Origin of the sequence: Caenispirillum bisanense (assembly GCF_900230255.1) — a bacterium.
GTDB lineage: Bacteria > Pseudomonadota > Alphaproteobacteria > Rhodospirillales > Rhodospirillaceae > Caenispirillum > Caenispirillum bisanense_A.
Genome location: NZ_OCNJ01000004.1, coordinates 55,058 through 167,126 on the forward strand (window position 1 = coordinate 55,058; position 112,069 = coordinate 167,126).

Here is a 112,069-nt window from a genome sequence, read left to right on the forward strand (position 1 = left end):
CGCCGTGTCGCCCATGTGCTGGCGCATGGCGTTGAACTCGGCCGTCACCAGCACCGGGCTGTCGAGCTGGAGCAGGTCGCACTGGCTGGCGTCCTCCTCCAGGATGTTGCCCAGGTTGCCGAGGCGCGTGTTCAGGCTCATCACCCGCGTTTCGCGCAAGCTGTCGATGGGCGGGTTGGTGACCTGGCTGAAGTTCTGGCGGAAGAAGCAGTGCAGGCCGCGGTAGGTGTCCGACAGCACCGCGAGCGGCGCGTCGTCGCCCATGGAGCCGACCGCTTCCTTGCCGTCCTCGACCATGGGCTGGAGGATCAGCTCCATGTCTTCCATGGTCAGGCCGTAGGCCATCTGGCGGCGGCGCAGGTCGTCGCCCTTGATGCCGAGCGTTTCGGCATGGTTGGCGGCTTCCACCAGGGCGTCCAGGTGGGTGATGCGCTTGACCCATTCGGGGAAGGGCTTGCGGGCCGACAGCTTGTCCTTCAGGGCCTTGTCACTGAAGAACTTGCCGTCCTTCAGGTCGACGCCGATGCACTCGCCGGGGCCGACGCGGCCCTTCTCGACGATCTCGGCTTCCTGCAGGCGCACCATGCCCGTCTCCGAGCCGACGATCAGCAGGCCGTTGGCGGTGACGGAATAGCGCATGGGGCGCAGGCCGTTGCGGTCCATGCCGGCGACCACCCAGCGGCCGTCGGTGGCGCAGATGGCGGCCGGGCCGTCCCACGGCTCCATGATGCAGTTGTAGTAGCTGAACATGGAACGGTGCTCGTCGGGCATCAGCTTGTTGGCGCCGATGCTCTCGGGGATGAGCGCCGCCTTCACCTCGGGCGCCGAGCGGCCGGCGCGGCACATCAGCTCGAACACGTTGTCGAGCGCCGCCGAGTCGGAGCCGCCGTTCTGAATAGTGGGCTTCAGGTCCTCGATCATGTCGCCGAACACGTCGGACGCCATGCGGGTCTCGTGCGCCTTCATCCAGTTCACGTTGCCCATCAGCGTGTTGATCTCGCCGTTGTGGGCGAGCATGCGGAAGGGCTGGGCCAGGCGCCAGGTCGGGAAGGTATTGGTGGAATAGCGCTGGTGATAGATGGCGAAGCTGGAAACGAACCGCTGGTCCAGCAGGTCGGGATAGAAGGTCGTCAGCTGTTCCGCCAGGAACATGCCCTTGTAGATGATGGAGCGGCACGACAGCGAGCAGATGTAGAACTCGGTGATGTGCTCGGCCAGCACCTTCTTTTCGATGCGGCGGCGGATGACGTAGAGGTCGTTCTCGAACTTGTCGTCGTCCACACCCTTGGTGTTGGCGATCATGATCTGCTCGATCTCGGGCCGCGTCGCGTTGGCCTTCTCGCCGATCACCGAGATGTCGACCGGCACCTGGCGCCAGCCGTAGATGGTGTAGCCGAAGTTCAGGATCTCCGACTCGGTCACCGTGCGGCAGCGTTCCTGCGCCGCCATGTCGTTCTTCGGCAGGAAGATCATGCCGACCGCCAGCTTGCCGGCCGCGAGGTCGTGGCCGGTGCGCTGGACGTGTTCCTTGAAGAAGTCCTGCGGGATCTGCACATGGATGCCCGCGCCGTCGCCGGTCTTGCCGTCGGCGTCGACGGCGCCGCGGTGGAACAGCACGCGCAGGGCTTCGACGCCGGCTTCCACCACCTCGCGGCGGGGCTTGCCGTCGAGCGCGGCGATCAGGCCGACGCCGCAGTTGTCGTGCTCCCACGCGGGATCGTAGGCACCGGCGGCCTTCAGGGTCTCGGCGTTCTTCTTCCAGGTCTCGACGAACTGGCTGCCGGACTCGGGCTGAACCTTCTTGATCTCGGTCATCGGTGTCTACTCCCTCAGGAGGCCTGGGCCATGGCGGGCGCGCTCTTGTCGGCGGCGGCCTTGGCGGTCACGTACTGGTCGATGCGCTCGGCGGCGTCGCGGCCGTCCTTGACCGCCCACACCACGAGCGAGGCGCCGCGCATGATGTCGCCGGCGGCGAACACGCCGGGGATGGAGGTCATGAGCGTCTTGTGGTCGGTCTTGACCGTGCCCCAGCGGGTGACGGCGAGGTCGGGCTCGGCGAAGTAGACCGGCAGGTCCTCGGGCTCGAAGCCGAGGGCCTCGATGACCAGGTCGGCCTCCATGGTGAACTGGCTGCCCTCGATGGGCTGCGGGCTCTGGCGGCCGGAGCTGTCGGCGACGCCGAGGTGCATCTTGATGGCGCGCACGGCGGTGACCTTGTTGTCGGCATCGCCGAGCAGGGCTTCCGGCGCGGCCATCCACACGAACTCGACGCCTTCCTCGACGGCGTTGGCGACTTCGCGCTGGCTGCCCGGCATGTTCTCGCGGTCGCGGCGATAGACGCACTTCACCGACTTGGCGCCCTGGCGGATGGCGGTGCGCACGCAGTCCATGGCGGTGTCGCCGCCGCCGATGACGACGACGTGCTTGTCCTTGGCGTCCAGGATGCCGGACTCGTAGTCGGCCACCGTGTCGCCCATGCCGACGCGGTTGGACGCCGTCAGGTAGGTCAGCGCCTTGTGGACGCCGGTCAGGCCGGCGCCGGGGCACGACAGCATGCGCGCCTTGTAGACGCCCGTCGCCACCAGGATGGCGTCGTGCTTGGCCCGCAGGTCGGCGAAGGAGATGGTCTTGCCGACGTCGGTGTTGGGGTGGAAGACGACGCCGGCGTCCTGCAGCAGCTTCACGCGCCGCTCGACCACGTACTTCTCCAGCTTGAAGCCGGGGATGCCGTAGATCAGCAGGCCGCCGATGCGGTCGTGGCGGTCGTAGACGTGCACCGCATAGCCCTTGGCGCGCAGCTGTTCCGCCGCCGCCATGCCGGCCGGGCCGCCGCCGATGATGCCGACGGAAAAGCCGTTCTCGGCCGCCGGGGTCTTGGGCTGCACCCAGCCTTCGGCCCAGGCGGTGTCGGTGATGTACTTTTCCACCGAGCCGATGGTGACGGCGCGGTGACGGCTCTGCTCCAGCACGCAGGAGCCTTCGCACAGGCGGTCCTGCGGGCAGATGCGGCCGCAGATTTCCGGCATGTTGTTGGTCGCCGAGGACACCGCGTAGGCTTCCTCCAGGCGGCCGTTGGCGGTCAGCATCAGCCAGTCGGGGATGTTGTTCCCGAGCGGGCAGTGGATCTGACAGAACGGAATGCCGCACTGCTCGCAGCGCGAGGCCTGATCCGATGCTTTCGCCGGTTCGAACGCGGTGTAGATCTCGTCGAAGTCCTCGCGGCGCATCTCGGCTGGGCGCTTCGTCGGATATTCCTGCTCGAGCGTGGTGAAGCGGAGCATCTTGTTGCGCGCCATGGCGCGGCCTCCTCGCGTCGACTGTGGTTTGGGGGGCGGTCTGGCCTATTCCAATAAGTGCGAAAACGGCGGCGGCCAAGCAAAAAACGACATTTAGGTCAACTTCGTTTACCATTTTCCGCGCAATTTTGTAACCTCGGTGGCCCGACCGAGCCAGGCGGCCGGAGAGCCTGCGTACAATGGTAAACATTTGTGTACCATGTCCCGGCTTCCCGCGGAATCCCTTGGTGTGCTAGAAGGTTGCCACACCATCCACAGGGGGTCGGCGGTGACGCTTCTACAAATCCTTGTGCTTGCCGTGGTGCAGGGCATCACCGAGTTCCTGCCCATCAGCTCGTCGGGGCACCTGGTGCTGGTTCCGGCGGTCGGCGGCTGGCAGGACCAGGGGCTCGACATGGACGTGGCGGTGCACGTCGGCACGCTGTTCGCCGTGGTGCTGTACTTCCGCCGCGACGTCTGGGGCATGATCGCCGGCTTCTGGCGCATGCTGCGCGGCCGCCGCGACCCCTATGGCCGTCTCGCCCTGCAGATCGCCGCGGCGACGGTGCCGGTGGTGATCGCCGGCTTCCTGCTCAAGGACATGATCGGCACCGTGGCGCGGTCGCTCGCGGTCATCGGCTGGACGACGCTGATCTACGGCATCCTGCTGTGGGTCGTCGACCGCCTGTGCATGACGGTGAAACGCACCGAGCACCTGACCTGGACCGACGCCCTGGTCATCGGCCTCGCCCAGGTGCTGGCGCTGATCCCCGGCACCAGCCGGTCCGGCATCACCATGACGGCGGCCCGCATGCTGGGCTACGAGCGCGGCGAGTCGGCGCGCATCTCCATGCTGCTGTCGATCCCCACCATCCTCGGCGCCGGTGTGCTGGCGGGGTGGGACATCGCCCAGACCGGCGACTGGCAGCTGACCAACGCCGCCCTCATCGCCGCCGGCCTCGCCTTCCTGTCGGCGCTGGTGGCCATCGCCCTGCTGATGGCCTGGCTGAAGCGTGCCAGCTACACGCCCTTCGCCGTCTACCGCATCATCCTCGGCATCGCCTTGCTGGCATGGGCCTACGGCGTCTGGTGACGCCGCCCGGCCGCCGCTCCATGGCGGCGGTCATTCCACCGCGAAATCGTCCGGCCCGCCGAGGGCGAGCATGCGCAGGGTGCCGAGCGCCTCGTCCAGCACCGCCATCGGCGGCAGGCCGAGGGCGATGCGCACCGCGTTGGGCGCGTGGCCCGGCCCGGCGGCGAAGCTCGCCCCCGGCGTGACGGCGATGCCGCGGCGGGCGGCGGCGGCGACGAAGGTCTCGGCCCGCCACGGCGCCGGCAGTTCCAGCCAGCAGTGATAGGACGTCGGGTCGGTGCGCAGGGTGAGGCCCGCCAGTCGGTCGCGCACCAGCTCCTGCCGGCGGCGGGCGTCCTGCCGCTTGCGCTCCGAGATGTCGGCGGCGAGACCGCTGCGCAGCAGCAGCACCGCGGCTTCCAGGGCGAAGGCGTTGGGCGTCCAGGCGCCGGTGTGCAGCGACGCCGCCACCGCCTGGCGCAGGCGCGGCGGCACCGCCAGCATGCCGACGGTCAGCCCCGGCGCGACGCGCTTGGACAGGCTGTCGATGTGGATGACGTGGTCCGGCGCGAAGACCGCCAGCGGCGCCTGATCCTGCGCCAGGAAACCGTAGACGCTGTCCTCGATGGCGACGATGCCGGTGCGCTCCAGCGTCTCGGCCAGTTCGCGGCGGCGCGACGGCGGCATGGTCAGCGACAGCGGGTTGTGCAGCGACGGCTGGACGTAGACCGCCTTCACGCCGCCCGCCGTCTCGCGGTGCACCTGGGCGAGCGCGTCGGGTCGCAGGCCGTTGGGGTCGAGCGGCACCGGCACCAGCACGATGCCGAGGCGCGCCGCCAGCCCCTTCACCATGGGGTAGGTCACCGCCTCCACCGCCACCTTGTCGCCGGGCGCGGCCAGCGCCGCCAGCGCGGCCGCCACCGCCCGCCGGCCGCTGGCGGCCAGCAGCATGTCGTCGGGCGACGGCGTCCAGCCGTCGCGGGCGAGGAAAGCGGCGGCGGCCTCGCGTGCCGCCTGGGTGCCGGTGCGCGGCAGCAGGATCTGCGAGGCGGCCAACACGTCGGGGCGCAGCAGGTCGGCCAGCACGGGCGCCAGCAGCGCGTCCTGCCCCTCCAGGATGGGGATGCTGGCCTCCAGGTTCACCAGGCCGCTCGGGGCATCGGGCACGCCCAGCTGGGTCGCCGGCGCCGGCGACACGGCGCGCACGAAGGTGCCGCGCCCGACCTCGCCCACCACCAGCCCGCGCCGCACCAGTTCCTTGTAGACGCGGCCCGCCGTCGAGACCGCGATGCCGCGGCGATAGGCGTAGTCGCGATGGGGCGGCAGGCGGTCGCCGGGGCCGAGGCGCCCTTCGGCGATGTCGCGGCCGATCTCGTCGGCGAGGCTGTGGTAGCTGACGTCCATGGGTTTTGCACCGAGGTCAATTGCATTGCACCGACGCCAATGCACCGATTGCACCGACGCAAGAGCGATCATAGCCTGAGTGCATCGAGAACGCAAAGGAGCGTGTCATGCCCCAGCAGATGATCGGCCGGCGGGCCAGCGAACCCATCCGCCTCCCCCTTGCGCGGCGCCTCGCCACCGCCGTGGCCCGCCTGCCCGGCGCGGTTTTCCGGTGGTACGTGGCGCAGCAGACGCGCTTGGCCCTGGCGCGCCTCGACGACCGGCTGCTGCGCGACATCGGCGTCTCGCGCGAGCAGGCGGCCGACGAGGCGTCGCAGTCCTTCTGGCGGGTCGGCGACGGACTGCCGCGCGACTGGCGCTGATTGCACTCGGTGCAATGCGGGACAAAGGGTCGGCCGGCGCGGTCCTACAGCCCCACCATCGCCCGCACCTCGGCCGGCGTGCGCCCCGCCTCGCGCAAGGCCCGCAGGGTCAGACTGCGGTCGCGCTTGGCATAGCGGCGCCCCTGATCGTCGGTCAGCAAGCGGTGGTGATGGTACTCCGGCACCGGCAGGTCGAGCAGCGCCTGCAGCAGGCGGTGGACGTGGGTCGACTCGAACAGGTCGGTGCCGCGCGTCACCAGCGTCACGCCCTGCAGGGCGTCGTCCCAGGTGACGGCCAGATGGTAGCTGGTCGGCGTCTCCTTGCGGGCCAGCACCACGTCGCCGAATACCTCCGGCCGCGCCGCCTGCACCCCGGCGGCGCGGTCGTGCCACGTCAGCGGCCCGGCCTGCGCCACCGCCGCCGCCATGTCGAGGCGCAGGCAGTGCGCCTCGCCGGCCGCGACCCGCGCCGCCCGCTCGGACGTTGAACAGGATCGGCAGGTACCGGGATAGAGCACGCCGTCCGGCCCGTGCGGTGCATGGGGGGCGCGGGCGACCTCCTCCTGGATTTCGCGGCGGGTGCAGAAGCAGGGATAAAGGAGACCACGCGCCTCGAGCAGCGCCAGGGCGTGGCGGTAGTCCTCCAGGTGCTCCGACTGGCGGCGCACCGGCTCTTCCCACGTCAGGCCGAGCCAGGCGAGGTCTTCGCGGATGGCGGCGTCGAAGTCGGGCCGGCAGCGGCCGGGGTCGATGTCCTCCATCCGCAAGAGGAAGCGCCCATCGGCGGCACGCGCCGCCGATTCGGCGAAGAGGGCGGAGAAGGCATGGCCCAGATGGAGGTAACCCGTTGGAGACGGCGCGAATCTCGCGACTATGGTATGATCGGCGCGCGACTCGGGCGGCTGTGGCGATTTCATGAAACTGTATCGTCCTGCTTGGCAGCAACTCTGGTAATCGGTACCATATCTTGTGTCTGGCCACCGGAACAGCGGGGTAGACCTTGAACGCGATTTTGGACAAGAGTCCGGCCTTGGTGCTGAACGCGGACTTCCGTCCGCTGAGCTACTTCCCCCTGTCGCTGTGGCCGTGGCAGGAGGCGGTGAAGGCCGTGTTCCTCGGCCGGGTGAGCGTGGTGTCGGAATACGAGGACGCCATCATCCACTCGCCCCGCTTCGAGTTCCGATTGCCGAGCGTCATCGCCCTGAAGGAATACGCACCGACCCACCGAAGGCCGGCCTTCACCCGGTTCAACGTCTTCCTCCGCGACCGCTTCACCTGCCAATACTGCGGCTGCCGTTTCCCCACCCACGACCTGACCTTCGACCACGTCATCCCGCGCAGCAAGGGCGGGCGCACCAGCTGGCTAAACGTGGTCACCGCCTGCGGCAGCTGCAACCTGCGCAAGGGCAACAAGCTCCCCGATGCCGCCGGCATGCCGCTGATCCGCCGGCCCTACCAGCCCAACACCTTCCAGCTGCAGGACATCGGCCGCCGCTTCCCGCCCAACTACCTGCACGAAAGCTGGCGCGACTTCCTCTACTGGGACACCGAACTGGAAGACTGACCACCGCCGCCGGGGGCTCCGGGGCGGTGTTTTCGTTTCCGGCGCGGGCGATCGGCGCCTCCGCGGCCCTTACGGACGCTACGGAACCACACTAGATATATGTGCAACAAAACAATTTGACATCGGTTCTGCGCACATCTACCGTACATCCATCGCGCCGATTTGAGCACAGCTTGCGGGCGCGTTACAAATGCAGCTAAAGCGTGGGCACACCCGCCCAGCGCAACAGGCTGCGGCGGGTTTTTTCGTGCTCCGCCGCGCGAGAACTCACCGCCTCCACCGTCGAGTCCGCCACCACCGGCCCGCGCAAGACACCCGCGGGCCGCAACGGGAGAGGTTTGCCCATGTTCCGCCGTACCGTCCTCAAGTCCGTCGCCGCCGCCCTGCTGCTGGCCGCCGCCCCCTTCGCCGCCGTGACCGATGCCGCCGCCGCCGAAAAGCTGGAAGAGCTGCGCATCGACTACGCCTACTACAACCCGGTCTCGCTGGTCCTGAAGGAGAAGGGCTGGCTCGAGGACGAGTTCGCCAAGGACGGCACGTCGGTGCGCTGGGTGCTGTCGCTCGGGTCCAACAAGGCGCTGGAGTTCCTCAATTCCGGCTCCATCGACCTCGGCTCGACGGCCGGCGCCGCCGCCCTGCTCGGCCGCATCAACGGCAACCCGGTGAAGGTGGTCTACGCCTATTCCAAGCCGGAATGGACGGCGCTGGTCACGGCCAAGGACAGCGCCATCCAGTCCATCGCCGACCTGAAGGGCAAGCGCATCGCCGTCACCCGCGGCACCGACCCGCACATCTTCCTGACCCGCGCGCTGGCCGAGGGCGGCCTGACCGACAAGGACGTGGAACTCGTCCTGCTGCAGCACCAGGACGGCCGCCTCGCGCTGGAGAACGGCGACGTCGACGCCTGGGCCGGGCTCGACCCCATGATGGCGGCGTCGGAGCTGGATGCCGGCTCGCGCCTGTTCTACCGCAACGCCGACTTCAACACCTGGGGCACCCTGCTGGCCCGCGAGGAAGTCATCGCCGAGCATCCGGAGACCATCAAGCGCGTCATCGCCGTCTACGAGCGGGCCCGGGAGTGGGCGCGCGCCAACCCGGCGGAACTGGTGCAGATCATTTCCAAGGCCGCCCGCACGCCGGACCACGTCGCCGCCAAGCAGATCGAGCGCACCGACCTGAGCCAGCCGGCCATCGGCGACGCCCAGGGCAAGACCATCGAGGCGGCCGGCCTCGCCCTGCAGAAGGGTGGGATCATCAAGCCGGAGGTGGACGTGCCGGCGGCCGTCGCCGACCTGCTCGACCCGTCGTTCACCGCCGGCCTGCCCACCAACTGAGCCGGCCCCGCGCCGCAGCCGCCAGCCACAGGAGGATCGCGTGACCGGATCGCCGACCGCTTCCGCCGCCGCCCTCGCGCAACCGGTGTCCACCGCTCCGGCTTCGGCCGGAGCGGCGGCGCCCGCCGCCGGCCGCCCGGCCCGCCATGCCCGCCGCCTGCTCGGGTTCGTGGTGCCGGCGGCGCTCGCCCTCGCCCTGGAGGCCGCCGTCGCCGGCGGCCTCTACGACGGGCGCCTGCTGCCGCCGCCGTCGGCGGTGCTCGCCACCCTGTGGGAGCTGGCGGCGGCGGGCGAGTTGTTCGAGCATGTCGCCATCACCCTGTGGCGGGTGGGCCTCGGCTTCCTGTTCGGCACGCTGGCCGGCACGGTGCTGGGGGCGGTGACGGGCACCTTCGGCCTCGCCCGCGCCCTGCTCGATCCCATGCTGCAGGCGTTGCGCGCCATTCCGTCCATCGCCTGGGTGCCGCTGTTCATCCTGTGGTTCGGCATCTTCGAGACCAGCAAGGTGACGCTCATCGCCGTCGGCGTTTTCTTCCCCGTCTACCTGTCCACCGCCGCCGCCATCCTCGACGTCGACCGCAAGCTGGTGGAGGTGGGGCGCATCTACCGCCTGTCGGCCTTCCAGCTGGTGCGCCGGGTGCTGCTGCCGGCGACCCTGCCGAGCTATGTGGTGGCCCTGCGCAGCGGCCTCGGCCTCGGCTGGATGTTCGTGGTCGCCGCCGAGTTCATGGGCGCCAGCAAGGGCCTCGGCTTCCTGCTCACCGATGGGCAGATGACCGGCAACCCGACCATCATCCTGGCCAGCATCGTCACCTTCGCCGTGCTCGGCAAGATCACCGACGGCCTGCTGGCCGGCGCCACCCGGCCGTTCCTGCGCTGGCAGGATTCCCTCGGCAACAGCCGCCGCTGAGCGGATCGCGGAGCCCCCTTGCCATGCTCGACATCACCACCCTCACCAAGCGCTACGGCAACGGCACGCTGGCGCTCGACACCGTCTCGCTGTCGGTGGCGCCGGGCGAGATCCTGGCCATCGTCGGCGGCTCGGGCTGCGGCAAGAGCACGCTGCTGCGCCTCATCGCCGGGCTGGAGGCGCCGAGTCGCGGGGCCGTGCGGCTGAACGGCGAACCCATCACCGCGCCGCGCCCGGAGGTCGGCCTGGTGTTCCAGGAACCGCGCCTGATGCCGTGGCTCACCATCGCCGAGAACGTCGCCTTCGGCCTTGCCCACCTGCCCAAGGCGGGGCAGAAGCGCCTGGCCGGCGACGCGCTGGAGCGGGTCGGCATCGCAGCCTTCGCCGGCGCCTGGCCGCGCGAGCTGTCGGGCGGCATGGCCCAGCGCGCGGCCCTCGCCCGCGCCCTGGTGACGCGGCCCGAGGTGCTGCTGCTCGACGAGCCGTTCTCGGCGCTGGACGCCTTCACCCGCCATGACCTGCAGGACCACCTGCTGGAGCTGTGGGGCTGGTACCAGCCGACCATGATCCTGGTCACCCACGACATCGAGGAAGCGTTGTTCCTGGCCGATCGGGTAGTGGTGATGCAGCCGCGCCCCGGCCGCGTACGCACCGAGGTCCGCCCCGGCCTCGCCCGCCCGCGCGAGCGCACGGGACTCGACTTCCAGCGCCTGAAGCAGCATCTGCTGAAGGAACTGGACCGCAGTTTCCAGGATGCCGACGCCGGCGAGGCCACGAACCCGGCCGCGGCGATTTGAGTCTGTTTCGCATTGATCGGAGCCGATCAATGCTTTGCCCTCAAGCGCCGGGCGCGCGCGTCGCGCGCTTGGCTCCCGCGGCAATGGCCGCGCGGCGCGGTCGCGCCGTCCAAGACCGAGGAGACGTCCCCACCATGAAATCCGATGACCTGCGCGCCCTGCAGACCCCGCTGAAAGACGCCTACAAAACCGACCCGGAAAAGGCCGTCGTCACCCTGCACGCCGAAGGCGACCTGTCGGGCGACGGCATCGCCTGCAAGATCGACACCGGCCGCGCCCTGGTGGAAGCCGGCCTGCACCCGGCCACCGGCGGCCCCGGCACCCAGGCGTGTTCCGGCGACATGCTGCTGGAGGCGCTGGCCGCCTGCGCCGGCGTCACCCTGAAGGCGGTCGCCACGGCGCTCGATTTCGACCTGCGCGGCGGGAAGGTGAAGGTGGAGGGCGACCTGGACTTCCGCGGCACCCTCGGCGTCGCCAAGGACGCGCCGGTCGGCTTCCGCGACATCCGCCTGACCTTCGAGATCGACACGCCCGAGCCGCAGGAGCGCATCGACAGCCTGCTCAAGCTGACCGAGCGCTACTGCGTCGTGTTCAAGACCCTGACCGCCCCGCCGCCGGTGACGGTGGACGTCAAGAAGACGGCCGCCGCCTGAGAAGGCGCCGGCCGTTGGAGTCAGAGAACGAGAGAGTGAGTCGAAACGGGCCGGTCCCGGATCCGTGGGACCGGCCGAGGATCATTCCGCGGCGGCGAGCTGCGGAACGACGCCCAGCCGGGCGTTGACGGTCGCCTGCGCATTGGCGCGGGCGGCGAGCGCGGAGCTGCCGGCCATGAGGTCGCGCGCCATCAGGCGGAATTCGGCGACGGCCGCCAGCGACCCCTCGAAGGACACGCCCTTCAGGCGCTCGACTTCGGTGCGGAACTTTTCCGCAGCGGCGCGGCTGGCGCGGGCGGAAGCGAGCAGGGCGTCGGAACGGGCGGCGGCGGTGGTCATGGCGGTCTCTCCCTCTGGCGATGAGAGGATCATGCCAGACCCCGGCGCCGGCCTCGCCTGTGCAGAGGTAACCGCCCGCCTGTAAAAGGTATGCCCCTGCATCCACCATGGTTGATGCGCCGTATACCTGCCCGCCCGGGTGGGTACGGTGGCGGCGTGCTTTCGGCCGCGCCAGGGAGCCCGCATCCGCCTGCTCTGCCCTCTCCCCCTTGTCATGGCCGGGCTCCGACCCGGTCACCGACGGCGGCCGTCGGCGACGTCCTCCACGGTCGCCGACAGGGGAGCCGTGGATGGCCGGATCAAGTCCGGCCATGACATTGGGGGACGGACGGCAGGAGCCGAACAGATACCACCCCAGCGGCATCCGAGCCCCTGCACCGCCCCCCCCGGTGTCATGGCCGGGCTCCGACCCGGCCATCCACGGCGTGCACGACGGCAGCCGCCACGGCAGCGCCTCACGCCACCGCCGGCTCCCACGCAGGCGCGCGGACGGCGGCGGAGTAGGCGTCCATCAGGAGGCGGGTCACCGCCCCCGGCGTGTAGCGGCGGTCGGCAATCTGCCCGACGGGGGTCACTTCCGCCGCGGAGCCGGTGAGGAACACCTCCTGCGCGCGGTCGAGGTCCTCGGGCCACAGCTCGCGCTCGACCACGGTGATGCCGGCGCGGCGGGCCAGATCCATCACCGTACGGCGGGTGATGCCGTCGAGGATGCACTCGGGCACCGGCGTGTGCAGCTCGCCGTCGATGACCAGGAACAGGTTGGCGCCCGTCGCTTCGGCGAGCCGGCCCTTGTAGTCGAGCATCAGCGCATCGTGCCAACCCTCGTTCTCCGCCTGGTGCTTGGACAGCGTGCAGATCATGTAGAGGCCCGCCGCCTTGGAAGCCGACGGCGCGGTTTCCGGCGCCGGGCGGCGCCACGGCGCCCACATGAGGCGGATGCCGGCCATGCGTTCCTCGGGCTTGAAGTAGCTCGGCCACTCCCAGGCGGCGATGGCGACGTGGATGCGGTTCTTCTGCGCCGCCACGCCCATCATCTCCGACCCGCGCCACGCCAGGTGCCGCAGGTAGAGGTCGCCGCCGCCCGAGGCCGCCACCGTTTCCTGCGTCGCGGCGTCCAGCGTCTCCACCGAATAGGGCAGCGAGAAGCCCAGCAGCTCCGCCGAGCGGTGCAGGCGGACGTTGTGGTCGGTCATGCGGAAGACCCGGCCACCGTAGGCCCGCGAGCCCTCGAACACCGCCGAGGCGTAGTGCAGCGCATGGGTGAGGACGTGCACCTTGGCGTCGCGCCAGGGAACCATCTCGCCGTCCATCCAGATCAGGCCGTCGCGTGCGTCGAAGGGAATGAAAGTCATCATCTTGCCTCTGCCCGTGAACGAATGTTTCGCGTTAACGGGGTTGAGAGTAACAGATGCCGCATTAACGTCAATAACCCTGACCCATTCCGCAGGCGCAGGGCCGGCATGAGCGGCAAGCGGAGCAGGCGCGGAAACCGATCATTTTTACTTGTTGGTTCGAGCCGAACAACCGCATGGACCGATGATCCGCCGCCTGCCATGCTCGCGGCATGCTCAACCATCGCCTTCGCCCGCTGCTGCCGGGCCTCCTCCTCTGTCTCGCCGTCGCCGCCGCCGCCGAAGGGCTGGCCGCCGCCGAGGTGCGCCTGTTCGGCCAGGCCTGGCTGGAACCGCTGGTGCTCGCCATCCTGCTCGGCACCGCCCTGCGCACCGCCTGGAGCCCGTCTTCGCGGTGGCTGCCGGGCATCGACTTCTCCGGCCGCGTGCTGCTGGAGGTGGCGGTGCTGCTGCTCGGCGCCGCCGTCAGCACGGCGACGCTGGCCGAGGTCGGGCCGGCGCTGGTGGGGGCCGTCGCCGTGCTGGTGGTGGTCGCCATCGCCGGCAGCTACGGTCTGTGCCGGCTGCTCGGCATCGCGCCGCGGCTGGCGCTGCTGGTGGCCTGCGGCAATTCCATCTGCGGCAATTCGGCCATCGCCGCCGTGGCGCCGGTGATCGGCGCCGACAGCCGCGAAGTGGCGTCGTCCATCGCCTTCACCGCCGTGCTCGGCGTCGCCGTGGTGCTGCTGCTGCCGCTGGCGGCCGGCGCCTTCGACATGACCGCCCTGCAGTACGGCACGCTGGCCGGCCTGACCGTCTACGCCGTGCCGCAGGTGCTGGCGGCGGCGGCGCCGCTCGGCCCCGTCAGCATCCAGGTCGGCACGCTGGTGAAGCTGGTGCGCGTGCTCATGCTGGGGCCGGTGGTGGTGGCGGTGTCGCTGGCGCACGGCCGGCGGGGCGGCGCGCGCCCGCCGCTGACGCGGCTGGTGCCGTGGTTCATCGTCGGCTTCGTGGCGCTCATGGCCGCCAATTCGGCGGGCCTGCTGCCGGGGCCGGTGGCGGAGGGGATGACGCGGCTGTCCGGCGGACTGACGGTGATCGCCATGGCCGCCCTCGGCCTCGGCGTGGACGTGCGCACCGTCGCCCGCGCCGGCGCCCGCCTGAGCCTCGCCGTCACCCTCAGCCTCGCCGGCCTCACCGCCGTCGGCATCGCGCTGGCGCTCACCATCGGGGGCGCGGCATGACGCTGGAACAGCTGCGCATCTTCGTCGCCGTGGCCGAGGAAGAACACGTCACCCGCGCCGCCGCCCGCCTCGGCATCACCCAGTCGGCGGCGAGCGCCGCCCTGGCGGCCCTGGAAGGACGCCACGACGTGGTGCTGTTCCACCGCGTCGGACGCGGCATCCGCCTGAGCGAGGAAGGCCGCGTCTTCGTGGAGGAGGCGCGCGCCGTGCTCGCCCGCGCCGCGGCGGCCCAGGCAGTGCTCGACGACCTCGGCACCCTGGCGCGCGGCCGACTGACGGTGCAGGCCAGCCAGACCATCGCCGGCTACTGGCTGCCGCGCCACCTGGTGGCCCTGCGCCGCCGCCATCCCGGCCTCGACATCCGCCTGACCATCGGCAACACCGCCCAGGTGGCGGCGGCAGTGGCGGCCGGCGAGGCCGACGTCGGCTTCGTCGAAGGGGCGGTGGAGCATCCGGTGCTGGATCGGGTGGAGGTGGCGCGCGACCGCCTGATCGTCGTCGTCGCCCCCGACCACCCCTGGGCCGACGGCCGCCCGCTCGACCCGGCGGACCTGCCCGCCAGCCCCTGGGTGCTGCGCGAGAGCGGCTCCGGCACGCGGTCGGAGTTCGAGCGCGATCTGGTCGGCTTCGGGCTCGACCCCGCCGCCCTGCCGGTGGCGCTGGAGCTGCCGTCCAACGAGGCGGTACGGGCGGCGGTGGAAGCGGGCGCCGGCGCCACCGCCCTGTCGGCCTCGGTCGCCGCCGGGTCGCTGGAGGCGGGCCTGCTGTGCCGGGCGGAGATCGCCCTGCCCGACCGCGCCTTCCACCTGCTGCGCCACCGCGACCGCCACCGCAGCCGCGCCGCCCTGGCCCTGGCGGCGCTGGTCACGGGCAATTGAGCCGGCGGATCAGCGGCCGGCGGACTGGCGGTCGATGGCATCCCGCAGCTGGCGCGGCGTCACCGGCTTGTGGACCAGCCCGACGCCGAGGGCCGCGACCTCCGCCTGACAGTCGACGCTGGTCTCGCCGGTCAGGATGACGGCCGGCCGCGCGCCCCAGCGAGCGAAGATGCGCCGCATGGTGGCGGTGCCGACCTCGCCGGCGCGCAGGCGGTAATCGGCGATGACCAGGTCGGGCGCGGTGCCGAGCGCTTCCAGCTGCGCCAGCGCCGCGTCGCCCGAATCGGCGGTGACGACGCGGAACCCCCAATCCTGCAACAGCGCCTCGATGCCCATGAGCACGATGGCGTCGTCGTCGACCACCAGCGCGAGGCGGTCTCGTCCCGCGGCGGCGTCGGGGGCCGCCGCCGGCTCCTCCGCCGGTCCGGCCGGGTCGACGTCGGCGGGGGCCACCACCGGCACGTCGACGGAGAAGCGCGACCCTGCGCCGGCGCGGCTCTCCACCGTCACCGGATGGTCGAGCAGGGTCGACAGGCGGCGCACGATGGCGAGCCCGAGGCCGAGGCCCCGTTCGCGCGCCCGTTCCGGATTGCCGACCTGGTGGAACTCCTCCCAGATGCGGCCGATGTGTTCCGGCGGGATGCCGATGCCGGTGTCGGCCACGGCGATGCGCAGCCGCTCCTCGCCGCTCGGGCCGCACTCGACGGTGATGCTGCCCTCTGCCGTGTAGCGCAGGGCGTTTTCCACCAGATTGCGGACGATGCGCCCGAGCAGGGTGCGGTCGCTGCGCACCAGCCCGCAGCCGCGCGCGACGGTGAGGGTCAGCCCCTTGTCGCGGGCGATGGTGGCATAGGCGGCCTCCACCTCGTCGAACAGGTCGTCGAGGTCGAACACCGTGATCTGCGGCTCGACCATGTTGGCGTCCAGGCGCGAGACGTCGAGCAGGCTGTCGAGCAGGCCCTTCAGGGCGTCGAGCCCGCGGTGCAGGTGGGCGAGCTTGGCCTCGCCCTCCGACCCGTCGAGATGGCTGCGCAGGGCCTCGGCGAAGAAGAACAGCGACTGGATGGGCTGGCGCAGATCGTGGCTGGCGGCGGCGAGGAAGCGCGACTTGGCGAGGTCGGCCCGCTCCGCTTCCTCCTTGGCGCGGCGCAGGGCGTCTTCCATGGCCTTGCGGTGGGAAATGTCGTGGAAGGCCGCCACCGCCAGCGACGGGCGGCCGGCGCCGCCCTGGATGGGCGCGGCATTGACCGAAAAGGTGGTCACCCGCCCGTCGCCGCGGCGATAGGCGATCTCGGCGCCGTGCACCGTGTCGCCGTCGCGCAGGGACTGGTAGAGCGGGTAGTCGGCGGCCTCGAAGGGCCGGCCATCGGCGTGGATGCCGCCCAGGATCTGCGGCTCCACCATGGCCACCGCCATTTCGGTGAGCGGGTGGCCGAGCAGACGCTCCGCCTCGTCGTTGCGCAGGACGATGCGCCCGTCGGGGCCTTGCGCCACCACCACGCCGATGGGCAGGTGCTCCATGGCGGTGCGCAGCAGGCGGCGCTCGCGCTCCAGGGTCTCGGCCAGTTCCCCCCGTTCGCGCTCGGCGGCGCGCAGGGCGGTGATTTCGGTCACGACGCAGCCGACGTAGACCACCTCGCCGTCGACGATCACGGGGAAGAAGCCGACCATCCAGTCGCGGTCGACGCCGGGCTGGGCCGCCGTGCGACCGTGCATCTCGGTCAGCGGCACGCCCTGCCCGGTGGCGAAGACTTGCTTGATGACCGGCGCGATCTTGTCCACCAGCTCGGGCAGCAACTCGCGCTTGGTGCGGCCGATGTGGTCGGCGATGGGCAGGCCGTTGATGTCGGCCAGCCACGGGTTGACGCGCACGAAGCGCAGGTCGCGGTCGAAGAAGGAGAAGCCCGCCGGCGCATTGGCGAACAGCGCTTCGAGCTGCGCCTCGGCCATCTTGCGCCGGTGCTCGGCCGAGGGCGGGTCGTTGGGGCCGAGGGAGCGCATGAACAGGCCGACCCCGGTCCGGCACGGGAAGGCGCGCACCGACAGCGGCGTGTGTTCCACGGGGTGGAGCAGGTCGGCGACGCCGGCCTCGCCGCCGGACAGGACACGGCGGCAGAGGGCTGCCACCTCGTCCCACAACGGGCCGGTCAGCGTGTCGCCGAGCCGCCCGCCCGGGGCCACGCCCAGATGGTGGGCGGTGGCGTTGACGTAGCGGATGGTGAGGTCGGGCGTGACTTCGAGAACGCAGTCCGGCGCGCTGTCGAGCAGCGCGGCGGCGAGGTGGGCGGAGGTGTCGTCCGGTGATCCGTCGGTCATTCTCCGCCCATCCTGTCGCCCGTCAGACGCTGGTGCCGCCGACCGTCAGCGGTTCGACGAGCAGGGTCGGCTGGCCGACGCCGCAGGGCACGCCCTGGCCGTCCTTGCCGCAGGTGCCGATACCGGGATCCAGCCCCATGTCGTTGCCGATGGCCTTGACCTTGGTCAGCACGTCCGGTCCGTTGCCGATGAGGGTCGCGCCCTTGACCGGCGCCCCGATGCGGCCGTTCTCGATCAGGTAGGCCTCCGACGCCGAGAACACGAACTTGCCCGACACGATGTCCACCTGCCCGCCGCCGAAGTTGACGGCATAGAGGCCCTTCTTCACCGACGCGATCATGTCGGCGGGGTTGGCGCCGCCGCCTTCCATGTAGGTGTTGGTCATGCGCGGCAGCGGGCTGTGGGCGTAGGACTGGCGGCGGCCGTTGCCGGTCGGCTTGGCGCCCATGAGGCGCGCATTCATGCGGTCGAAGATGTAGCCCGTGAGGATGCCGTCCTCGATGAGCACGGTGCGGCCCGACGGCGTGCCCTCGTCGTCGATGGTCAGCGAGCCGCGACGGTCGGGCAGCGTGCCGTCGTCGACCACGGTGACGCCCGGCGCGGCGACGCGCTGGCCCATCTTGTCGGAGAAGGCCGAGGTCTTCTTGCGGTTGAAGTCGCCCTCCAGGCCGTGGCCGACCGCTTCGTGCAGCAGCACGCCGGGCCAGCCCGGGCCGAGCACCACGGTCATCTCGCCGGCCGGGGCGTCGATGGAGTCGAGGTTCACCAGCGCCTGCCGCAGCGCCTCGTCCACCGCCGCCTTCCAGGCGTCCTCGGCGACCAGACCGTCGTAGGTGACGCGCCCGCCCATGCCGTGGCTGCCGGTCTCCATGCGGTCGCCCTGGCTGACCATGACCGACACGTTGAGGCGCACCAGCGGCCGGATGTCGGCGGCCATGACGCCGTCGGCGCGCACGATGTGGACGGCCTGCCACGAGCCGGTCAGCGACGCCATCACCTGCACCACGCGCGGGTCCTTGCCGCGGGCGTAGGCGTCCATCTCCTTCAGCACGCGCACTTTCTCTTCAAAGGGCACCAGCGGCAGCGGGTTGGCGTCGGTGTAGAGGGCGGTGTTGGTGCCGGCCGGCGGCTCGGCCATGACGCCGCCGCTGCCGCGGCGCACCGCCTTCACGGTGTCGGCGGCGCGCGACACGGCCGCGTCGTCGAGCAGGCTGGCATGGGCGAAGCCGGTGGTCTCGCCCGAGACGGCGCGCAGGCCGAAACCCTGCTGGGTATCGAAGCTGGCGGACTTCACGCGGCCGTCGTCGAAACTGATGCTCTCCGACTGGCGATATTCGAGGAACAGTTCGCCGTCGTCGCAGCCGTCCAGGGCCTGCCGCACGGTCGACAGGGTGCGGTCCTTGTCCAGCCCGGCGCGGGTGAAGAAAAGGTCCTCGGTAACGGCGATATCGGCCATGTCGTACTCCCGGCAGGGCAAGGTGTCAGGGTGCGGCGGCACAGGACTGAACTATGAAAGATCACCCGCCGCCGCAGAGTTCCTTTCATGTGGGGCGGCAGCCATCGGCTGTCACCACCCGTCAGGGCAGTTTGCCCGGGCCGCGGGAGCGGGTAAACAGGACTTCTCCAGTCCGAAGGTCTCGCCCGTGCCTCTACCTCCTCTGCCCCAGCATCCGCTCCGCGCCGCCGTCGCCGGGGAGGTCCACGCCCGCCCCTACGAGTCCCTCGGGGGACCGTGGCGCGTGTCGCACATCGCCATGGTGACGGGCGAGTTGGCGCCGGGCACGGAAACCGCCCTCATCGGCGACCTGTTCAAGCGCTTCGGCCGCGGCGCGCCGGCGGCGGACACGGTCTACCTGTCGCTCGACCTCGGCCCCTTCCGGCTGCGGTGGGAGCGGCACACGGAATTCTCCACCTGGACCTTCCTGGTGCCGGGGCCGGTGGACGCCAGCCGCCCCTTCGACCATCCGGCGCTGGAACGGGTGCCGGAGGACTGGCTCGCCCGCCTGCCCGGGCAGCTGCTGGTCGCCATGCACGTGGTCGTCGACCCGCGCCCGCGCACGGTGGAGGAGATCGCCGGCCTGTTCGACGGGCGCATCCTCGGCAGCCGGGTCGGCGGAGGGTCGGGGGCCGTGTTCACCGACTTCCTGCTGGGCGCCGACGGCTGCGGCCATGCCCTGATCGTCGACGAGGCCATGAGCCCCGGCCTCGCCGGCCGCACCCTGCAGCGGGTGCTGGAGATCGAGACCTACCGCTCCATGGCGCTGCTCGCCCTGTCGCCCGCCCAGGCGACGGCACCGCGGCTGACCGCCATCGAGCAGGGCGTGACGGCGGCCATGGCGCATCTCGCCGAAGACGACGGCGACGCCGGCCGCGACCGCCGGCTGCTGTCGCGCCTGACCGGCCTCGCCGCCGAGAACGAGCGCCTGCTGTCGGGGCTCAGCTACCGCTTGTCGGCCTCGCGCGCCTACCACGCCATCGTGCAGCGGGCGGTGGACGACCTGCGGGAGGAACGGCTGGAGGGCCTGCAGACGGTGGCCGAGTTCCTCGCCCGCCGCCTGGCGCCGGCCATGCGCACCTGCGAATACGTCGGCGCCCGCATGGAGGCCCTGTCCAAGCGCCTGACGCGCGCCGGCGACATGCTGCGCACGCGGGTCGACATCGGCCTGAACGAGAACAACCGCGACCTCTTGCGCAGCATGAACACCCGCGCCGAACTGCAGCTCCGCCTGCAGGAGACGGTGGAGGGCCTGTCGGTGGTCGCCATCAGTTACTACCTGCTCGGCCTCGTCGGCTACCTCGCCAAGGGGCTGAAGGAGGCGGGGCTGTCGCCGGTGAAGCCGGAAGTGGCCGTGCTGGCCGCGCTGCCGGTGGTGCTGGGGCTGGTGTTCGTCGGCGTGCGGCGCCTGCGCAAGGCGGTGGTGCACACCGACGGGTGACGGGCCGGAGTGGTGGCGGGGCGCACCGGCGGCGCGCCCCTTCCGCCGGTTAGACGCTGATGGACGAGATGGGCACCGGCGAGCGCTCGCCCTTGATGACGACGAGGCCGCTTTCCGTCACCTGCCACCGCTTGCGGTCTTCCTCGATGTCGTAGCCGATGACCGTGTCGGGCGGGATCTTCACATTCTTCTCGATGATGGCGCGGCGGATCTTGCTGCGGCGGCCGATCTCCACGTCGTCGAACAGGATGCAGTCCTCCACCAGCGCGTAGGAGTGCACCCGCACGTAGCGGCCGAGCACGCTGCGGCGCACCGTGCTGCCCGAGATGATGCAGCCGCCGCACAGGATGCTGTCGATGGCCTGGCCGCGGCGAGCGTTCTCGTCGAAGGCGAACTTGGCCGGCGGATCGCTGTAGCCCGCCGTGCGCAGCGGCCATTGGCGGTTGTAGAGGTTCAGCGGCGGGTCGATGGCCCGCATGTCCATGTTGGCCTCGTAATAGGCGTCGAGCGTGCCGACGTCGCGCCAGTACGGCACCTTGTCCTCGGGGTCGCCGGCGATGTGGTTGGTCTGGTAATCGTAGGCGTACATGGGCACGCGGCCGATGAGGTTCGGCAGGATGTCGGTGCCGAAGTCGTGGCCGCTGGCCGGGTCGGCGGCGTCCTTGTCCACCAGGTCGAGCAGCAGGTCGGCCTCGAACACGTAGTTGCCCATGGAGGCGAGCACCATGTCGGGGCGGCCGGGGATGGTGGGGGCGTCGGGCTTCTTTTCGTGGAAGCCGACGATGCGGCCGTCGTCGTCCACCTCGATGACGCCGAAGTCCTTGGCGAACTTCTTCTCCACCGGCAGGGCCGAGATGGTGACGCCGGCCCCCTTCTCGCGGTGGTAGGCGATCATCTGCCGCACGTCCATGCGGTAGATGTGGTCGGCGCCGAACAGCACCACCACGTCGGGGCGCGACTGCTCGATCAGGTTGGCGTTCTGGAAGACGGCGTCGGCGGTGCCCTTGTACCAGGTCTCGCCGAGGGTGCGCATCTGGGCGGGCACCGGGATGATGAACTGGCTCTGCAGCATGCCGCCGAACTGCCAGCCGTCGCGCAGGTGCTGCAGCAGCGACTGGCTGCGGAACTGGATCAGCACGTAGATGGAGTAGATGCCGGAATTGAGCAGGTTGCTCAGCACGAAGTCGATGATGCGGTATTTGCCGCCGAAGGGCACCGCCGGCTTCGCCCGCTCCGCCGTCAGGGGCGCGAGGCGCGTGCCCTTGCCGCCCGCCAGCACCAGTCCCAGGACCTTGAGTTCCATAGTCTTCTTTCCCCGCGCCTCTGCCTTCCGGAGGCGCCAGCGTGCCATGCCGAAGCCGTCGTGGCGAGGGGGCTTAAGGTATAGCCCGGACGGCGGGTAGGGCCGTGGCGGCACGCCGGCCTTGCCGAGTCGGCCCGCCTCGTGCCAAAGGTTGGCCCTTGGGTCGCCACCGGGATAGAGCACCGCAGGCCGTGACCGACCAGACCGGCATCCTTCTTACCGACGTCACCGTTCGGCGCGGCGGGCGCACGGCCCTCGACGCCGTCTCCGTCGCCCTGACCGAGCCGCGCATCGGCCTCGTCGGGCGCAACGGCTCGGGCAAGTCGACGCTGGCCCGCGTCGTCAAGGGCCTGCTGACGCCCGACGCCGGGCAGGTGCGCGTCCACGGCCTCGACCCCGCCGCCCGCACGCGCGAGTCGGTGGGCTGCGTCGGCTTCCTGTTCCAGAACTCCGATCACCAGATCCTCTGCCCGACGGTGGCGGAGGAGATCGCCTTCGGGCTGGTGGAGTTCGGCACCCGCCGCGCCGAAGCCGAAGACCGCGCCCGCGCCCTGCTGGCCGAGCACGGCGTCGCCGACTGGGCGGCACGCCCGGTGGCGGCGCTGTCGGAAGGGCAGCGGCGGCTGGTGTGCCTGTTCGCCGTGCTGGTCATGGCGCCGCGCGTGCTGGTGCTCGACGAGCCCTACGCCGGCCTCGACATCCCCACCCGCCTGCGCCTCGCCCGCTTCATCGCCGGCCTGCCGCAGCAGGTGCTGGTGATCGGCCACGACGCCGAGGATTTCGCCGGCTTCGACCGCATCCTGTGGCTGGAAGCCGGCCGCATCGAACAGGACGGTCCGCCGGACGCGGTGCTGGCCGCCTTCGTCGCCGCCATGCACCGCCTCGCGGCCGGTCCCGACGAGGACGCCGGCGGCGCGGACCGGGAGGCCGCCGCGTCATGGGTCGCCTGAACCTGCTCGAACCCGCCGCCCGCCGCCTGCCGGCCGGGCTCAAGCTGCTGCTGCTGGCGGTCGCCAGCATCGCCCTGTTCCGCCTCGACGGGCTGGCGCCGCTGGCCGCCGCCGTCGCCGCGGTGCTGCTGCTCGCCGCCGTGACCGGCAGCCTGGGCGCGGTGCGGCAGTTGCGGCCGCTGCTGACGGTGATCGTGCTGTCCTTCGCCGCCCATGCCTTGCTCGGCGACTGGCGCCTCGGGCTGGCGGTGTGCCTGCGCATCGCCGCCTTGGTGACGCTCGCCGGCATCGTCTCGGCGCTGACGCCGCTGTCGGACATGCTGGCGGCGCTCGACCGCGGCATGAGCCCGCTGCGCCGCCTCGGCGTGCCGACCCGCCCCGTCGCCGTCGCCATCGCCATGACGCTGCGCTTCGCGCCATTGCTCGCCGAGCGCTGGCGGGCGCTGGGCGACAGTTGGCGCACCCGATCCCCCCGGCGGCCGCACTGGCGGCTGCTCACGCCCTTCGTCATCGGCGCCATGGACGACGCCGACCGTGCCGCGGACGCCCTGCACGCCCGCGGCGGATTCGTGGAGAAACGACCGTGACCCTGCAGTCCTCCGTCGCCCGCATCGCGCTGTTCGCGGCGCTCATCGCCGCCCTCGGCCTGGTGCCGCAGATCACCATTCCCTTCGCCGGCGGCGTGCCGATCACGGCACAGACCCTCGGCATCATGCTGGCCGGCCTGATCCTCGGCCCGTGGCGCGGCGCCGCCGCCGTGCTGGTGTTCCTGGCGGTGGTGGCGCTCGGCGCACCGCTGCTGGCCGGCGGGCGCGGCGGGCTCGGCGTGTTCGCCGGGCCGACCGTCGGCTTCCTGATCGGCTGGCCCATCGCGACCATCGTCGTCGGCCTGGTCTACCGCGCCATGCCCGAGGCGCGGCCGATCCTGGCCGGCGTAACCGCCTCCGTCGTCGGCGGCATCCTGACGCTCTACGCCTTCGGCATCCCCGGCCTGTCGCTGGTGACCGAAATGCCGCTCGCCAAGGCCGCCGCCGTGGTCGGCGTGTTCATCCCCGGCGACATCCTGAAGGCCTTCATCGCCGCCGCCGTGGCTCGCGAGGTCCGGCGCGCCCGCGTGCTGGCTTGACGCCTGCCCCGTCCGGCGAGGGCGGCGCTTCCCGGTGGAAGTTTCGCCCCCGCCGCCTTATGTTCGGCACCAGATCCATCTCCCCCGATCCAGGACACAGACAGGTCCCATGAGCAGCGCCAGCCCTTCCGACCGCCGCACGCCGAAGCCCGTCGTCCTCTGCATTCTCGACGGCTGGGGTCACCGCGACGACCCGACCGACAACGCCATCGCGCAGGCGAACACGCCGACCTGGGACCGCCTGATGGCGAGCGCCCCGCGGGCGCTGGTGGAGACGGCCGGGCTCGCCGTCGGCCTGCCGGAAGGCCAGATGGGCAACTCGGAAGTGGGGCACATGAACATCGGCGCCGGCCGGGTGGTCATGCAGGACCTGCCGCGCATCGACCAGGCCGTCGCCGACGGCTCGCTCGCCCGGAACGCCGAGCTGACCGCCTTCATCGAGAAGCTGAAGCAGAGCGGCGGCACCTGCCACCTCATGGGCCTGCTCAGCCCCGGCGGCGTTCACAGCCACCAGGACCACATGGTGGCGCTGGCGAAGATCGTCTCCGCCGCCGGCGTGCCGGTGCGCATCCACGCCTTCCTCGACGGCCGCGACACGCCGCCGCAGTCGGGCCGCGAGTTCACCGCCCGCTTCCTCGCGGACGTCGCCGACCTGCCCGACACCGCCATGGCGACGGTCGCCGGCCGCTTCTACGCCATGGACCGCGACAAGCGGTGGGACCGCGTGAGCGCCGCCTACGACGCCATGGTCGACGCCGAGGGCGAGCGCCACGCCGACGCCCTGGCGCTGGTCGACGCCTCCTACGCCGCCGGCAAGACCGACGAGTTCGTGGTGCCGGCCGTGGTCGGCGACTACCAGGGCGCCCGCGACGGCGACGGCGTGCTGTTCGCCAACTTCCGCGCCGACCGCGCCCGCGAGATCACCCAGGCGCTGCTCGACCCGGCCTTCGACGGCTTCGCCCGCACCCGCGTCGTCGCCTTCGCCGCCGCCGCCGGCATGGCGCAGTACTCGGTCGCCCACACCGCGTGGCTCACCGCCCTGTTCCCGCCCGAGACGCTGACCGGCATCCTCGGCGAGGTGGTGTCGCAGGCCGGCCGCACCCAGCTACGCATCGCCGAGACGGAAAAGTACGCCCACGTCACCTTCTTCCTGAACGGCGGCGAGGAGCGGGTCTATCCGGGCGAGGAGCGCATCCTGGTGCCGAGCCCCAAGGTCGCCACCTACGACATGCAGCCGGAAATGAGCGCGCCGGAAGTGACCGAAAAGCTGGTGGACGCCATCGGCTCGGGCCGCTTCGACCTGATCGTGGTGAACTTCGCCAACGGCGACATGGTCGGCCACACCGGCATCATGGAAGCCGCCATGAAGGCCGCCGAGACGGTGGACGCGAGCCTCGCCGCCGTTGAGGCCGCCGTGCTGAAGGCGGGCGGCGCCATGATCGTCACCGCCGACCACGGCAACCTGGAACTCATGCGCGACCCGGAAACCGGCGAGCCGCACACCGCCCACACCGTCGGTACGGTGGATGCCCTGCTGATCGGCGCGCCGGCCGGCGTCACCGGCCTGCGCGACGGGCGGCTGGCCGATCTGGCGCCCACCCTGCTCGCCCTCATGGACCTGCCGCAACCGGCCGAGATGACCGGCCGCTCGCTGCTGCAGACCAAGGCGGAGGCCGCCGCGGCCGAATGACGGCCGGCGGCCCGCCGCCCTACCGCCGACCCGCAACGCCGCCCGGAGGAGGGCCGCTGTCCGTGCCGCTCCGCCTGCCCCTCCGCCTCTCCCTGCTCGCCGCCGCGCTCATCGCCGGCGGCGCCGGGGCGGCCGTGGCCGCGCCGGACCCCGCCGCCAACCCCGAGGCGCAGACCCAGAAGAAGCTGGAAGAGGTGCGCCAGGAAATCGAGCGCAGCCGGCAGGAGCAGGAGACGCTGTCCAAGACCGCCGGCTCGCTGTCGGCCGAGGTGGAGGACCTGCGCAGCCGTCTGGTCGCCGCCGCCGCCAAGGTGCAGGACTACGAGGAGAGCCTGTCCTACCTCGAAACCCGCATGGCCGACCTGACGCGGGAAGAGATCGAGCTGCGCGGCAGCCTGGAAGCGCGCAATGCCCAGATGGCGCAGGTGCTGACCGCCCTGCAGCGGTTGTCGTGGCGGCCCAAGGAAACCCTGCTCATGCAGCCGGGATCGCCGGAGGACACGGTGCGCTCGGCGCTGCTCATGCGCTCGGCCGTGCCGGCGCTGGGCAGCGAGGCGGAGGCCCTGCGCCGCGACCTCGCCCGGCTGACCGACGTGCGCGAGGCCATCACCGCCCAGCGCGACCAGATCGCGGCGCTCGGCACCGAATTCGAGGCCGAACACGCCCGCCTGCAGGACCTGGTGGCCCGCAAGGCGCAGCTGGTGGAACAGACCACCCGCCGCTCCGCCGAGGCCGCCCAGAAGGCCCAGGCGCTGTCGGAGGAAGCGGAAAACATGCGCGAGTTCCTCACCAAGCTGGCCGAGGAACGCAAGCGGCGCGAGGAGGAACTGGCGCGCCAGCGGGCGCTGGAGGAAGCGCGGCGCGTCGCCGCCCACGTGGCGCAGAAGCCCACCCCGCCGCCCGAGCGCACCTTCGCCGTGCCGCAGCCCAAGCCCCTGCAGCCGCCGCCCTCGGCGGGCGAAACCGTGACGGCCAGCGGCGGCGCCATGCCCCCGCCGCCCGTCGGAGCGACCACGCCGCGGCCGGCGCCGGGGGTGACCCAGGCGGCGCTGCGACCGCTGTCGGACATGCGGGGCGCCATGCCATTGCCGGCGCGCGGCAGCGTCTCCACCCGCTTCGGCGCCGAGACGACGCCGGGCAACACCTCCAAGGGCATCGTCATCGAGACCCGCCCGGCGGCGACGGTGGTGGCGCCGGCCGACGGCATGGTGGCCTTTTCCGGCCCCTTCCGCGGCTATGGCCATCTCTTGATCCTTGAACACGCCGACGGATATCATACATTGCTGTCTGGAATGAGCCGCATCGACGCGCAGGTGGGTCAGCGGCTTCTGGCGGGCGAACCGGTGGGCGTCATGGAACGGTCGGACGCGCCCAGCTTGTATGTGGAATTGCGCCGTGATGGGCAGCCCATCGATCCCCTGCCCTGGCTCTCGGCGAAAAAAGGTAAAATCAGCGGATGAAGCGGAAACTTGCGATCGCGACGGCTGCCTTCGCCCTTCTGTCGATCGGCGCCGTTCCGGCGCTGCACGCGGCCGAGGCGCCGGAAAGCCGCAATACCGAGGAAACGTACCGCCTTCTCGACCTGTTCGGTGACGTGTTCGAACGGGTGCGGCGCGACTACGTCGAGGGCGTGACCGACAAGGAACTGATCGAGGCGGCCATCAACGGCATGCTCACCAACCTCGATCCGCACTCCAGCTACCTGAACGCCGACAACTTCAAGGACATGCAGGTCCAGACCCGCGGCGAGTTCGGCGGGCTCGGCATCGAAGTGACCGTCGAAAACGGCCTCATCAAGGTGGTGTCGCCCATCGACGAGACGCCCGCCTTCCGCGCCGGCCTGCAGCCGGGCGACCTGATCACCCACATCGCCGGCGAAGACGTCTCGGGCATGACCCTGCAGGACGCCGTCGACAAGATGCGCGGCCCGGTCAACACCGACATCGACCTGACCATCCGCCGCAAGAACCAGGAACCCTTCGACGTCACCCTGACGCGCGACGTCATCAAGATCCAGTCGGTGCGCGCCCGCGCCGAAGGCGACGTCGGCTACGTGCGCATCACGTCGTTCAGCGAACAGACCTACGCCGGCCTCGAGAAGGCCATGACGGAGCTGAAGAAGGACATCGGCGCCGACAAGCTGAAGGGCTGGGTGCTCGACCTGCGCAACAACCCGGGCGGCCTGCTCGATCAGGCGGTGGCGGTGTCCGACGGCTTCCTCGACGCCGGCGAGATCGTCTCCACCCGCTCGCGCGAGGCCGAGGAAACGCAGCGCTTCAACGCCCGCACCGGCGACCTGGCCGACGGCAAGCCGGTGGTGGTGCTCATCAACGACGGCTCGGCCTCGGCGTCGGAAATCGTCGCCGGCGCCCTGCAGGATCACCGGCGCGCCATCGTGCTGGGCACCAAGAGCTTCGGCAAGGGCTCGGTGCAGACCATCATCCCGCTGCCCGGCCACGGCGCCATGCGCCTGACCACGGCGCGCTACTACACGCCCTCGGGTCGCTCCATCCAGGCGCTCGGCATCGAGCCGGACATCAAGGTGGAACAGGCCCACATCGAGGCGCTCGACCGCCGCTTCCCGCGCCGCAGCGAGGCGTCGCTGCGCGGCGCCCTCGCCAACCCCAACGGCGACGGCGAGGGCGAGGCTCCGGCCGAGCAGGCGCCGGCCATCCAGCCGACCCCCGGCGCCACCGTGCCTCCGGGCGCCGCCCCGGCGGGCGACGGGGCCGCCGAGGCGCCCGAGCAGGCCGAGGACTACCAGCTGACCCGGGCGCTGGATCTGCTGCGGGGCCTCGCGCTCTACGGCAATCGCCAGGGGTAACCCTTCGGCAACCGTTCTGGTATATGCTTTCCGCCGGCGCGGCTTCGCTTCGAAGCCGCGCCGTCCGGCTGATTGAGGACCCGCCGCCATGGCTCTGAACCTGAAGGGCCTGCTGTCCCGCAAGAAGAAGGCTCGCGCCGCCGAAGAGGGGCGCGACGAACCCTTCTTCACGGGCTCTACCCTGGGTCCGGGCCTCGGCCCCGACGGCGACGACGACGATGCCGGCGGGGGCACCGAGGCCGGGCCGGCGCGCGACTTCGACGACCTGCTCGACGACGACGCCTGGGGCGGCGACGAGGACGACGACGGCGACGAGCGGCCGGCCCGCCGGGGCGGCGGCGGCAAGCGCATCGCCGTCTTCGCCGCCATCGGCATCGGCGCCGCCGCGCTCGCCGGCGGGGGCGCCTGGTGGGTGATGACCAGCGGCCTGCTCGACGGCGACCACGCCGCCGAGACCGAACAGCACGCCGAAGCGGCCCCGGCCGACGGCGCGGCGGCCGAAAACTCCGGGTCCGGCGCCGCCGCGACCGCCGCCGCCCAGCCGCAGGACTCCGGCGCCCGCGTCTCGCTGCCCATGCCGCCCGCACCGGGCCTCGGGGGCGGCACGCCGAGCACCGCCGGCACCCCCGAGATCGACCCCACCGCCGCCACCGATCGCTCCGTCTCCCGCCGCCCCTGGCTGGCCGAAGGCGGCGACGCCGCCGCCACGCCCGCGGCACCGACCGAAGCGCCCAAGCCGGCCGAGCCGGCGCAGACGGCCGCCGCCCCCGCAGAGGCACCGAAGCCGGCCGAGGCCGCCAAGCCCGCCGAAGCCGCTCAACAGCCGGCCGCGCAGCAGCCGGCCGCGCCGCAGACCGCCGCCGTCACCACGCCGCCGGCCGACCCCGCAGCGCCGCCGGCCGCACCGACAACCACCGCGCCGGCGCTGGAAGACGTCGACAAGCCCGACCCGCGCACGGCCGCCGCGCCGCCGCCGAGCTTCGACGGCCTGCCCAACCCGGCGGGCAAGCCCGAGCCGCTCACGAGCGCGCCGGTCTCCGACCTCGTGCGCAACACGCCGGCCGGGCCGCTGCCCATCGCCGCGCCCGACGGCCGCAAGGCCTGGACCGCCTACGCCAAGCCTTTCCAGGCGCCCGCCGGCACGCCGCGCGTCGCCATCGTGGTCGCCGACCTGGGCCTGCTGCCGGCCGCCACCGACGCCGCCATCGCCAAGCTGCCGGCCGGCGTCACGCTCGCCTTCAGCCCCTACGGCTTCGACGTGGCGCCGGCCATGCAGCGGGCGCGCGAGGCGGGGCACGAGGTGATGCTGTCGCTGCCCATGGAGGACCGCGGCTTCCCGGCGCACGATCCCGGGCCGCTCGGCCTCAACTCGCTGCTGCCGACCAACGACAACCTGATCCGCCTCAACACCATCCTGACCAAGGGCACGGGCTACGTCGGCCTGCTCGGCCGCGGCGGCAGGACCTTCACCGCCAAGCCGGAGCTGATGAAGCCGGTGCTCGACACCGTGGCGCGCTCCGGCCTGCTCTACGTCCATCCCGCCGGCGGCGTGCAGCTCGCCAGCTACGGCCAGACGCAGGCGCCGACGGTGGCCGCCGACTTCGCCCTGGACGAGCGGCCCTTCCGCTCGGCCATCGAAGCCCGCCTGAAGGCGCTGGAAACCATCGCCCGCGAGCGCGGCAGCGCGCTCGCCGTCATCGAGCCGACGCCGCTCGCCTTCGACGCCGTCACCAAGTGGCTGGCCGACGCCCAGACCCGCGGCATCGCGCTGGCGCCGGTGTCCGCCGTCGTCCGTCCCTGACAGATCCTGCCGAGGCCCATCCGTGACCGCCAAGACCGACCTTCCCTACCGCAAGTGCGCCGGCCTGATGCTGGTGAACGACCAGGGCCTCGTCTTCGTCGCCCGCCGCAAGGACACGCCCGACGCCTGGCAGATGCCCCAGGGCGGCATCGACAAGGGCGAGACGCCGCACGAGGCGGCCCTGCGCGAACTGGAGGAAGAGATCGGCACCGCCAAGGCGGAGATCGTCGCCGAGTCGAGCCAGTGGCTGCGCTACGACCTGCCCGAGGACCTGATCGGCAAGGTGTGGAAGGGCAAGTACCGCGGCCAGGAGCAGAAGTGGTTCCTGCTGCGCTTCACGGGCGAGGACGCCGACATCGACATCGCGACGCGCCACCCGGAGTTCGATGCCTGGAAGTGGGCGCCGGTGGACGAGCTGCCGTCCATGATCGTCGCCTTCAAGCGCCCCATCTACGAGGCGCTGGTGGCGGAATTCGGCCCGCGCGCCAAGGCGCTGGCGGCGGGCTGACCCGCCGCCGCCGGCCGAAAGCCCGTTCTCAGACGCCCCAGCCCTGGGCCAGCGTCAACGCCGGCAGAGACAGGCCGGTACGGTTGGTGATGCCGGCGCCGGCGACCCCGGTCGGCTTCTGCGGCTCGTCGGCGGCGAGGCCCGCCCCGCCGGTTTGGCCGGCCCCCATGGCCTGCTGCATCTTCTTTTCGATCTGCTGCTGGATCATGTTCTCGATGGTCCGGCGCAGCGTCTCTTCCATGGAGGTGAGCTGCGCGTCGGTGAGGTCCATCTCGGCCATCACTTCCTTGCGCAGCTTGGCTTCCAGCTTCTCCTCCCACTGTTCCTTGGCCCAGCCCATCAGCCCCTTGTCGAGGATCTGATCCTTCAGGTGGGCCTGGAACTCCAGCGCCTTCTCGGCGTCGGCCTTGCTGCCGCCGGCGAGGTTGACGGCGGCGCCCGACGCCGAACCGGCGGCGGTGGACGCGGCGAGGGTCGAGGTGTCGATCTTCATGGCGGGCCATCCTGGGCGAAAAGGTCGTCCCGCCGCCATGCAAGCGGCGGGCCGGGGTGGAACCCGCGGAAATCCTCGCGTCAGCCGAGGAAGCGTCGGCACGTCCTGCCGGGAACCCGGCAGAATTTTCCGGGTCGCCCCCGCCGCCGGGGGGTTGCGCTGGCACCTGCGCCGGAAATGGGTATACTCGGAGCGCGACGACGCAGGACACGCGCGCCCCATGACCGCCAAACAGGCATCCTTCTTCGCGCCCGACCTGACCGTGATCGGGACCATCCACTCCCCCGGCCGCCTCGAGGTCGAAGGGGCGGTGAAGGGGGACGTGGCTGTCGCCGATCTGGTGGTGGGCGTGCAGGGCCGCCTCAACGCCCGTGTCGGGGCCGGGCGCATGGCTTCGGCCGGAACGGTCGCCGGCACCGTCAAGGCCCGCGCCGTCGCCTTCCTGGACGGCTGCCGCTTCCGCGGCGACGTGGAATACGAGGCGCTGTCCATCGATCCCGCCTGCGACGTCGAGGCCCGCTTCCACCCGGTGGAACGCGACAGCCCGCGCATGGCCGTGCTGCCGCCCATCCCCGAGGAAACCTTCCGCATCGGCGACGGCCGCGCCGCCGCCCCGCCGCGCGCCGCAATCGCACCGGCCCGTCCGCTGGCACCGCCCGCCGCCGCCAGGCCCGCCGCACCGCGCCGCCGCGCTCCGCTGGTGGCGCTGGCGCTGCTGGTGACCGGCGGTGTCGCCGCCGCGGCCCTGCTCGCCGACCCCGACGGCCGCCGCCTGATCATGGATTCCGCCGGCAGCGTCGCCGCCACCGTGCGCGGCTGGACGACGCCCGCTCCGGCCCCCACGCCCGCGCCTATCCCCGCGCCGGCGGCCGCGCCCGAACCGGCCCCCGCCACCGCCGCTCCGCCGCTCCCCGCTCCGCCGCCGGCCGCGGTCCAGGCGCCCGAGCCGCCGCCGCCGATCGAGGCCCGACAGCCCGACCCCGAGCCGCCACCGCCGGTCGTCACGGCCCCGCCGGAACCGCCGGCCGCACCGCCGCTGCCCGCCGCTCCGGCGCCCGCCCCGGCCCCCGCTCCCGTCGTCGTCGCTCCGCCGGTCGCGCCGCCGCCGCTACCCGTGGTGAAGGCGCCGCCGGAACCGCCGGCGCCGGTGCCGGTGGCAAAGGAACCGCCCGCCGTACCGCCCCCGGCCCCTCGGCCGGAGCCCGAGCCCTCGCCCGCCGTTGCGCCGGTGCGCGCCGTTCCGGCCGTGCCCGACGGACCGCCGCCGCCCGCCGATCGCCTGCCGGCGACACCCGAGCCGGCGCCCGCGCCGCCTCCGCCGGTCGCTCCCGCCGTCGAAGCCGCCGCGCCCGGCGTGCCCGTCCCGCTGCCCAAGCCGGCCCAGGCCGAGCCGGCCGCCGCCCCGCCGGTCAGCAAGCCGCCGGCGGTGCCGGCCCAGCAGAGCCGGCCGCGCGCCGTCACCTCGCCGCCCGATGCCGAGGGCTGCGTGTGGGTGGTTCAGTGTTCGGATACGGGGCCGGAGGCCGGCAAGTGCGTCTCCACCCGCCAGTGCGGCCCGAAGTAGGCGACGGTCGGCCTCAGGCCTGAGCGTCGGCTTCGGCCGCCTCGTCGCGGATGGGCGAGACGCGGATGCTGGTCAGCTGGTTGCGCTGGCGGCGCAGCACCTCGAAGCGGAACCCGTGGAACAGGAAGGTCTGCCCGGGGTCGGGGATGGTGCGGCTTTCGTGCAGCACCAGACCGGCGATGGTGGCCGCTTCCTGGTCGGGCAGGTTCCAGTCGAACTGGCGGTTGAGGTCGCGGATGGTGACGCCGCCGTCGATGACGTAGGACCCGTCGGGCTGCGGCCGCACGCCGGAGACGGCGATGTCGTGCTCGTCGGAAATGTCGCCGACGATCTCCTCCAGGATGTCTTCCAGCGTCACGATGCCGAGCAGCACGCCGTACTCGTCCACCACCAGGGCGAAGTGCTCGCGGCGCTGGCGGAAGGCCTGCAACTGGTCGAGCAGGCGGGTGGCGTCGGGGATGAACCACGGCGGCGAGGCGATGCTCACCACGTCCAGTTCCGAAATGTCGCCGCTGTGGGCCTCCACGGCGCGCAGCAGCGCCTTGGCGTGCAGGATGCCGACGATGTTGTCGGACTTGCCGCGCCACAGGGGGATGCGGGTGTAGGGGCTCGCCAGCACCTGCTTGACCACGTCGGCGGTGGGCTGGTCGGCGTCGATGGTGACCAGCTTGCCGCGCGGGATCATGATCTCGCTCACCTCGACGTCGGCGAGGTCGAGCACGCTGCGCAGCATGGCCCGTTCGTGGACGATGGTGCGGTCGCCCTCGGCCTCGGCGGCCTGGGCGGTGTGCATCTCGATGGCGCCGCGCAGCTCGGCGAGCGCCATGGTGGCGGTATGGGGGCGCTCGCCGCCGCCGATCAGCCGCAGCACCACCGAAACGATGCCCTGGATCACCGCCGTCAGCGGGCCGAGCACCATCACCAGCCAGCGCATCACCGGCGCCACGCCCAGTGCCATGCGGTGGGTATGGGTCAGGGCATAGGTCTTCGGCAGGATTTCGCTGAAGATCAGGATGAGGACCGTCATCACCAGCGTGGCGATGGCGACGCCGCCCTCGCCGAACAGCACGATGAGCACGCTGGTCGCCAGCGACGACGCCAGGATGTTCACCAGGTTGTTGCCGAGCAGGATGGTGGCGATCAGCCGTTCGCGCTTGGCCAGAAGCCCGTTGGCCACCACCGCCCGGCTGTCGCCCTTGCGTTCCATCTCGTGCATGAGCGGGCGCGACGCCGCCGTCAACGCCGTTTCCGACCCCGAGAAGAAGGCGGACAGGACGAGGCAGATCACGATCGCGACCAGCGAAACGATCATGGCGGTGGTCATGGGGAACGGCTTCCGTGGTGGAGGTCAGGAGGCGGCGACGAAATCCGCGACGACGCCCCGCAGCACGGCGGGATCGACGTCGCGACACAGGAACGCCCGGCCGATGCCGTGCGCCAGCACGAAGGTGACTTTGCCGTCGGCCACCTTCTTGTCCGACGCCATGTGGGAGACGAGGATATCGGCGTCCATGCGGCGGCCTTCAAGGCGCGGCGGCACCACCGGCAGGCCGACCGCCGCCAGATGGGCACGCAGGCGCTCGACGTCGGCGGCCGGGGCGAGGCCCATGCGGGCCGACAGCTCGAAGGCCATGAGCATGCCGACGGCGACGGCCTCGCCGTGCAGCAGAGTCTCGCCGTAGCCGCACTCGGCCTCCAGCGCGTGGCCGAAGGTGTGGCCGAGGTTGAGCAGGGCGCGCACGCCGCCCTCGCGCTCGTCGGCCTGCACCACGCGCGCCTTGGCGGCGCAGCTGGTCAGGATGGCGCGGCGGCGGGCGGCGGTGTCGCCGTCGATCAGCGCGGCGCCGGTCTCCTCCAGCCAGGCGAAGAAGCCCGGGCTGTCGATGAGGCCGTACTTCACCACCTCGGCATAGCCGGCCAGCAGTTCGCGGCGCGGCAGGGTGGTCAGGGTGTCGGTGTCGATGAGCACGAGGCGCGGCTGGTGGAAGGTGCCGACCAGGTTCTTGCCGTGGCGGGTGTTGATGCCGGTCTTGCCGCCGACCGAACTGTCCACCTGCGACAGCAGCGTCGTCGGCACCTGCACGAAGTCCACCCCGCGCAAGAGGACGGAGGCGGCGAAGCCCGTGATGTCGCCGATCACGCCGCCGCCGAGGGCGACGATCATGGTGCCGCGCTCGCACTTGGCGGCGAGCATGGCGTCGAGCAGGCTTTCGAGGTGGGCGAAGCTCTTGGTCGCCTCGCCGGCCGGCAGGATATGGGTGTCGTGGCGGATGCCGGCGGCGTCGAGGGAGGCGGTCAGGCGGCCGAGGTGCAGCGGCGCGACGGTGGCGTCGGTGACCACGAAGGCGCGCTTCTGGCGCAGCACCGGCGCCATGCGGGCGCCCGCCTCGGCCAGCAGGCCGCCGCCGACAGCGATGTCGTAGCTGCGGTCGCCGAGCTCCACCCGGAGGGTTTCGGCGGGGTCCAGGGCGGCGTCGCTCACGTCTCGGTCTCCACGGGTTCGGGCGGCAGGGGGCCGTTGCCGTCGATCCATTCGCGCAGGGCGTCGAGCACCCGCTCGGTGGTGGCGTCGGGGCTTTCCTCGCCGGCCTGGATGGTGATGTCGGCTTCGGCGTAGACGGGGTAGCGCTGATCCATCAGGCCGCGCAGCTTCTCCCGCGGGTCGCCCTGGTTGAGCAACGGCCGGTGCGAGCGGCCGGCGGTGCGGCGTACCAGCGTCTCCAGGTCGGCCCGCAGCCACACGCTGATGCCGCGGGCACGGATGCGGCGGCGCGTGTCGTCGGCCATGAAGGCACCGCCGCCGGCGGCCAGCACGCAAGGCTCGCCGTCGAGCAGCCGGGCCATGACCTTGCGCTCGCCCTCGCGGAAGGCGCCCTCGCCCAGGGTGGCGAAGATGTCGGCGACGCTCTGCCCGGCGGCCTTCTCGATCTCGGTGTCGGCGTCGACGAAGGGCACGTGCAGGCGGTGGGCGAGCCTGCGGCCGACGACGCTCTTGCCGGCGCCCATCAGGCCCACCAGCACCACCGTGCGCGGCAAGGCGAAGGGCGCGTCCACATGCGGCGGGGTCAGCCAGACGCCGGTCATCGGCCCGCCTCCGCCGTGCGTTGCACGCGATTCGTCAAGGGATTACACTGCCGTCCTGTTGCCATAATCGGTTCGTATAGCATACCCCGCACGGGCTGTCCCGGGTCCGGTCGCTGCTTTCTGCGGCGACGGCGGGCCAGTCGTCGCCATCGCGGATCAAGGATCTGTCTCGTACATGCGCACCCTCTCCCGCATTCTCATCCTGCTCGTCCTGGCCGTCATCGTGGCGGGCGTCGGCTTCCTCGCGACGTGGGAGATGCCGCCTCCGACGGCGCAGGTGGAGAAGGTGATCGGCAATGACCGCTTCCAGCGCTGACGTGCGCCGCCGCCGCGCCTGCACCCTCGCCGCCGCGGCCGCCGTGCTGGCGCTGAGCGCCGCGCCCGCCGCCGCCCAGCAGGGGCCGGTGCGCCTGTTCCCGTCGGCGCCGACCACCGAGGCCGCGCCTGCGCCGGCTCAGCCGACACCCGCCCCGGCGCCGCAGCAGAGCCAGCCGCGGCCGGAAAGCCGCAGCCTGTCCGGCATCACCGCCGCGCCGCTGGAGGCGCCCGGCGCCGCCGGTGTCGGCCTGCTGGAGGAACGCACGGGCGGCCTGCCCTATCGCCTGTGGCAGGGCACCGGTGCCGAGCTGGCGACGACCCTGATCGCCAAGCTGCCGGCCGGGGCGCCGTCACCCATGATGCACGAGCTGGCTTATCGCCTGCTCGCCAGCACCGCCGCGGCGCCGCAGCCGACCCCCGGCGCCCCCGCCCTGCTGCCGTTGCGCATCGAGAAACTGCGGCTGATCGGCGAAGCGCCCGCCGCCTCCCGCCTCGCCGAAGCGGTGCCCGAGGGTGACCGCTCGGAAGCGGTGCGCCGTGCCCTGCTCGACGCCCTGCTGGCCCAGGCGACCGCCGACGCCGTGCCCGCCGAAGCCTGCCCGCTCGCCGCCGACGGCGTCCGCCGCTTCGACGGCCCCTATTGGCAGAAAGCCGCCGCGTTCTGCGCCTTGGTGGAAAAGCGCGCCGCCGAGGCGCAGCTCGCCGTCGCCATGCTGCGCGAGACGGGGCACGAGGATGCGCCCTTCTTCTGGGCCGCCGATCAGCTGTCCGGCATCAAGCCCGCGAGCCTGAAGAGCCTGCCCGCCGCCAACCCGCTGGTGCTCGCCATGGCGCGCGCCGCCGGGGCCAGCCTGCCCGCCGATGCCCTCGGCGACGGGGCCGCGCCCTGGCTGGTGGCCTCCGTCGCCCGCCACGGCCCCGCAGCCGACCGCCTCGCCCTGGCCGAGCGCGCCGCCGCCACCGGCGCCCTGCCGCCGGCGGAACTGGCCGCGCTCTATGCCGCCCAGACGGTGCCGGCGCCGCCCGCCGCGCCCAAGACCGCCGCCGACCGCGCCGCCGTCTGGCAGGTGCTGAGCCGCCAGATGGACGCCGGCCTGCTCGCCGTCGCGCTGGAAGGGCCGCGCTTCACGCCGTTCTATGCCGCCAACGCGCAGCTCTACGCCGAGACCGTCTCCGCCCTGCCGCCGACGCCCGGCCTCGCCGCGGCGGCCGGCCGCGCCCTGTTCGCCGCCGCCCGCCCCGACGCCGCCCGCGCCTGGGTGCAGGAAGCCCGCCGGGCCGGCGACGAGGCCGCCCTGCGCGCCCTGTGGCCCTACGAGCGCGTCGCCGACGCCCCCGCCGCCGGTCCCTTCAGCCCCGAGATGATCGCCGCCTGGCGCGGCACGCAGCCGCCCGGCACCCCGAAGCCACAGCTCGACCGTCGCCACACCCTGGTGCTCGGCCTGCTGCAGGCCCTGGGCGAGCCGGTGGCTTCCGCCGACTGGCTGACGCCGCTGACCGACGCCACCGTGGACGCCGCCCCGGTGCCCGACGCCGCCATCCTGCGCGCGATGGACGTGGCGGCGGCACAGGGGCGCATGGGCGAGACCGTGGCGCTGGCCCTGGTGGCGCTCGGCAACGAGGGTCCGGCCGCCGTGCATCCCGAGGCGCTGTTCCGCGCCGTGGCGGCACTCAAGCGCGTCGGGTTGGAGCGCGAGGCCAAGGCCTTGGCGCTGGAGGCCATGGCGGCCGCAGGAGTGTGAGCGCAGCATGACCTCGCGTCACGTCGAACGGTTCCTCGAAATGATGGTGGCCGAGCGTGGGGCGAGCCCGCGCACCATCGACGCCTACGGCCGCGACCTCGCAGACTTCGCCGAGCACCTGGGCGCGCGGGCGCCGGAAGCCGCCACGGCCGACGACCTGCGCGCCTATCTGGCCGGCCTCGCCGCCGCCGCCATGACGCCGCGCACCATGAACCGCCGGCTGTCGGCGCTGCGGCAGTTCTTCCGCTTCCTGTTCGCCGAGGGCACCCGCGCCGACGACCCGACGGCGACCATCGACAGCCCGCGCCTCGGCCGGCCGCTGCCCAAGTACCTGAGCGAGGAAGAGGTCGAACGCCTGCTCGCCGCCGCCCGCCGCATCGAGGGCGCGCGCGGCCTGCGGGCGGTGGCGCTGCTGGAAATCCTCTACGCCACGGGCCTGCGCGTCAGCGAGCTGGTGAGCCTGCCGCTCGCTTCCGTCGCCCGCGACCAGCCGGTGCTGGTGGTGCGCGGCAAGGGCTCGAAGGAGCGCATGGTGCCGCTGTCCGCCCCCGCCCGCGATGCTGCCCGCGCCTGGCTGACGGCCCGGGCGGAGCTGCTCGGCGGCGAGGCGGTGGCGCGCAAGAACCGCTGGCTGTTCCCCTCGCGCAGCAAGGAAGGCCACCTGACCCGCGACGGCTTCGCCAAGATGCTGGCCGACGTGGCGGCGGCGGCGGGGGTGTCGCCCGGCAAGGTGAGTCCGCACGTCCTGCGCCACAGCTTCGCCAGCCACCTGCTGGCCCACGGCGCCGACCTGCGCAGCGTGCAGCAGATGCTCGGCCACGCCGACATCTCGACGACGCAGATCTACACCCACGTGCTGGACGAGCGCCTGAAGAGCCTGGTCAACCGCCACCACCCGCTGGCCGGCAAGGGCTGACGCCGGAGCCTCTAGTCCGGCCCGTCGCCCTTGAGCGCGGCGAGGGCGCGGCGGTCCTTCTTGGTCGGACGGCCGGCGCCGCGCGGGCGGTGGGGCATGAACTCGTCGGTCTGGCGCGCCGGCGGGTCGGGCTCGTGATAGAGGGTCTGCGCCTCCGACGCCGGGCCGCGGCGGGTGCCGGGCGCCTGCACCACCACCATGCGGCGGTAGGGGCCGGACAGGAAGCCGACGGTGTCGCCCGGCTTCACGCTGGTCGCCGGCTTGCTCACCGTGCGGCCGTTGACGGTGACGTGGCCCGAGGCGCACCACGTCTGCGCCAGCGAGCGCGTCTTGCAGAAGCGGGCATGCCACAGCCACTTGTCGAGGCGGATGCTGCCGCCGCCGGTCGGCGCCGAAGCAGAGTCTTCGGCAATGTCGTCGATGTCGTCGGTCACGCGGTGATCCTCACGCGGTCGCGCAGGATGGCGAAGGGGCTGTCCTCGACGTCGCGGCGGCCCGGCTTGCGACCGCCGCCACCACCGCCACCCGGCTTGCCCTTGCCGGTCTTCTTGCGCGGGCCCGTCTTCGCCTTGTCGGGGCGGGCCGGCCGGCGCGGCAGGGGACGGACGACCAGCCCGTCGTCGGTCTGCTCCGCCTGCCAGCCGAGCGCCTGCAGCACCGCCGGCGCCTCCTCCACGCTCACGCCGAGCAGGGTGAGGGTCTGCGGCGGCAACACCGCCTGCTTCTCGCGGGCGAGGCGGCGCAGTTCGGCGGCGAAGCGCTCCAGCATGTCGACGCGCACCGCCACCGGCCCGAGCACGCGATAGCCGATCGCCTCGTAGTAACCGGCCGGCACGCCGGCGTCGAAGGGCAGGCTGGTGCGACCCTCGGGCAGTTGCGGCATCTCACCGCCGGTGCGCGCGGCCCACAGGCGGCCTCGCAGGCGCTGCGGCGCCGCCTTCAGCAGGGCCGGCAGGAACACCGTCTCCACCCCGAAGCGCACGCCGAGCCGGGCCAGCGCCTTCCGGTCGGCGTCGGTGAGCGCCCGAATCTGCGGCTCCACCACCGCCCGCGGCAGGGCGCCCAGAGCCTCCGCCAACTGGAACACGAGGCCGCGCGGCGCGCCCGCCAGATCGGCCTCCAGCGCCGTCACCAGCGGCTTCAGCACGCGGCCGACGTGGGCCTTCACCCAGTCGCCGACGCGACGGCGTACCTTCTCGCGGGCGTCGCCCTCCAGCATGTCGGCGAAGGGCACGTCGATGCCGGGGCGCAGCGGATCCGGCCCGACGGTCAGCCGGGCCACCGGCTCGCCGCGCCACAGCACGTCGGCGGCATCGTCGAGGGCGAAGGCGTCGTCGGCGTCCTGGGCGAGCAGGTCGACGCGCTCGGCGATCTCGCGGCGCAGGGCCTTGCCGGCGGCGTTCATGACGGTGCGGTCGGCGGCGCGGCTCTCGCCCTTCTCGGGGATGAAGCGCAGGCCCGACAACTGGCCGAGCGACTGCCCTTCCACCAGCACAGCGCCACCGGCGGCCACGGTGGGCATCAGCGGCGTGTCGTCGCGCAGGGCGCGGGCGAGCACCGCCGTGCGCTTGTCGACGAAGCGCTGGGTGAGGCGTTCGTGCAGGGCGTCGGACAGGCGGTCCTCGACGGCGCGGGTCTTGTCCTGCCACTCGCGGGCGTCGTGCAGCCAGTCGCCGCGGTGGGCGATATAGGTCCACACGCGGATGGACGCGATGCGGTCCACCAGGGCATGCATGTCGCCGTCCACCCGGTCCACCTGGGCGACATGGCCGGCCAGCCAGTCGGTCGGGATGCGCTGGCCCTTGCCGGTGAGGTGGCGGTAGATCTGGCCGAGCAGGCGCGAGTGGCTTTCCGGCATCACCTTGCGGAAGTCGGGCACGCCGCAGACGTCCCACAGCAGCCGCACCCGGTGGGCGCTGTCGGCGATCTTGCGGATCTCGGGATCGCGGGCGAGCGCCTCCAGCGCCAACTGGTCGTCGGCCGGCCGGCGCGGGCGCACCAGGCCGGGTTTGGGCGGCGGCTTGCCGAGGGAGGCGAGCAGCGCGTCGATGGACGACAGGCGCAGGTCGGCGTTGCGCCAGAACAGGCCGCGCAGGGCGGGGAAGGTGTGGGCCTCCACCCGTTCCACGATTTCCGGATCGACGGCGCCGGCGTCGCCGGTGGTGCCGAAGGTGCCGTCGTTCATGCCGCGGCCGGCACGGCCTGCGATCTGCGCCACTTCCGAGGAATCGAGGTTGCGCGGCATGTGGCCGTCGAACTTGCGCAAGGAGGCGAAGGCGACGTGGTCGACGTCCATGTTCAGCCCCATGCCGATGGCGTCCGTCGCCACCAGCTGGTCGACCTCGCCGGCCTGGAACATGGCGACCTGGGCGTTGCGGGTGCGCGGGCTCAGCGCCCCCAGCACCACGGCGGCGCCGCCGCGCTGACGGCGCACCAGTTCGGCGATGGCGTAGACGTCGGCGGCCGAGAAGGCGACGATGGCCGAACGCCGCGGCAGGCGCGTCAGCTTCTTGGCGCCGGCGTAGCTCAGTTGCGACAGGCGCGGCCGGGTGACCACCTCGATGCCCGGCACCAGCTCGCGGATCAGCGGCTTGATGGTCTCGCTGCCGAGGAACATGGTCTCGCGCATGCCGCGGGCGCGCAGCAGGCGGTCGGTGAAGATGTGGCCGCGGTCGGGGTCGGCGCACAGCTGGATCTCGTCGACGGCCAGGAAGTCGACCCGGCGATCGAGCGGCATGCTCTCCACGGTGCAGACCCACCAGGAGGGATGCGTCGGGATGATCTTCTCTTCGCCGGTGATGAGGGCGACGCGGTGCGGCCCCTTCGCGCGGACGATGCGATCGTAGTTCTCACGCGCGAGCAGCCGCAGCGGAAACCCGATCATGCCGGTGGCGTGACCCATCATGCGCTCGATGGCGAGGTGGGTCTTGCCCGTATTGGTGGGGCCGAGGACCGCGGTGATCCTGGCGCCCGGAAGCGTCCCGTTCATAGCCGCAACATCGGGAGGGGGCGGAAGGAATGCAAGCGGACATTCCCGACGGTTTCGTGACGCTCGCCACCCGGCGTGCGCCGGATGCGCGAACGCCCCCCGCCGAGGGGCGGAGGGCGTCTGCAGTCTGCCGCGGCGCGCAGTGCGCCGGCGCGGGCCGGATCAGGCCGACTTGTGCGCGTCGCGATCGGCTTCGCGCTGCTTGCCGATCCAGCTCTTCAGCTGCTTTTCCATGGCGTCGAAGGCATCGCGGATGGCGATCGAGATGTCCTCGTTGACGTGGACCTCCTTCGGGTCGCGCCGCACCACCAGTTCCTCGCCCGGGACCGACAGATTGATGGTCACGTGGAACGGCTCGCCCTTGTGGTGCTGGTTGGAGGTGTTCTTGTGGTGCTGCTCGATCACCACGCGGCAGGACACGAGGTCCTTCGAGAACTGCTCCAGCTTTTCCACTTTCTCGCGGACGCGCTGCTCGACGGCGTCCGAATGGTCGAGTCCGTGGAAGGAGATCTGCACGGGAACCTGCATAAAACTCTCCTGGTCGTCGCACGGCCGGGCGTCTGATGCGCTGTGCGGCCGAGGTTTCAAAACGGCATTGTCGTCGCCGGCGTCCCGTGGGGCGCCTTCCTGCGCGGACACGCGATACGGGGCCGCATTCATAACCCGTCCGCCGCCTGTGGGCAACGTCGAGGATTGGCGGCGGTCCCCTTTTCTTGCCCTGGTCGCGGCGCGGGCCGGGGTCCGGCGTACAACACGACGCGGCGGACCGGCCTGCGGTTCGCGATCGGCGCGCCGCGGCATCCTGTGCTTGCACTTTCGCGCCGATTTTCCCCATATCTGGCGGCTGTCGCCGGTGCCTTTGCGGGGCCGGCGGCGCATCGCCGATCAGGTGACCGAGCCAAGGCCAGACAAGAAGGATTGCTCGAGATGGCTGAAGAAAAGTTGCAGTTCCAGGCGGAAGTGGCGCGCGTGCTCGACATCGTCGTCCACAGCCTCTACTCCCACAAGGAGATCTTCCTGCGCGAGCTGGTGTCCAACGCCTCCGACGCCTGCGACAAGCTGCGCTGGATGGCGCTGACGCAGCCGGAACTGACCGCCGACGACCCGGGCTTCCGCATCACGCTGATCCCGAACAAGGACGCCAAGACGCTGACCGTCGCCGACAACGGCGTCGGCATGAACCGCGACGAGCTGATCGAGAACCTGGGCACCATCGCCCGCTCCGGCACCGGCGAGTTCCTGCGCCAGCTGACCGGCGATTCGCGGAAGGACGTGTCGCTCATCGGCCAGTTCGGCGTCGGCTTCTATTCCGCCTTCATGGTCGCCCAGTCGGTGGAGGTGGTCACCCGCCGCGCCGGCGACGCCCACGGCTGGCGCTGGACTTCCGACGGCACCGGCAGCTTCACGGTGGCCGAGGCCGCCGACGCCGCCCGCGGCACCCGCGTCGTGCTGCACCTGAAGGACGAGGAGCACGAGTTCCTCGAGCCCTTCCGCCTGCGCCACATCGTCAAGACCTACTCCGACCACATCGCCATCCCCGTGCAGCTGAAGGACGGCGACGCCGAGCCCGAGACGCTGAACGAGGCCTCGGCCCTGTGGACCCGGTCGAAGGACGAGATCACGGCCGAGCAATACAAGGAATTCTACCACCACGTCGCGCATACCTTCGACGAGCCCTGGCTGACCCTGCACACCAAGGCCGAAGGCGCCATCGAATACACCAGCCTGCTGTTCGTGCCGACGCAGAAGCCCTTCGACCTGTTCCAGCCCGACCGCAAGCAGCACCTGCGGCTCTACGTCAACCGCGTGTTCATCACCGACGACTGCGAGGGCCTGCTGCCGGCGTGGCTGCGCTTCGTGCGCGGCGTGGTCGACAGCCCCGACCTGCCGCTCAACGTCAGCCGCGAGATGCTGCAGCACAACCCGCTGCTGAAGAAGATCCAGAACGGTCTCGTCAACAAGCTGCTCGGCGAACTGAAGAAGAAGGCCGCCGACGCGCCCGAGGACTACGCGCGCTTCTGGGACGTCTTCGGCCCGGTGGTGAAGGAGGGCATGTACGAGGACTTCGAGCGCCGCGACAAGATCACCGAGCTGGTCCGCTTCCGCACCACCCACGGCGAGGACCTCGTGTCCTTCGAGGACTACGTGGGCCGCATGAAGGAAGGCCAGACCCACATCTACTACATCACCGGCGACGACCGCGCCGCCATCGCCCAGAGCCCCTTGCTGGAAGGCTACCGCGCCAAGGGCGTCGAGGTGCTGCTGCTCACCGACCCCATCGACGAGTTCTGGGTCGCCAACGCGCCCGGCTACAAGGACTTCGGCATGAAGTCGGTGGCCGCCGGCGGCACCGACCTCGCCGCCATCAAGGGCGCGGAGGACGACAAGGCCGCCGAGGAGCGCAAGAAGGACGAGGCCCCGCGCGAGGACCTCGACAGCCTGGTGACGCTGCTGAAGGCGACGCTCGGCACCAAGGTGAAGGACGTGCGGCCCTCCGACCGCCTGACCGAAAGCCCGGTGTGTCTGGTGGCCGACGAAGGCGACATGCCCATGCACCTGGAACGCCTGCTGCGCGCCCACAAGCAGAAGGACGACGAGACGCCGCGCGTGCTGGAGATCAACCCGGCGCACGCCCTCATCAAGCACATGGCCGCCCGCGCCACGGCCGGCGCCTCGCCCGACCTGGAGGACATGGCCTACCTGCTGCTCGACCAGGCGCGCATCGTGGAAGGCGAGGCCCCGACCGACCCGGTGGCCTTCGGCAAGCGCCTCGCCAAGGTGATGGCCAAGGGCATCGCCGCCTGACGCCTGGTACCTGAGAGCACGCCGACGCGGCGGCCCGTTGCAGGCGACGGGCCGCCGCGCCATACTTCGGGGCAGCACATGCAGGAGGAGCGCGTCATGCGCACACCCGTCCAGGGTTACGCCGACGAGGCGACCAAGGCCCGCCTCGACTTCCTCAGCCGCACCACCGGCCAGCCCGCCGAGGACCTGGTCAGCGAGGCGGTGGCCCAGTACGCCGAATACGAAGCCTGGAAGCTGGAACAGATCCGCCAGGGCATCGCCGACGCGGATGCCGGCAGGTTCGTGCCGGAGGAAGAGGTGGAAGCCTTTTTCGACGACTGGGAGGCCAACGGCTGAGATGCGCGTCCGCTGGACGGTCCACGCCATCCGCCAGCTCGCGGAGGTTCGCGCCTACATCGCGGAGGACAACCCCGCGGCGGCACGCTGGGTCGCGCGGCGTCTCCGCCAGACGGCAGCCCTGCTTCGTGCGCAGCCTTTCATGGGTCGCAGCACGTCGCACGGTCAGAGGGAGCTGCTGGTCTCGCAGCTCCCCTACATCATCGCCTATCGCATCGCTGATCCGGACACGGTCGAAGTCCTGGGCGTCGTCCACACGGCGCGCGATCGCCCGGCGCCACGCTGAGGTCGTCCAGTCCAGATAGCGACCCGCCCTTCGGTCACACGGCGGACCCGCCGGCCCGTGCCCACGCCGCCAGCTCGACCAGCACCCGGCGGGCGGCGTCGGCGTCGGCGAGGGGTTCGTCGAAGGGCAGGCGGGCGCTTTCTTCCTCGCGCACCAGGTCGCAGCCGTCGGCGTCGATGGCGGCCATGCGCCAGCCCGTCCCGTCGCGCCCGAGCAGGCGCGTCGCGTAGAGGTCGATCGCCTCGCCGTGGTCGTCGTTCATGTGACCGCAGATGCCGTCCTCGGCGGCGGCGAGGGCCGCGGCGGCGTCCGCCGGCGTCAGCACCCCGGCCGGCTCGTCGATCCACACCGCGCGGGCGAAGCCGCCGACGAAGTGCACGCGCGCGATCTCCATGCGGAAGAAGGCGAAGTCGCCGAAGCCGGCATAGAGCGCCGCCGCCGGGTGGCGCGCCAGGAAGCGGCGGCGGCAGCGCTCGCGCACCGCCGCGTCGTCGATGCGGCGGATGCGGCCCATGACGGTGACGCGCTCGCCGGTCTGCGGGTTGGCGAGGCCGTCCGTGTCCTCCAGCAGCAGGGCGGCGCGGTCGTCGGCGGCGAGGTTGCGGGTGTGGTCCGACAGTCCCGACAGCAGCAGGATCGGGCTGGCGTCGTGGTCGGTGGCGATGGTCACCAGGCTGACGTAGGGCGCACCGGGGTCGCGCTCGCCGGCCACCGTCATGGTGGTGGACAGGGCGGCCTTGGGGCGGCTGCGCAGCAGGCGGCGCACCGCCTCGCGGTGGGTGCGGCCGGGCTTGATGGTGGGGATCTCGGGGGTCATGGCGGGCTCTTGCTCGGAAACGGGCGGGGCGGAGGCGATGCCCCTACATTCGGTCGGCGAAGGGGGCTTGGCAACCGCCCGTGAAACGCGCCACACTGCCGGCCATGCAGCGACGCTCGCCGACAGGCGCGCGGTCGGCCGACCAGCGACCGCGCATGTTCCAACGCCCTGCCGGGTTCTCCGCCTGGCTGGCGCTGGTGGCGTTGCTGCTGCAGGTGGTCGTTCCCCTGGGGCAGGCCGTCCCCCTCCCGGCCGGGGCCGACTCACCGCTGCGCAGCCTGGTGATCTGCACGGCCTATGGCCCGCGCGTGGTCGACCAGGGGGCCGACGCCCGCGGCGGCGCCTCCCCTTCCGCCGCCGCTGCCGCCCACAGCTGCCCCGTCTGTTCCTCCCTCGGCTTCTGCGCCGTGCCGGCGCCCGCCGTGGCCGCTCCCCTTCCGGCCGCCGCTCCGCTGGCCGTCGCCGCCGGGGCCGCCGATGCGGTCCGCCCCGACCGCAGCCCGGCCTCGACCCGTGCCCGCGGCCCGCCTGCCGCCGTCGCCTGACCCCTCCGTTCCTTCCGTTTCGTCAGACGACCCGACGAGGCGCGCCGTGCCGGCCGCCCGTCCGCAGGAGACCTCATCCGTGTTCACGCGCATCCTCGCCGCCGGCGCCGCCGCGGCCACCCTCGCCGTCGCCCTGTCCGCCGCCGCCGTCGCCCACGGCGACAACAACGCCCAGGTCGGCCCCATCGAGATCGGCCACGCCTGGGCGCGCGCCACGCCCCCCATGGCCCCGGCCGGCGGCGGCTTCCTGGAACTGAAGAATACCGGCACCACCGCCGACGCCCTGATCGCCGCCAAGGCCGACGTGTCGGAGCGGACCGAGCTGCACACCCACATCAAGGACGGCGACGTCATGAAGATGCGCCAGGTGGAGCGCGTCGAGATCCCGGCCGGCGGCGAAGTCGCCCTGCAGCCGGGCAGCTTCCACGTCATGTTCATCGGCCTGAAGAAGCCGCTGGCGGCGGGCGAGAGCTTCCCCGTCACCCTGACCTTCGAAAAGGCCGGCAGCGTCACCGTTCCCATGAAGGTCAACGCCATCGGCACCATGACCTACGACGGTGCCATGGGGGGTGGTTCGGGCCAGGGCGGCATGCAGCACGGCAGCATGCAGCACGGCCAGAAGAGCGCCAACTGAGATCGTTCCGGTCGCGGCGGCGTCTCAGGGCGCCGTCGCCACCAGGAACAGGCGGCGGAAGGAAAACGGCGTGCGCCCGTCGGGGTCGGCGGGATAGGCCGCGCGCAGCGCCGCCGCATAGGCCGCCGACAGGTCCTGCGTCTCCTCGGGCGACAGCAGGCCGAGCAGCGGGCGCAGGATGGTGCTTTCCGTCCAGGCGAAGACCGGGTCCTCGCCGTCGAGCAGATGCAGGTATTCCGTCGTCCAGATGTCTACATCCGCGGCCAGCGGCGCCAGCAGGCGGCGGTACGCGGCCGGGCGGGCGACGGGCGCCTCGCGTAGCGCCGGCCGCAGGCGGTTCTCCCACCGCGGATCATGGGCGATGCGAAACAGGGCCTGGTGGCTCGGCGCCGCGAAATTGTCGGGCATCTGAACCGCCAGCACACCGCCGGGGCGCAGGCCGGCCATCAGGCGCGGCAGCAGCGTCGCGTGGTCGTCGAGCCAGTGCAGGGCGGCGTTGGAGAAGATCAGATCGGCGGCGGCCGGCGGCGGCGGCCACGACGCCAGATCGGCCTCCACCCACGACAGGGTCGCGGGGCCTTCGGCCTTGGCGCGCGCCAGCATGGCGGGCGAGGAATCGACGCCGGTGATGCGGGCCTCTGGCCAGCGGGCGGCCAGCAGGCGCGTCGCCGTCCCGGTGCCGCAGCCGAGATCGAGAACGTCGGCCGGGGCCTCCAGCGTCACCCGCGCCAGCAGATCGAGCGCCGGGCGCAGCCGCGGCGCGGCGTGGGCGAGGTAGCGTGCGGGGTTCCAGTCGGTCATGCCGAGGTCGCTCCCGCCCCGCGGTGTCAGTCCTTGTAGCCGCCGTTGGTGATGAGGCGCCACACGTAGAACACCGCGAAGCCGAACATGATCAGGCCCATGGCGCCGACGGCGCCGTCTTCGGCGCGGGACGTGAACAGCAGGCCGAGCAGCCCCATGACGACCATCAGGGTTCCGGAGATCCAGCTGGAAAGAGTGTTCACGATCAGAGACTCCCGCTTGCACAAGACGGCCGAGGCCATGGTTGCGCCCCGTCTTAGCGCAAAACGGCGCGCGGATGAAGCACCGACTTGCCTCCGCCGCCCGCCACCGGCCCCTTGCTGCGGCGACCGCCCCGTGATAGCACATCCCAAACGATCGTTCGGGATGGAGGGCGGACCCATGCGGCTGACGCGCGAAGACGTGGTCGGACGGGCGGTGGAGGTGTTCCGCCGCCGCGGCTTCCATGGCACCTCCATGGCCGATCTGGCCGCCGCCTGCGGCATTCTCAAGGGCAGCCTGTACCATCACTTCCCGAGCAAGGACGACCTGGCCCTGGCGGTGCTGGAGGACATCCACGCCCACTTCCGCGCCGCCGTCTTCCCCCGCGCCCTCGGCTCCGCCGCGCCGGCCGACCGCATGCGGGCGCTGACGCGGGCGGTGGCGGACTACTTCGCCGCCCGCGACGGGTCCTGCCTCATGGGTGCCTTCGCCCTGGAGATCGGGGCGAGCGACGAGCGCTTCGCCGTGCGCATCCGCGCCTACTTCGACGACTGGGCCGCCGCCGCCGCCGCACCGCTGGAGCCGCGCCACGGCGCGGTGGAGGCGCAACGACTGGGGCACGACTTCGTCGCCCGCACGCAAGGGGCGCTGCTGTTCCTCAAACTGTCGGGCGACGACGAGCCGCTCGCCCGCTGCCACGCCGCCATGGTGACCGCCGCCGGCGGCTGACCTTGCGCCAACGCGCCGGGTCCATGCCCGGCTCGACATTTTCCCGCATTACCAACCAATCGTTTGTTCGTTTCAGGAGAGTTCGACCATGATCCGCCCTTTCCTCGCCAAGATGCGCGGCACCGGCCGGCCGCCCGCCGGCCCCGGTCTTCGCCATGCCGCCGCGGCGGGTCTCGGCGGCGGGGTGGCCCTGGCCGTCGTGGCGCTGCTGTCGGTGTGGGCCGAGGCGCCGCTGCTCATCGCGCCCTTCGGCGCCAGCTGCGTGCTGCTGTTCGCCGTGCCCGACAGCCCGCTCGCCCAGCCGCGCAACGTCATCGGCGGCCACGGGGTGGCGGCGCTGGTGGGCGTGCTGTTCCTCCTCGCCTTCGGGGCGGCATGGTGGGTGGCGCCGCTCGCCGCCGGGGCGGCCATCGCCGCCATGGTCGCCCTGCGCGTGGTCCATCCGCCGGCCGGGGCCAATCCGCTGGTGGTGATCGCCGGCGGTCACGGCTTCGGCTTCGTGGCGAGCCCGGTGCTGACCGGCGCCGCCGTGCTGGTGGCGGTGGCGCTGGTGGTCAACAACCTGCCGCGCGACCGCCGCTACCCGGCTTATTGGTAGAGCGTCCTGACCGGCGCGAAAGCCCATAAACTGCGCCCCGTTGCCCGCGCGGCCCGGAGTCGCGATAATCGGCCGCGTTTTCCAACACCCTCGGGGGGGACTCCATGTCGGGCAAGCCGGTCGCGCCCTATCCGCTCGCCGCCGTGGCGACGGCCGTGAAGCCGCAGGCGGCGGCGGTCCGCCTGCCCTTCGGCATGATGCCGCCGGCCGCCGCACCGGCCGCCGTGTCGCCCGAGGAGCTGATAACCCGCGGCGTCGAGCAGTGGCAGCGCGGCGCCCGCGCCGAGGCGGAAACCACCGTCGCCCGCGCCCTCGGCCTCAAGGGCAAGCTCAAGCCCGCCGACCGCGCCCGCGTGCTGACGACGCTGGCCGAGCGCCTCTACTTCGGCGACGACTTCGTGGAGGCGGCCGAGGCCGCCGCCCAGGCGCTGAAGCTCGACAAGGGCGCGACGCACGTCCGCCTCATCCGGGCCGCCGCCCTGCGCGGCTGGGGCCCGCTGGAGGACGCCGAGCGCGAAGCCCGCGCCGCCGTGAAGGCCGCCCCCGCCGCCGTGCCGGCCACCGACGGCCTCGTCGCCGTGCTGCTCGACCAGGGCCGGCCCGAAGCGGCGGAAGAGGCCATCGGCGCCCTGCTCGCCCGCGCGCCGAAGACGGCCGACGCCCACGCCCTGCTCGCCCGCCTGCTGCGCCGCCGCGGCCGCTACGACGAGGCCGCCGCCGCCGCGCGCGCAGCCCTCGCCTGCCCCGACGCCCAGCGGCCGCGCCTGGAGTGGGTGCTCGGCTCCATCCTGCACGACGCCGGTCGCTACGCCGAGGCCGAGGCCGCCTTCCGCCGCTCCATCGCCGCCGCACCGAAGATCGGCGACGCCTGGGGCGCCCTGGTCAATACCTTGCAGGCCGCCGGCCGCTACGACGAAGCGGTGGCGACCGTGCGCCAGGCCCGCGCCGCCGTGCCGGGTTACGAGAAGCGCTTCCTCGACCTGTTGTGGCCGAGCGCCCCCATCGCCGCGCCCGAGCGCGCCGTCGACGGCAAGCGGGTGATCCTGGTCAACGGCTTCGGCCACTACCCGTCCATCCCGCTCGGCATCCCGCTCATCAAGGGCTACGTCGAGGAGAAGGGCGAGGGCTACCGCGTCACCTGCCTGGACGTGAACGCCCTGCGCTTCGACGCCCTGTTCCAGGCGCTGGAGTCCGAGACCCTGCATCCGTCCTTCGGCGACCGCGCCGAGTTCGTCGCCGCCGCCACCCTGTTCCGCGACGGCGGACCGGAGTTCCACGAGCCGGCCGCCTACGACCGTCACCTGGAACGCTTCATCAAGTTCTTCTCGCTGTTCTTCGAGAACGGCATGAGCCAGACCCGCCGCGGCGACGGCGCCGGCGCGCCGATCCCCTGGTGGGTCATCCGCGACGCCGAGCGCATCGTGGCGGAACGGCCGGGCGTGGTGGGAATCTCGGTCACCTATACCGACCAGATCCCCTATTCCCTGCTGCTCGCCCGCACCCTGCGGCGCATCGACCCGACCATCCGCATCGTCTTCGGCGGCGGCTTCTTCAAGGCCATCGACATGGAGGGCTTCCTGGCCGAAGCCTTCGTCGACTACGTCGTGCTGAACGCCGGCGAGGCCGCCTTCCTGGCCCTGCTGGAGGCGCTGAACTCGGGCTCGGAGACGCTGCCCGAAATTCCCGGCCTCGCCTTCCGCGCCCCGGAGACGCACGCCTTCCACATCAGCAAGGACGGCTTCCCGGTCGACTACAACACCCAGCCCTTCGCCGATTTCTCCGATTTCGCGCCGAAGGCCTACTTCGTGCCCGACCCGGTCTATCCGGTGCTGTCGTCGCGCGGCTGCTACTGGCGGCGCTGCACCTTCTGCAACCACTTCGCCTCCTACGCCGGCACCTACAAGACCCAGGCGGTGGACCGCGTGGTGGCGGAGATGAAGCACCAGCAGGAGACGCTGGGCGCCAAGCTGTTCACCTTCGTCGACGAGATGATCTCGGCCAAGCGGTTCTGGAAGATCAGCACCGAGATCCTGGCCCAGGGGCTCGACGTCCACTACTACGCGCTGGCCAAGCCGACGCGCGACTTCACGCCGGAAATCCTCGACAAGATGCACGAGGCCGGCTGCCGCGCCGTCTACTGGGGCCTGGAAAGCGGGTCGGAGCGCGTGCTCGCCCTCATGGACAAGGGCAACGACGCCGAGGGCTCGGAAATCGTGCTGCGGCGGTCGTCGGAGGCGGGCATCCGCAACCACTGCTTCATGATCATCGGCTTCCCGACGGAAACCCGCGACGACCTGCGCGACACCATCGCCTTCATGCACCGCAACAGTGCCTACGTCGACCAGATCCTGGCCGGCCATTTCGTGCTGGAGCCGGGCACGCCCATCCACGACCGGCCGCACGACTTCGGCATCCGCAAGGTCTATTACCGGCGCTCGCTGTGCGGCGGATTCCTGGTGGGGTTCGAGCCCGACGGCTGGATCGACCAGCCGACGGCGGCGCGCTATGCCGAGGTGCTGCGCGACCACTTCTTCGACCTGTTCAGCCCGCGCGGCCGCTACTTCGGCACCCCGCGCGAGCACATCGTCGCCGTCTACGCCAACGAGCCCAAGGGGACGCCGCGCCCCGGCAAGCCACTGCCGACGCCGGACGAGGTCGACCGCATGCTCGACGACCCCAAGCGCGTCGCCAAGGTGAAGACCTTCGACCTCGACCCGATCTGGTAGGCGCGGGCTGGTTGTCTTCGCCCCCGTCGGGCACCATGTCCTCCTCTGATTCGACGAACGAGGAGAGTGGATGATGGACGTGCGGCGGTTGCTCGACGGTGTGCTCGGCTCGGGCGTGGCGGCTGGGCTGGAGAAGGAAGCCCGGCGCCGGCTGGGCGGCAGCGTCCCCGCCTCGGGCGGCGGTGGCGGCTCGGGCAGCGGCTTCGGCGGCGGCATGCTGGGCGGCGCCGCGGCCGGCGGCCTCATCACCATGGTGCTCGGCTCCAAGAAGGGCCGCAAGATGGGTGGCAAGGCGCTGAAGTACGGCGGCGCCGCCCTGCTCGCCGGCCTCGCCTGGAAGGCCTGGAGCGACTGGAAGGGCGGCAAGGCGGCCCAGGGCACGCCGCTCGCCGACGTGGTGCAGGCGCCGCCGGCCCGCTCCGGCTTCGCCCCCGACGAGGAAACCGACGGCCGCGGCGAGGACTTCCGCCTCGCCCTGGTGCGCGCCATGATCGCCGCCGCCAAGTGCGACGGCCACATCGACGCCGACGAGCACGCCCGCATCACCGCCGCCATCACCGACCAGTCGCTGACCGCCGAGGAAAAAGGCTTCCTGCTCGACGCCTTCACGACCGACGCCGACCCCATGGCCATCGCCCGCCTCGCCCGCACCCAGGAACAGGGGGCGGAGCTTTACGCCGCGTCGCGCCTCGCCATCGACCCCGACGTGCCGGCGGAACACCAGTATCTGTCGCGCCTGTCGGCTGCCCTCGGCCTGCCGCCGGCGCTGGTGGAGCATCTCGACGCCAAGATCGAATCCGCCCGCGCCGAGGCCGGCGCCGACTGATCGCGGCCCGTCAGGGGCGCCCGGTCACAGCCGGGCGCAGACGGCGGTGACGGCGTCGGTGAACAGGTTCTCGAGCGGGTCCTGCTCCAGGCCCCACTGCGCCTTGACGCCGACGAAGCGCTCGACGTAGACGCAGCGCACCGACCACGCCGGCGGCAGCCATGCCAGCGGATCGCCGTCGCCCTTGGAGCGGTTGGCGCTCGCCGAAACGGCCAGCAGGTTGGCGGGATCGTTGGCGAAGGCGGCGCGGCGGTCGGCCGGCCAGCGGTCGGCGCCGCTGCGGTGCGCTTCCTTCAGCGGCACCAGGTGGTCGACGTCCAGCGCCCGCGGATCGGCGAGGACGTCGCCCGTGTAGGGGTCGCGCCAGCTGCCCGCCGCCACGGCGCAGCGGCGCTCGTCCCAGCGCACGGGCGTCTGGCTGTCACGCGCCAGGATGTCCTGGCGGGTGTCGCGGCAGTCGCCGTCGGCGTCGGTCCAGTGGGCGTAGAGGGCGCGGTCGAAGGGCTCGGCGACGGGGCGCACGGCTTCCGTCTCCCGACCCTCCAGCACGGCCGCACCGAAGGCGACCAGCAGCAGCAGCCAGCGCAAGGGGCGCGGCAGGCGCCGCCACGTATTGCCCAGGCTGCCACGGCCACGCCGCCGCGACGGCGAGGCGCGGGAGCGGCGGAACATGCGGGAAGCGGCCATGCGGCGGGGACTCCGGCCGGGAACGGGGAACGGCCCCGCCGTCGCCGACGGGTCCGCGCCCACTATCCCCGGGTGCACCCGGTGCGTCAATGCACCGGTGCGCGAAGCCCCGTCAGAGCACTTCCACCTGCTGGGCCATGGGGCCCTTCTTGCCCATGCGGGTGTGCAGGCGCACGCGCTGGCCGCTGTCGAGCAGATCGAGGCCCGAGCGCTGCAGGGCGCCGACGCCGACGAACACGTCCTTGCCGCCGGCGTCCGGGGTGACGAAGCCGAAGCCCTTGTCGGGGCTGAAGAACTTCACCACGCCCTCGACGGTCTCGTCGCCGCCACCGCCACCGCCGAAGCCGCCGTCGGCCCGGCCGCCGCCGAACCCGGCGGCGCCGCCCGCTTCGGCGGTGGAGGCGTCGATGGACTGGATGTCGGCGATCTGCGGACCCTTCGGCCCGACCTCGACGTCGCACACCAGCGTGGTGCCCGGCTGCACGTCGCGCAGGCCGACGCGCTCGATCACCGAGATGTGGAGGAAGGCATCGGGCGTGCCGTCGGTGAAGGCGACGAAGCCGAAGCCCTTGGTGGCGTTGAACCATTTGACCGTGGCGGTGACCCCGGTCCGGACGGGTCCCATGGGGCGGGAGGTGCGAGACTGCATCACGGGCACATAACCTTAGGTGAAAGACCAAATCGAGGATTGCCCGATTCGGCACTCCCTCTCAAGCCGAACGTGACGTCACTGACCTCAGCCCTCCGGGGTACTGGTCCGATACTCCGTCTTCATGAGCGAGAGTACCGGAAACGTCGTCCTCGTCTTGCCGAAGCTTGGCACCTTCGTTGCCCGAAGGAGCACCCATACGGGCGCTGGCGGGAGGGGGAACAACCGACTCGTGCCGTCCGTTCCACGCTGTCGGAGGCCCGCGGGCTCGGCTACACTGGCGCCCGCCCGACCCATAACCGTACGGAGGTTGTCCCATGGGGGTCCGTCGCCTGCTCGACGATTGCTGCGCCGCCGCCAAGCGCCTGATGCCGCTGGACGAGGCCCTCGCCATCATCGACCGCGACCTGGTGCCGGTGACCGACGTGGAGACCGTGCCGCTGTGGGCCGCGCTCGGCCGCGTGCTGGCCCACGACGTCACCGCGCGCATCGACCTGCCGCCGGCCACCAACTCGGCCATGGACGGCTATGCGGTGATCGCCGCCGACCTGGACGCCGACGCCGAGACCACCCTGCCCGTCACCGCCCGCCAGGCCGCCGGCCGGCCGCTGGACGGCACGGCGCAGGCCGGGGCGGCGGTGCGCATCTTCACCGGCGCGCCCATGCCCGCCGGCTTCGACGCCGTGGTCATGCAGGAGGAGGTGACCGTCCAGCCCGACGGCCGCGTCACCATTCCGCCCGGCGTCCGGCCCGGCCGCAACGTCCGCCACGCCGGCGAGGACGTGGAGGCCGGTTCGGTGGTGCTGCATTCCGGCGCCCGCCTGCGCGCCCAGGACATCGCCATGGCGGCCGCCGTCGGCCACGGCACCATGACCGTCAGCCGTCCCCTGCGCGTCGCCGTGTTCTCCACCGGCGACGAGCTGCACGAGCCCGGCGACGACCTGCCGCCCGGCTGCATCTACGACAGCAACCGCCACGCCCTGCAGGCGATGCTCGCCGGCCTGCCGGTGGCGGTGACCGACCTCGGCCGCCTCGCCGACGACCCCGCCGTGGTGACGCGCGCCATCGAGGCGGCGGCCGTCGACCACGACGTGGTGATGACCACGGGCGGCGTCTCGGTGGGTGAGGAAGATCACGTCCGCCAGGCGGTGGAGGCGAAAGGAGCCATCACCTTCTGGCGGCTGAACATCAAGCCGGGCAAGCCGGTGGCGCTCGGCCGGGTGGGCGAGACGGTGTTCATCGGTCTGCCGGGCAACCCGGTGGCGACGGCCGTCACCTTCCTGCTGGTGGCGCGGCCCATCCTGCTGCGGCTGGCGGGGGCGCGCGACATCGCGCTGCGCCGCTTCCAGGTGCCGGCCGGCTTCTCCTACGTGAAGAAGGAAGGCCGCCGCGAGTTCATCCGGGTGCGGCTGGAAACTCAGGCCGACGGCGGCACCCTGGCACGGCTGGAGCGCGGCCAGGGCTCGCACATGATCAGTTCGCTGGTGGACAGCCACGCCCTCGCCGAACTGGCCGAGGACAGCCCCGGCGTTCGCGAGGGCGAGGCGCTGACCGTCATCCCCTTCCCCGACACCATGGCCGGGTGAAAGGCGCCGCCTCGACGGCGGCGCATGGCGGGGTGAAAGGCGCCGCCTCAGCGGCGGCGCATGGTGTTCTGGATGCTGTCGCCGACGAACTTGGCCACGGCGAAGCAGGCGCCGAAGGTGACGACGAGGCCGAGGCCGACCTCCCACAGGTTGCCCGACAGCCAGCGGGCGGCGTCGCCCTTGATGACCGCCATCTCGATCACCAGCCAGATGGCGATGGGGGCGATCATGAACACGGGCAGGAGGATGGGCAGAAAGCGCATGGTGCGGGTCCTTTCGACGCGACTCTTTCTGCCCCGAGGGTAGGAGCGCGGCGCGTTGCGCCCCATGACAATCGTCAATCGCCGGAGAAAATGGCCGCAAGCGGGCGGTCGTCGGCGGCCTTGACCCGGCGCGGCCTCTCCCCCACCTGCACCAGCAGGGGTTTTCTTCGGCTGCCGTTCCGCTACAGTCGAGGGCAAGCCGTTCATTCTGCGCGCCTTTCGCCGCGCGCCACACCTTTCGTCAAAGCCATGAGGATCGTCCCATCATGAAGATTTCCTTCGCCAAGCCCGCCGTTCCGGACGCGGGCGCCCTCGCCGTGCTTGTCGCGCAGGACGCCGAGCCGGCGGCCTTCCTGAAGGATCTCGACGGCACGCTGAACGGCGCCCTGGCGCGCGCCCGCGCCGCCGGCCGGTTCGAGGGCAAGGCGGGGCAGACCCTCAGCCTGCTGGCGCCGATGGGCACCGATCTCGACCGCATCGTGCTGGTGGGCATCGGCAAGGCCGCCGACGTCGACAGCCTCGGCCTGCAGGCCGCCGGCGGCAGCGCCTGGGCGGCGCTGGCCGACGACAAGCAGGGCTGCATCGTCATCGACGGCCTCGAGACCAGCCGTTTGGACGAAGGCGAGGCCGCCGCCCAGGTCGCCTACGGCGCGCTGCTGCGCAGCTACCGCTTCGACAAGTACCGCACCACCGAGAAGAAGGACGACAAGCCGAAGCTGTCCAAGCTGACGGTGACCAGCCCCGAGCCGGGCGCCGCCAAGAAGGCCTGGGCGCCGCTGGAAGCCGTCGCCGCCGGCATCTTCCTGACCCGCGACCTGGTCAGCGAACCGGCCAACGTCATCCACCCGGAAAGCTTCGCCAAGGAATGCGAGAAGCTCGCCGACCTGGGCCTCAAGGTCACCGTGCTCGGCGAGAAGGACATGAAGAAGCTCGGCATGGGCGCCCTGCTCGGCGTCGGCCAGGGCTCGGCGCGCGAGAGCCAGATGGTGGTCATGGAATGGCAGGGCGCCGACGACAAGAAGGACGCGCCGGTCGCCTTCGTCGGCAAGGGCGTGTGCTTCGACTCGGGCGGCATCTCCATCAAGCCGGCCGGCGGCATGGAAGACATGAAGTGGGACATGGGCGGCGCCGGCGTCGTCACCGGCCTCATGAAGGCGCTGGCCGGCCGCAAGGCCAAGGCCAACGTGGTCGGCCTCATCGGCCTCGTTGAGAACATGCCGTCGGGCACCGCGCAGCGCCCCGGCGACGTGGTCACCAGCGCCTCGGGCCAGACCATCGAGGTCATCAACACCGACGCCGAAGGCCGCCTCGTGCTCGCCGACGTGCTGTGGTACGCCCAGGAAAAGCACAAGCCCAAGGCCATCATCGACCTCGCGACGCTGACCGGCGCCATCATCATCAGCCTGGGCGGCGAACACGCCGGCCTGTTCTCCAACGACGACGGCCTGTCGGACAAGCTCGCCGCCGCCGCCAAGGCGACCGGCGAGAAGGTGTGGCGCATGCCCATGGGCGACGCCTACGACAAGCAGATCAAGTCCGACATCGCCGATATGAAGAACACCGGCGGCCGCGAGGCGGGCAGCATCACCGCCGCCCAGTTCCTCAAGCGCTTCGTCAAGGACGGCCTGCCCTGGGCCCACATCGACATCGCCGGCGTGACGTGGTCGAAGAAGGACAGCCCGACGGTGCCCAAGGGCGCCACTGCCTTCGGCGTCCGCCTGCTCGACCGCCTCGTCGCCGACGAGTTCGAGGCGAAGTAAGCACTCCCTCCCGCGCGGCGGCCCTGTCCAGGGGCCGCCGCTTTTCCTTTTCATGCAGGCCTCATGATCGACATTTCCTTCGCCGCCGCCCTGCCCGCCGGCGGCGCCCGCGTGCTCGGCGTGTGGGAGGGCGGCAACGCCACCGCCGCCGCCCGCGCCTCCGTCGTCGCCGCCCAGGTGGAGCGGGCGCTCGCCGCCTCGCCGTCTTTCGGCGGGCGGGAGGGGCAGATGCTCACCCTGCTCGCCCCCGCCGACACGACGGCGGAACGGCTGGTACTGCTCGGCCTCGGCCCCTTCGGGGAGCTGGACGCCCACCGCGCCCGCCGCCTCGGGGCCGCCGTGGCGGCGGAGCTGGGCTGCGCCGGCGTGGCGCAGCTCGCCGTCGACCTGGACCTGACGCCGGAGACGGCGGCGGCCTTCGCGCAAGGGCTGGTGCTGCGCCTGCCGCGCCTGTCGCCCTGGCAGACCCGGCCGGAGCCCGCCGCCCACCCGACGCTGGTTGCCGCCACCCTCCGCATCTCCGCCACCGCCGCCGCCGAGACGCAGTGGCGCGCCGCCCGGGCCGAGGCGGGGGGCGTGCTGCTCGCCCGCGATCTGGTCGACGCGCCCGCCAACGTGCTGACGCCGCGCGCCTTCGTGGCACGGGCGCAGGCGCCGGAGGCGCTCGGCGTGCGGGTCGACGTGGTGCAGGGGGTGGACGCGCTGGAGGCGGCCGGCTTCGGCCTGCTCGCCGCCGTCGGCCGCGCCGCCACGGAGCCGCCGGCACTGGTGACGCTGACATGGCCGGGCGCGGGGAATGACGCCACCCCGCCGCTGGCCCTGGTCGGCAAGGGCATCACCTTCGACACCGGCGGCCTGTGCGTGAAGCCCGCCGACGGCATGGAGCGCATGAAGGGCGACATGGGCGGCGCGGCGGCGGTGCTCGGCGCGATCCACGCCCTGGCCGCCATGCAGGCCGCCTGCCCGGTGGTCGGCATCCTCGCCATCGCCGAGAACGCGGTGGGCGACTCGGCCCTGCGGCCGGGCGACGTGCTGCGCTCCGCCAAGGGCCTGACGGTGGAGGTGATCGACACCGACGCCGAGGGCCGGCTGGTGCTGGCCGACGCCCTGGCCCATGCCGCTTCCCTGCGGCCGCGGGCGGTGGTGGACGTGGCGACGCTGACGGGCTCGGTGGTGACCGCGCTCGGGCGCCACATGGCCGGGCTGTTCTGCGCCGACGCCGGCTTCGCCACCGCCTTGCGCGACCTCGGGGACGCGGTGGGCGAGCAGCTATGGCCGCTGCCGCTGACGGCCGACTACGACGACGACCTGAAGAGCGACCTCGCCGACCTGCTGCAATGCGCACCCGCCGGACGCTTCCTGCCCGACGCCCTGCACGCCGCCCGGTTCCTGCAGCACTTCGCGCCGGCGGGCGTGCCGTGGGCGCACCTCGACATCGCCGGGGTGGCCACCGCCGACGACGACCGCCCGCTGTCGCCCAAGGGCGCCACCGGCTTCGGCGTGCGCCTGCTGACGGCGCTGGCGGAGAGGCTGGCGCGGCCCGCACCCTGAAAGACCTCCACCTTTTTGGCAGTTGACCCGACTCGGGCGCGCCGGTTGTCATGACTGCAAAACAACCGGGAGGTCTTCCATGAACCGCTTCACATCCGCCGCGGCCGTCCTGGCCGTGGCGCTGCTGTCCGCCGCGCCGGCCGCCGCCTACGACCAGCTGGTCGAAAAGCAGGTCTTCGAGATGCCGACCTACACCACCCGCGGCGGCGCCACCATCGCGCCGGTGCGCATCGGCTGGGAGGCCTACGGCACCCTGAACGAGGCCAAGGACAACGTCATCCTGGTCACCCATTTCTTCTCGGGCACCAGCCACGCCGCCGGCAAGTACGCGGCGGAGGACAAGGCGCCCGGCTACTGGGACGCCATCATCGGCCCTGGTAAGGCGCTGGATACGGACAAGTACTACGTGCTGTCGTCGGACACGCTGGTGAACCTCAACACCGGCGACCCCAAGGTCACCACCACCGGCCCCGCCTCCACCAACCCGGCCACCGGCAAGCCGTGGGGCATGGACTTCCCCGTCGTCACCATCCGCGACTTCGTGGAGGTGCAGAAGGCCCTGCTGGACAGCCTCGGCATCGCCAAGCTGCACGCGGTGATGGGCGCCTCCATGGGCTCGCTGCAGGCCTACGAGTGGGCGGCGGCCTACCCGCAGATGGTGGAGCGGCTGATCCCCGTCATCGGCTCGGCGGAGGCGGACGCCTACCTCATCGGCACCCTGAACGTCTGGGGCGCCCCCATCACCGTCGACGCCAACTGGAACGGCGGCGACTACTACGGCAAGGAGCCGCCGAACAAGGGCCTCGCCGAGGCGCTGAAGATCGTCACCCTGCAGGCCAACCACTACGAATGGGCCGACGAGACCTTCGGCCGCGCCTGGGCCGAGGAGGGCAAGGATCCCGCCAAGTCCATGGACGCCAAGTACAAGGTGGAAGCGGTGCTCGACCAGGTGGCGCAGGCCCGCGCCAAGGTGTCGGACGCCAACCACTTTCTCTATCTGGTGAAGGCCAACCAGACCTTCACCGCCGGCCACGGCGACAGCCTGGCGGCGGCGCTGGCGAAGATCGAGGCGCCGACGCTCATCATCCACCAGCCGGAGGATCTGGTGTTCTTCCCCGAAGGCGTGCGCAAGACCGCCGCCCTCATCGCCGCCGACGGCACGCCGGTGAAGGTGGTGGAACTGGCCGGCACCCGCGGCCATCTGGACGGGGTGCTGAACATGGCCCAGGCGGCGGACGCGATCCGCACGTTCCTGGCGAAGGAGTGACGCGGGACTGAGGTGCGCCGCAAGGCGGACGGCGCGACCGCGCCGCGCGGCCCCTGCCGCGGGAGCCAAGCGGCCGGAGGCCGCGCCCGGCGCCTGAGGGCGCGGCGGTGATCCCACCGATCACCGCCGCAAACAGACTCTCAAGCCGCCTTGCCGATCCGCAGGGCGGCTTTCTTCTCGAAGCGGTCGCGCAGGGCCAGCGTCACGACGATGCCCAGCGTGCCGCCGACCAGGATGTCGGCCAGGAAGTGCTGGAAGGTGGCGACGCGGCTCAGCGACACGATCAGCGCGATGCCGAAGAACCACCAGCGGTGCCGCGGGAACAGCACCGACAGCGCCACCATGGCCGACCAGATGGCCTGGGCGTGGCCCGAGGGGAAGCTCTGCTCGCCCGAGAAGGGGAAGAAGCCGTAGAGCGGCGTATCGGGGCTGAACATCTCCTTCGGGCGCACCCGGCCAGTGACGAACTTCACGATGTGGACGGCCGCGCCGCTCAGCAGCATGGCGAGCAGCATGAACCCCCACGCCCGCAGCTGCCGGCGGCATTCCTGCAGGCCCTCCAGCGTCCAGGCGAGCTTGCCGCGCACCCAGGCGGTCAGCAGTCCGACCAGCGCCACGCCGTACCAGTATTCCGCCAGCCCGACGTCGCTCACCACCCGCCAGAAGCCGTAGCCCTCGTCGCTGAGGCCGGCGCGGATGCGTTCCGACAGCGGACGGTCCACCAGCACCACGCTGGCCAGCGCCACCAGCAGCACGGCGGCGCAGGCGCTCCAGCGCGGATGGCGGCGCACCAGGGCGAGGGCGTCGGCGGCGGCGATCACGTCACGGGGTCTCCGAGCGGTAGAGGGTGATGTCGACCTCGCGGCCGCGGGAATAGTTGAAGCCCTGCACGCTGTCCACCGGCACCACGGTGGCGTCCGGGCGGGCGGCCAGGGTGTCGAGGAAGGCCTGCTGGTCGCGGCTCTCCACCGCCGCCACCGCGCCCGGATGGTCGGCGAGGTAAGTGGCGGCGCCCTCGGGCGAGGTCAAGACCGTCTCGGTGCCGGCGAGGAAGACGAGGCTCGGCTCGGTGTAGCCGGTGGTGACCAGCGGGAAGGCGCGGCCCGGCAGGGCGGCGTCGTAGGCGGCGACGAGGCGCGGGCTGACGGCGAAGTCGGTCAGGCCCGGCAGCACCACCGTGAAGACGCCGATGTAGGTGACGCCGGCGCAGGCAATGGCGGCGGCCAGCGCGTTGAGGTAGCGGGTGCGCCACGCCAGCACCACGGGCACCACCGCCGCCGCCAGGGCGGCCAGCGCGATGGGCAGCGTCAGGACGTTCAGGCCGTCGCCATGGATGTTGGGCAGGGCGACGGAGGCGCCGGCCAGCGCCAGCCCGACCACCGCCCACACCGCGTACCACACCCGCGCCGGCAGGCCGGCGAGGCGCTGGTAGGCGGCTTCGCGCACGGCGAAGAGCGCGGTGGCCACCAGCAGCGCCAGGGCCGGGTAAAGCGGCAGGGTGTAGTGCGGCAGCTTGGTCGGCACCAGCTCGAACATCAGCCACGCCGGGCCGATCCACGCCAGCAGGAAACGCATGGGCGCCTGTGCCCGCTCCGTCCAGCCGCGCCGCAGGGCGGGCCACAGGAACAGGCTGCCGGGCCAGAAGGTCACCAGCGCCAGCACCAGGTAATAGCCGGGCGGCGCGCCGTGGCTCTCCTGGCCGGACAGCAGCTTGGGCAGCAGGTCCTGGCCCACCGCCTCCGACAGGAAGCCGCCGCTGGTCGCCTCGTTCACCGCCAGGTACCACGGCAGGAAGACGGCCAGCGCCAGCGGGATGCCCATCACCGGGCGCAGCCCGTGCAGCCACGAGATCCGGCGGTCGACGACGGCGAGGGTGAGCATGGTCAGCAGCAGCACCGCCGCCACCACCGGCCCCTTGATCATCACCGACCAGCCGAGCGCCAGCCAGAACAACAGGACGTTCCACCCCGGCACCGCCTTGCCGCCGCGCGACTGCACGTAGAGCCGCCCGAAGGTGCCGAGCACGGCGACGGCGCAAGCCAGCAGCACGGCGTCGGTCTTGGCCTGATGCGCCTCCGTCACCAGGATCAGCGACGCCGCCAGCACGCCCGCCCCGACCAGCGCCACCCGCCTGTCGAGCAGCGCCGCGCCGAAGTAGAAGGTGCCGAGCACCGCCATCACCGCCCCGAACACCGACACCAGGCGATAGGGCCACATGGCGGTGTCTTCCGGGTGGCCGAGGGTGTCGACGACGGCCGACTGCATCCAGTGGATGCCGACCGGCTTCTTGTGGCGCGGCTCGTCCTGGAACCAGATGGTCACATAGTCGTCGGTGACCATCATCTGCCGCGACGCCTGCACGAAGCGGCTCTCGTCGCGGTCGAGCGGCGGGACGGCGGCGATGCCGGGCACGTAGAGCAGGGCGCACAGCAGGGTCAGGATGGCGTAGGGCCGCCAGCCCTGGAGGATCTTCTGCACGGTGCGGCGCTCCTGCTCGCTCGGTCGACGGAAAAGGCACGGCCCCCGGACACGGGGTCCGGGGGCCGCTTTAGCACATCACCGGGCCGGCTCGCCAGCCCGGGACGATGACGAGGGCGCGTGCCCCGGCCCGCGTCAGCGGGTCGGGATCGGCTTCTCGCCGGAGTAGTCGTAGAAGCCCTTGCCGGTCTTGCGGCCGAGCCAGCCGGCTTCGACGTACTTCACCAGCAGCGGGCAGGGGCGGTACTTGGTGTCGGCCAGACCGTCGTGCAGCACGTGCATGACGGCGAGGCAGACGTCCAGGCCGATGAAGTCCGCCAGTTCCAGCGGGCCCATCGGGTGGTTGGCACCCAGCTTCATGGCGGTGTCGATGGAGTCCACCGAGCCGACGCCTTCGTACAGGGTGTAGACCGCCTCGTTGATCATCGGCAGCAGGATGCGGTTGACGATGAAGGCCGGGAAGTCTTCGGCGTTCACCGGCTGCTTGCCGAGGGTCTCGGTGAACTTGCGGATCGCGGAGAAGGTGCTTTCGTCCGTCGCGATGCCGCGGATCAGCTCGACCAGCTGCATGACCGGCACGGGGTTCATGAAGTGCATGCCCATGAACTTGCCGGGACGGTCGGTGGTGGCACCGAGGCGGGTGACGGAAATGGACGACGTGTTGGTGCAGAGGATCGCCTCGGGCTTCAGGCTCGGGCACACCTTGGCGAAGATTTCCTTCTTCACCGACTCGTCTTCCGTCGCCGCCTCGATCACCACGTCGCAGTCGGTGAAGACGAATTCGGTCGTCGTGCGGATGCGGCCGAGGGTGGTCGCCTTGCCCGCCTCGTCGATGACGCCCTTCTTCAGCTGACGGTCGAGGTTCTTGGTGATGACGTTGAGGGCCTTGTCCAACTGGGCCGGGTTGATGTCCACCAGTTGGACGTCGTAGCCCGACAGCGCACAGACATGGGCGATACCGTTACCCATCTGGCCGGCGCCGATGACGCCGATCTTATTGATCATGTAACTGGCCTTTCCTTGACTGGCTGTATGCGTGTCGACCCAGAGAAGCCCCTACGCTCTCTTGCATTACTGCGTTATTTGACCTTGTCGAGTTCCTGCTCCAGTTCCGGAAGAACCTGGAACAGGTCGCCGACCAGGCCGTAGTCGGCGACCTGGAAGATGGGCGCTTCCTCGTCCTTGTTGATCGCGACGATGACCTTGGAGTCCTTCATGCCCGCCAGATGCTGGATCGCGCCGGAAATGCCGACGGCGATGTACAGGTCGGGGGCGACCACCTTGCCGGTCTGACCGACCTGGTAGTCGTTGGGCACGAAGCCGGCGTCGACGGCGGCGCGCGAGGCACCGACGGCGGCGCCCAGCTTGTCGGCGACCGCTTCGATATGCTTGAAGTTCTCGCCCGAGCCCATGCCGCGGCCGCCGGAAACGACGATCTTGGCGCTGGTCAGCTCGGGACGCTCGGACTTCGACAGCTCCTGGCCGACGAAGCGCGACAGGCCCGCGTCGGCGGCGGGGCTGCCGTCTTCGATGGTGGCCGAACCACCCTGGGCGGCGGCGGCGTCGAAGCTGGTGCCGCGCACGGTGGCGACCTTGACGGCGTCCTTGGACTGGACGGTCGCCATGGCGTTGCCGGCGTAGATCGGGCGCACGAAGGTGTCGACGCCTTCGACCGCCGAAATCTCGGAGATCTGGGCGACGTCGAGCAGCGCGGCGACGCGCGGCAGCACGTTCTTGCCGAAGGTGTCGGCCGGGGCCAGGATGTGGCTGTAGGCGCCGGCCAGCGACACGATCAGGTCGGCCATGGGCTCGGCCAGCGGGTGGGCGTAGGCGTCGGCGTCCACCTTGATCACCTTGGCGACGCCGGCGATCTTGGCGGCGGCCTCGGCGGCGGCGCCGATGTCCTTGCCGGCGACGAGCATGTGGATGTCGCCCGCGCCCTTGTCCGCCAGATGCTGGGCGGCGGTGACGGTGTTGAAGACGCCGCCGCGCAGCGCGCCTTCGAAGATTTCGGCGATGACCAGGATGCTCATCAGATCACCTTCGCTTCGTTCTTGAGCTTGTCGACCAGGGTGGCGACGTCCGGCACCTTGATGCCGGCCTTGCGGGCGGCCGGTTCCTCGACCTTCACGGTCACGAGGCGCGGCGCGACGTCGACGCCCAGATCGGCGGGCGACAGGGTGTCGATGGGCTTCTTCTTGGCCTTCATGATGTTCGGCAGCGACGCATAGCGCGGCTGGTTCAGGCGCAGGTCGGCGGTCACCACGGCCGGCAGCTTGAGCGCGACGGTCTCGAGGCCGCCGTCGATCTCGCGGGTGACCTGCAGGCCGTCGGTCACGTCCATCTTGGACGCGAACGTGCCCTGCGGCCAGCCGAGCAGAGCGGCCAGCATCTGGCCGGTCTGGTTGCTGTCGTCGTCGATGGCCTGCTTGCCGAGGATCACGAGATCCGGGCTTTCCTTCTCGACGACCGCCTTCAGCAGCTTGGCGACGGCCAGCGGCTGCAGCTCGTCGTCGCTCTGCACCAGGATGCCGCGGTCGGCGCCCATGGCGAGGGCGGTGCGGATGGTTTCCTGGCACTGGGCGACGCCCAGGCTGACGGCGACCACCTCGGTGGCCTTGCCGGCCTCCTTCAGGCGGACCGCCTCTTCGACGGCGATCTCGTCGAAGGGGTTCATGGACATCTTGACGTTGGACGTTTCAACGCCGGTTTTGTCGGCTTTGACGCGGATCTTGACGTTGTAGTCGACGACCCGCTTGACGGCGACGAGAACCTTCATGGATTTCCTGTCATCTCAGCGGTTGCGTTCCGGTCTTACTCCCCCGACGGGGCGGCTTGCGCCTCGTCGTCGCGCTGTACGCGCAACCTTTATGTTTGCGGCGCAAAATAAAGGCTTCGGAATATCGTGTCAATCTGACCGGCCAGTACGGCACGATTGTTGCCGCTAGCGGTTGCCCCCCGGGACCCACAGCACATCGCCCGGCCCCTGGGCGTTAAGGTACCGTGCCATCACGAAAAGATGGTCCGACAGGCGGTTGATGTAGCGGATGGCGTCGGGGTTCACCGGCTCCACCTCGGCCAGGGCGGTGATGGCGCGTTCCGCCCGCCGGCACACGGTGCGGCCGAGGTGAAGGTGCGCCGCAGCAGGGGCGCCCCCGGGCAGAACGAAGGATTTCAGCGGCGCGAGGTCGGCGTTCATGGAGTCGATTTCCTCCTCCAGCCGCGTCACCTGCTGCGCCGTCATGCGCAGCGGCGGATATTCCGCCTGATCCTCGCCCTCGCTCGGCGGGATGCAGAGGTCGGCGCCCAGGTCGAACAGGTCGTTCTGGATGCGCATGAGCATCTGGTCGGCCGCGGTGCCCGCGGTGTGCAGGCGGGCGATGCCGAGGACGGCGTTGGCCTCGTCCACCGTGCCGTAGGACTCGACCCGCAGGTCGTGCTTGGCCACGCGCGTGCCGTTGCCGAGCGACGTCTTGCCGGTGTCGCCGCCCCGGGTGTAGATGCGCGTCAGTTGAACCATCCGGCTTTGCTCCCCATACTGCGGTCCGCGTCGGGCGGTGCGGCGGCGGCAGCCGAAGGTATCGTGCCGCCCGCCGGGGCGCTAGAATGCGCCGCCTCGCGCGCCCATGCAAAGGACAATCGGTTTCGTGTTCCGGATCTATCCGACCCTGTCGCGGTACGTGACGCGCCACTTCCTGGGGGCGTTCACCGGCACGTTGCTGGTCATCGCCGGCCTGATCGTGCTGTTCGACCTGATCGAGCTGCTGCGCCGCGCCGCCGGCACCGGCACGCCGGCGGGCGAACTTGTGGTCATGGCGCTGCTCAAGCTGCCCAACATGATCCACACCACCCTGCCCTTCGTGGTGCTGGTGGCCGCCATGATCACCTTCTGGCGGATGGCCCGGTCGTCGGAACTGGTGGTGATGCGCTCCTCCGGCGTCTCGGCCTGGCAGTTCCTGGCGCCCATCGTGCTGGTGACGGCGCTCATCGGCGTGATCGAGATCACGGTCATGAACCCGGTCGGCGCCCGCCTCTACGCCCGCTTCCAGGCCATGGAGCAGGATTTCAAGCTGTCCGACGATGCCGGCGCCCTGAACTTCTCGGGCGGCGGCATGTGGCTGCGCGAGAGCGGCCCCGGCGAGCGCACCGCCATCCTGCGGGCGGGGTTGGTGCGGCAGGAGGACTTCACGCTCAAGATGGGCCGCATCTCGGTCTTCGAGCTGAAGGACGAAAACCACTTCATCCGCCGCATCGAGGCCGACCGCGCCACCCTCGGCGACGGCGTGCTGAAGCTGCAGGACGCCTGGGTCATGGTGCCCGGCCTGCCGAGCCGCAAGCTCGACGCCATGGAGCTGCCGACCACCCTGACCATCGGCCGCATCCAGGAGAAATACGCCCAGCCCGAGAGCGTGCCGTTCTGGGAGCTGCCGGACTTCATCGCCTTCTTCGAATCGGCCGGCTTCTCGGCCCACCGCCACACCATCTACTGGCACAGCCTGCTGGCCTCGCCGCTGCTGCTGGCGTCCATGGTGCTGGTGGCCGCGGTGTTCACCATCAACCCGAACCTGCGGTCGGGCAAGCTGCTGTTCCGCGTGCTCGGCGGCGTCATGGCCGGGTTCGGCCTGTACTTCTACAGCAAGGTCACCTATGCCCTCGGCCTGTCGGACACCCTGCCGCTGGCCCTGGCGGCGTGGAGTCCGGCGGCGGTGACCGCGCTGCTCGGCACCGCCTTCCTGTTCCACCTGGAAGACGGCTGAGGCGATCCCCCACCATGCCTGCCATCCGTTCCCGCGGCCCCGGCTCCGCCCTCACCGGTCCGGTTCCCGTCGTCCTGCTGCTCGGCGCGCTGACCGTGTGGCGCGTCATGGCGCTGTCGGCGCTCGGCATCAACGTCAGCTTCGACGAGGCGCAGTACTGGCTGTGGGCGCAAGAGCCGGCCTTCGGCTACTTCTCCAAGCCCCCCATGGTCGCCTGGGCCATCGCCGCCACCACCGCCGTGTGCGGCGACGGCGAGGTCTGCGTCAAGCTGGGGTCGTCGCTCGCCCACTTCGGGGCGGCGCTGGCGCTCTATCACGTCGGCTGGCGGCTGTTCGACCGCCGCATCGGGTTCTGGAGCGCGCTGGCCTACGCCCTGATGCCCGGCGTGTCGTTCTCCAGCCTCGTCATCACCACCGATCCCTTCCTGCTGCTGTTCTGGGCGCTGGCGCTGCTCATGCTGGTGCGGGTGCGCGAAGGGGCGGGGCTGGCGGCGTGGCTCGGGCTCGGGCTGTTCGTCGGACTCGGCCTGCTGTCCAAGTACGCCATGGTGTTCTTCGTGGTCTCGCTCGCCCTGTCGCTCGCCTGGGTGCCGAGCCTGCGCGGCGAGGCCCGCAAGGCCGGGCCGTGGCTGGCGCTGGTGGTGGCGGCGCTGTGCTATGCGCCGAACCTGTGGTGGAACTGGTCCAACGACTTCGTGTCCTACGCCCACACCCAGGCCAACGCCAACCTGGGCGGCGACCTGTTCAACCCCGACCAGCTGGCGGAGTTCGTCGGCAGCCAGTTCGGCGTGTTCGGCCCCGTCTTCTTCGCCGTGCTGCTGTGGATCGTGATTGCCCGCTGGCGGCCGACGGTCGGCGACGAGCGCTACCGCCTGCTCATCGCCTTCGCCCTGCCGGTGCTGGCGGTGATGACGGTGGAAAGCCTGCTCAGCCGCGCCAACGCCAACTGGGCCGCCACCGCCTACGTCGCCGCCTCGGTGCTGGTGACCGCCTGGCTGCTGGAGCGCGACCGCACGCGGCTGTTCAAGGCCGCCGTCGCGCTGCACCTCGTGGTGATCTTCGTGCTGCACAACTTCACCCTGCTCGCGCCGCTCGCCGGCATCGCGCCGGGCAGCAAGCTCGACCCGCTGAAGCGGGTGCGCGGCTGGGACGTCATGGGCGACAGCATCGCCGGCCTGCGCGCCCAGGCGCCCGACGCCCGGCTGCTGTTCGACGACCGCAAGACCATGGCGACGCTGGTCTATTACGTGCAGCCGCACCCCTTCGCCGCCCGCATGTGGAACCCCGGCGGCGCCATCGAGAACCACTACGAGCTGGAAATGGCGCTGGGCGACGCCGATGTGGGCGCCGGGCCCTTCCTCTACGTCACCCGCGCCGAGGATCCGGCGGCCGTGGTGGGCCGCTTCGAGACGGCGGAGCGAGTGGCGGTGCTGCGGGTGAGCCTGTCGGAAGACGCGGCGCTGACGCTCAACGTCTGGCGCCTGGACGGATTTCAGGGATACGGGTCTTGATCGGTCGTTTCATCGAGGCCGCCGGCGCCTCCATCCGCGCCCGGCCGGCCGCCTGGGCGCTGGCCCTGGTGGCCTTCTTCCTGCTGTTCCCCAAGGTCGACATCTGGGCGAGCGGCCTGTTCTACGAGCCGGGCGCCGGCTTCGTGCACGCCCGCGGCTGGTTCGCCGAGTTCGTCCGCAAGGGCCTGCCGGTGCTGCTGTTCGGGGCGCTGCTGTTCGTGGTGATCCTGTGGGTCGCCGGCCGCCTGCTCGGCCAGCGCTTCCTCGGCATCGACGGGCGGGTGACGCTTTTCCTGGCCTCCTCGCTCGCCATCGGGCCGGGGCTCGTGGTCAACACCCTCCTCAAGGAGAACTGGGGCCGCGCCCGGCCGAGCCAGATCAAGGAATTCGGCGGCGACGCCGTCTACACCGCGCCGTGGGAGGTGACGGACCAGTGCGTCAGCAACTGCTCCTTCACGTCGGGCCACGGGGCGCTGGGCTTCTGGCTGGTCGCCTTCGCCTTCCTGGCGCCGCGCCGCTGGCGGGGCGAGGCCATCGCCGCCGCCCTGCTGGCGGGCTCGGGCGTGGCGCTGGTGCGCATCATCCAGGGCGGCCACTTCCTGTCCGACACCCTCTGGTCCGCCGTCATCGTCGTGTCCATCACCTGGGCGCTGCACCGCCTGATCCTGGGAAAGCGCTGACGCCATGACCGATCTCGTCCGCCTCACCGCCGTCGCGGCCGTGCGCGCCCTGCGGGCCGGCCGCGTCTCGCCGCTGGAGCTGATCGACGCGGCGCTGGCCCGCATCGCCGCCGTCGACCCGGTGGTCAACGCCCTGCCGACGCTGTGCCCCGACCGCGCCCGCGACCACGCCCGCCGCGTCATGGCCGGGACGGGCGAAACCGGCGCCGCCGGCTGGCTCGCCGGGCTGCCACTGGTGGTGAAGGACCTGACGGACGTCGCCGGCGTGCGCACCACCTACGGCTCGCCCCTGTTCGCCGAGGCCGTGCCCAAGGCCAGCGACATCCTGGTGGAGCGGCTGGAAGCGCGCGGCGGCGTCGTGCTCGCCAAGAGCAACACGCCCGAATGGGGTGCGGGCGGCAATACCTTCAACGACGTGTTCGGCCGCACCCTGAACCCGTGGGATACGCGCATGACCTGCGGCGGCTCCTCCGGCGGCTCGGCAGTGGCGCTGGCGACGGGCATGGCGTGGCTGGCGACGGGCTCCGACCTCGGCGGGTCGCTGCGCCTGCCGGCCTCGTTCTGCGGCGTCGTCGGCCTGCGCCCGAGCCCCGGCCGCGTCGCCCACGGCCCGACGCGCGAGCCCTTCGGCCCGCTGTGGACCGACGGCCCCATGGGCCGCACCGTCGCCGACGTGGCGCTGATGCTCGACGCCATGACGGGGCCCGACCGCCGCGACCCGGTGGCGCTGGAGGCTCCGCCCGCGCCCTTCCTCGCCGCCGCCGAGCGCCCGTCGGCGCCGCGCCGGGTGGCGTGGTCGCCGGACCTGGGCGTCGGGCCGGTGGACCCCGAGATCGCCGCCCTGTCGGCCGCCGCCGTCCGCCGCTTCGCCGACGCCGGCTGCGAGGTGGAGGAGGTGTCGCTCGACCTGTCGCCCGCCCGCGAGGCCTTCCAGACCCTGCGCGCCGCCAGCTTCGCCACCACCATGGGGCCGCTGCTGGAGCACCGCCGCGAGTCGTTGAAGCCCGAGGTGGTGTGGAACATCGAGAAAGGCCTCGCCCTCACCGCCGCCGACATCGCCCGCGCCGAACGCCAGCGCGCCGGCATCGTGGCCAAAATGGCGCGGCTGTTCGAGACCTACGACCTGCTGGCTTGTCCGGTGGCACCGGTGGCGCCCTTCCCGGTGGAGCAGCGCTGGGTGGAGGAGATCGCCGGCGAGCGGCTGGCGACCTACGTCGATTGGCTGGCGCTGACCTTCGCCGTCACGCTGACCGGCTGCCCGGCGCTGAGCGTCCCGGCCGCCCTGACGGGTTCCGGCCTGCCCGTCGGCCTGCAGCTGATCGGCCGCCCGCGAGGCGAGACGGCGCTGCTGTCGCACGCAGCGCTGTTCGAGGGGCTGACGGGCCTGGCAACGGCCGTGCCGCGCGATCCGACTATTCCCGCATAGCTAGAAAGAAAGCCATTGCCTCCGGACGCGAATCCGTGTGGCATGGCCGGGCAGTGGGCGAACGCAGCAGGACCGGGCAGGCGGTCCGACCGGAGGAGACGGGCCCCTCCGGCCGAGGCGGAGGCCCCGCCGACTGTTCGGAGAAAATGCGATGCGCTGGATTCCCAGACCATCCATTACCATCGAATTCGAAAAGACCCGGACGCGCCTGCTACTACGCGTCCGGATCACATTCGGATAAGCAACAGATGGTACCGGCAGGGGCGTTACCGCGCCCCTGCCACTCCGATATTAGCACCCCACCGCTCCCACGCAAGGCCCTCCGAGCCGCCGGCCGCTTCCGCGACGGCTCCATGAAATCCACCGTCGCCCGCCACCCGAACGGAGGGCGGCGCTTGCCGGTGGGCGGGGGCGCAGGTACGATGCGGCGCAGCAAAACCCCACCCCGGAGGAGGCTGTACCCATGTCCGACGACGTGATCCTCAACTACTACGAAGACATCGAGGTCGGCCAGAAGGCCTCCTACGGCAAGACCATCACGGAAGCCGACATCCTGCTGTTCTCGGGCGTGTCGGGCGACACGAACCCGGTCCACCTGAACCAGGAATACGCCGAGACCACCATGTTCAAGGGTCGCATCGCCCACGGCATGCTGTCGGCGGCGCTGATTTCCACCGTGTTCGGCACCAAGCTGCCGGGGCCGGGCTGCATCTACGTCGGCCAGAGCCTGAAGTTCAAGGCGCCGGTGCGCATCGGCGACACCGTGACCGCCACCGTGGAATGCACCGGCAAGGTCGACGAGAAGAAGTTCTGCACCTTCCGCACCGTCTGCACGGTCAACGGCAAGCCGGTGATCGACGGCGAAGCGACCCTGATGGTGCCGAGCCGCGGCTGAGCCGCCCGGTCGGCGCATCATCACGCATAAGCGGCGGCCCGAGGCGAAAATCGACTCGGGCCGCTGTTGATTCGGGCCGGCCATCGCTACATTAGAAGGCGTGACGAAGCCCGCAGCCCCCTCGCCGCGGCCGCCCCTGGCGGGTCGCCTTCTCCTCGCCCGCTGGTCGCTCCTGACCGAGCGGCTGTGGGAGCGGCTGTGGCCGGCGGCGACGCTGGTGCTGCTGTTCCTCGGGCTGGCCTTCCTCGACGTCCTGCCGCGCCTGCCGGGCTGGCTGCACCTCGGCCTGCTGGCGGCCCTCGGACTCGGCGCCGCCGGTGCCCTCGCCGTTGCCCTCTTCCGCTTCCCCTGGCCGACCCCCGACGAGGCGCGCACCCTGCTGGAGACGCGCGGCGCGCCGGGCGACACCCGCCTGCCCTATCACCGGCCGCTCACCGCCCTCATGGACCAGCCCGCCCGCCCGGCCGACGACGCCTTCGCGGCCGGCCTGTGGCAGGCCCACCGCGAGCGCATGCTGGCGGCGGCGCGACGCCTGTCGGTGCCGGCCCCGGCGCCGCACATGGCGACGCGCGATCCACTCGGCGTGCGCGCCGTCGGCGTGCTGACGGTGGTGGTGGGGCTGGCGGTCGGCTGGGGCGATCTCGGCCAGCGGCTGGCGCGGGCGGTGACCCCGACCCTGCCGCAGGGGGCGACCCTGCCGCTCACCGCCGACGTGTGGATCACGCCGCCCGCCTATACCGGCCGACCGCCCGTCACCCTCACCGCCGGCCGCGAGAGCGCCACCGCCGCCGGCGGCGTGGCCGCACCGCAGGCCTTAGGTCCGGTGCGGGTGCCGGAAGGCTCGGCGCTGGTCGCCCTGGTGCACGGCGCCGCGGCGCCCGTGCTGACCGCCGGCGGTGCGCCGGTGCCACTGGAGCAGATCGGCGACGGCAGCCACCGCCTGGAAACCACCCTCGACACCGGCAGCCGCCTCGTCATCGAGGACGACGGCCGCACCGTCGCCGACTGGCCGGTGGCGGTCACCGCCGACATGCCGCCCACCGTGCGCTTCACCGGCGCCCCCGACGAGGCCAGCCGCTGGCGCCTGCGCCTGCCCTACGCCGCCGGCGACGACTACGGCATCCAGCAGTTCGTGCTGCAGGTGGCGCGCCCCGACCGGCCCGACACGCCGACCCTGGAGGTCGCCCTCGATCCGCCGGCGCCGTCCCCCGCCGACAACGAGCTGGTGGAGCGCGAAGGCGCGGCGGCCGTCGACCTGACGCCGCACCCGTGGGCGGGCCTGCCGGTCACGGTCCGCCTGAAGGCGACCGACGGCGCCGGCCAGACGGCCCTGTCGGACCTCATCGACACGGTGCTGCCGGAACGGCGCTTCCAGCACCCCGTGGCCGCCGCCATCGCGGCCGTGCGCAAGGAAGTGGCGCGCGACCCCAGCACCGCCCCCGGCGCCTCGGCGGTGCTCGACCGCCTGCATCAGGAAGTCGACGCCTACGACGGCGACCCGGTGGTCTACCTGGGCCTGCGCATCGCCGCCAACCGCCTCTACCACGAGAAGGGCGCGGCGGTGGACCCGGTTCTCGGCCTCCTGTGGGAGCTGGCGGTGCGCCTGGAGGACGGCGGCCTGACCATGGCGAGCCGCGACCTCGAAGCCGCCGAGGAGGCCCTGCGCGAGGCGCTGGAGAACGACGCCTCCGACGCCGAGGTGGAGCGGCTGCTGAACGAACTGCAACAGGCGCTGGACCGCTTCAGCGAGATGCTGGCGCAGATGATGCAGCAGATGCCGCAGATGCCCATGATGGGGCAGCTGCCGCAGGACATGCAGATGATCGACCCCTCGCAGATGCGCGAAATGCTGGAGCGCATGCGCGAGATGAACGAGCTGGGCTCGCGCGAGGCGGCTAAGGCCATGCTCGACGAGCTGTCGCGCATGATGGAGGCCATGCGCAACATGCAGCCCATGAGCCCCGACCAGATGCAGCAGATGCAGCAGGCGCAGGAGATGATGCGCGAACTGCAGAAGCTGGCCCGCGAGCAGGAGCAGATGCTGGAGCAGAGCTTCGCCGAGAGCCAGCAGCAGCAGCGCCAGGGCGGCCAGCCGAATCCAGGGCAGCAAGGGCAACAGGGGCAGCAGGGGCAGTCCGGCAGCCAGGGCCAGGGCGGCAGCGGCCAGTCCATGGCGCAGGCGCAGGAAGATCTGCGCATGCGGCTCGGCGACCTCATGCGCCGGCTGGGCGAGATGGCCGGCCAGGTGCCCGACAACCTGGGCCAGGCGGAAATGGCCATGCGCGGCGCCGCGGAAGCCTTGCAGGGCGACCGCTTCGGCTCCGCCGCCGACGCCCAGGGCCAGGCGCTGGAAGCCATGCGCCAGGGCATGGGGCAGGCCATGCAGCAGATGATGCAGGCCATGGGCATGCCCGGCATGATGCCGATGCCCATGCCGACCATGGGCGCAGCCCCCGGCCGCGACCCGCTGGGCCGCCGCGGCGGGGTCGATCCGGGCACCACCAAGGTGCCGACGGAACCGGAAGAGAAGCGCGCCCGCGAGCTGCTGGAAGAACTGCGCCGCCGCGCCGGCGACCGTGATCGCCCGGCGCCGGAGCTGGATTACCTGCACCGGCTGCTGCGGCAGTTCTGACGGAGGGAGTGCGACGGCCTACGGACCGCGAAGGCCCGCCTCAGCCCTCGCCGGCGGTGGTGGCCATGCCTTCCGGCGGCGGCGTCCAGTCGACCTCGAACCGCCGCGCCGCCGCTGCCGGGTTTTCCAGCGTCAGGCGGAAGCCGGCGGTGGCGTCGGGCTCCAGCGTCGGCTGGGGCGGACGCGACACCATGGACTGGATCGGCTTGTCCTCGGCATCGTAGAGGGTGAGCTTCAGGTGCGGCAGGGTCTGCTCGCCGCCCGAAATGTTGGCGACGAAGCCGCGCACGATGAGCGTGTCGACGCCGTCTTCCACCACCCGCTCGCCGGCCACGTTCTGGAACCGCAGGCCGACGCCGATCGTCTGGACCGGCAGCCCGAGGGCGGTGTAGACACCCGCCGCCTGCGGCACCCAGGCCATGATCTCGTGGCGGCCGAACCAGCCGCCGGCGGCGACGGCGCCGACCACCAGGGCGAGGCCGACGACCATGGCCGGCCAGCGCGAGCGGCTTTTGCCGCCCTCGTCGTCCGGCAGTTCGAACATGGAGGGGATGGGGTCGGGCGAATCGGCGTCGAGCAGGCTGTCGATGTCGCGGCGTCGGCTGTCGTCGGCGCCCTGGTCGTCGTCGTCGTCGTCGGGCACGGTCTGCTTCAGCAGATCGGCCAGGGCGTCGAGGTCGGTGGTCTCGTCGTCGCCCATGTCGCGGCGCGACGGCGCATCGTCGAACCCGGATTCGAGCGGGATGTCGCCGGCGTCGGGCGCGGCCTGACGGCGGAAGGTGCCGGCGTCGGCGTCCATCTCCATGGGCAGCGGGCCGTCGTCGGCGCCGCCCCCGGCAGGGGCCGCCACAGCGGCGGTGGCGCGCACCGGCGCGGCCGGCGCCGCGTCGAACGCGGCGGAGTCGAAGGCGTCCGCTTCGGGCGGCATCTGGTGCCACACGTGCTCGCAGCGGGCGCACCGCATCTTGCGGCCCGCAACGCCCAGCGCCCCGTCAGGCAGGGTGAAGCGGGAGTCGCAATTGGGACAGCTGACGATCATCCGTTCCGCTTGTCTTGCAAAAAGCTCTGATACTTATAGGACTTGCGAGATATCAACACAAGCACGACCCGTCCCCTGGACGGATCGGGGCCGCCCATGTAAACCTCGGGGCCGGCAAAGGTGAGGAAAGCGTGCGGACTTCCCCGGATACCGCGGACGCCGTCGTCCGTTTCGAGAGCGTGGGACTGCGCTACGGCAACGGACCGGAGGTGCTCCAGGACGTCAGCTTCAGCCTGACACGCGGCTCGTTCCATTTTCTGACCGGGCCGTCGGGCGCCGGCAAGACGTCACTGCTGTCGCTGCTGTATCTGGCGCGGCGGCCGTCGCGCGGGCTGATTTCCATCTTCGGCCGCGACGTCACCGCCATGGAGCGCGACGAGCTGCCGCCCATCCGCCGCCGGCTCGGCGTCGTGTTCCAGGACTTCCGCCTGCTCGACCACCTGAGCGCGCTCGACAACGTCGCCCTGCCGCTGCGGGTCGCCGGCGTGTCGGAAGCCGACATCCAGAAGCACGTGCCCGAACTGCTGGCCTGGGTCGGCCTGGCCGATCACCTGAACGCCAAGCCCCCCACCCTGTCGGGCGGCCAGAAGCAGCGTGTCGCCATCGCGCGCGCCGTCATCAACCGGCCCGACGTGCTGGTGGCCGACGAGCCGACGGGCAACGTCGACGACCGCATCGCCTTCCGCCTGCTGCACCTCTTCGCCGAGCTGAACCGCCTCGGCACCTCGGTGGTGATCGCCACCCACAACGAGGCGCTGGTGCGCCGCTTCGCCTTCCCCCGCCTGCACCTGGAAGCCGGCCGCCTCGCCGTGCTGCCGCCGCTGGCGGAAGCCGAGGCCGCCGGCCCGACGGCGGAAACCTTCCCGCAGGCCCTGACCGACGGCGGAGGGGCGGCGCGATGATCCCGTTCTTCCAGCCGCGCTCCGACCTGCCCATCAGCGCCGATTCCACCGGCCGCTACCTGCCGCTGCTGGTCGCCGTCATGGTCTTCCTGGCGGTGCTGGCGCTGGCCGCGGCGCTCGCCGTCGGCGGCGTGCTCGACGACTGGCGCCAGGACGTCGCCGGCACGGTGACGGTGCAGATCGTGCCCGCCAGCGGCCCCGACCCCGTCGCCGCCCGCGCCGAGACCGACCGCCGGGTGGAGCAGGTGCTGGCGGTGCTGCGGGCGCAGTCCTTCATCGTCGTCGCCCGGCCGCTGGAAGAGGCGCAGCTGGTCGGCCTGCTGGAGCCGTGGCTCGGCAGTTCCGATCTGGTGCGCGACCTGCCGCTGCCGCGCCTCATCGACGTGCAGGTGGCGGAAGGCGCGCGGCCCGACCTCGCCGGCCTCGCCCGCCAGCTGCGCGAGGAGGTGCCGGGCGCCGCCCTCGACGACCATCAGGTGTGGCTGTCGGGCATCATCGACCTGGCGGAAGGCTTCAGCCTGCTCGGCATCGTGGTGGTCGGGCTGGTGGCGGCGGCGCTGGCCGCCACCGTCATCCACGCCACCCGCCTCGGGCTGGAGGTCCACCGCGACCAGATCGAGGTGCTGCACCTCATCGGCGCCCACGACCGCTACATCGCCCAGCAGTTCGCCGCCCGCATGGTCGGCTGGACGCTGGAGGGCGGGCTGGTCGGGCTCGTGCTCGCCATGCCGACGCTCATGCTGGTGGCGTGGTTGGCGCAGGACCTGGAACAGGGCCTGCTGCCGCCGTTCTCGCTCGGGTTCTGGGGCTGGATGGCGCTGGCCCTGGTGCCGGCCTCCGCCGCCCTGCTGGCGCTGGTGACGGCCCGGGTGACGGTGCGCCGCACCCTGCGCCGCATGCTGTGACGGAAGGCCGCCCGCCATGGCCGCACCGCCGCCCGCCGACAGCCCCCGTTCCGCCGACGCCGCCCGCCCCCTGTGGCGCCGCGCCCTGCGCGCCCTGTGGAGTGGCCTCGGCCTGCTGGTGCTGGTGGCGACGGCGTGGCTCGGCGGGCTGGTGTGGTACGCCGCCGATATCCCCGACCGGGTCGCCGACCCCGACAGCGTCACCGACGCCATCGTCGTGCTGACCGGCGGGTCGGAGCGGGTGCGCACCGGCTTCGACCTGCTGCTGCGCGACCGCGGCCGGGTGCTGTTCATCTCGGGCGTCCACCACGGCCTCGACCTGCCGGCCATGCTGAAGGGCACCCCCGACATCCCCGACGAGCTGCCGCCGCCGCTGGCCGAGCGCATCGTGCTCGGCACCGTCGCCGCCGACACCATCGGCAACGCCATCGAGACGGCCGTCTTCATGCACGACCGCGGCTACCGCTCGCTGCGCCTCGTCACCGCCGGCTATCACATGCGCCGCAGCCTCATGGAATTCCGCCACGCCATGCCCGACGTGACCATCGTGCCGCACCCGGTGTTCCCGGAAACGGTGCGGCAGAACGACTGGTGGCGCTGGCCGGGGACGACGCTGCTGCTCGCCACCGAATACACCAAGTACCTGCTCGGCTCGCTGCGCCACGTGCTGTCGGACGATTTCGGCAACGCGGCCCGCGGCCCCATCGCAGAAGGACGCAGCCTGTCGTGATCGTTCTCCGCTCCCTCCTGTTCAACGTGGCGTGGCTGTCGTGGACCGTGATCCTCGCGGTCGGCGCGGTTCCGGCGCTCGCCTTCCCGCGCGACGTCGGCAAGGGCGTCGCCCGCATCTGGACGCGCGTCATCCTGTGGCTCGCCAAGGTGATCGTCGGCCTGCGCTACGAGCTGCGGGGGCTCGAGAACATTCCCGCCGACGGCGGCTGCATCATCGCCGCCAAGCACCAGTCGGCGTGGGATACCTTCCTGTTCCACGGCGTGCTGCCCGACCCCGTCTACATCCTGAAGCAGGAACTGCTGCGCATCCCCTTCATCGGCTGGTACATGGCGCGCGCCGGCATGATCGGCGTCGACCGCTCCGCCGGCGCCAAGGCCATGCGCCACATGATCGAGGCGGCCGGCGCGGCGGCGGCGGAAGGCCGCCAGCTGGTGATCTTCCCCGAGGGCACCCGTACCCCGCCGGGCGATTCGCGCCCCTACAAGCCGGGCATCGCCGCCCTCTACGCCCGCATCACCCACCCGGTGGTTCCGGTGGCGCTGAACTCGGGCCTGTTCTGGGCCCGCCAGTCCTTCATCAAGCGGCCGGGCACCATCGTCGTCGAGTTCCTGCCGCCGCTGCCGAACGGCCTGCCCAAGCAGGTCTTCATGGACACCCTGCATACCCGCATCGAAGAGGCCTGCGCCCGCCTCAACGCCGAGGCCGGCGTGCCCCTGCCGCCCGCCGCGACCCCGCCGACGGCGGACAAGGCTGTGGAAAACTCGGTGGAGAAGATTTGATCCACAGCCTGTGGATGCCGGTGGATAACGCGGCGACTCCGTGATTCTCCACGAGTCGCCGCCCCGTGCGGCCTGTGGACGACGGCATTTCGCGTGCTTGACGCAACACCTGCCGCCGCGCATCGTTGTCCATCGGGAGTCGCAGAACCCCTTATGGTCCCTCCGTTTCCGGGCAGCCGCCGGAAACCCGCCGCCGCCGCCCACGGAGCCTCGGATGCTCGACCCGTCCGGCATCGCCCGGCAGATCTGGGACATGAAGTACCGCCTGAAAGGGGCGGACGGCTCCCCTGTGGACAAGACGGTCGAAGACACCTGGCGCCGCGTCGCGCGGGCGCTGGCCGCCGCCGAGGCCGACCCGGCGGCGTGGGAGGCGCGCTATCTCGAAGCCCTGCGCGATTACGTGGTGCTGCCCGCCGGCCGCATCCTGGCGGGTGCCGGCACCGGGCGGACGGTCACCCTGTTCAACTGCTTCGTCATGGGTCGCATCGACGACGACATGGGGTCGATCTTCGAGCACCTGAAGCAGGCCGCCCTGACCATGCAGCAGGGCGGCGGCATCGGCTACGACTTCTCGACGCTGCGGCCCAAGGGGGCGCCGGTGCGCGGCGTGCAGTCCGACGCCTCCGGCCCCGTCAGTTTCATGGACGTGTGGGACGCCATGTGCCGCACCATCATGTCCGCCGGCTCCCGCCGCGGCGCCATGATGGCCACCCTGCGCTGCGACCACCCCGACATCGAGGCCTTCGTCGACGCCAAGCGCGACCCGGCGCGCCTGCGCATGTTCAACCTCTCGGTCCTGGTCACCGACGCCTTCATGACGGCGGTGCAGGAAGACGCCGACTGGGACCTGGTGTTCGGCGGCACGGTCTGGCGCACCCTGCGCGCCCGCGACCTGTGGAACCGCATCATGCAGGCCACATACGACGTGGCCGAGCCGGGCGTCGTGTTCATCGACCGCATCAATGCCCTGAACAATCTGGCCTATGCGGAAGAGATCGTCGCCACCAACCCCTGCGTCACCGCCGACACCTGGGTCACCACGACCGAGGGGCCGCGGCAGGTGGCCGACCTGATCGGGCGCCCCTTCACCGCCGTGGTCGACGGCCACCCCTACGCCTCCGGCGGCGAGGGCTTCTTCGCCACCGGGCGCAAGCCGGTCGTGCGGCTGCTGACCAAGGAAGGCCCCGCCCTCACCCTCACATCCGACCACCGCCTGCTCGCGACCGACGGCTGCTGGAGAGAGGCGGGGACGCTGGCCCCCGGTGACCGCATGCGCCTGCACGACCACCGCACCGCCGCCGCCGACTGGCCGGGCGCCGGAACGGAAGCGGAGGGCTACCTGCTCGGCCTGCTCGTCGGCGACGGGACGCTGAAGGAGGACAAGGCCGTCCTCAGCGTCTGGCCGGCCGCCCCGGATGGCGATGCGGACGTGGTCGACGGCACCGCCGGCGTGATGACGGCGACCCTGGATGCCGCCCGGACCCTGCGGCACCGCAGCGATTTCGCCGGCTGGCAGAGCGTCGCCGGCCGCCCAGAGCGCCGCCTCGTCCTCGGCGCCGTGAAGGCGCTGGCGCTCGACTACGGCATGGCCCCGGGCCGCAAGGCGATCACCCCGGCCATGGAGCGGACGTCGGCGGCCTTCCAGCGCGGCCTGCTGCGCGGCCTGTTCGACGCCGACGGCAGCGTGCAGGGCAGCCAGACCAAGGGCGCCAGCGTCCGCCTCGCCCAGAGCGACGCCGACCTGCTGGCGACGGTGCAGCGCCTGCTGCTGCGCTTCGGCATCACGACCACCCTCTATCGCGACCGCCGCGCCGCGGGCGCGCGGGTGTTGCCCGACGGCAAGGGCGGGCGGCGGACCTACGAGTGCCGCGCCGACCACGAGCTGGTGATCAGCGGCGCCAGCCTTGTGCGCTTCGCCGACCGCATCGGCTTCGCCCACGACGACAAGACCGCCCGCCTCGCCGCCGTCGTCGCCGCCTACCGCCGGGCGCCCAACCGGCCGCGCTTCTTCGCGACCGTCGCCGCCGTGCTGCCGGCGGGCGAGGCAGACGTGTTCGACGTCCGCGTGCCAGGGCCCAACGCCTTCGACGCCAACGGCTTCGTTGCCCACAACTGCGGCGAACAGCCGTTGCCCGCCTATGGCACCTGCCTGCTCGGCTCCATCAATCTCGCCCGGCTGGTGACGCGGCCGTTCGAGGCGGCGGCGGCGGTGGATCTCGACCTGCTGGAGGCGCGGGTGCGGACGGCGGTGCGCATGCTCGACGCCGTCATCGACGTGTCCAACTACCCGCTGCCGCAGCAAAAGGCGGAGGCGCTGGCCAAGCGGCGGATCGGGCTCGGGGTCACCGGGCTCGCCGATGCGCTGATCCTGTGCGGCGCCCGCTACGGCAGCGCCCAGGCGGTGCGGCTGGCGGAGACGTGGCTGGCGCGGCTGCGGCGGGCGGCCTACCTCGCCTCGGCGGAGCTGGCGGCGGAGAAAGGCTCCTTCCCGCTCTACGACCGCGAGCGGTTCCTCGCCGCCCCGGCGGTGCAGGCGCTCGACGCCGACGTCCGCGAGGCCATCGCCGCCACGGGCATGCGCAACGGCCTCGTCACCTCCATCGCGCCGACGGGCACCATCTCGCTGTTCGCCGACAACGTGTCGTCGGGGCTCGAGCCGGTGTTCAGCTTCACCTACACCCGCCGCGTCCTCATGCCCGACGGATCGCGGCGGGAAGAAACCGTGGCCGACTACGCCTGGCGCCTGTTCCGCGCCCTGAAGGGCGACGAGGCGCCGCCGCCGCCGGCCTTCGTCACCGCTATGGAGCTGGAGCCGCGCGACCATCTGGTCATGCAGGCCGCGGTGCAGAAATACGTCGACAGCGGCATCAGCAAGACCATCAACGTGCCCGAGGACATCCCCTTCGAAGCCTTCAAGGACGTCTACCGCCAGGCCTACGACCTCGGCTGCAAGGGCTGCACCACCTACCGCCCAAACGCGGTGACCGGCGCCGTGCTGGAACTGACGCGCGAGGAAGGCAACGCCGCCGCCGGCCCGCCCGCCGGGTCGCTGCCGCCCGAGGCGGTGGCCGCCGACAACCTGACCGCCCCGCCGGCGCGCCCCGTGGCCCTGCCCGGCTACACCTACAAGCTGCGCTGGCCGGAAAGCGACCACGCCACCTACATCACCATCAACGACGTGGTGGAACACGGCCGCCGCCGGCCCTTCGAGGTGTTCATCAACTCCAAGAACATGGAGCACTACGCCTGGACGGTCGCGCTGACGCGCATGATCTCGGCCGTGTTCCGGCGCGGCGGCGACGTGAGCTTTGTGGTGGAGGAACTGAAAGCGGTGTTCGATCCGCGCGGCGGCGCCTGGGTCGGCGGGCGCTACGTGCCGTCCATGCTGGCGGCCATCGGCGAGGTGATCGAGACGCACATGATCCGCATCGGCTTCCTGACGGCGGAAGACCGGCCGCGACTCGGCAACGGCGGACGGCTGTCGGAGGCCACGGGCGGCCTCGGCGGAACGGGCCTGCACACCTGCCCGAAGTGCGGTCAGGCGGCGGTGGTGCGCCAGGAAGGCTGCGACACCTGCACGTCCTGCGGCTACTCGCGCTGCGGCTGAGGCCGCGGCTCGCCCGGGTGGGCGCCGTAGCCTTCCAGGATCAGCCGCACCGCCTCGTCGGCCGCCGCCTCGCGGCACACGCCGTCGAGCGGCAGGCCGAACACGGCGCGGTCGAAGGCGACGCGCAGCATGCCGAGGAACAGGCCGGCGGCCAGCTTCGGACAGGGCACCGCCATGGTGCCCTTGGCGTGCTGGTCGCGCAGGTAGTGTTCCACCATGCCGTGGACGCGCTGCGGACCCGCCTCGTAGAAGACCTCGGCGATCTGCGGGAAGTTGTGCCCTTCCGCCACCACCGCCCGATAGAGCTGCAGCGCCTCCGCCCCCGTCACCATGTCGAGGTACATGACCGCCAGCGCCCGCAGGCCTTCCGCCGGCGGTCGCTGGGCCAGCGCGCAGCCATGCGAGGCGAATTCCTCCGCCTGCGCCTGCACGACAGCGGCGAACAGGTCCGCCTTGCCGCCGAAGTGGCCGTAGAGCGTGGGCTTGGAGACGCCCGCCCGCTCCACCACCATGTCGACGCTGGTGGCGGCGAAGCCGTGCTCGACGAACAGCGCGCGCGCCGCTTCCAGGATCTGCCGCCGCTTGCGGGCGGAGCGGCCTTCCGGCTTCGGGGGGCTGTCACAGGGCGGGCACGGGGCCTGGTCGGGGGTCATGGCGTCCTCGTCGCGGCGGTCACACGATCGTGAAAGGCTCCCCAGCATAACGCGCTCGCGCCACGGGGCTGCGGAAATCCTCGCTTTTTCGGGCCGGCTTCACCACCCCCGGACGGGCGGGTGGCGCATTTCGGCCCGATCTCGATACTAAACGGTTCAGTTTAGTCTTGCAATGGCGATGGGAGGGGCGTACATAGGGGTCATCGGAAGCGAACTGAACCGTTTAGTTTCACAACCCCGCGAGCGACGGCCTCGCTTCCACCCTCGATAGATCCGAACCGGAGAAATTCTCATGTCCGTCAAGACCCTGACCCGCACCGCCCTGTTCGCCGCCGCCGCCGTCGCCCTCGGCGGTGCCGTCGCCACCGTCACCCCGGCCGCCGCCGCGCAGGTCGAGACCCTGACCAGCGACAGCTGGAAGCCCGGCTACACCTTCGACGAAGGCCAGTACGTCCGCCAGGAGATCGTCGACGACGCCGAGCAGACCGCCGGCACCACCGTCCGCGTCGAGACCTCCGATGCGTGGCAGCCGGGCTTCACCAAGGACGACGACGGCGACTACACCCGCCTGACCGTCGTGCCGGCTCAGTCCGACGCCGCCGCCCCGCAGACGGCCGAAGTCTTCAACAGCTGGCAGCCGGGCACCCTGAAGGACGGCAACAGCTACGTCCGCTTCAACTGAGGCGACACCATCCGGCGCGGCGACGGGCGCCCCGATCCCTCCCTCCCGTCCATCGCCGTGTCGCGCAAGGCGGCTCCTGTCCCCCGCAGGAGCCGCCCTTTTTTCGTGTCGGCGGGATCGGCTGCCTCTCCCGTTGCGGGACGATCGGGAAACCCCCGCCGGGGGGCACCCGTTGGTCGGCGAAAGAGCCAACGGCCACAGCGGGACGCAGCGCGCCGCGGAAACGCCCGGTGCGCGCACCACCCCACGATTGGAGGATACCATGCTGAAGACCAGTCACACCCTCGCCGCCGCCGGCCTCGCCCTCGCCCTCGGCGCCACCCCGGCCCTCGCGCAGGACCAGAGCGCGTCGACCGGCAAGGGGGAAGGCTACGAGACGCAGGTGCTGCGCAGCGACACCTGGAAGCCGGGCTACACCAAGACCGACGGCGGCGACTACACCATGATCGTGCCCGAGACCCAGGACGAAGCCGACGGCATGCCCATGACCGTGGTGCGCAGCGACCAGTGGAAGCCGGGCTACGTGAAGAGCGACGACGGCGACTACATCCTGCTGGCCCCCGCCGAGGAAGCCAAGGACGAGTCGGTGCGCATCCTGCGCAGCGACGCATGGAAGCCCGGGTACATGAAGACCGACCAGGGCGACTACATGATGATCGTCGGCGGCGGCGAGGGCTGACGCCCGTCCCCGTCCCGTCCTGCCCGCCACGGCCGGACCCGATCACGGCCCGCTCCCGCCAGGGGGCGGGCCGTTTCGTTGTCCGCGGAAGTTGTGCGCTGCACGGTCACGCCACCCGAACCGCGAACCACCGGCCGGCCGGACTCGTTGATCCGGCAAATGGCCGTCCGTCCGCCGCCGCGGCGTCGACGGACCGCTCGCAGCGAAAGGAGATCTTCGCCATGACGCTTCATCGCAGTCTCGCCCTCGCCACCAGCCTGGCCGCCCTGACCGCCGTCGCGGCGCCGGCCGTGGCCGACGAACTGAACCACAGCGCCCTCGGGACCACCGCCATCAACGTCACCGCCCTCGACGCCGGCAGCCAGGTGGTCGTCATGCGCCACGCCGACACCGCCGGCAGCGCCGGCGGCGAGACCACCGCCATGATCCTCACCCGCGGCGGCCCGCAGGGCACGGGCGGCGGCTACGCCACCGAAGTCGACCGCACCGACCAGTGGGAGCCCGGCGCGCTGAAGGCCGAGGGTGGCGACTACTACACCATCCGCCCGCAGTCCCCGCAGGGCGGCGGCGACCCCGGCGCGACCCGCGTGGTGCGCAGCGACACCTGGCAGCCCGGCTACCTGAAGACCGAGCAGGGCGACTACTACATGCTCGCCCCGGACCGCCGCGGCACGGACGCCGACACCGAAGTGACGGTGGTGGTCGATCCGGCCTGGAGCAGCGCCATGCAGACCTACACCGTCGTCTCCGGCGAGACGGAAGGCGGCGCCGAAACCTTCGTCCAGCATTCCGACCAGTGGCAGGCCGGCTTCGTGAAGGACGACCAGCAGTACATGCGCATCGTCCACCTGCGCGACTCGGCGCCGGCCGAGCTGCTGCCGGACTTCTGATCGGTCCGCCGCACCGAAGTTTCGTGACGGGCACGGGCCCGCCCTCCACCGGGGGCGGGCCCGTCGCCTGTCCGCAGGTCGCCGCCATCGCTCAGTCGCCGAGGGCGCCCGGCACCCGTTCCTCGTGGTCGACGATGCGCAAGAGGGCGTGCAGCTGGCCGTCGTGGATGCCCATGGCTTCCATCTGGGCGATGGTATTGGCGATGTAGTCGCGCGACCGCCCCTCCCAGCCGACGCCCTGGCGGATGACGCGCACCTTCTCCGCCGTCGTGTAGCGGCCGGCGTACTGCACGTGCCCCGGATCGGCGACGTAGCCGTAGGCGGTGACGCGGCGGCCGTCGTCCAGGTCGCAGGCGAGGTTGCGGCGATGGTAAACGCCGGTCGCCAGCTCGCGGCGGTCGAGGTAGTCGATGGCCTCCGCCCGATCCGCCGCCGCCACGCGGTAGGCGCGGCCGCGGCAGGCGCCGCCACGGTCGAGGCCGACCACCAGCCCCGGCTGCTCCGGCGTGCCGCGGTAGCGCACCGACAGGATGCAGGCCGAGCGGTGCCAGCCGCGCACCAGGGCCGGGCACTGCTCGGCGTGCGGGAAGCCGGGCCGCCACATCAGCGAGCCGTAGGCGAAGACCCAGAGGTCGCCGTCGGCGCTGCCGCCGGGCAGGAAGCCTTCGGGCATGGGCGGGACACCCCCGCCGCTCACGTCACGCTCTCCACGCGAAAATAATCCTTTCGAATCATCCGTTTTGCCGCCAGAGTCGGAAGCCCGCGCCGCACCGCAGCCGACCGAAGACGGGCCCGCCACAGCATGAACAACCGCATCCTTCCCGCCGCCGCCGCCGTGGCGCTGATCGCCGTCGTGGCCGCCATCTACGCCGGGCTCTGGGTCCTCGCCGCCAATGCCGCCAAGGACGCCGTGCGGACCTGGGCGGAGGAGCGACGGACGGAAGGCTATCAGGTCTGGTGGTCGGAAATGAAGACCACCGGTTTCCCGTCGGAGGTGCAGCTCACCCTGACCGAGCCGCAGGTGCGCTTCCCCGAGGCCGACGGCGGCGGCGGCTGGGCGGCGCCAGCCGTGCGCATCACCGCCAAGCCGTGGCGGCCGTCGCACCTGACGGTGACGGCGCCGGGCGAGCACGTGCTGAATTTCGTCCACGACCGCCGAGTCTACACCACCCGCAGCCAGGCCGGCGAAGCGGCGCTGACGCTCGACGTCGACGGTGCCGGCGTCGAAGGCGGCGCGCTCGCCGTGCGGTCGCTGCGCATCGACGGCCTCGCGCCCGGCGGCCCGGTGGAACTGGCGAGCCTCGACGCCGTCTTCGAGCCCAATCCGGGCGGCCGCGCCAGCGTCTACGAACGGCAGGAGGAACGCGACACCGGCATCTGGGCCGCCTTCGACGTCACCCTGAAGGACCTGCGCCTGCCGCGCGACCTCGCCCTGCCCATCGGCGACGGCATCGACGAGCTGACGCTGCGCTCGATCATCCCCCACGCCCTGCCCGACGGCGTCGACCTGCGCGGCCGCCTGCGCCAGTGGAGCGACGAGGGCGGCGTGGTGGAGGTGGAGCGCCTGACCCTGGTCGCCGACCCGCTCAGCCTGGGCGCCGTCGGCACCGTCGCGCTCGACAGCTGGCTGCAGCCGCAGGCCGCCTTCACCACCCAGCTGCGCGGCTTCTTCGAGGCGCTGGAGCAGTTGGAGAAGAAGGGCATCATCCGCGCCCGCGACGCCAGCATCGCCAAGGTGGTGCTCGGCGCCATGGCCAAGCAGCCGCCCGACGGCGGGCCGCTGGCGCTGGAGCTGCCGCTGTCCATCCAGGAGCGCATGCTCTACCTCGGCCCCGTCGCCCTGCTGCAACTGCCGCCGCTGCGCTGGGGCGGCGACGCACCGCCGGGGCCGGGCGAGATCAAGCCGGGCTTCGACATCGGACCCGACGGCAAAGTGGTGCCGCGCAAGCCCAAGATCACCGCGCCGCAATGACGACGGGCGCCGCCGGTCTCCCGGCGACGCCCGCGCGTCCGCTCGCCGTGTCGTCGGGTCGCGTCAGCGGCCCGGCCCCTGCTGCGAGCCGCTGAGGCCCGGGCGCGGGTTGGGGCGCGCATCGCCGGCGGCACCGGCGGGACGGACCCAGCCGGACTCCGCGGCGCCGGCCTCGCGGCCGGGGCGGCCCTCGTCCTCCGGCAGCGGGCCGGGACGGCTGGCGTTACCGGCCACGCTCTGGGCGCGGCTGGCCCTCTCCGCATCGGTCAGCCCGGTGGTCGAGGTCTCGCGCGCGGCGCCGGGACCGAAGCCGGCGGCCGTGCGATCGTCACGCTCGCCGCCCGAGTCGCCACCGCCGCCGGCCGCACCGGCGGCCTTGTCGGCGGCTTGGTCGGCTTTTTCCTCGGCCTTGCCGGTCGCCCGGTGCACCTGCTCTTCCGCCTGGTCGACAGCGCGATGGCCGGCGTCGCGGGCGGCACCGCGGACCCGTTCGCGCAGCGGTTCGTAGGCTTCTTCCTCGGTGCGGGTGCGCGGCAGCATGGTCGCGGCGAGGACGCCGAAGGCGGCCGCCGCCATGCCGAGCATCAGCGGGTTCTCGCGGGCGTAGCCACCGGCCGAGCGCAGGCCGGTGCCGGCCCGGTCGTACAGCTCGCCGGCCCGCGCCGTCATGCCGGACGCCGCCGAACCGATGCTGTCGCGGGCGGCGCCCATGCGGGCCCCGGCCGAGTCGCGGGCACCATGCATGCGGTCTTTGGCACCGGCGGAGGCGTCGTGCAGGCGGTCGCGCATGCCGGGGCTGGAGTCGTGGTGGCTTTCACCCTCGGCATGCCCGTCGCCGCCGGCGAGGCCGGAGCGCAAGGTGCCGAAGCCCTGGCCGATGCGCGCCGCCGACGGGCCGCTGTCGCGCGCCGTCATCAGCCAGGTGAGGCCGATGCCGGCCAGCAGGGCGGGCAGCGGGTTGTCGCGCACCTGTTCCATCAGGTTGCGGCCGAACAGTCCGCCGTTCTGTCGGGCGTAGGAAATGGCCTGATCCATGGCCGCCTGCGGGTTCAGGCGCTCCTGCAGGGCATCCAGGGTGGCGTCGAGTTCGGCGCGGGTGTCGTCGATGTCGCGCTCTATTTCGTCGGGTGTGCGGTGGTCGGTGGTGCTCATCGGACGTGCTCCCTCACCATCTCGCGGTCGTGCTGAAGGCTCTCGCGGGTGCGGCGCGGGGCCAGGCTGGTGGTGCGCAGCTTCTTCTGGCCGCTCATGCCCATAATGACGGCGACGATGACGGCGATGCCGCCCACCACCAGCGACGCCACCCACGGCTCCCACACGTTGGACAGCGCCGTGACGGCGGCCAACAGCAGGATCACCAGGCCGGCGAGCGCGATGGCGAGCGCGACGCCGATGGTGACCAGGGCGGCGATGGCCTTCTTCAGGCTTTCGTCGGCTTCGGCGCGGGCGAGCTGGATCTCCTGGCGCACCAGTCGGACGACGTCGCGCCCGAGGGTGCCGACCAGATCGCCCAGACTGCGGTCGTGCATGCTGATGTGACTCATGGTTCGGTCTCCTGTCAGCGGCGATCAGTGCGGGCGGCCGCTCGGATCATGGGTGGTCGAGGGTGTCTGGCGGTCCGGCTCGGTGGGGGTGGGGGCGGCGCTGCCGCGGCCGGGCATGCCGCCGCCGCCCGGGCTCGCCGAGGTGGCGGTGGGACGCGGGCGGGTCGCCTCGGACGGTGCCCCGACGCCGACGGCGGCCCCGGACCCGGCGGCCGGGTGGGTGGGATGCACGGGCACGTCGTCGCCGCTGCTGCCGGTGCCGCCGCGATGGCGGACCTCGTCGCGCGCCCGGCCGGCGTAGTCGGCGCCGGTACCGGCGGCGGCGAAACGGCCGATGGCGAGGCCGAGGGCCAGCATGCCGCCGACGAACAGCACCGGCTGGCGCTGGGCGAAGCCGGTCACCTGATCCATGACGCCGCGCATGTCCTGGCGGCGCAGGGCGTCGGACAGATCGTCGAGGCGGTCGGCGGCGAGCGTCATGGCGCGGCCGATGGGATCGCCTTCCAGGCGCCCGGCGGCGTCGCGCAGTGCTTCGCCGGTGCGGTGGGCACGGTCGGCGGCGGAGTCGCGGGCCCCGTCGAAGGTGCGCTCGGCGGCCTGGACACCGGTGTCGCGGGCTTCCCGGACGAGATCGCGCAAGCGGTCGGCATCACTGGTGCCGTTGCCGCGGTGGGGGTCAGCCATGGTCGTCTCCTTGGTCTGGAGGGACGGACGGTCCGCGAGCGAGCGGACCCGATTGGCCTGACAACGTCACCGGGAGGGGCGGAGTTCTGTGGGCATCCGACTCTAAGCCATTGAAAATCCTCAATACGTGAATAGCGAGATCGGGCCACATACCACGACGTGCAGAGTCGGCGCCGCCGACCGGCGCACGCCGAAAGACGTCGGGTTGTCGCGCAACGGCAATCGCGCGCTCGCCGCCTGCGGCGCCCTGTTCGACGACGGCATGGGGGTGCTCCCTGCGGCTGTTCGGCGCGGTGCCGTCGCCGTCGTCGGGGCCTCAGTCGGACGCGGGCGACAGCAGGGCGCGCAACAGGGTCCAGTCGGCCGTCACCCGTCCGGCATAGGCGGCGGCGGTGTCGGCCAGGGCGGCCCGGGTGGCCTCGTCGGACAGCGCCGCCGCCATGGCCGCCTCGAAGTCCACCGAGCGGCGGTCGCCGCGGGCATGGGCCAGCGCCAGCGCATCGCCGCAGGCGGCGGCGTATTCGGCGATGAAGCGGTCGGGGTGCTTGCAGATGAGGTCGTCGGGATCGAGCGACACCCGCGCGTGGTGGCGCGAGCGCACGAGCCAGTGGTGGCCGCGCCATTCGGCCTCGTCCAGCACGATGTCCGGCCGCCGCTGCATGAGGCGCTGGCAGTCGACGGTCAGGTGCGCCGAATCGAGCCGGTTGGCCGGGTCGATGTCGGGGAAGTGGCGTAGGGGCGCCGCCCGGCGCTGCCGCTTCACCTCCACGATGTGGTTGAGGTACAGGCGCTCCGGCTCGTCGGCGCCCGGCCCGACCAGCAGGTAGAAGCGGTCGACGTCCACCGATCCCGTCCCGGCGCCCACCCGCCGCACCACGTCGAGCACGGCGTCGTCGACGTAGGGCCGGAAGGCCGCCGCCACCGCCGCCGCCTCGTCGTCGGGCAGCGGATCGTAGCGGCCGGGGGCGATGCGGAAGCGCAGGGCGCCGTCGCGCATCTCCGTCGCCTTGGCGAGCGTCGACTTCTCGGCGAAGTCCTTGCCGCCGGCGGTGCGCTTGCGGGCCTTGCGCTCGGCCTTGCCGAGGGCGTGGTCCTTGTCGAAGCCGCGCACCGCCCGGTCGCGCTCGTCGGGGTCGGTGGCGGTGGCGGCGCAGGTGGCGCCGTAGGCGGCGGCGAAGGCGAGCACGGCGGCGCGCGCATCGGCGGCCGAGGGCGCGATGCCCGCCGGCACGTCGTCGTCGGGATCGTCGAGCGCGTAGGAGCCGCGGCACAGGCCGACGGCGTGCTCGGCGGCGAGGAACAGGCTGACGGAAAAGCGCAGCAGGTCCCACCCGGCGCGGCCGACGCAGGCGTCGTCGTAATCGTTGGGACACCAGATGACGGCATCGCCGTGCGATCCTTCCTCGGTCAGAAAGCCGAAGTTGGCGAAATGGCAGTCGCCCTGCACCCGCGTCAGCGGCGCCGCCGCCAGGGCCTCGGGCATCACCACGGTCCCCATGGCGAGGTCGGCGTAGAACAGCTGCGCCGAACCGCGGAAGAACCGGAAGGGCGAGCGCGCCATCTTCTGGTGCTTGGACAGCGGCGCCTCCGGCCCGGGCGGCGTGCCGTCCACCGCCTCCAGCTCGGCGGCGATCAGCCGCAGGCGGCGGGTCTCGGGATCGGCGGCGGCGACGGTGGTGCGGACCATGGGGCGGCGGCTCCTTGGGGTCGTGCGGCACGCGCGCCGCTTAAGGTCATGCGGCAAGGGCGCCGCGTCGGGTTCCGCAGCAAGCCTGCCGCATGGGCTTGCCCGGGATCAAGGCGCGTGGACGCCGCGCGTTGTGTCCTTGCCGGAACCAGTCGCCGCGAGGACCCGCCGCCATGACCGAAAAGCAGCTCGCCATGATCATCGTCGCCCCCATGATCGTCGGCATGATCGCGCTCATGTGGCGGCAGGGCGCCGTCGGCACGGCCACCGCCGCGGTGGTCGGCGCGCTCACCCTCCTCACCGCCACCTTCGTCGCGCTGACCTGATCGGTCTATACTGCCCGCCGGGATCACCGACGCAGGGAATGGCCGGGGCATGACGGAATGGCTGGGAACGCGCGACGCGCTGGCGCTCGCGTGGTTCATCGCGGTGTGGATGGGCTACACGCTGTGGGCCGACCACGGCCCGGCGCGCGGCCGCAGCATATCGAACGCCATGAACCGCCGCCGCGGCGACTGGATGCGCGAGGCGAGCCGGCGCGAGGTGCGCATCGTCGACACCCAGATCCTCGGCAACCTGCTCACCGGCATCGGCTTCTTCGCCTCCACCACCATCTTCGTGGTCGGCGGCCTGGTGGCCATGCTGGGCGTGGCGGAGCAAGGGTCCATGGCGCTCGGCCGCCTGCCCTTCGCCGTCGACACCGGCCCGGCGGCGTGGGAGGGCAAGGTAGTGCTCCTCCTCATGATCTTCATCTACGCCTTCTTCAAGTTCGCCTGGGCCTTCCGGCTGGCCAACTACTGCTCCATCACCGTCGGCAGCCTGCCCGCCGACCTGGGCGACCGCCCCGCCGAGGCCGAGCGCATCGCCGCCGCCGCGGCCGACCTGAGCCGCCTGTCGGGCCACCACTTCAATCGCGGCCTGCGCGCCTATTTCTTCGCCCTGGCGGCGCTCGGCTGGATGCTCGGCCCCATCGTCTTCGCAGCCCTGACGGCTGCCGTGGTCGCCGTTCTCTACCGGCGGGAGTTCCGCTCGCGCGCCCTTGCGGCAGTTCGCGATCTGTAGGAACAAACCACCACGCCCTCTCCTCCGTTGGTCGGACACAACACCCGACGAAACCGGAGGAGACACCCCCCATGGCTCAGCAGATTTACGAACTTCTTCAGAAGGATCACGACACGGTCAAGATGATGATCGACAAGATCCTCGAAACGACCGACGGCGCCGAGAAGACCCGCGAGGACCTGTTCGCCAAGATCAAGCACGAACTGGAAGTCCACACCAAGTTCGAGGAAGAGGTCTTCTACCCGACCTTCCGCGAGGACAAGCCCGACAAGGAAGCGAAGGAAGAGGTCAAGGACGCCCTGAACGAGCACGACGAGGCGAAGTCCATGCTCGCCAAGCTCGAGAAGATGGACAAGACCTCGGACGAGTTCATCCAGACCCTGCGTGAACTGCAGAAGGCGCTGGAACATCACATCTCCGACGAGGAGGACGAGATGTTCCCGCAGGCCCGCGACGCGGTCGACGACGACGCCGCCGTCGAGATGGCCGAGCGCTACAAGGAAATGAAGAAGAAGGCGCACTGACCCGGTCGGTGTGCGGGCGGGGCGGCACCGGCATCCGGCGCCGCCCCGTCGCCTTTTCGGACCCCGTCACGGAGGACCCTCACATGGCCGAAGACACGCCCTTCCCGCCGCAGCACCAGAGCCAGCCGGGCGACGAACACGCCATGGCGCCGAAGCCGAGCCCGGCGCGGCGCGACTACAAGGGCAGCGACAAGCTGGCGGGCAAGGTGGCGCTGGTCACCGGCGGCGACAGCGGCATCGGCCGCGCCGTCGCGGTGCTGTTCGCCCGCGAGGGCTGCGACAGCGCCATCGTGTACCTGGAGGAAGACAAGGACGCCGAGGAGGCCAAGCGGCTGGTGGAGGCCGAGGGCCGCCGCTGCCACCTGATCCGCGGCGACCTGGGCGAGGTGGCGACCTGCGACCGCGCCGTCGAGGAGACGCTGAAGACCTTCGGCCGGCTCGACATCCTGGTCAACAACGCCGCCGAGCAGCACAAGACGGAAGACCTGCTGGAGGTGACGCCGGAGCTGTGGGACCGCGTCTTCCGCACCAACATCCACGCCTACTTCTACCTGACGCGCGCCGCCGTGCCGCACATGCAGCCGGGCAGCGCCATCATCAACACCACCAGCGTGAACGCCTACAAGGGCAACCCGAGCCTGATCGCCTACAGCTCCACCAAGGGCGCCATCACGGCCTTCACGCGCTCCATCGCGCTGTCGCTCATGGAGCGCGGCATCCGCGTCAACGGCGTGGCGCGGGGGCCCATCTGGACGCCGCTCATCCCGGCGACCTTCGACGACGAGAAGGTGGCCAACTTCGGCAAGCAGGCCCCCATGGGCCGCGCCGGCCAGCCGGAGGAAGTGGCGCCGTCCTACGTGTTCCTGGCCAGCGACGACGCCAGCTACTTCACCGGCCAGGTGCTGCACCCCAACGGCGGCTACGTGGTGAACGCATGACTACGCCGGGGCGGCCTGTACGCCGCCCCGCTGCTGCCCGGTGATGCTCGGCGGCCGGTCAGATGCTGCCGTAGCTGCGCAGCGCCGCCTCCACCGCCGCCCCGTCGGAGGCGCGCGCGGCCGCCGCGGCGGCCAGCGGCACCTTCGAGCGCGCCCGCTCGGCCATGTAGGCGAGCGCGTTGAGGTCGTCGTAGGTGATTTCGGTCACCATGCCGTCGGCCCACAGCACACGGCCCGGCTGGTTCGGCGCGGGCTGCTGGATGATTTCCACCTCGTCGCGGTGCTGGCCCAGGGTGATGGTCTTTCGCATGGTCGGTACCCCGTTCTCCCGTCGTCCACGGTTCCATCATAGCAGAAGCGTGACAAGCTCCGTATCTGACTAAAGGGTTGAGGAAGCCCCAAGGTTCCCAGGAAGACCAAGGTCCTGACGGTGAGGACGAACGTCGAAAGGGGTGCCGGTCTACGTCCGCGGGAGTCCCAGCTCGGCACGGGAGCGCTCCGGCAGTCGGGCGACTTCCGGTAGATCGCCTACCCCCAAGGTCCACCGCACGAGGCCGCGGCCGAAACGATGCGTCAGCGAGAAAATCTTAGGCATGGCACGTCTCCACGGGCTGTCTTCGTAGAACCATGAAAGCCCGCGACGCCACCCGCGACAAACGGGAAGGCCTGCGCTACCTTTAAGCAGATCTAATGCATGGGGAGACGTCAGCGCCGTGAGCCGACCGTTGCCGCCGCTCAACGCCCTGCGCGCCTTCGAGGCAGCGGCGCGTCATCTGTCCTTCGTGAAGGCCGCCGACGAGCTGGCGGTGACGCCCGCCGCCGTCAGCCAGCAGGTGAAGGGGCTGGAGGAACGCCTGGGCCAGACCCTGTTCCGCCGCGTCACCCGCGGCCTGCGCCTGACCGCCGCCGGCCAGACCCTGCTGCCGGGCCTGTCGGAGGGCTTCGACCGCATCGCCGAGGCGGTGGCGGAGGTCACCGGCGGCTCCGACGACGACCTGTTCACCGTCTCGGTGCTGCCCAGCTTCGCCGCCCACTGGCTGGTGCCGCGCCTCGTGCGCTTCGGCGAGATCAGCCCGGAGGTACGGATCGTGCTGCTGGCGACGGTGCAGCGCGCCGACTTCCAGGGCGACCGGGTGGACGCCGCCATCCGCTACGCCCCCGCCCCGCCGGAGGGGGTGGAGAACGCCCTGCTCATGCGCGAGACGGTGTTTCCCGTCTGCAGCCCGGCGCTGGCCGAGCGCCTGCACCTGCGGACGCCCGAGGATCTGGTCCGGGCGCCCATCCTCTACGACCTGCTGCCCGACGGGCGCCTCGACAACACCTGGGGCGACTGGCTGAAGGCGGCGGGGCTGCCGGCCTTCGACTGGAAGACCGGCACCGGCCATTCCGACACCACCGTCGCCATGCAGGCGGCCATCGCCGGGCAGGGCGTGCTGCTCGGACGCGACCTGCTGGTGGCCGATCTGCTGGCGCGCGGCCTGCTGGTGGCACCCTTCGAGCTGCGGGTGCCCTCGCCTTTCACCTACTGGCTGCTCTGGCCGCGGCGGACGGCGCGCCGCAAGGCGTGGCGCACCTTCCGCCGCTGGCTGGACGAGGAAGTGGCGGCCTGCTGCGTCACGACGCCTGCGGAATGACGCCGCAGGCGACCCGGGCGCCACCGCCGCCGAGCTTCGGCTCGTCGGAATAGGTATCGCCGCCCTCGTGGATGATGAGGGCGTGGCCGCGCAGGCGGCTGGCGTCGTCGATGCGCGGCGCCGTCACCGTGTCGTCCACCGTTCCTTGCGCGTCGGCGGTCAGGAACGGCAGGTCGCCCAGGTGCCCGGCGCCTTCCGGCCCCCGGTGGGTGCCGGCAGTGTCGGGATCCCAGTGGCCGCCGGCGGCGCCGCCCGGCGTGCCGTCCTGCGGCTCGCACGAGCCGTTCTGGTGGACGTGGAAGCCGTGTTCGCCTTCCTTCAGGCCGGTCGCCTGCACCTGAAAGCTGGTGCCGCCGTCGCCGGGGAGGATGGTGACGGAGCCGATGGTCTCGCCGGTGCCGTCCTTGGTCAGGGCCTTGAGGTCGACGGTCATGGCATCGGGCGAGGCGGCGTTCTGCTGCTGCGTCTGGGCGACCGCCGGCGCGGCGATCCCGAGGGCGACGGCACAGGCGGCGACAGTGGTGAGACGGCGCATGAAAGGTCCTCCCGTAAGTGGTTGTCCGTCTGGTCAACGCGAGCCCCGCCGCCGCCGGACGTTGACGGCGACGACGCATCCGGCGTAAAGCCCGACCATGCGACCGCCCGCTCCCGCTCTGCCCATCGACCCCGTCCTGCCGGACCTCGCCGCCGCCCTGGCCGCGGGGACCAACGCCGTGCTGCAGGCCCCGCCGGGTGCCGGCAAGACGACGCGGGTGCCGCTCGCCCTGCTCGACGCGCCGTGGCTCGGCAGCGGGCGCATCGTCATGCTGGAGCCGCGCCGCCTCGCCGCCCGCGCCGCCGCCGCCCGCATGGCCGCGACGCTGGGGGAAGCGGTCGGCGACACCGTCGGCTACCGCATCCGCCTCGACACCCGTGTCGGGCCGAAGACGCGCATCGAGGTGGTGACCGAGGGCATCCTCACCCGCATGCTGCAGTCGGACCCGGAACTGACCGGCGTCGGCTGCCTGATCTTCGACGAATTCCACGAGCGCAGCCTGAACGCCGACCTCGGCCTCGCGCTCGCCCTGGAGGCGCAAGGGGCGCTGCGCGACGACCTGCGCATCCTGGTGATGTCGGCGACGCTCGACGCCGCGCCCGTCGCCGCGCTCATGGGCGGCTGCCCGCTGATCACCAGCGAGGGCCGCGCCTTCCCGGTGGAGACGCGCTACGCCCCGCCGCCCAAGCCGGACACGCGCCTCGAAGACCACGTCGCCGCCGTGGTGCGCCAGGCGCTGGCGGAGGAAGCGGGCTCGGCCCTGGTCTTCCTGCCCGGCCAGGGCGAGATCCGGCGGGTGGAGCAGCGCCTCGCCGGATCGCTGCCGGCCGGCGTCGCCGTCCATGCCCTGTTCGGCGACCTGCCGCAGGCGAAGCAGGACGCCGCCATCGCCCCTGCCCCGCCGGGCACCCGCAAGGTCGTGCTGGCGACCACCATAGCCGAGACCAGCCTGACCATCGACGGCATCCGCATCGTCGTCGACGGCGGCCTCGCCCGCGTGCCGCGGTTCGAGCCGCGCAGCGGCATGTCGCGGCTGGAGACGGTGAAGGTGTCGCAGGCCGCCGCCGAGCAGCGCCGTGGCCGCGCCGGCCGCCTGGAGCCCGGCGTCTGCTGGCGCTGCTGGGCCGAGGCCGGCCACAAGGCCCTGCCCGCTTTCGGCCGCCCCGAGATCCTCGACGCCGACCTGGCACCGCTCGCCCTCGACCTCGCGCAATGGGGCGCCGCCGACCCCGCCGCCCTGCCGTGGCTGGACGCGCCGCCGCCCGCCCATTACGCCCAGGCCCGCGACCTGCTGGTGCGGCTCGGCGCGCTCGACGGCGACGGGCGTATCACGCCGCACGGCCAGGCGCTGGCGCCGCTGCCCCTGCACCCGCGCCTCGCCCACATGGTGGTGACGGGCGAGGCCCTCGGCCACGGCCCGCTCGCCTGCCTGCTGGCCGCCCTGCTGTCGGAGCGCGACGTGCTGCGCGCCGGGCGCTCGGACTGCGACCTGCGCTCGCGCGTCGCCGTGCTGCTGCGCGACGACGACGCCCCCGCCGGCGCCGACCCCGGCGCCGTGCGGCGGGTGCGCGAGGCCGCCCGACAGGTGGCGCGGGCCGCCGGCATCAAGGGCCAGGCACGCGACGCCGCCGCCACCGGCCTCCTGCTGGCGCTCGCCTACCCCGACCGCGTCGGCCAGCGGCGCGGCGGGCAGGTGCGGCTCGCCAACGGCCGCGGCGCCGCGTTGCCCGACGGCGACGGGCTCGCCGCCGCCGACTGGCTGGCGGTCGCCGACGTCGATGCCGGCAAGGCGGCGCAGGCCCGCATCTGGCTCGCCGCGCCGCTGTCGCCGGCCGAGATCGAGGAGGCCTTCGGGCCGGAGATCGTCGCCGGCACCTTCGTGGTGTGGGACCCGCGCGAGGAAGCCGTCGCCGCCCGCCGCCAGCGCCGCTTCGGCGCCCTGGTGCTGAAGGACGAGCCGCTGTCCGCCCTGCCCGCCGACCGCACCGCCGAAGCCGTCTGCGAGGGCATCCGCCAGATCGGCCTGCACGCCCTGCCGTGGTCGCCGGAAACCGACGCCTATCGCGACCGCCTGCGCTTCCTGCACCGCGTCGAAGGACCGGACGAGGGTTGGCCCGACGTCTCCGACGAGGCGTTGCTGGCGACCCTGGACACCTGGCTCGCGCCCTTCCTCGCCGGCGTCACCCGGCGGGCGCACTTCAAGCGCATCGACCTGAAGGCGGCGCTGGAAAGCCTGCTGCCGTGGGAAATGCGCCGCCGCCTGGAGGCCGAAGCGCCGACGCACCTGCAGGTGCCGACCGGCAACCGCCACCGCCTCGACTATTCCGGCGAGGACCCGGTGTTGCCGGTGAAGCTGCAGGAAATGTTCGGCGCCCGCGAGACGCCGCGCGTCGCCGGTGGCCGGGTGGCGGTGGTCATCCACCTGCTGTCGCCGGCGCAGCGGCCCTTGGCGGTCACCCGCGACCTGCCGTTCTTCTGGCGCGAGGCCTACCCGTCGGTGAAGGCGGAAATGCGCGGCCGCTACCCCAAGCACCCGTGGCCCGACGATCCCCTGGCGGCGGCCCCCACCGCCCGCACCAAGCCGCGCGGCGGGTGATGCCGAATGCTTCTATCGCGCGGCATTCTGTGGTGATGTGAGAGCAACAGGCAGGAGGGAGAGGCGCCGTGTTTGAATACGTCATCATCGGCTTCGTGGTGCTGGTCACGGTCACGCTGTGGAGCGGCGTGAAGATCGTGCCGCAGAGCCAGACCTATGTGGTGGAACGGTTCGGCCGTTATCAGCGGGTGCTGCACGCCGGCCTCAACCTCATCGTGCCCTTCCTCGACCGGGTGGCGCACAAGGTGGACATCCTGGAACGCCGCCTGCCGGAACGGCCGTCGGACGTCATCACCCGCGACAACGTGACCATTTCCGTCACCATGTCCATCTTCTTCCGGGTGACCTCGCCGGAATACACCGTATACCGCATCCGCGACCTGGAAGGCGCCATCGCCACCGCCGTCACCGGCGTCGTGCGCTCCAACATCGGCACGGTGGAGTTCGACGAGGTACAGAGCAACCGCGACTCGCTCAACGTCACCCTGCGCAAGGAGCTAGAGGAGATCGCCCAGGGCTGGGGCGTGGAAATCACCCGCTGCGAAATCATCGACGTCAACGTCGACGACTCCACCCGCCGCGCCATGCAGTTGCAGATCAATGCAGAGCGCGAGCGCCGCGCCGCCGTCACCCGCGCCGAGGGCGACAAGCGCGCCGCCGAACTGCGCGCCGACGCCGAACTCTACACCGCCCAGCGCCAGGCCGAGGCCCGCCGGGTCACCGCCGAGGCGGAAGCCTTCGCCACCGAGACCATCGCCGGCGCCATCAGCCGCGGCGGCATGGAGGCCATCCGGTTCGAGGTCGCCAAGCGCCAGATCGAGGCGCTGGGGCAGGTTTCCGCCTCGCCCAACGCCAAGTTCATCCTGCTGCCGACCGACATGGGGCAATCGTTCTCCGGCCTCGCCGGGTTCGCAGCCCTGCTGGACGGCAGCCGCGGCGGCGACGGCCCGCCGACGCTGCCGCCCGCCGCCGCCGGCGTGCTGTCGTCCGCCGAGCCCCCTGCCCCGCCGACACCCGCGGGCCCGTGGTCATGAGCGACCTGACCGGCGTCATCGACGCCGCCTCGCCGTGGTTCTGGTTTGCGCTGGCCTTCGCGGTGGCCATCCTCGACCTGTTCCTCGGCTCGTTCCTGCTGCTTGCCCTGGCGGTCGCCATCGCGCCCATCGGCGTTCTGCTGCTGATCGCGCCGGTAACCATGAGCGACTGGCGCCTTCAGGCCGTCATCATCGTGGTGCTGTGGGCGGCGGCGACCGTGGTGTTCCGCCGCCTGTTCGGCGCCCGCCACCGTCGCGGCGGCGGCGGCATCAGCCGGCGGGACGTCAACGACTACTGACCGCCGGCCGGCCGGTGACAAGGCGGTGAGCAGCGGCACCCGGCGGGCCGGCCCGTCGTTGACGCTGTGACGACGCCCCTTGCCGAACCGCTCCCATCGGCCGATCTATTGCCCTGCCCTGCCCTGCCACTGCCGCCAGGATCGCGATGCCCCCCGCCGACTCCGTCAGACGCCGCCGCCTGTTGCCGCACCTGCTGTCGGCAGTCCGCTGCGGCGACCGCGGCGGGCGCGTCGCCGTCGGCACCATGCTGGCGGAGCTGGGCGACCGCTCGTTCGGCTGGGCGTTGCTGGTCTTCGCGCTGCTGAACCTGATCCCGCTGCCGCTCGGCTTCAACATGGTGACGTCGCTGCCGGTGTTTCTGGTGGCGGGCCAGATGGCGGCGGGGCTCGACCGCCTGTGGCTGCCCGAGCGCCTGACGCTCGCCACCGTCGACCGCCGCAAGCTGCGGCGCAGCGTCATGAAGCTGAAGCCCATCGTGCGGCCCATCGAACGCATGGGCGCCCGCACCTGGCTGCGCATGCTGCGCCGGCCGCCCGACCGCATGGTCGGGCTCGCGCTCATCGTCGTGACCTTCGTGCTGTGGCTGCCGCTGCCGCTGACCGGCTGGTTCCCGGCCATCTCCATCTTCGTGATCGCCGTCGGCCTGATCGAACACGACGGCCTCATCACCGCCGTCGGCCTCGCCATCGGGGCCTTCGCCATCGCCGTCGGCGCCGTCATGGGCGCCCTGCTGGTGGCGGGTGCGGCGCAGGTGGTGTGACGGCGAAACGGCCGGGAGGCTGGCCTCAGATCCCCATCAGCTGGTCGATCTCGTCCTGGTGCAGGGCCACCTGGTTGCCGTGGATGATGGCGCTCGCCACGTCGATGAGGCGTTGCAGGGCGCGGCCGGCGGTGCGGCCGCGGGCGCGCAGCTGCTCGGGATCCTCCAGCACCTCTTCCATGCGGTCCATGGTCAGGGTCACCAGTTCGTTCATCTGGCCGATGGTCTGCTCGAACGGGTCCTTGAAGCGCGCCGGCACGTGCTCGTAGGCCTCGACGGCCAGGTCACGATCGGAGAACGAGGAGTCGCGGAAGTGGTCGGGGTAGCTCTTGGGCTCCCACGCGCGGCACTCCTCCAACATGTCCGGCATGTCCGGAACCATCTCGAGGAGCATGATGATCTCGTTGAAATGGTTCAGGTAATCCGTCGCCAGCAGGGTCTGCGCGTTGATGTTGGTGCCGGTGCAGCGGGCACAGAAGGCCTCGTAGAGCGGACCGTTCGGTTCCTGCTCCATGGTCGATGCGACGGCGGACGACTCGGTGCTCACCACTTGGACCCCTTCGGGCCGGCATCCCGCGGCCGGCCTCTTTCCCCCACGGCGGGACGTGGATTATCCCTCAAAGACGCCACCGGGATCAACGCCCGCGCGAAGGAGCCGCCGGGGCCATAACGGTGTGCGGGCGTGGAGCCACCGGCGCGGCCGTCGCCGGACGGGCTTGACCCGCCGCCGCGGTCGGTGGTTCGCTGATGCCAGTCACGACCGCCGCCGGAGCATCCGTCCATGCAGACCCCCGCCGACCTCGGCTTCCGCATGCCCGCCGAATTCGAGCCGCACGCCGGCTGCTGGATGGCCTGGCCGTGCCGCAGCGAAGCCTGGGACAACGGCATGCAGGCTGCATACGAAGCCTATACGGCGGTCGCCCGGGCCATCGCGCGGTTCGAGCCGGTGACCATGGTCGCCCGCCCCGAGGACGCCGACGGCGCCCGCCGCATGCTCGGCGACGGCATCGAGGTGCTCGCCTGGGCCATCGACGACAGCTGGACGCGCGACACCGGACCGCTGTTCCTGAAAGGCCCGAACGGCGAGCTGGCCGGCGTCGACTGGGGCTTCAACGCCTGGGGGCTGATCTACCAGGGCTTCGAGCACGACGCCCAGCTCGCCCGCCGCATCCTCGCCCACACCGGCGCGCGGCGCTTCGTCGGGCCGCAGATCCTGGAGGGCGGCTCGGTCCACGTCGACGGCCAGGGCACCCTGCTGACCACCGAGGAATGCCTGTTCGACGCCGAGCGCAACCCCCACCTGACCCGCGAGGACCACGAGGCGCACCTGAAGGCCTTCCTCGGCGTCGAGACGGTGATCTGGCTCGGCAAGGGGCTGGAGAACGACGAGACGACGGGCCACGTCGACAACGTCGCCTGCTTCGCCGCGCCGGGGAAGGTGCTGATGGTCACCGCCACCGACCCGGCGGACCCGGACACCGCGACGCTGGCCGACAACCGCGACCGCCTGCGTGAGGCCCGCGACGCCCAGGGCCGCCGTATCGAGGTGATCGACCTGCCGCAGGTGCCGCGCCGGCTGGACGCACGCGGCCACCGCATGGCGCTGTCCTACGTCAACTTCTACATCGCCAACGGCGGCATCGTGATGCCGGGCTTCGACGTTCCCGAGGACAAGGACGCCGCCGCCGTGCTGCGCGCCGCCTTCCCCGACCGCGAGGTGGTGGTGGTGCCGGCCTTCGAGGTCGCCGTCGGCGGCGGCAATATCCACTGCATCACCCAGCAGCAGCCCAAGGCTTGACGGGCCGCCCCGCCGCCCCATATGCGCGCCGCATCCGCCACACGAGGAACCCGGAACCCATGACCAAGGTCACCGTCGCCGCCACCCAGTTCGCCTGCGCCACCGGGTCGGAGGAGACCCTCGACAAGGCGGAAGCCATGGTCCGCAAGGCCCATGCGCAGGGCGCGCAGATCATCCTGCTGCAGGAACTGTTCGAGACGCCCTACTTCTGCAAGGACCAGGACCCGCGCTACTTCGCGCTCGCCCGCACGGTGGAAGACAACCCGGTGCTGGCCCGCTTCGCGGCGCTGGCCAAGGAGCTGGAGGTGGTGCTGCCGTTCAGCTTCTACGAACGCGCCGGCCAGGCCTTCTACAACTCGCTCGCCGTGCTCGACGCCGACGGCACCAACCTCGGCGTCTACCGCAAGAGCCACATCCCGCAGGGCCCGGGCTACGAGGAGAAATACTACTTCTCGCCCGGCGACACCGGCTTCAAGGTCTTCAAGACGGCCTACGCCACCATCGGCTGCGGCATCTGCTGGGACCAGTGGTTCCCGGAATGCGCCCGCTCCATGGCGCTGCTGGGCGCCGAGATCCTGTTCTACCCGACCGCCATCGGCTCCGAGCCGCACGACGCCAGCATCGACAGCATGCCGCACTGGCAGCGGGTGATGCAGGGCCATGCCGGCGCCAACGTGATGCCGCTGGTCGCCTCCAACCGCGTCGGCGCCGAGCAGGGCGCGTCCTGCGCGCTGACCTTCTACGGCTCGTCCTTCATCGCCGACCAGACGGGCGCCAAGGTCGCCGAGGCCGACCGCAGCGAGGAAACGGTGCTGACGGCCACCTTCGACCTGGAGCAGATCCGCGCCTACCGCGCCGCCTGGGGCCTGTTCCGCGACCGCCGCCCGGACCTCTACGGCGTCATCGCCGGCCTCGACGGCCGCACGGTGCGGTAACGACCGACGGGGAGCGGCGCCGGACGCCGCTCCCGCCCGATCCCTCAGCCGCCGAACAGCAGCGTGTCGAGCCCGCGCACCACGCCGGTCACGTCCTTCACCCGCCGCGCCGCGACCAGGGTGCCGTCGGCATAGATGGTGGCGTCGGCGCCGGCGTCGTGGGTGATCTTCAGGCGCGAATTGCCGACCGTGAACAGCGCGTCCACCGTGGCGGCGAAGCTCGGCAGGCGGACGGAATGGACCTGCACGCCGTTGATGGTGCCGCCGCGGGCCTCGCGCGAGCCCGTCACCTGGTCGAGCGGCAGGCCGAGATCCGGCCGGCGCACGTCGCCCAGGCGCTCCGCCAGTTCGCGGGCGGTGCCGGAGGGCGCGTCGGGCTTGGCGGCCTTGGCGTAGTCGATGATCTCGAAATTGGCGATATGCTGCGCGGCGATGAGGCTGAAGTGGCTGAGCAGCGCCGCCGTCAGGGCGAAGTTGCCCGACGCCACGACGCCCACGCCCTGCGCCCGCGCCGCCGCGTCGATCTCGGCATAGTCCTCGGCGGTCAGGCCCGAGGTGCCGACGACGGCCGCGACGCCCGCCGCCACCGCCGCCAGAACGTGCCCCTTCACAGCGCCCGGCTTGGTGTAGTCCACCAGCACGTCGGCCGGACCGGCGGCCAGCGCCTCCACCACCGTCGCGGCGACGGGCACGCCGACCGGTGCCCGGCCGAGCACTTCGCCCACGTCCCGCCCCGCCGCCGAGCGTGCCACGGCCCCCACCAGCGTGAGATCCTCGGCCGCGAGCACGGCATCCACCACGGCGCGGCCGGTCCAGCCGGTGGCACCGGCGACGATGATGCGGGTCATGGGCATTTTTCCTCGTCCGTTGATCACACCAGCAGCTTGAAGCGGAGCAGAGTGTCAGACAGGGTCGTCGCGGCCTCGGATCGCAGCTTCAGCATCAAGCCTTCCATGGCGTCCCAGTTTCCGTCCTGCATGTTCTTCTCGTACTCTTTCACGAGCTTGCCGGGCACGTTGATCTGGTTCTTGGCAGACGTCGAGAGGAAGGCGTCATAGACGGCCTGGGCATTGGCCGCCGTGATCTTGGCGCCCTTGCTCTTTTCGAGGAACAGGTAATTTTCGTAGGAGTCTTCCTTTTTCGCGTAGGCGACGAACTCCTTGTCCAGTTCCTTGTCCCGCTTCAGGCTGTCGATGTCCTTGATCTGGATCAGCCGGTTGCAGCGGTCCGCCAGCGCCTCGAAATCCTTCATGTCGATGGACTTGGTGCCCACCAGCATGAACTGCGCCATCTTGCTGATGTCGGCCGCGGCCTTGGTCGCGCTGCTCGGGATCAGCTTGTTCTTCTTGAAGGCCGCAGCAGACTTGTCGGCGGCGTCGATCGCCGCCATCAGCGCTTTGCGCAGCCCCTCCACCGACTTCTTGTACTCGGCCTGCGCCGTCTTGAACCCGTTGACGACGGCGCCCGGGCCCTTCTTGCGCACCTGCTGGGCGTCGAACACCGACCAGTCGACGGCGCCCCAGGCCTTCTCGCAGGCCTGCAGCGCTTCGCCGACGCCCGTCTTGCCCGCCATCTTGGCGAACGGGCCCTTCTTCTTCTGCCAGTCCTTGTTGGTCAGGACGGCGGGGTACTTGGTCAGGATGTCCGGAACGCTCATGGTGATTCCTCCCTCGGATCCAGCGCCAGCCAGCAATAAAGACCAGCCTGTGTTCGCCCCTAAGGTGGAGATCCACCACCTTCGAACGAACAAGAGGTAACCGCTCACCGGGAATATTTCAATACTGCAGCGCACCGGTTGGGCATAGGCCGCCCGCCGCCTACCACAGCAGCGCCATGACGCCCAGGATGGCGAAAATGGCCGCCGAGACGGCGCGCACCAGGGCCAGCGGAATGCGCCCCGCCGCCTTGTTGCCGACGATCACCACCGGCACGTTGGCGATCATCATGCCGAGCGTGGTGCCGAGGGTGACGAGCCACAGGTTCTGGAACTCGGCGGCGAGCGCGACCGTCGCGATCTGGGTCTTGTCACCCATCTCGACCAGGAAGAAGGTCACCAGCGTCGCCAGGAAGGGGCCGTACTTGGCCGCCCGCGGCTCGCCCTCGTCGTCGTCGAGCTTGTCGGGCACCAGCATCCACGCGGCCATGGCGAGGAAGCCGAGGCCGAGCACCCACTTCAGGATTTCGGGCCCCAGGAAGTCGGTGACCGCCACGCCGACCAGCGCGGCGGCGGCGTGGTTGAGCACGGTGGCGAGGAAGATGCCGAGGATGATGGGCACCGGCTTGCCCCAGCGGCAGGCCAGCACCAGGGCGAGCAGTTGGGTCTTGTCGCCGATCTCCGCCAGCGCCACGACACCCGTCGATACCAACAGTCCGTTCATTGGTCTTGTCGTCCACGGGGCCGGGCGGCGATCGACCATGACCGGACGCGCCCCCGCCCGGCCCCATGGAGCCCCGGAAGCGTCCGGTCAAAGGTCTCGCCAGGGCCGTTCTTCCGAACGGCCTGCCTGCGCCATGGGCCGGACGAACCGGCACCAAGTCTGTTGACGCGGGCCCCTCTCGCAATGGAGGGCGGCTACTCCCCGATGACGGGTCGGAGAGTAGCCCTTGCGCCCGTAATGTCAACCCCGTCGGGCGGCGGGCGGCGTCAGAACCGATCCTGCTCGGCACTGGCTGCGGCGGCTTCCTTCTCGCGCTGGCTTTCCTGGCGGCGCATGAACCACGCCGCGATCAGGATCGTCAACGCCGCCACCAGCACCAGCAGGGTCGCCAGCGCATTGATCTTCGGGCTGACGCCGAGACGCACCGAGGAGAACACCACCATGGGCAGGGTCGTCGACGACGGGCCGGAGGTGAAGGACGCCACCACCAGGTCGTCGAGCGACATGGTGAACGCCAGCAGCCAGCCGGCCACCAGCGCCGGGCTGATGATGGGCAGGGTGATGGCGAAGAACACCTTGGCCGGGCGGGCGCCCAGGTCGAGCGCCGCCTCCTCGATGCTCTCGTCCATCTGCGACAGGCGCGACTGGATGATGACGGCGACGAAGGCCATGGTGAAGGTGGCGTGGGCGATGGTGATGGTCGAAACGCCGCGCCCCTGCGGCACGCCGATCAGCCCCTCCAGCGCCACGAACAGCAGCAGCAGCGACAGGCCGGTGATGACTTCCGGCATCACCAGCGGCGCCGACAGCATGCCCGAGAACAGGGTGCGGCCCTTGAACCGCCCGAAGCGCGCCATCACCATGCCGGCGATGGTGCCGAGCGCCGTCGAGATGGTGGCCGAGAAGAAGGCCACCCGCAGCGACACCCAGGCGGCGTCCAGGATGTTGTCGTCGCGCAGCAGCTCGCCGTACCACTGGGTCGAGAAGCCCGACCACACGGTGACCAGCCTGTTCTCGTTGAACGAGTAGATGATGAGCAGCAGGATCGGCAGGTACAGGAAGGCGAAGCCGAACCCGAGGGCGGTGAGCAGGAAGAAGGATCGGTTGCGCATGGCCGTCACCTCTTCTCGCCTTTGGCCTGGTAGTGCTGGAAGATCATGATCGGCACCACCAGGAAGACCAGCATGGCGATGGCCACGGCGGATGCCACCGGCCAGTCGCGGTTGTTGAAGAACTCCGACCACAGCACGCGGCCGATCATCAGCGTCTCCGGCCCGCCCAGCAGGTCGGGGATGACGAACTCGCCGACCGCCGGAATGAACACCAGCAGCGACCCCGCCACGATGCCCGGCAGCGACAGCGGCAGGGTGACCGTCAGGAAGGTCTTCCACGGCCGGCAGCCCAGGTCGGCGGCGGCCTCCAGCAGCGTCTTGTCGAGCTTCTCGAGGTTGGCGTAGAGCGGCAGGATCATGAACGGCAGGTAGCTGTAGGTTATGCCGAGGTAGACCGAGAACTCGTTGTAGAGCAGCGGCAGCGGCTCGTTGATGATCCCGGTCCACATGAGGAAGTTGTTGAGGATGCCGTTGCTCTTCAGGATGCCGATCCAGGCGTAGACGCGGATCAGGAACGACGTCCAGAACGGCAGGATCACCAGCAGCAGCAGCACGTTGCGGGTCGACGGCTTGGCCCGGGCGATGCCGTAGGCCATGGGGTAGCCGACCAGCAGCGTCAGGATGGTGGAGACCGTCGCCATCTTCAGCGAGCCCAGGTAGGCCTCGATGTAGAGGGGGTCTTCCAGCAGGAACTGATAGTTGCCGATGGCCAGCGTGATGCGCAGGTAGGTGTCTTCCGCCCATTCCACCAACGGGGTGTAGGGCGGAATGCCGAGCTGGTACTCGGCGAAGCTGATCTTCGCGACGATGGCGAAGGGCAGCAGGAAGAACAGCAGCAGCCAGGTGTAGGGGATGGCGATCACCAGTCCCCGCCCGCCGCGCCGCAGCCGCGCCGACAGCCAGCGCCCGAGCCCGCCGGCGCGCGCCTCGCCGTCCGTGGGGGGCGCGGCGTCGGCCAGGCCGCCGTCGCGGAGGCCCGCGTCGTCGTCCATCACGCGCTCGCTCATTGCTGCACCACCACGGCGCTCTCGGGGCGCCAGTAGATCCAGACCTCGTCTTCCCAGGTGATCTCGGCTTCCGCCTGGCGGGTGACGTTGGGCACGGTCACCCGCACCACCTTGCCCGAGGTCAGCGTGACCATGTAGGTGGAGATGCCGCCGAGATACACGATGTCGGTCACCTTGCCGCGGTCGACGTTGTCGAGCTGGGTCGGCTGGTTCTTGGAGATGAAGACCTTCTCGGGTCGCACGGCCACCCACACCACCGATCCCTGGCGGCCGGAAATGCCGTGGCTGACGTAGATGCGGCTGCCGACCTCGGGGCTTTCGATGACCACGTAGTCGGGCTCGTCTTCCACCAGCGTGCCTTCGAACATGTTCACGCTGCCGAAGAACTCGGCGACGAAGCGGGAGTTCGGGTATTCGTACATGGCGTGCGGGTGGTCGACCTGCACGATTTCGCCGGCGTCCATGACCGCGACCCGGGTCGACATGGTCATGGCCTCTTCCTGGTCGTGGGTGACCATGATGAAGGTGACGCCCAGATTGTCCTGAATGTCGACCAGTTCGAGCTGGGTGCGTTCGCGCAGCTTCTTGTCGAGCGCCGACAGCGGCTCGTCGAGCAGCAGCACCTTGGGCCGCTTGGCGAGCGAGCGGGCGAGCGCCACGCGCTGGCGCTGGCCGCCGGACAGCTGGTGCGGCTTGCGCTTGGCGAAGCGCGACAGCTCGACCATGCGCAGCATCTCGTCGACGCGCGCCGCGATCTCGGCCCGGGGCAGGCCGTCCTGCTTCAGGCCGAAGGCGATGTTCTGTTCCACGGACATGTGGGGGAACAGGGCATAGGACTGGAACATCATGTTCACCGGCCGCTCGTAAGGCGGCAGGCCGACGACGTCCTGGCCGTCGATGAGGATGCGGCCCGAGGTCGGCTCCTCGAAGCCGGCGATCATGCGCAACAGCGTGCTCTTGCCGCAGCCAGACCCGCCGAGCAGGGAGAACAGCTCGCCCTGATGAATGGTCAGCGTGACGCCGTTGACGGCCGTGAAGTCGCCGAACTTCTTGACCACGTCCTGGATCTCGATGATCGGCTTCGTGTGCGTGCGCGTCGCCGCAGCCAGTGTCGTCATGATGTCTCTTGCTCTTCCATGCCCGGTTCTCTAACCGATCGGGGCGCCCCGGCCATTGCCGGGACGCCCCGTGTTCCTTCAGGCCGTCAGGCCCCGGTCTTGATCTTGTTCCAGGTCCGGGTGCGCAGGCGGTCCAGCTTCTGCGTCGCCGGCTTGTCGACGAACAGCTTCTGCTTCACCTCGTCGGTCGGGAAGATGGACGGGTTGTTCCAGATCTCCGGATCGACCACGTCCTTCGACGCCGGCACGGCGTTGGCGTAGGACACGTAGTTGGTGATGGCGCCCACGACCTGCGGCTGCAGGACGTAGTTGATAAACTTGTGGGCGTTCTCCGGGTGCGGCGCGTCGGCGGGGATCGCCAGCGTGTCGAACCACATCAGGGTGCCTTCCTTCGGGATCGCGTATTCGACCGTGAAGTCCTTGCCCGCCTCTTCGGCGCGCGCGGCGGCGATGAACACGTCGCCCGAGAAGCCCATGGCGACGCAGGCGTCACCGTTGGCGAGCGCGTTGATGTACTCGCTCGAATGGAACTTCTTGATGTAGGGGCGGATGCCGGCCCACAGCTCCTCGGCCTTCTTGTAGGCCTCCGGGTCGTCGGTGTCCGGGGCGTAGCCCAGGTAGGTCATGGTGATCGGGAAGATCTCCGACGGGCTGTCGAGCACGTAGATGCCGCAGTCGGCCAGCTTCTGCGCGTTCTCCGGCTTGAAGATCAGGTCCCACGACCCGACCGGCGCGTCCTCGCCGAGGGCGGCCTTCACCTTCTCGGGGATGTAGCCGAGGCCGTTGGTGCCCCACTGGTAGATGCCGGCGTGGGCGTTGCCCGGATCGTTGTTGGCCAGGCCCTTCAGCAGGTTCGGGTCGAGGTTCGCGAAATTCGGGATCTTCGACTTGTCGAGCGGCTGGACGATCTTGCCCTGGACGAAGCGGGCCAGGAAGGTCGACGTCGGCATGATCACGTCGTAGCCCGAGTTGCCGGCCAGCAGCTTGGCCTCCAGCATCTCGTTGCTGTCGTAGACGTCGTAGTTGACCTTGATCCCCGTCTCCTTCTCGAAGTTGGCGATCGTGTCCTCGGCGATGTAGTCCGACCAGTTGTAGACGTTCAGGACCTTCTCTTCCTCGGCCACGGCGCCACCGGCGAGGCCGGCAGCCATCGCCACACCGGCGACGAGGGAACGGGTGAGAACTCGCATCGTCAAAAGCCTCCTCAGCTTCGGGTCTGGGACCGGGTTTTCCCCGGCCTGTTCCGTGGTCGCTCGACCGCCACGAGGCGGCTGGCGGCGAGCCCTTCAGCCTCCTGGCAACCCGCAGTCATTGCAGCATTTTCCCACTGCCGCAAGTGACATGATTGCAGGGCGCACCCTGCCGTCCCCGGGCCGGAGCCCCGGCGCCGGAGACGGTCTTTCACGAGCCCGTCAGACGCCCGTCTTGATGCGGGCGAAGGTACGGGTCCGCAGCCGGTCGAGATCCTGCGACGCCGGCTTCACGGCGAACAGTTTCGCCATGATCTCCGGCGGCGGGTTGATGGAGGGGTTGGTGCGCACCGCCTCGTCCACCAGCGGCAGGCTCTCGGGCACGCCGTTGGCGTACCACACGTAGTTGGAGATGCCGGCCATGATGTCGGGCCGCAGCAGGAAGTCGATGAAGGCGTGGGCGTTTTCCGGGTGCGGCGCGTCCTTGGGGATGACCAGGGTGTCGAACCACACCATGGTGCCTTCCTTGGGGATGACGTACTCGATGTTCACGCCGTTCTTGGCTTCCTCGGCGCGGCTCTGGGCGATGAAGATGTCGCCCGAATAGCCCATGGCCATGCAGATGTCGCCGTTGGCGATGGCGTTGATGTATTCGGAGCTGTGGAACTTGCGGATGTAGGGGCGGATGGACAGCATCAGCTCCTCCGCCTTCTTGTAGTCCTCGGCGCTGGCCGAATTGGGGTCGAGGCCGAGGTAGGCCAGCGCCACCGGCAGCACCTCGAAGGCGCTGTCGAAGATGTAGATGCCGCACTCCGCCAGCTTCGAGGCGTATTCCGGCTTGAACAGCAGGTCGTAGCTGTCGAGCGGCGCGTCGGGGCCGAGGATCGCCTTGATCTTGTCGACGTTCAGCCCGAGGCCGTTGGTGCCCCACAGGTAGATGGCGGCGTGGGCGTTGCCCGGGTCGGCGCTGGTCAGCACCTCGAGCAACGCCGGGTCCTGCTTGCCCCAGTTGGGGATCTTGGCCTTGTCGAGCGGCATCAGGATGTCGGCCTGCACCTGGCGGGCCATGAAGGGCGAGGTGGGGACGACCACGTCGTAGCCCGACGAGCCGGAGAACAGCTTGGCCTCCAGCATCTCGTTGCTGTCGTAGACGTCGTATTGCACGGCGATGCCGGTCTCGGCCGTGAACTTCTCCAGCGTGTCTTCGCCGATGTAGTCCGACC

At 71.4% G+C, this 112,069-nt stretch carries 107 protein-coding genes and 2 riboswitches (2 of these 109 cut by a window edge); of the genes, 61 read left to right on the top strand and 46 right to left on the bottom strand.

Annotated elements, in window-relative coordinates; genetic code table 11:
• Together gltB and CRP50_RS10050 are read right to left on the bottom strand one after the other, a co-directional pair.
• On the bottom strand, positions 1–1,815 hold the beginning of the coding sequence (gene gltB / locus CRP50_RS10045; RefSeq protein ID WP_097279033.1) for a glutamate synthase large subunit. It extends 2,745 nt beyond the left edge of the window; the window shows 1,815 of its 4,560 coding nt (coding positions 1–1,815); its start codon is at positions 1,813–1,815; its stop codon lies off the left edge, out of view.
• Positions 1,816–1,829: 14 nt separating this feature from the next.
• On the bottom strand, positions 1,830–3,296 hold the full coding sequence (locus CRP50_RS10050; RefSeq protein WP_097279034.1) for an NAD(P)-dependent oxidoreductase: 1,467 nt from the start codon (positions 3,294–3,296) through the stop codon (positions 1,830–1,832).
• Positions 3,297–3,564: 268 nt separating this feature from the next.
• Between CRP50_RS10050 and CRP50_RS10055 the strand changes: the two genes are divergently transcribed.
• Complete coding sequence (locus CRP50_RS10055; protein WP_097279035.1) at positions 3,565–4,368, top strand: undecaprenyl-diphosphate phosphatase; 804 nt, start codon at positions 3,565–3,567, stop codon at positions 4,366–4,368.
• 30 nt (positions 4,369–4,398) lie between these two features.
• Here CRP50_RS10055 and CRP50_RS10060 read toward each other — a convergent pair whose 3' ends face one another.
• Positions 4,399–5,751 (bottom strand): PLP-dependent aminotransferase family protein, encoded by a 1,353-nt coding sequence (locus CRP50_RS10060; protein ID WP_097279036.1) that lies wholly within the window; start codon positions 5,749–5,751, stop codon positions 4,399–4,401.
• 107 nt (positions 5,752–5,858) lie between these two features.
• On the opposite strand from CRP50_RS10060, the gene CRP50_RS10065 reads away from it, so the two are divergent.
• A complete protein-coding gene (locus CRP50_RS10065) occupies positions 5,859–6,113 on the top strand; it encodes a DUF1127 domain-containing protein (RefSeq protein WP_217992030.1) in 255 nt (84 codons plus the stop codon).
• Between the two features lie 44 nt (positions 6,114–6,157).
• Here CRP50_RS10065 and gluQRS read toward each other — a convergent pair whose 3' ends face one another.
• Positions 6,158–7,030: a tRNA glutamyl-Q(34) synthetase GluQRS gene (gene gluQRS, locus CRP50_RS10070; protein ID WP_097279037.1), complete on the bottom strand. Its 873-nt coding sequence runs from the start codon at positions 7,028–7,030 to the stop codon at positions 6,158–6,160.
• Positions 7,031–7,143: 113 nt separating this feature from the next.
• Here gluQRS and CRP50_RS10075 point away from each other — a divergent pair, with 113 nt between their 5' ends.
• From CRP50_RS10075 to CRP50_RS10095, 5 genes are all read left to right on the top strand, one after another.
• Positions 7,144–7,677, top strand: coding sequence for an HNH endonuclease (locus CRP50_RS10075; RefSeq protein WP_176525112.1), 534 nt, complete (start codon positions 7,144–7,146; stop codon positions 7,675–7,677).
• A gap of 144 nt (positions 7,678–7,821) precedes the next feature.
• Positions 7,822–7,894: riboswitch (SAM riboswitch) on the top strand.
• Positions 7,895–8,021: 127 nt separating this feature from the next.
• Complete coding sequence (locus tag CRP50_RS10080; RefSeq protein ID WP_097279038.1) at positions 8,022–9,011, top strand: aliphatic sulfonate ABC transporter substrate-binding protein; 990 nt, start codon at positions 8,022–8,024, stop codon at positions 9,009–9,011.
• Between the two features lie 40 nt (positions 9,012–9,051).
• On the top strand, positions 9,052–9,921 hold the full coding sequence (locus CRP50_RS10085) for an ABC transporter permease (protein WP_245913427.1): 870 nt from the start codon (positions 9,052–9,054) through the stop codon (positions 9,919–9,921).
• Between the two features lie 23 nt (positions 9,922–9,944).
• The gene (locus tag CRP50_RS10090; RefSeq protein WP_097279039.1) at positions 9,945–10,718 is read left to right on the top strand and encodes an ABC transporter ATP-binding protein; all 774 of its coding nucleotides are present in this window, start codon (positions 9,945–9,947) and stop codon (positions 10,716–10,718) included.
• A 134-nt stretch (positions 10,719–10,852) separates the two neighbouring features.
• Positions 10,853–11,371, top strand: coding sequence for an OsmC family protein (locus CRP50_RS10095; protein WP_097279040.1), 519 nt, complete (start codon positions 10,853–10,855; stop codon positions 11,369–11,371).
• A gap of 81 nt (positions 11,372–11,452) precedes the next feature.
• On the opposite strand, the gene CRP50_RS10100 is transcribed toward CRP50_RS10095, so the two are convergent.
• The gene (locus CRP50_RS10100; protein WP_097279041.1) at positions 11,453–11,710 is read right to left on the bottom strand and encodes a hypothetical protein; all 258 of its coding nucleotides are present in this window, start codon (positions 11,708–11,710) and stop codon (positions 11,453–11,455) included.
• A 455-nt stretch (positions 11,711–12,165) separates the two neighbouring features.
• Complete coding sequence (locus tag CRP50_RS10105) at positions 12,166–13,062, bottom strand: branched-chain amino acid aminotransferase (RefSeq protein WP_097279368.1); 897 nt, start codon at positions 13,060–13,062, stop codon at positions 12,166–12,168.
• 212 nt (positions 13,063–13,274) lie between these two features.
• On the opposite strand from CRP50_RS10105, the gene CRP50_RS10110 reads away from it, so the two are divergent.
• Entirely contained in the window at positions 13,275–14,285 is a 1,011-nt protein-coding gene (locus tag CRP50_RS10110; RefSeq protein WP_097279042.1) for a YeiH family protein, read from the top strand.
• A complete protein-coding gene (locus CRP50_RS10115) occupies positions 14,282–15,163 on the top strand; it encodes a LysR family transcriptional regulator (RefSeq protein ID WP_097279043.1) in 882 nt (293 codons plus the stop codon). The genes CRP50_RS10110 and CRP50_RS10115 overlap by 4 nt, the downstream gene beginning before the upstream one ends.
• 9 nt (positions 15,164–15,172) lie before the next feature.
• Here the strand turns inward: CRP50_RS10115 and CRP50_RS10120 are convergent, their stop codons facing one another.
• The gene (locus CRP50_RS10120; protein ID WP_097279044.1) at positions 15,173–17,479 is read right to left on the bottom strand and encodes a PAS domain-containing protein; all 2,307 of its coding nucleotides are present in this window, start codon (positions 17,477–17,479) and stop codon (positions 15,173–15,175) included.
• Between the two features lie 22 nt (positions 17,480–17,501).
• Positions 17,502–18,935 (bottom strand): metalloprotease TldD, encoded by a 1,434-nt coding sequence (gene tldD, locus CRP50_RS10125; RefSeq protein WP_097279045.1) that lies wholly within the window; start codon positions 18,933–18,935, stop codon positions 17,502–17,504.
• Between the two features lie 187 nt (positions 18,936–19,122).
• Between tldD and CRP50_RS10130 the strand changes: the two genes are divergently transcribed.
• Complete coding sequence (locus CRP50_RS10130; RefSeq protein WP_245913428.1) at positions 19,123–20,415, top strand: DUF3422 family protein; 1,293 nt, start codon at positions 19,123–19,125, stop codon at positions 20,413–20,415.
• A 49-nt stretch (positions 20,416–20,464) separates the two neighbouring features.
• On the opposite strand, the gene glgC is transcribed toward CRP50_RS10130, so the two are convergent.
• On the bottom strand, positions 20,465–21,766 hold the full coding sequence (gene glgC / locus CRP50_RS10135) for a glucose-1-phosphate adenylyltransferase (protein ID WP_097279047.1): 1,302 nt from the start codon (positions 21,764–21,766) through the stop codon (positions 20,465–20,467).
• A gap of 143 nt (positions 21,767–21,909) precedes the next feature.
• On the opposite strand from glgC, the gene CRP50_RS10140 reads away from it, so the two are divergent.
• The 8 genes from CRP50_RS10140 (at position 21,910) to CRP50_RS10175 (ending at position 30,617) form a co-directional block, all read left to right on the top strand.
• A complete protein-coding gene (locus CRP50_RS10140) occupies positions 21,910–22,668 on the top strand; it encodes an energy-coupling factor ABC transporter ATP-binding protein (protein WP_097279048.1) in 759 nt (252 codons plus the stop codon).
• Positions 22,656–23,255 (top strand): CbiQ family ECF transporter T component, encoded by a 600-nt coding sequence (locus CRP50_RS10145; protein WP_097279049.1) that lies wholly within the window; start codon positions 22,656–22,658, stop codon positions 23,253–23,255. The genes CRP50_RS10140 and CRP50_RS10145 overlap by 13 nt, the downstream gene beginning before the upstream one ends.
• Positions 23,252–23,794, top strand: coding sequence for a biotin transporter BioY (locus CRP50_RS10150; RefSeq protein ID WP_217992031.1), 543 nt, complete (start codon positions 23,252–23,254; stop codon positions 23,792–23,794). Before CRP50_RS10145 ends, CRP50_RS10150 begins: the two co-directional genes overlap by 4 nt.
• A 109-nt stretch (positions 23,795–23,903) precedes the next feature.
• Positions 23,904–25,484, top strand: coding sequence for a 2,3-bisphosphoglycerate-independent phosphoglycerate mutase (gene gpmI, locus CRP50_RS10155; RefSeq protein ID WP_097279050.1), 1,581 nt, complete (start codon positions 23,904–23,906; stop codon positions 25,482–25,484).
• 62 nt (positions 25,485–25,546) lie between these two features.
• Positions 25,547–26,944, top strand: a complete 1,398-nt coding sequence (locus CRP50_RS10160; protein WP_176525113.1) for a murein hydrolase activator EnvC family protein — start codon at positions 25,547–25,549, stop codon at positions 26,942–26,944.
• Complete coding sequence (locus tag CRP50_RS10165; protein ID WP_097279052.1) at positions 26,941–28,308, top strand: S41 family peptidase; 1,368 nt, start codon at positions 26,941–26,943, stop codon at positions 28,306–28,308. Before CRP50_RS10160 ends, CRP50_RS10165 begins: the two co-directional genes overlap by 4 nt.
• 88 nt (positions 28,309–28,396) lie before the next feature.
• Entirely contained in the window at positions 28,397–30,109 is a 1,713-nt protein-coding gene (locus CRP50_RS10170) for a divergent polysaccharide deacetylase family protein (protein ID WP_097279053.1), read from the top strand.
• A 22-nt stretch (positions 30,110–30,131) separates the two neighbouring features.
• Complete coding sequence (locus CRP50_RS10175) at positions 30,132–30,617, top strand: RNA pyrophosphohydrolase (protein ID WP_281257911.1); 486 nt, start codon at positions 30,132–30,134, stop codon at positions 30,615–30,617.
• A 28-nt stretch (positions 30,618–30,645) separates the two neighbouring features.
• Here the strand turns inward: CRP50_RS10175 and CRP50_RS10180 are convergent, their stop codons facing one another.
• Entirely contained in the window at positions 30,646–31,110 is a 465-nt protein-coding gene (locus tag CRP50_RS10180) for a hypothetical protein (protein WP_097279054.1), read from the bottom strand.
• Between the two features lie 220 nt (positions 31,111–31,330).
• On the opposite strand from CRP50_RS10180, the gene CRP50_RS10185 reads away from it, so the two are divergent.
• Positions 31,331–32,674: a bactofilin family protein gene (locus CRP50_RS10185; protein WP_176525114.1), complete on the top strand. Its 1,344-nt coding sequence runs from the start codon at positions 31,331–31,333 to the stop codon at positions 32,672–32,674.
• A gap of 13 nt (positions 32,675–32,687) precedes the next feature.
• On the opposite strand, the gene CRP50_RS10190 is transcribed toward CRP50_RS10185, so the two are convergent.
• The 3 genes from CRP50_RS10190 to CRP50_RS10200 are packed head-to-tail and all read right to left on the bottom strand — an operon-like array spanning position 32,688 to position 35,758.
• A complete protein-coding gene (locus tag CRP50_RS10190; protein ID WP_097279056.1) occupies positions 32,688–33,998 on the bottom strand; it encodes an HlyC/CorC family transporter in 1,311 nt (436 codons plus the stop codon).
• Positions 33,999–34,022: 24 nt separating this feature from the next.
• Positions 34,023–35,156, bottom strand: coding sequence for a 3-dehydroquinate synthase (aroB, locus tag CRP50_RS10195; RefSeq protein WP_245913430.1), 1,134 nt, complete (start codon positions 35,154–35,156; stop codon positions 34,023–34,025).
• Positions 35,153–35,758, bottom strand: coding sequence for a shikimate kinase (locus tag CRP50_RS10200; protein WP_097279058.1), 606 nt, complete (start codon positions 35,756–35,758; stop codon positions 35,153–35,155). The genes aroB and CRP50_RS10200 overlap by 4 nt, the downstream gene beginning before the upstream one ends.
• Before the next feature lie 175 nt (positions 35,759–35,933).
• On the opposite strand from CRP50_RS10200, the gene CRP50_RS25550 reads away from it, so the two are divergent.
• Genes CRP50_RS25550 through xerD form a run of 3 tightly spaced genes read left to right on the top strand, consistent with a single transcriptional unit; the run spans position 35,934 to position 38,734 of the window.
• Positions 35,934–36,074 (top strand): hypothetical protein, encoded by a 141-nt coding sequence (locus tag CRP50_RS25550; RefSeq protein ID WP_176525115.1) that lies wholly within the window; start codon positions 35,934–35,936, stop codon positions 36,072–36,074.
• On the top strand, positions 36,055–37,818 hold the full coding sequence (locus CRP50_RS10205; RefSeq protein ID WP_141415102.1) for a hypothetical protein: 1,764 nt from the start codon (positions 36,055–36,057) through the stop codon (positions 37,816–37,818). The genes CRP50_RS25550 and CRP50_RS10205 overlap by 20 nt, the downstream gene beginning before the upstream one ends.
• Before the next feature lie 7 nt (positions 37,819–37,825).
• Entirely contained in the window at positions 37,826–38,734 is a 909-nt protein-coding gene (gene xerD / locus CRP50_RS10210; protein WP_097279060.1) for a site-specific tyrosine recombinase XerD, read from the top strand.
• Positions 38,735–38,745: 11 nt separating this feature from the next.
• Here xerD and CRP50_RS10215 read toward each other — a convergent pair whose 3' ends face one another.
• The 3 genes from CRP50_RS10215 to CRP50_RS10225 form a co-directional block, all read right to left on the bottom strand.
• On the bottom strand, positions 38,746–39,168 hold the full coding sequence (locus CRP50_RS10215) for an RNA-binding S4 domain-containing protein (RefSeq protein WP_097279061.1): 423 nt from the start codon (positions 39,166–39,168) through the stop codon (positions 38,746–38,748).
• Positions 39,165–41,723: a helicase-related protein gene (locus tag CRP50_RS10220; protein WP_245913431.1), complete on the bottom strand. Its 2,559-nt coding sequence runs from the start codon at positions 41,721–41,723 to the stop codon at positions 39,165–39,167. The genes CRP50_RS10215 and CRP50_RS10220 overlap by 4 nt, the downstream gene beginning before the upstream one ends.
• A 162-nt stretch (positions 41,724–41,885) precedes the next feature.
• Positions 41,886–42,251: an HPF/RaiA family ribosome-associated protein gene (locus tag CRP50_RS10225; protein ID WP_097279062.1), complete on the bottom strand. Its 366-nt coding sequence runs from the start codon at positions 42,249–42,251 to the stop codon at positions 41,886–41,888.
• 399 nt (positions 42,252–42,650) lie between these two features.
• Between CRP50_RS10225 and htpG the strand changes: the two genes are divergently transcribed.
• From htpG to CRP50_RS10240, 3 genes are all read left to right on the top strand, one after another.
• On the top strand, positions 42,651–44,528 hold the full coding sequence (gene htpG / locus CRP50_RS10230) for a molecular chaperone HtpG (protein ID WP_097279063.1): 1,878 nt from the start codon (positions 42,651–42,653) through the stop codon (positions 44,526–44,528).
• Positions 44,529–44,624: 96 nt separating this feature from the next.
• Positions 44,625–44,864, top strand: coding sequence for a CopG family ribbon-helix-helix protein (locus CRP50_RS10235; protein WP_097279064.1), 240 nt, complete (start codon positions 44,625–44,627; stop codon positions 44,862–44,864).
• 1 nt (position 44,865) lies between these two features.
• Positions 44,866–45,150 carry a type II toxin-antitoxin system RelE/ParE family toxin gene (locus tag CRP50_RS10240; protein ID WP_097279065.1) on the top strand — a complete coding sequence of 95 codons (285 nt, stop codon included), beginning with the start codon at positions 44,866–44,868 and terminating at the stop codon, positions 45,148–45,150.
• A gap of 34 nt (positions 45,151–45,184) precedes the next feature.
• On the opposite strand, the gene CRP50_RS10245 is transcribed toward CRP50_RS10240, so the two are convergent.
• On the bottom strand, positions 45,185–45,967 hold the full coding sequence (locus tag CRP50_RS10245) for a HugZ family protein (protein ID WP_097279066.1): 783 nt from the start codon (positions 45,965–45,967) through the stop codon (positions 45,185–45,187).
• Between the two features lie 155 nt (positions 45,968–46,122).
• Here CRP50_RS10245 and CRP50_RS10250 point away from each other — a divergent pair, with 155 nt between their 5' ends.
• Entirely contained in the window at positions 46,123–46,512 is a 390-nt protein-coding gene (locus CRP50_RS10250; protein WP_176525116.1) for a DUF2946 family protein, read from the top strand.
• 79 nt (positions 46,513–46,591) lie between these two features.
• Entirely contained in the window at positions 46,592–47,146 is a 555-nt protein-coding gene (locus CRP50_RS10255; protein ID WP_245913432.1) for a copper chaperone PCu(A)C, read from the top strand.
• Positions 47,147–47,170: 24 nt separating this feature from the next.
• Here the strand turns inward: CRP50_RS10255 and CRP50_RS10260 are convergent, their stop codons facing one another.
• Together CRP50_RS10260 and CRP50_RS25775 are read right to left on the bottom strand one after the other, a co-directional pair.
• Positions 47,171–47,947, bottom strand: coding sequence for a methyltransferase domain-containing protein (locus CRP50_RS10260; RefSeq protein WP_097279069.1), 777 nt, complete (start codon positions 47,945–47,947; stop codon positions 47,171–47,173).
• Positions 47,948–47,973: 26 nt separating this feature from the next.
• A complete protein-coding gene (locus CRP50_RS25775; protein ID WP_217992032.1) occupies positions 47,974–48,150 on the bottom strand; it encodes a hypothetical protein in 177 nt (58 codons plus the stop codon).
• Positions 48,151–48,328: 178 nt separating this feature from the next.
• Between CRP50_RS25775 and CRP50_RS10265 the strand changes: the two genes are divergently transcribed.
• From CRP50_RS10265 to CRP50_RS10280, 4 genes are all read left to right on the top strand, one after another.
• The gene (locus CRP50_RS10265; RefSeq protein ID WP_217992033.1) at positions 48,329–48,877 is read left to right on the top strand and encodes a TetR/AcrR family transcriptional regulator; all 549 of its coding nucleotides are present in this window, start codon (positions 48,329–48,331) and stop codon (positions 48,875–48,877) included.
• Positions 48,878–48,965: 88 nt separating this feature from the next.
• Positions 48,966–49,475, top strand: a complete 510-nt coding sequence (locus tag CRP50_RS10270) for an HPP family protein (protein WP_097279071.1) — start codon at positions 48,966–48,968, stop codon at positions 49,473–49,475.
• 104 nt (positions 49,476–49,579) lie between these two features.
• Positions 49,580–52,201 carry a B12-binding domain-containing radical SAM protein gene (locus CRP50_RS10275; RefSeq protein ID WP_097279072.1) on the top strand — a complete coding sequence of 874 codons (2,622 nt, stop codon included), beginning with the start codon at positions 49,580–49,582 and terminating at the stop codon, positions 52,199–52,201.
• A 70-nt stretch (positions 52,202–52,271) separates the two neighbouring features.
• On the top strand, positions 52,272–53,027 hold the full coding sequence (locus tag CRP50_RS10280; protein WP_281257913.1) for a tellurite resistance TerB family protein: 756 nt from the start codon (positions 52,272–52,274) through the stop codon (positions 53,025–53,027).
• Between the two features lie 24 nt (positions 53,028–53,051).
• On the opposite strand, the gene CRP50_RS10285 is transcribed toward CRP50_RS10280, so the two are convergent.
• Both CRP50_RS10285 and CRP50_RS10290 read right to left on the bottom strand, forming a co-directional pair.
• Positions 53,052–53,714, bottom strand: a complete 663-nt coding sequence (locus CRP50_RS10285) for an HNH endonuclease family protein (RefSeq protein ID WP_097279073.1) — start codon at positions 53,712–53,714, stop codon at positions 53,052–53,054.
• A gap of 112 nt (positions 53,715–53,826) precedes the next feature.
• Complete coding sequence (locus CRP50_RS10290; RefSeq protein ID WP_245913433.1) at positions 53,827–54,339, bottom strand: cold-shock protein; 513 nt, start codon at positions 54,337–54,339, stop codon at positions 53,827–53,829.
• Positions 54,340–54,680: 341 nt separating this feature from the next.
• Here CRP50_RS10290 and glp point away from each other — a divergent pair, with 341 nt between their 5' ends.
• Positions 54,681–55,949 (top strand): gephyrin-like molybdotransferase Glp, encoded by a 1,269-nt coding sequence (glp, locus tag CRP50_RS10295; RefSeq protein WP_097279075.1) that lies wholly within the window; start codon positions 54,681–54,683, stop codon positions 55,947–55,949.
• Between the two features lie 47 nt (positions 55,950–55,996).
• Here glp and CRP50_RS10300 read toward each other — a convergent pair whose 3' ends face one another.
• The gene (locus CRP50_RS10300) at positions 55,997–56,212 is read right to left on the bottom strand and encodes a hypothetical protein (RefSeq protein ID WP_097279076.1); all 216 of its coding nucleotides are present in this window, start codon (positions 56,210–56,212) and stop codon (positions 55,997–55,999) included.
• A gap of 266 nt (positions 56,213–56,478) precedes the next feature.
• Between CRP50_RS10300 and CRP50_RS10305 the strand changes: the two genes are divergently transcribed.
• The 3 genes from CRP50_RS10305 (at position 56,479) to CRP50_RS10315 (ending at position 60,790) form a co-directional block, all read left to right on the top strand.
• Positions 56,479–57,972 carry a leucyl aminopeptidase gene (locus tag CRP50_RS10305; RefSeq protein WP_097279077.1) on the top strand — a complete coding sequence of 498 codons (1,494 nt, stop codon included), beginning with the start codon at positions 56,479–56,481 and terminating at the stop codon, positions 57,970–57,972.
• Positions 57,973–58,035: 63 nt separating this feature from the next.
• A complete protein-coding gene (locus CRP50_RS10310) occupies positions 58,036–59,523 on the top strand; it encodes a leucyl aminopeptidase family protein (protein WP_097279078.1) in 1,488 nt (495 codons plus the stop codon).
• A gap of 79 nt (positions 59,524–59,602) precedes the next feature.
• The gene (locus CRP50_RS10315; protein ID WP_097279079.1) at positions 59,603–60,790 is read left to right on the top strand and encodes an E22 family MetX-like putative esterase; all 1,188 of its coding nucleotides are present in this window, start codon (positions 59,603–59,605) and stop codon (positions 60,788–60,790) included.
• Between the two features lie 140 nt (positions 60,791–60,930).
• On the opposite strand, the gene CRP50_RS10320 is transcribed toward CRP50_RS10315, so the two are convergent.
• The 6 genes from CRP50_RS10320 to CRP50_RS10345 all read right to left on the bottom strand — a co-directional run bounded on the left by CRP50_RS10320 (position 60,931) and on the right by CRP50_RS10345 (position 66,788).
• Positions 60,931–61,611, bottom strand: a complete 681-nt coding sequence (locus CRP50_RS10320) for a phosphatase PAP2 family protein (protein ID WP_097279080.1) — start codon at positions 61,609–61,611, stop codon at positions 60,931–60,933.
• 1 nt (position 61,612) lies between these two features.
• Complete coding sequence (locus tag CRP50_RS10325; RefSeq protein ID WP_097279081.1) at positions 61,613–63,268, bottom strand: ArnT family glycosyltransferase; 1,656 nt, start codon at positions 63,266–63,268, stop codon at positions 61,613–61,615.
• Between the two features lie 135 nt (positions 63,269–63,403).
• Positions 63,404–64,273 (bottom strand): 3-hydroxybutyryl-CoA dehydrogenase, encoded by an 870-nt coding sequence (locus CRP50_RS10330; RefSeq protein ID WP_097279082.1) that lies wholly within the window; start codon positions 64,271–64,273, stop codon positions 63,404–63,406.
• A 74-nt stretch (positions 64,274–64,347) separates the two neighbouring features.
• Positions 64,348–65,301, bottom strand: a complete 954-nt coding sequence (locus tag CRP50_RS10335) for an electron transfer flavoprotein subunit alpha/FixB family protein (protein WP_097279083.1) — start codon at positions 65,299–65,301, stop codon at positions 64,348–64,350.
• A complete protein-coding gene (locus CRP50_RS10340) occupies positions 65,301–66,047 on the bottom strand; it encodes an electron transfer flavoprotein subunit beta/FixA family protein (RefSeq protein WP_097279084.1) in 747 nt (248 codons plus the stop codon). Before CRP50_RS10340 ends, CRP50_RS10335 begins: the two co-directional genes overlap by 1 nt.
• Before the next feature lie 165 nt (positions 66,048–66,212).
• Positions 66,213–66,788 carry a cob(I)yrinic acid a,c-diamide adenosyltransferase gene (locus CRP50_RS10345; protein WP_097279085.1) on the bottom strand — a complete coding sequence of 192 codons (576 nt, stop codon included), beginning with the start codon at positions 66,786–66,788 and terminating at the stop codon, positions 66,213–66,215.
• A 127-nt stretch (positions 66,789–66,915) separates the two neighbouring features.
• On the opposite strand from CRP50_RS10345, the gene lptG reads away from it, so the two are divergent.
• The 6 genes from lptG to CRP50_RS10375 all read left to right on the top strand — a co-directional run bounded on the left by lptG (position 66,916) and on the right by CRP50_RS10375 (position 75,169).
• The gene (lptG, locus tag CRP50_RS10350; RefSeq protein ID WP_176525117.1) at positions 66,916–68,025 is read left to right on the top strand and encodes an LPS export ABC transporter permease LptG; all 1,110 of its coding nucleotides are present in this window, start codon (positions 66,916–66,918) and stop codon (positions 68,023–68,025) included.
• A gap of 14 nt (positions 68,026–68,039) precedes the next feature.
• Complete coding sequence (locus CRP50_RS10355) at positions 68,040–69,536, top strand: ArnT family glycosyltransferase (protein ID WP_097279087.1); 1,497 nt, start codon at positions 68,040–68,042, stop codon at positions 69,534–69,536.
• The gene (locus tag CRP50_RS10360) at positions 69,533–70,216 is read left to right on the top strand and encodes a phosphatase PAP2 family protein (RefSeq protein WP_097279088.1); all 684 of its coding nucleotides are present in this window, start codon (positions 69,533–69,535) and stop codon (positions 70,214–70,216) included. The genes CRP50_RS10355 and CRP50_RS10360 overlap by 4 nt, the downstream gene beginning before the upstream one ends.
• 4 nt (positions 70,217–70,220) lie before the next feature.
• A complete protein-coding gene (locus CRP50_RS10365; RefSeq protein WP_097279089.1) occupies positions 70,221–71,642 on the top strand; it encodes an amidase in 1,422 nt (473 codons plus the stop codon).
• Positions 71,643–72,105: 463 nt separating this feature from the next.
• Complete coding sequence (locus CRP50_RS10370; protein WP_097279090.1) at positions 72,106–72,537, top strand: MaoC family dehydratase; 432 nt, start codon at positions 72,106–72,108, stop codon at positions 72,535–72,537.
• Between the two features lie 100 nt (positions 72,538–72,637).
• Positions 72,638–75,169, top strand: a complete 2,532-nt coding sequence (locus CRP50_RS10375; RefSeq protein WP_176525118.1) for a TIGR02302 family protein — start codon at positions 72,638–72,640, stop codon at positions 75,167–75,169.
• Positions 75,170–75,209: 40 nt separating this feature from the next.
• Here CRP50_RS10375 and CRP50_RS10380 read toward each other — a convergent pair whose 3' ends face one another.
• On the bottom strand, positions 75,210–76,208 hold the full coding sequence (locus CRP50_RS10380) for a DUF3426 domain-containing protein (RefSeq protein WP_097279092.1): 999 nt from the start codon (positions 76,206–76,208) through the stop codon (positions 75,210–75,212).
• Positions 76,209–76,339: 131 nt separating this feature from the next.
• Here CRP50_RS10380 and ftsE point away from each other — a divergent pair, with 131 nt between their 5' ends.
• From ftsE to CRP50_RS10405, 5 genes are all read left to right on the top strand, one after another.
• Positions 76,340–77,110, top strand: a complete 771-nt coding sequence (gene ftsE, locus CRP50_RS10385) for a cell division ATP-binding protein FtsE (protein ID WP_097279093.1) — start codon at positions 76,340–76,342, stop codon at positions 77,108–77,110.
• Positions 77,107–78,015, top strand: a complete 909-nt coding sequence (locus CRP50_RS10390) for a cell division protein FtsX (RefSeq protein WP_097279094.1) — start codon at positions 77,107–77,109, stop codon at positions 78,013–78,015. Before ftsE ends, CRP50_RS10390 begins: the two co-directional genes overlap by 4 nt.
• A 16-nt stretch (positions 78,016–78,031) precedes the next feature.
• Entirely contained in the window at positions 78,032–78,745 is a 714-nt protein-coding gene (locus CRP50_RS10395; RefSeq protein WP_097279095.1) for a YdcF family protein, read from the top strand.
• Entirely contained in the window at positions 78,742–79,527 is a 786-nt protein-coding gene (locus CRP50_RS10400) for a lysophospholipid acyltransferase family protein (protein WP_097279096.1), read from the top strand. Before CRP50_RS10395 ends, CRP50_RS10400 begins: the two co-directional genes overlap by 4 nt.
• Positions 79,528–79,741: 214 nt before the next feature.
• Entirely contained in the window at positions 79,742–83,134 is a 3,393-nt protein-coding gene (locus tag CRP50_RS10405) for an LAGLIDADG family homing endonuclease (protein WP_097279097.1), read from the top strand.
• Here the strand turns inward: CRP50_RS10405 and CRP50_RS10410 are convergent.
• On the bottom strand, positions 83,116–83,787 hold the full coding sequence (locus CRP50_RS10410) for a TetR/AcrR family transcriptional regulator (protein WP_176525119.1): 672 nt from the start codon (positions 83,785–83,787) through the stop codon (positions 83,116–83,118). The two genes, CRP50_RS10405 and CRP50_RS10410, sit on opposite strands and share 19 nt — an antisense overlap.
• A 292-nt stretch (positions 83,788–84,079) precedes the next feature.
• Between CRP50_RS10410 and CRP50_RS10415 the strand changes: the two genes are divergently transcribed.
• From CRP50_RS10415 to CRP50_RS10425, 3 genes are all read left to right on the top strand, one after another.
• Positions 84,080–84,469 carry a hypothetical protein gene (locus CRP50_RS10415; protein WP_097279099.1) on the top strand — a complete coding sequence of 130 codons (390 nt, stop codon included), beginning with the start codon at positions 84,080–84,082 and terminating at the stop codon, positions 84,467–84,469.
• A 262-nt stretch (positions 84,470–84,731) separates the two neighbouring features.
• The gene (locus CRP50_RS10420; RefSeq protein WP_097279100.1) at positions 84,732–85,148 is read left to right on the top strand and encodes a hypothetical protein; all 417 of its coding nucleotides are present in this window, start codon (positions 84,732–84,734) and stop codon (positions 85,146–85,148) included.
• Positions 85,149–85,369: 221 nt separating this feature from the next.
• Positions 85,370–86,038 (top strand): hypothetical protein, encoded by a 669-nt coding sequence (locus tag CRP50_RS10425; RefSeq protein WP_097279101.1) that lies wholly within the window; start codon positions 85,370–85,372, stop codon positions 86,036–86,038.
• Positions 86,039–86,129: 91 nt separating this feature from the next.
• Here CRP50_RS10425 and CRP50_RS10430 read toward each other — a convergent pair whose 3' ends face one another.
• On the bottom strand, positions 86,130–86,711 hold the full coding sequence (locus CRP50_RS10430; protein WP_097279102.1) for a gamma-glutamylcyclotransferase: 582 nt from the start codon (positions 86,709–86,711) through the stop codon (positions 86,130–86,132).
• A gap of 129 nt (positions 86,712–86,840) precedes the next feature.
• Here CRP50_RS10430 and CRP50_RS10435 point away from each other — a divergent pair, with 129 nt between their 5' ends.
• A complete protein-coding gene (locus tag CRP50_RS10435; RefSeq protein ID WP_097279103.1) occupies positions 86,841–88,010 on the top strand; it encodes a DUF2125 domain-containing protein in 1,170 nt (389 codons plus the stop codon).
• A gap of 63 nt (positions 88,011–88,073) precedes the next feature.
• Here CRP50_RS10435 and CRP50_RS10440 read toward each other — a convergent pair whose 3' ends face one another.
• The 4 genes from CRP50_RS10440 to CRP50_RS10455 all read right to left on the bottom strand — a co-directional run bounded on the left by CRP50_RS10440 (position 88,074) and on the right by CRP50_RS10455 (position 91,925).
• Complete coding sequence (locus tag CRP50_RS10440; RefSeq protein ID WP_097279104.1) at positions 88,074–89,162, bottom strand: DUF3618 domain-containing protein; 1,089 nt, start codon at positions 89,160–89,162, stop codon at positions 88,074–88,076.
• The gene (locus CRP50_RS10445) at positions 89,159–89,554 is read right to left on the bottom strand and encodes a phage holin family protein (RefSeq protein WP_097279105.1); all 396 of its coding nucleotides are present in this window, start codon (positions 89,552–89,554) and stop codon (positions 89,159–89,161) included. The genes CRP50_RS10440 and CRP50_RS10445 overlap by 4 nt, the downstream gene beginning before the upstream one ends.
• A 24-nt stretch (positions 89,555–89,578) precedes the next feature.
• A complete protein-coding gene (locus tag CRP50_RS10450; RefSeq protein WP_097279106.1) occupies positions 89,579–90,238 on the bottom strand; it encodes a hypothetical protein in 660 nt (219 codons plus the stop codon).
• Positions 90,239–90,554: 316 nt separating this feature from the next.
• Positions 90,555–91,925: a DUF2252 family protein gene (locus CRP50_RS10455; protein WP_097279107.1), complete on the bottom strand. Its 1,371-nt coding sequence runs from the start codon at positions 91,923–91,925 to the stop codon at positions 90,555–90,557.
• A gap of 173 nt (positions 91,926–92,098) precedes the next feature.
• On the opposite strand from CRP50_RS10455, the gene CRP50_RS25555 reads away from it, so the two are divergent.
• The 4 genes from CRP50_RS25555 to CRP50_RS10470 all read left to right on the top strand — a co-directional run bounded on the left by CRP50_RS25555 (position 92,099) and on the right by CRP50_RS10470 (position 94,449).
• Positions 92,099–92,251, top strand: a complete 153-nt coding sequence (locus CRP50_RS25555; RefSeq protein ID WP_176525120.1) for a hypothetical protein — start codon at positions 92,099–92,101, stop codon at positions 92,249–92,251.
• Between the two features lie 49 nt (positions 92,252–92,300).
• Complete coding sequence (locus CRP50_RS10460; protein ID WP_097279108.1) at positions 92,301–92,987, top strand: DUF599 domain-containing protein; 687 nt, start codon at positions 92,301–92,303, stop codon at positions 92,985–92,987.
• 71 nt (positions 92,988–93,058) lie between these two features.
• The gene (locus CRP50_RS10465) at positions 93,059–93,511 is read left to right on the top strand and encodes a hemerythrin domain-containing protein (RefSeq protein ID WP_097279109.1); all 453 of its coding nucleotides are present in this window, start codon (positions 93,059–93,061) and stop codon (positions 93,509–93,511) included.
• An 83-nt stretch (positions 93,512–93,594) separates the two neighbouring features.
• On the top strand, positions 93,595–94,449 hold the full coding sequence (locus CRP50_RS10470) for an SDR family oxidoreductase (RefSeq protein ID WP_097279110.1): 855 nt from the start codon (positions 93,595–93,597) through the stop codon (positions 94,447–94,449).
• 58 nt (positions 94,450–94,507) lie between these two features.
• Here CRP50_RS10470 and CRP50_RS10475 read toward each other — a convergent pair whose 3' ends face one another.
• Positions 94,508–94,759: a hypothetical protein gene (locus tag CRP50_RS10475; RefSeq protein WP_097279111.1), complete on the bottom strand. Its 252-nt coding sequence runs from the start codon at positions 94,757–94,759 to the stop codon at positions 94,508–94,510.
• A gap of 403 nt (positions 94,760–95,162) precedes the next feature.
• Here CRP50_RS10475 and gcvA point away from each other — a divergent pair, with 403 nt between their 5' ends.
• Positions 95,163–96,083 (top strand): transcriptional regulator GcvA, encoded by a 921-nt coding sequence (gene gcvA / locus CRP50_RS10480; RefSeq protein ID WP_097279112.1) that lies wholly within the window; start codon positions 95,163–95,165, stop codon positions 96,081–96,083.
• On the opposite strand, the gene CRP50_RS10485 is transcribed toward gcvA, so the two are convergent.
• Positions 96,064–96,618 (bottom strand): superoxide dismutase family protein, encoded by a 555-nt coding sequence (locus CRP50_RS10485; RefSeq protein ID WP_097279113.1) that lies wholly within the window; start codon positions 96,616–96,618, stop codon positions 96,064–96,066. The two genes, gcvA and CRP50_RS10485, sit on opposite strands and share 20 nt — an antisense overlap.
• Before the next feature lie 97 nt (positions 96,619–96,715).
• Between CRP50_RS10485 and hrpB the strand changes: the two genes are divergently transcribed.
• From hrpB to CRP50_RS10505, 4 genes are all read left to right on the top strand, one after another.
• Positions 96,716–99,214 carry an ATP-dependent helicase HrpB gene (gene hrpB, locus CRP50_RS10490; RefSeq protein WP_097279114.1) on the top strand — a complete coding sequence of 833 codons (2,499 nt, stop codon included), beginning with the start codon at positions 96,716–96,718 and terminating at the stop codon, positions 99,212–99,214.
• A 68-nt stretch (positions 99,215–99,282) separates the two neighbouring features.
• Positions 99,283–100,248, top strand: coding sequence for an SPFH domain-containing protein (locus CRP50_RS10495; protein ID WP_097279115.1), 966 nt, complete (start codon positions 99,283–99,285; stop codon positions 100,246–100,248).
• Positions 100,245–100,547 (top strand): hypothetical protein, encoded by a 303-nt coding sequence (locus CRP50_RS10500; RefSeq protein ID WP_141415104.1) that lies wholly within the window; start codon positions 100,245–100,247, stop codon positions 100,545–100,547. Before CRP50_RS10495 ends, CRP50_RS10500 begins: the two co-directional genes overlap by 4 nt.
• A gap of 146 nt (positions 100,548–100,693) precedes the next feature.
• Positions 100,694–101,308 carry an exopolysaccharide biosynthesis protein gene (locus CRP50_RS10505; RefSeq protein ID WP_097279117.1) on the top strand — a complete coding sequence of 205 codons (615 nt, stop codon included), beginning with the start codon at positions 100,694–100,696 and terminating at the stop codon, positions 101,306–101,308.
• Positions 101,309–101,333: 25 nt separating this feature from the next.
• Here CRP50_RS10505 and CRP50_RS10510 read toward each other — a convergent pair whose 3' ends face one another.
• Positions 101,334–101,822, bottom strand: a complete 489-nt coding sequence (locus CRP50_RS10510) for a hypothetical protein (protein ID WP_097279373.1) — start codon at positions 101,820–101,822, stop codon at positions 101,334–101,336.
• A 267-nt stretch (positions 101,823–102,089) separates the two neighbouring features.
• Here CRP50_RS10510 and CRP50_RS10515 point away from each other — a divergent pair, with 267 nt between their 5' ends.
• Together CRP50_RS10515 and aguB are read left to right on the top strand one after the other, a co-directional pair.
• Complete coding sequence (locus CRP50_RS10515) at positions 102,090–103,106, top strand: agmatine/peptidylarginine deiminase (protein ID WP_097279118.1); 1,017 nt, start codon at positions 102,090–102,092, stop codon at positions 103,104–103,106.
• 59 nt (positions 103,107–103,165) lie between these two features.
• On the top strand, positions 103,166–104,041 hold the full coding sequence (gene aguB / locus CRP50_RS10520) for an N-carbamoylputrescine amidase (protein WP_097279119.1): 876 nt from the start codon (positions 103,166–103,168) through the stop codon (positions 104,039–104,041).
• Positions 104,042–104,085: 44 nt separating this feature from the next.
• Here aguB and dapB read toward each other — a convergent pair whose 3' ends face one another.
• From dapB to CRP50_RS10560, 8 genes are all read right to left on the bottom strand, one after another.
• Positions 104,086–104,889, bottom strand: a complete 804-nt coding sequence (dapB, locus tag CRP50_RS10525; RefSeq protein ID WP_097279120.1) for a 4-hydroxy-tetrahydrodipicolinate reductase — start codon at positions 104,887–104,889, stop codon at positions 104,086–104,088.
• 23 nt (positions 104,890–104,912) lie between these two features.
• Entirely contained in the window at positions 104,913–105,698 is a 786-nt protein-coding gene (locus CRP50_RS10530) for a hypothetical protein (protein ID WP_097279121.1), read from the bottom strand.
• 160 nt (positions 105,699–105,858) lie between these two features.
• A complete protein-coding gene (locus CRP50_RS10535) occupies positions 105,859–106,419 on the bottom strand; it encodes a TMEM165/GDT1 family protein (RefSeq protein ID WP_097279122.1) in 561 nt (186 codons plus the stop codon).
• A gap of 102 nt (positions 106,420–106,521) precedes the next feature.
• Positions 106,522–106,634: riboswitch (yybP-ykoY riboswitch) on the bottom strand.
• Positions 106,635–106,685: 51 nt separating this feature from the next.
• Entirely contained in the window at positions 106,686–107,531 is an 846-nt protein-coding gene (locus CRP50_RS10540; RefSeq protein WP_097279123.1) for an ABC transporter permease subunit, read from the bottom strand.
• A gap of 5 nt (positions 107,532–107,536) precedes the next feature.
• Positions 107,537–108,538, bottom strand: coding sequence for an ABC transporter permease subunit (locus tag CRP50_RS10545; RefSeq protein WP_245913434.1), 1,002 nt, complete (start codon positions 108,536–108,538; stop codon positions 107,537–107,539).
• Entirely contained in the window at positions 108,535–109,656 is a 1,122-nt protein-coding gene (locus CRP50_RS10550; protein WP_097279124.1) for an ABC transporter ATP-binding protein, read from the bottom strand. Before CRP50_RS10550 ends, CRP50_RS10545 begins: the two co-directional genes overlap by 4 nt.
• An 86-nt stretch (positions 109,657–109,742) precedes the next feature.
• Positions 109,743–110,846, bottom strand: a complete 1,104-nt coding sequence (locus tag CRP50_RS10555; protein ID WP_097279125.1) for a polyamine ABC transporter substrate-binding protein — start codon at positions 110,844–110,846, stop codon at positions 109,743–109,745.
• Between the two features lie 222 nt (positions 110,847–111,068).
• Positions 111,069–112,069, bottom strand: partial view of a polyamine ABC transporter substrate-binding protein gene (locus tag CRP50_RS10560; protein WP_097279126.1) — the 3' portion only. Its footprint extends 112 nt past the window's final position; the window shows 1,001 of its 1,113 coding nt (coding positions 113–1,113); its start codon lies beyond the right edge, outside the window — the gene reads right to left on this strand; its stop codon occupies positions 111,069–111,071.

Coding starts and splice junctions, on each gene's coding strand:
- CRP50_RS10250 (WP_176525116.1), top strand. CDS start 46,123: ATGTTCCAACGCCCTGCCGGGTTCTCCGCCTGGCTGGCGCTGGTGGCG.
- CRP50_RS10540 (WP_097279123.1), bottom strand. CDS start 107,531: ATGCGCAACCGATCCTTCTTCCTGCTCACCGCCCTCGGGTTCGGCTTC.
- CRP50_RS10450 (WP_097279106.1), bottom strand. CDS start 90,238: ATGGCTGACCCCCACCGCGGCAACGGCACCAGTGATGCCGACCGCTTG.
- CRP50_RS10265 (WP_217992033.1), top strand. CDS start 48,329: ATGCGGCTGACGCGCGAAGACGTGGTCGGACGGGCGGTGGAGGTGTTC.
- hrpB (WP_097279114.1), top strand. CDS start 96,716: ATGCGACCGCCCGCTCCCGCTCTGCCCATCGACCCCGTCCTGCCGGAC.
- CRP50_RS10460 (WP_097279108.1), top strand. CDS start 92,301: ATGACGGAATGGCTGGGAACGCGCGACGCGCTGGCGCTCGCGTGGTTC.
- CRP50_RS10405 (WP_097279097.1), top strand. CDS start 79,742: ATGCTCGACCCGTCCGGCATCGCCCGGCAGATCTGGGACATGAAGTAC.
- CRP50_RS10220 (WP_245913431.1), bottom strand. CDS start 41,723: ATGAACGGGACGCTTCCGGGCGCCAGGATCACCGCGGTCCTCGGCCCC.
- CRP50_RS10100 (WP_097279041.1), bottom strand. CDS start 11,710: ATGACCACCGCCGCCGCCCGTTCCGACGCCCTGCTCGCTTCCGCCCGC.
- CRP50_RS10225 (WP_097279062.1), bottom strand. CDS start 42,251: ATGCAGGTTCCCGTGCAGATCTCCTTCCACGGACTCGACCATTCGGAC.
- CRP50_RS10095 (WP_097279040.1), top strand. CDS start 10,853: ATGAAATCCGATGACCTGCGCGCCCTGCAGACCCCGCTGAAAGACGCC.
- CRP50_RS10145 (WP_097279049.1), top strand. CDS start 22,656: ATGGGTCGCCTGAACCTGCTCGAACCCGCCGCCCGCCGCCTGCCGGCC.
- CRP50_RS10390 (WP_097279094.1), top strand. CDS start 77,107: ATGATCCCGTTCTTCCAGCCGCGCTCCGACCTGCCCATCAGCGCCGAT.
- CRP50_RS10345 (WP_097279085.1), bottom strand. CDS start 66,788: ATGGTTCAACTGACGCGCATCTACACCCGGGGCGGCGACACCGGCAAG.
- CRP50_RS10510 (WP_097279373.1), bottom strand. CDS start 101,822: ATGGAGCAGGAACCGAACGGTCCGCTCTACGAGGCCTTCTGTGCCCGC.
- CRP50_RS10545 (WP_245913434.1), bottom strand. CDS start 108,538: ATGAGCGAGCGCGTGATGGACGACGACGCGGGCCTCCGCGACGGCGGC.
- CRP50_RS10245 (WP_097279066.1), bottom strand. CDS start 45,967: ATGACCCCCGAGATCCCCACCATCAAGCCCGGCCGCACCCACCGCGAG.
- CRP50_RS10410 (WP_176525119.1), bottom strand. CDS start 83,787: ATGACCCCCGACCAGGCCCCGTGCCCGCCCTGTGACAGCCCCCCGAAG.
- CRP50_RS10205 (WP_141415102.1), top strand. CDS start 36,055: ATGACCGCTTCCAGCGCTGACGTGCGCCGCCGCCGCGCCTGCACCCTC.
- CRP50_RS10305 (WP_097279077.1), top strand. CDS start 56,479: ATGAAGATTTCCTTCGCCAAGCCCGCCGTTCCGGACGCGGGCGCCCTC.
- glp (WP_097279075.1), top strand. CDS start 54,681: ATGGGGGTCCGTCGCCTGCTCGACGATTGCTGCGCCGCCGCCAAGCGC.
- CRP50_RS10270 (WP_097279071.1), top strand. CDS start 48,966: ATGATCCGCCCTTTCCTCGCCAAGATGCGCGGCACCGGCCGGCCGCCC.
- CRP50_RS10335 (WP_097279083.1), bottom strand. CDS start 65,301: ATGAGCATCCTGGTCATCGCCGAAATCTTCGAAGGCGCGCTGCGCGGC.
- CRP50_RS10065 (WP_217992030.1), top strand. CDS start 5,859: ATGCCCCAGCAGATGATCGGCCGGCGGGCCAGCGAACCCATCCGCCTC.
- gpmI (WP_097279050.1), top strand. CDS start 23,904: ATGAGCAGCGCCAGCCCTTCCGACCGCCGCACGCCGAAGCCCGTCGTC.
- CRP50_RS10200 (WP_097279058.1), bottom strand. CDS start 35,758: ATGACCGGCGTCTGGCTGACCCCGCCGCATGTGGACGCGCCCTTCGCC.
- CRP50_RS10340 (WP_097279084.1), bottom strand. CDS start 66,047: ATGAAGGTTCTCGTCGCCGTCAAGCGGGTCGTCGACTACAACGTCAAG.
- tldD (WP_097279045.1), bottom strand. CDS start 18,935: ATGGCCGATATCGCCGTTACCGAGGACCTTTTCTTCACCCGCGCCGGG.
- CRP50_RS10465 (WP_097279109.1), top strand. CDS start 93,059: ATGGCTCAGCAGATTTACGAACTTCTTCAGAAGGATCACGACACGGTC.
- CRP50_RS10380 (WP_097279092.1), bottom strand. CDS start 76,208: ATGATCGTCAGCTGTCCCAATTGCGACTCCCGCTTCACCCTGCCTGAC.
- CRP50_RS10515 (WP_097279118.1), top strand. CDS start 102,090: ATGCAGACCCCCGCCGACCTCGGCTTCCGCATGCCCGCCGAATTCGAG.
- CRP50_RS10535 (WP_097279122.1), bottom strand. CDS start 106,419: ATGAACGGACTGTTGGTATCGACGGGTGTCGTGGCGCTGGCGGAGATC.
- CRP50_RS10550 (WP_097279124.1), bottom strand. CDS start 109,656: ATGACGACACTGGCTGCGGCGACGCGCACGCACACGAAGCCGATCATC.
- CRP50_RS10315 (WP_097279079.1), top strand. CDS start 59,603: ATGAACCGCTTCACATCCGCCGCGGCCGTCCTGGCCGTGGCGCTGCTG.
- CRP50_RS10185 (WP_176525114.1), top strand. CDS start 31,331: ATGACCGCCAAACAGGCATCCTTCTTCGCGCCCGACCTGACCGTGATC.
- CRP50_RS10470 (WP_097279110.1), top strand. CDS start 93,595: ATGGCCGAAGACACGCCCTTCCCGCCGCAGCACCAGAGCCAGCCGGGC.
- CRP50_RS10115 (WP_097279043.1), top strand. CDS start 14,282: ATGACGCTGGAACAGCTGCGCATCTTCGTCGCCGTGGCCGAGGAAGAA.
- CRP50_RS10275 (WP_097279072.1), top strand. CDS start 49,580: ATGTCGGGCAAGCCGGTCGCGCCCTATCCGCTCGCCGCCGTGGCGACG.
- CRP50_RS10240 (WP_097279065.1), top strand. CDS start 44,866: ATGCGCGTCCGCTGGACGGTCCACGCCATCCGCCAGCTCGCGGAGGTT.
- CRP50_RS10080 (WP_097279038.1), top strand. CDS start 8,022: ATGTTCCGCCGTACCGTCCTCAAGTCCGTCGCCGCCGCCCTGCTGCTG.
- CRP50_RS10050 (WP_097279034.1), bottom strand. CDS start 3,296: ATGGCGCGCAACAAGATGCTCCGCTTCACCACGCTCGAGCAGGAATAT.
- CRP50_RS10165 (WP_097279052.1), top strand. CDS start 26,941: ATGAAGCGGAAACTTGCGATCGCGACGGCTGCCTTCGCCCTTCTGTCG.
- glgC (WP_097279047.1), bottom strand. CDS start 21,766: ATGGCACGCTGGCGCCTCCGGAAGGCAGAGGCGCGGGGAAAGAAGACT.
- CRP50_RS10455 (WP_097279107.1), bottom strand. CDS start 91,925: ATGGTCCGCACCACCGTCGCCGCCGCCGATCCCGAGACCCGCCGCCTG.
- CRP50_RS10300 (WP_097279076.1), bottom strand. CDS start 56,212: ATGCGCTTTCTGCCCATCCTCCTGCCCGTGTTCATGATCGCCCCCATC.
- htpG (WP_097279063.1), top strand. CDS start 42,651: ATGGCTGAAGAAAAGTTGCAGTTCCAGGCGGAAGTGGCGCGCGTGCTC.
- CRP50_RS10485 (WP_097279113.1), bottom strand. CDS start 96,618: ATGCGCCGTCTCACCACTGTCGCCGCCTGTGCCGTCGCCCTCGGGATC.
- CRP50_RS10395 (WP_097279095.1), top strand. CDS start 78,032: ATGGCCGCACCGCCGCCCGCCGACAGCCCCCGTTCCGCCGACGCCGCC.
- xerD (WP_097279060.1), top strand. CDS start 37,826: ATGACCTCGCGTCACGTCGAACGGTTCCTCGAAATGATGGTGGCCGAG.
- CRP50_RS25550 (WP_176525115.1), top strand. CDS start 35,934: ATGCGCACCCTCTCCCGCATTCTCATCCTGCTCGTCCTGGCCGTCATC.
- CRP50_RS10105 (WP_097279368.1), bottom strand. CDS start 13,062: ATGACTTTCATTCCCTTCGACGCACGCGACGGCCTGATCTGGATGGAC.
- CRP50_RS10440 (WP_097279104.1), bottom strand. CDS start 89,162: ATGAGCACCACCGACCACCGCACACCCGACGAAATAGAGCGCGACATC.
- CRP50_RS10260 (WP_097279069.1), bottom strand. CDS start 47,947: ATGACCGACTGGAACCCCGCACGCTACCTCGCCCACGCCGCGCCGCGG.
- CRP50_RS10530 (WP_097279121.1), bottom strand. CDS start 105,698: ATGAGCGTTCCGGACATCCTGACCAAGTACCCCGCCGTCCTGACCAAC.
- CRP50_RS10415 (WP_097279099.1), top strand. CDS start 84,080: ATGTCCGTCAAGACCCTGACCCGCACCGCCCTGTTCGCCGCCGCCGCC.
- CRP50_RS10060 (WP_097279036.1), bottom strand. CDS start 5,751: ATGGACGTCAGCTACCACAGCCTCGCCGACGAGATCGGCCGCGACATC.
- CRP50_RS10355 (WP_097279087.1), top strand. CDS start 68,040: ATGCCTGCCATCCGTTCCCGCGGCCCCGGCTCCGCCCTCACCGGTCCG.
- CRP50_RS10190 (WP_097279056.1), bottom strand. CDS start 33,998: ATGACCACCGCCATGATCGTTTCGCTGGTCGCGATCGTGATCTGCCTC.
- CRP50_RS10445 (WP_097279105.1), bottom strand. CDS start 89,554: ATGAGTCACATCAGCATGCACGACCGCAGTCTGGGCGATCTGGTCGGC.
- CRP50_RS10475 (WP_097279111.1), bottom strand. CDS start 94,759: ATGCGAAAGACCATCACCCTGGGCCAGCACCGCGACGAGGTGGAAATC.
- aguB (WP_097279119.1), top strand. CDS start 103,166: ATGACCAAGGTCACCGTCGCCGCCACCCAGTTCGCCTGCGCCACCGGG.
- CRP50_RS10285 (WP_097279073.1), bottom strand. CDS start 53,714: ATGGCCGCTTCCCGCATGTTCCGCCGCTCCCGCGCCTCGCCGTCGCGG.
- gluQRS (WP_097279037.1), bottom strand. CDS start 7,030: ATGAAATCGCCACAGCCGCCCGAGTCGCGCGCCGATCATACCATAGTC.
- CRP50_RS10505 (WP_097279117.1), top strand. CDS start 100,694: ATGCCCCCCGCCGACTCCGTCAGACGCCGCCGCCTGTTGCCGCACCTG.
- CRP50_RS10235 (WP_097279064.1), top strand. CDS start 44,625: ATGCGCACACCCGTCCAGGGTTACGCCGACGAGGCGACCAAGGCCCGC.
- CRP50_RS10110 (WP_097279042.1), top strand. CDS start 13,275: ATGCTCAACCATCGCCTTCGCCCGCTGCTGCCGGGCCTCCTCCTCTGT.
- CRP50_RS10290 (WP_245913433.1), bottom strand. CDS start 54,339: ATGGGACCCGTCCGGACCGGGGTCACCGCCACGGTCAAATGGTTCAAC.
- CRP50_RS25555 (WP_176525120.1), top strand. CDS start 92,099: ATGACCGAAAAGCAGCTCGCCATGATCATCGTCGCCCCCATGATCGTC.
- CRP50_RS10555 (WP_097279125.1), bottom strand. CDS start 110,846: ATGCGAGTTCTCACCCGTTCCCTCGTCGCCGGTGTGGCGATGGCTGCC.
- CRP50_RS10435 (WP_097279103.1), top strand. CDS start 86,841: ATGAACAACCGCATCCTTCCCGCCGCCGCCGCCGTGGCGCTGATCGCC.
- CRP50_RS10370 (WP_097279090.1), top strand. CDS start 72,106: ATGTCCGACGACGTGATCCTCAACTACTACGAAGACATCGAGGTCGGC.
- CRP50_RS10170 (WP_097279053.1), top strand. CDS start 28,397: ATGGCTCTGAACCTGAAGGGCCTGCTGTCCCGCAAGAAGAAGGCTCGC.
- CRP50_RS10500 (WP_141415104.1), top strand. CDS start 100,245: ATGAGCGACCTGACCGGCGTCATCGACGCCGCCTCGCCGTGGTTCTGG.
- CRP50_RS10420 (WP_097279100.1), top strand. CDS start 84,732: ATGCTGAAGACCAGTCACACCCTCGCCGCCGCCGGCCTCGCCCTCGCC.
- CRP50_RS10310 (WP_097279078.1), top strand. CDS start 58,036: ATGATCGACATTTCCTTCGCCGCCGCCCTGCCCGCCGGCGGCGCCCGC.
- CRP50_RS10430 (WP_097279102.1), bottom strand. CDS start 86,711: ATGCCCGAAGGCTTCCTGCCCGGCGGCAGCGCCGACGGCGACCTCTGG.
- CRP50_RS10365 (WP_097279089.1), top strand. CDS start 70,221: ATGACCGATCTCGTCCGCCTCACCGCCGTCGCGGCCGTGCGCGCCCTG.
- dapB (WP_097279120.1), bottom strand. CDS start 104,889: ATGACCCGCATCATCGTCGCCGGTGCCACCGGCTGGACCGGCCGCGCC.
- CRP50_RS10090 (WP_097279039.1), top strand. CDS start 9,945: ATGCTCGACATCACCACCCTCACCAAGCGCTACGGCAACGGCACGCTG.
- CRP50_RS10120 (WP_097279044.1), bottom strand. CDS start 17,479: ATGACCGACGGATCACCGGACGACACCTCCGCCCACCTCGCCGCCGCG.
- CRP50_RS10330 (WP_097279082.1), bottom strand. CDS start 64,273: ATGATCAATAAGATCGGCGTCATCGGCGCCGGCCAGATGGGTAACGGT.
- CRP50_RS10425 (WP_097279101.1), top strand. CDS start 85,370: ATGACGCTTCATCGCAGTCTCGCCCTCGCCACCAGCCTGGCCGCCCTG.
- CRP50_RS10180 (WP_097279054.1), bottom strand. CDS start 31,110: ATGAAGATCGACACCTCGACCCTCGCCGCGTCCACCGCCGCCGGTTCG.
- CRP50_RS10280 (WP_281257913.1), top strand. CDS start 52,272: ATGATGGACGTGCGGCGGTTGCTCGACGGTGTGCTCGGCTCGGGCGTG.